Origin of the sequence: Streptomyces cellostaticus (assembly GCF_023630175.1) — a bacterium.
Lineage (GTDB): Bacteria > Actinomycetota > Actinomycetes > Streptomycetales > Streptomycetaceae > Streptomyces > Streptomyces cellostaticus_A.
The window spans coordinates 114,041-227,605 of record NZ_JALLIN010000002.1 but is presented as its reverse complement, the minus strand read 5'-3'; the positions used below and the strand labels follow the sequence as shown (position 1 = coordinate 227,605).

The 113,565-nt window shown below is 71.4% G+C and carries 98 protein-coding genes, 3 tRNA genes and 4 pseudogenes (2 of these 105 only partly in view); 47 read left to right on the top strand and 58 right to left on the bottom strand.

The genetic code is table 11. The annotated features are described in order from the left end of the window. Window positions 1-1,578 carry the 5' portion of a heavy metal translocating P-type ATPase gene (locus MXD57_RS02175; protein ID WP_250399515.1) on the bottom strand. Its footprint begins 753 nt before the window's first position, so only the first 1,578 of its 2,331 coding nucleotides appear in the window; it begins with the start codon at window positions 1,576-1,578; its stop codon lies off the left edge, out of view. 170 nt (window positions 1,579-1,748) lie between these two features. After that, window positions 1,749-2,327: a fasciclin domain-containing protein gene (locus tag MXD57_RS02170; RefSeq protein ID WP_250399514.1), complete on the bottom strand. Its 579-nt coding sequence runs from the start codon at window positions 2,325-2,327 to the stop codon at window positions 1,749-1,751. Between the two features lie 426 nt (window positions 2,328-2,753). Between MXD57_RS02170 and MXD57_RS02165 the strand changes: the two genes are divergently transcribed. Next, window positions 2,754-3,227, top strand: a complete 474-nt coding sequence (locus tag MXD57_RS02165) for a carboxymuconolactone decarboxylase family protein (protein WP_250399513.1) — start codon at window positions 2,754-2,756, stop codon at window positions 3,225-3,227. Between the two features lie 199 nt (window positions 3,228-3,426). Continuing rightward, complete coding sequence (locus MXD57_RS02160; RefSeq protein WP_250399512.1) at window positions 3,427-4,350, top strand: RNA polymerase sigma-70 factor; 924 nt, start codon at window positions 3,427-3,429, stop codon at window positions 4,348-4,350. A 199-nt stretch (window positions 4,351-4,549) separates the two neighbouring features. On the opposite strand, the gene MXD57_RS02155 is transcribed toward MXD57_RS02160, so the two are convergent. Continuing rightward, window positions 4,550-5,044: a hypothetical protein gene (locus MXD57_RS02155; protein ID WP_250399511.1), complete on the bottom strand. Its 495-nt coding sequence runs from the start codon at window positions 5,042-5,044 to the stop codon at window positions 4,550-4,552. 331 nt (window positions 5,045-5,375) lie between these two features. Further along, window positions 5,376-6,860, bottom strand: coding sequence for a SulP family inorganic anion transporter (locus MXD57_RS02150; RefSeq protein ID WP_250399544.1), 1,485 nt, complete (start codon window positions 6,858-6,860; stop codon window positions 5,376-5,378). A gap of 479 nt (window positions 6,861-7,339) precedes the next feature. On the opposite strand from MXD57_RS02150, the gene MXD57_RS02145 reads away from it, so the two are divergent. The 3 genes from MXD57_RS02145 (at window position 7,340) to MXD57_RS02135 (ending at window position 10,756) form a co-directional block, all read left to right on the top strand. After that, window positions 7,340-7,732 carry a MerR family transcriptional regulator gene (locus MXD57_RS02145; RefSeq protein ID WP_250399543.1) on the top strand — a complete coding sequence of 131 codons (393 nt, stop codon included), beginning with the start codon at window positions 7,340-7,342 and terminating at the stop codon, window positions 7,730-7,732. A 694-nt stretch (window positions 7,733-8,426) separates the two neighbouring features. Further along, window positions 8,427-9,272, top strand: coding sequence for a hypothetical protein (locus MXD57_RS31720; RefSeq protein WP_250399510.1), 846 nt, complete (start codon window positions 8,427-8,429; stop codon window positions 9,270-9,272). Beyond that, on the top strand, window positions 9,269-10,756 hold the full coding sequence (locus MXD57_RS02135) for an NADH-ubiquinone oxidoreductase-F iron-sulfur binding region domain-containing protein (RefSeq protein WP_250399509.1): 1,488 nt from the start codon (window positions 9,269-9,271) through the stop codon (window positions 10,754-10,756). Before MXD57_RS31720 ends, MXD57_RS02135 begins: the two co-directional genes overlap by 4 nt. Before the next feature lie 110 nt (window positions 10,757-10,866). Here the strand turns inward: MXD57_RS02135 and MXD57_RS02130 are convergent, their stop codons facing one another. Then, window positions 10,867-11,595 carry a hypothetical protein gene (locus MXD57_RS02130; protein ID WP_250399508.1) on the bottom strand — a complete coding sequence of 243 codons (729 nt, stop codon included), beginning with the start codon at window positions 11,593-11,595 and terminating at the stop codon, window positions 10,867-10,869. Here MXD57_RS02130 and MXD57_RS02125 point away from each other — a divergent pair. Both MXD57_RS02125 and MXD57_RS02120 read left to right on the top strand, forming a co-directional pair. Further along, on the top strand, window positions 11,594-12,364 hold the full coding sequence (locus MXD57_RS02125) for a hypothetical protein (protein ID WP_308290640.1): 771 nt from the start codon (window positions 11,594-11,596) through the stop codon (window positions 12,362-12,364). The two genes, MXD57_RS02130 and MXD57_RS02125, sit on opposite strands and share 2 nt — an antisense overlap. A gap of 294 nt (window positions 12,365-12,658) precedes the next feature. Continuing rightward, on the top strand, window positions 12,659-13,327 hold the full coding sequence (locus tag MXD57_RS02120) for a class I SAM-dependent methyltransferase (RefSeq protein WP_250399507.1): 669 nt from the start codon (window positions 12,659-12,661) through the stop codon (window positions 13,325-13,327). 79 nt (window positions 13,328-13,406) lie between these two features. Here the strand turns inward: MXD57_RS02120 and MXD57_RS02115 are convergent, their stop codons facing one another. From MXD57_RS02115 to MXD57_RS02075, 9 genes are all read right to left on the bottom strand, one after another. After that, on the bottom strand, window positions 13,407-13,907 hold the full coding sequence (locus MXD57_RS02115; protein WP_250399506.1) for a DUF1203 domain-containing protein: 501 nt from the start codon (window positions 13,905-13,907) through the stop codon (window positions 13,407-13,409). Between the two features lie 297 nt (window positions 13,908-14,204). After that, window positions 14,205-14,339 carry a hypothetical protein gene (locus MXD57_RS02110; protein ID WP_308290639.1) on the bottom strand — a complete coding sequence of 45 codons (135 nt, stop codon included), beginning with the start codon at window positions 14,337-14,339 and terminating at the stop codon, window positions 14,205-14,207. Window positions 14,340-14,458: 119 nt separating this feature from the next. Further along, window positions 14,459-14,815 (bottom strand): carboxymuconolactone decarboxylase, encoded by a 357-nt coding sequence (locus tag MXD57_RS02105; RefSeq protein WP_250399505.1) that lies wholly within the window; start codon window positions 14,813-14,815, stop codon window positions 14,459-14,461. A 173-nt stretch (window positions 14,816-14,988) separates the two neighbouring features. Beyond that, entirely contained in the window at window positions 14,989-15,657 is a 669-nt protein-coding gene (locus MXD57_RS02100; protein WP_250399504.1) for a hypothetical protein, read from the bottom strand. Window positions 15,658-15,706: 49 nt separating this feature from the next. After that, complete coding sequence (locus MXD57_RS02095; protein WP_250399503.1) at window positions 15,707-17,164, bottom strand: DUF1254 domain-containing protein; 1,458 nt, start codon at window positions 17,162-17,164, stop codon at window positions 15,707-15,709. Between the two features lie 10 nt (window positions 17,165-17,174). After that, window positions 17,175-17,825 carry a hypothetical protein gene (locus tag MXD57_RS02090; protein WP_250399502.1) on the bottom strand — a complete coding sequence of 217 codons (651 nt, stop codon included), beginning with the start codon at window positions 17,823-17,825 and terminating at the stop codon, window positions 17,175-17,177. 266 nt (window positions 17,826-18,091) lie between these two features. Beyond that, on the bottom strand, window positions 18,092-18,322 hold the full coding sequence (locus MXD57_RS02085; protein ID WP_250399501.1) for a hypothetical protein: 231 nt from the start codon (window positions 18,320-18,322) through the stop codon (window positions 18,092-18,094). An 876-nt stretch (window positions 18,323-19,198) separates the two neighbouring features. Beyond that, window positions 19,199-20,785, bottom strand: coding sequence for a serine/threonine-protein kinase (locus tag MXD57_RS02080; protein WP_250399500.1), 1,587 nt, complete (start codon window positions 20,783-20,785; stop codon window positions 19,199-19,201). 139 nt (window positions 20,786-20,924) lie between these two features. Beyond that, window positions 20,925-21,383 (bottom strand): ATP-binding protein, encoded by a 459-nt coding sequence (locus tag MXD57_RS02075; RefSeq protein ID WP_250399499.1) that lies wholly within the window; start codon window positions 21,381-21,383, stop codon window positions 20,925-20,927. A 170-nt stretch (window positions 21,384-21,553) separates the two neighbouring features. On the opposite strand from MXD57_RS02075, the gene MXD57_RS02070 reads away from it, so the two are divergent. Together MXD57_RS02070 and MXD57_RS02065 are read left to right on the top strand one after the other, a co-directional pair. After that, complete coding sequence (locus tag MXD57_RS02070) at window positions 21,554-22,414, top strand: helix-turn-helix domain-containing protein (protein WP_250399541.1); 861 nt, start codon at window positions 21,554-21,556, stop codon at window positions 22,412-22,414. Next, window positions 22,411-22,623, top strand: coding sequence for a DUF397 domain-containing protein (locus MXD57_RS02065; protein ID WP_250399498.1), 213 nt, complete (start codon window positions 22,411-22,413; stop codon window positions 22,621-22,623). The genes MXD57_RS02070 and MXD57_RS02065 overlap by 4 nt, the downstream gene beginning before the upstream one ends. A gap of 101 nt (window positions 22,624-22,724) precedes the next feature. Here MXD57_RS02065 and MXD57_RS02060 read toward each other — a convergent pair whose 3' ends face one another. The 6 genes from MXD57_RS02060 to MXD57_RS02035 all read right to left on the bottom strand — a co-directional run bounded on the left by MXD57_RS02060 (window position 22,725) and on the right by MXD57_RS02035 (window position 35,566). After that, window positions 22,725-24,032, bottom strand: a complete 1,308-nt coding sequence (locus MXD57_RS02060; protein WP_250399497.1) for a hypothetical protein — start codon at window positions 24,030-24,032, stop codon at window positions 22,725-22,727. A 201-nt stretch (window positions 24,033-24,233) separates the two neighbouring features. Then, window positions 24,234-27,428, bottom strand: a complete 3,195-nt coding sequence (locus MXD57_RS02055) for a type I restriction endonuclease subunit R (RefSeq protein ID WP_250399496.1) — start codon at window positions 27,426-27,428, stop codon at window positions 24,234-24,236. A gap of 183 nt (window positions 27,429-27,611) precedes the next feature. Next, window positions 27,612-29,747, bottom strand: a complete 2,136-nt coding sequence (locus MXD57_RS02050) for an AIPR family protein (RefSeq protein WP_250399495.1) — start codon at window positions 29,745-29,747, stop codon at window positions 27,612-27,614. Between the two features lie 138 nt (window positions 29,748-29,885). Then, entirely contained in the window at window positions 29,886-31,232 is a 1,347-nt protein-coding gene (locus MXD57_RS02045) for a restriction endonuclease subunit S (protein ID WP_250399494.1), read from the bottom strand. Further along, window positions 31,229-33,238, bottom strand: coding sequence for a type I restriction-modification system subunit M (locus MXD57_RS02040; protein ID WP_250399493.1), 2,010 nt, complete (start codon window positions 33,236-33,238; stop codon window positions 31,229-31,231). The genes MXD57_RS02045 and MXD57_RS02040 overlap by 4 nt, the downstream gene beginning before the upstream one ends. Before the next feature lie 90 nt (window positions 33,239-33,328). Next, the gene (locus MXD57_RS02035; protein ID WP_250399492.1) at window positions 33,329-35,566 is read right to left on the bottom strand and encodes an N-6 DNA methylase; all 2,238 of its coding nucleotides are present in this window, start codon (window positions 35,564-35,566) and stop codon (window positions 33,329-33,331) included. A gap of 344 nt (window positions 35,567-35,910) precedes the next feature. Here MXD57_RS02035 and MXD57_RS02030 point away from each other — a divergent pair, with 344 nt between their 5' ends. The 3 genes from MXD57_RS02030 to MXD57_RS02020 all read left to right on the top strand — a co-directional run bounded on the left by MXD57_RS02030 (window position 35,911) and on the right by MXD57_RS02020 (window position 42,234). Next, the gene (locus tag MXD57_RS02030) at window positions 35,911-38,376 is read left to right on the top strand and encodes an AAA family ATPase (protein WP_250399491.1); all 2,466 of its coding nucleotides are present in this window, start codon (window positions 35,911-35,913) and stop codon (window positions 38,374-38,376) included. Continuing rightward, complete coding sequence (locus tag MXD57_RS02025) at window positions 38,376-38,744, top strand: hypothetical protein (RefSeq protein WP_250399490.1); 369 nt, start codon at window positions 38,376-38,378, stop codon at window positions 38,742-38,744. Before MXD57_RS02030 ends, MXD57_RS02025 begins: the two co-directional genes overlap by 1 nt. A 100-nt stretch (window positions 38,745-38,844) precedes the next feature. After that, on the top strand, window positions 38,845-42,234 hold the full coding sequence (locus tag MXD57_RS02020) for a HelD family protein (RefSeq protein WP_250399489.1): 3,390 nt from the start codon (window positions 38,845-38,847) through the stop codon (window positions 42,232-42,234). Between the two features lie 249 nt (window positions 42,235-42,483). Here MXD57_RS02020 and MXD57_RS02015 read toward each other — a convergent pair. From MXD57_RS02015 to MXD57_RS01995, 5 genes and pseudogenes are all read right to left on the bottom strand, one after another. Beyond that, a tRNA-Phe gene (locus MXD57_RS02015) sits at window positions 42,484-42,552 on the bottom strand. 269 nt (window positions 42,553-42,821) lie between these two features. After that, window positions 42,822-43,313, bottom strand: a complete 492-nt coding sequence (locus tag MXD57_RS02010; RefSeq protein WP_250399488.1) for a hypothetical protein — start codon at window positions 43,311-43,313, stop codon at window positions 42,822-42,824. Beyond that, on the bottom strand, window positions 43,310-43,948 hold the full coding sequence (locus MXD57_RS02005; RefSeq protein ID WP_250399487.1) for a hypothetical protein: 639 nt from the start codon (window positions 43,946-43,948) through the stop codon (window positions 43,310-43,312). Before MXD57_RS02005 ends, MXD57_RS02010 begins: the two co-directional genes overlap by 4 nt. 213 nt (window positions 43,949-44,161) lie before the next feature. After that, on the bottom strand, window positions 44,162-44,440 hold the full coding sequence (locus tag MXD57_RS02000; protein WP_250399486.1) for a hypothetical protein: 279 nt from the start codon (window positions 44,438-44,440) through the stop codon (window positions 44,162-44,164). Window positions 44,441-44,470: 30 nt separating this feature from the next. Beyond that, a pseudogene (locus MXD57_RS01995) lies at window positions 44,471-44,816 on the bottom strand (transposase); the annotation flags it as partial. Here MXD57_RS01995 and MXD57_RS01990 point away from each other — a divergent pair. Further along, a pseudogene (locus tag MXD57_RS01990) lies at window positions 44,783-45,247 on the top strand (tyrosine-type recombinase/integrase); the annotation flags it as partial. The pseudogenes MXD57_RS01995 and MXD57_RS01990 overlap by 34 nt on opposite strands. Window positions 45,248-45,424: 177 nt before the next feature. Continuing rightward, on the top strand, window positions 45,425-45,958 hold the full coding sequence (locus MXD57_RS01985) for a CbrC family protein (protein ID WP_250399485.1): 534 nt from the start codon (window positions 45,425-45,427) through the stop codon (window positions 45,956-45,958). Between the two features lie 123 nt (window positions 45,959-46,081). Here MXD57_RS01985 and MXD57_RS01980 read toward each other — a convergent pair. Further along, a tRNA-Arg gene (locus tag MXD57_RS01980) sits at window positions 46,082-46,157 on the bottom strand. Window positions 46,158-46,534: 377 nt separating this feature from the next. Next, window positions 46,535-47,812, bottom strand: a complete 1,278-nt coding sequence (locus MXD57_RS01975; protein ID WP_250399484.1) for a M6 family metalloprotease domain-containing protein — start codon at window positions 47,810-47,812, stop codon at window positions 46,535-46,537. A gap of 258 nt (window positions 47,813-48,070) precedes the next feature. Here MXD57_RS01975 and MXD57_RS01970 point away from each other — a divergent pair, with 258 nt between their 5' ends. Together MXD57_RS01970 and MXD57_RS01965 are read left to right on the top strand one after the other, a co-directional pair. Continuing rightward, a complete protein-coding gene (locus MXD57_RS01970) occupies window positions 48,071-48,715 on the top strand; it encodes a TetR/AcrR family transcriptional regulator (protein WP_250399483.1) in 645 nt (214 codons plus the stop codon). A 221-nt stretch (window positions 48,716-48,936) separates the two neighbouring features. Then, entirely contained in the window at window positions 48,937-50,475 is a 1,539-nt protein-coding gene (locus MXD57_RS01965; RefSeq protein WP_250399482.1) for an MFS transporter, read from the top strand. A gap of 190 nt (window positions 50,476-50,665) precedes the next feature. On the opposite strand, the gene MXD57_RS01960 is transcribed toward MXD57_RS01965, so the two are convergent. Next, on the bottom strand, window positions 50,666-51,175 hold the full coding sequence (locus MXD57_RS01960; protein WP_250399481.1) for a MarR family winged helix-turn-helix transcriptional regulator: 510 nt from the start codon (window positions 51,173-51,175) through the stop codon (window positions 50,666-50,668). 126 nt (window positions 51,176-51,301) lie between these two features. Between MXD57_RS01960 and MXD57_RS01955 the strand changes: the two genes are divergently transcribed. Continuing rightward, the gene (locus tag MXD57_RS01955; RefSeq protein ID WP_250399480.1) at window positions 51,302-52,114 is read left to right on the top strand and encodes a dioxygenase family protein; all 813 of its coding nucleotides are present in this window, start codon (window positions 51,302-51,304) and stop codon (window positions 52,112-52,114) included. 19 nt (window positions 52,115-52,133) lie between these two features. On the opposite strand, the gene MXD57_RS01950 is transcribed toward MXD57_RS01955, so the two are convergent. After that, window positions 52,134-52,670, bottom strand: coding sequence for a GNAT family N-acetyltransferase (locus MXD57_RS01950; protein ID WP_250399479.1), 537 nt, complete (start codon window positions 52,668-52,670; stop codon window positions 52,134-52,136). Between the two features lie 222 nt (window positions 52,671-52,892). Here MXD57_RS01950 and MXD57_RS01945 point away from each other — a divergent pair, with 222 nt between their 5' ends. Both MXD57_RS01945 and MXD57_RS31950 read left to right on the top strand, forming a co-directional pair. Then, complete coding sequence (locus MXD57_RS01945) at window positions 52,893-53,891, top strand: sigma-70 family RNA polymerase sigma factor (RefSeq protein WP_250399478.1); 999 nt, start codon at window positions 52,893-52,895, stop codon at window positions 53,889-53,891. 379 nt (window positions 53,892-54,270) lie between these two features. Beyond that, window positions 54,271-55,179, top strand: coding sequence for a TetR/AcrR family transcriptional regulator (locus MXD57_RS31950; RefSeq protein ID WP_374114637.1), 909 nt, complete (start codon window positions 54,271-54,273; stop codon window positions 55,177-55,179). 86 nt (window positions 55,180-55,265) lie between these two features. Here MXD57_RS31950 and MXD57_RS01935 read toward each other — a convergent pair whose 3' ends face one another. Next, window positions 55,266-56,240, bottom strand: a complete 975-nt coding sequence (locus MXD57_RS01935; RefSeq protein WP_250399477.1) for a helix-turn-helix transcriptional regulator — start codon at window positions 56,238-56,240, stop codon at window positions 55,266-55,268. A 62-nt stretch (window positions 56,241-56,302) separates the two neighbouring features. Between MXD57_RS01935 and MXD57_RS01930 the strand changes: the two genes are divergently transcribed. The 5 genes from MXD57_RS01930 to MXD57_RS01910 all read left to right on the top strand — a co-directional run bounded on the left by MXD57_RS01930 (window position 56,303) and on the right by MXD57_RS01910 (window position 62,485). Further along, window positions 56,303-57,826, top strand: coding sequence for an MFS transporter (locus MXD57_RS01930; RefSeq protein ID WP_250399476.1), 1,524 nt, complete (start codon window positions 56,303-56,305; stop codon window positions 57,824-57,826). A gap of 208 nt (window positions 57,827-58,034) precedes the next feature. After that, the gene (locus MXD57_RS01925; protein ID WP_250399475.1) at window positions 58,035-58,796 is read left to right on the top strand and encodes a DeoR/GlpR family DNA-binding transcription regulator; all 762 of its coding nucleotides are present in this window, start codon (window positions 58,035-58,037) and stop codon (window positions 58,794-58,796) included. Continuing rightward, the gene (gene pfkB / locus MXD57_RS01920; protein ID WP_250399474.1) at window positions 58,793-59,740 is read left to right on the top strand and encodes a 1-phosphofructokinase; all 948 of its coding nucleotides are present in this window, start codon (window positions 58,793-58,795) and stop codon (window positions 59,738-59,740) included. Before MXD57_RS01925 ends, pfkB begins: the two co-directional genes overlap by 4 nt. A gap of 241 nt (window positions 59,741-59,981) precedes the next feature. After that, window positions 59,982-62,093, top strand: a complete 2,112-nt coding sequence (locus tag MXD57_RS01915; RefSeq protein WP_250399473.1) for a PTS fructose transporter subunit IIABC — start codon at window positions 59,982-59,984, stop codon at window positions 62,091-62,093. Between the two features lie 110 nt (window positions 62,094-62,203). Next, window positions 62,204-62,485, top strand: coding sequence for a hypothetical protein (locus tag MXD57_RS01910; protein ID WP_250399472.1), 282 nt, complete (start codon window positions 62,204-62,206; stop codon window positions 62,483-62,485). Between the two features lie 104 nt (window positions 62,486-62,589). Here the strand turns inward: MXD57_RS01910 and MXD57_RS01905 are convergent, their stop codons facing one another. The 4 genes from MXD57_RS01905 to MXD57_RS01890 all read right to left on the bottom strand — a co-directional run bounded on the left by MXD57_RS01905 (window position 62,590) and on the right by MXD57_RS01890 (window position 67,240). Next, complete coding sequence (locus MXD57_RS01905; RefSeq protein ID WP_250399471.1) at window positions 62,590-63,336, bottom strand: DUF6227 family protein; 747 nt, start codon at window positions 63,334-63,336, stop codon at window positions 62,590-62,592. Window positions 63,337-63,495: 159 nt separating this feature from the next. Further along, window positions 63,496-64,716 carry a L,D-transpeptidase gene (locus MXD57_RS01900; RefSeq protein ID WP_250399470.1) on the bottom strand — a complete coding sequence of 407 codons (1,221 nt, stop codon included), beginning with the start codon at window positions 64,714-64,716 and terminating at the stop codon, window positions 63,496-63,498. A gap of 177 nt (window positions 64,717-64,893) precedes the next feature. Then, window positions 64,894-65,937: a P1 family peptidase gene (locus tag MXD57_RS01895; protein WP_250399469.1), complete on the bottom strand. Its 1,044-nt coding sequence runs from the start codon at window positions 65,935-65,937 to the stop codon at window positions 64,894-64,896. A 64-nt stretch (window positions 65,938-66,001) separates the two neighbouring features. Then, window positions 66,002-67,240 (bottom strand): low temperature requirement protein A, encoded by a 1,239-nt coding sequence (locus tag MXD57_RS01890; protein WP_250399468.1) that lies wholly within the window; start codon window positions 67,238-67,240, stop codon window positions 66,002-66,004. A 91-nt stretch (window positions 67,241-67,331) separates the two neighbouring features. On the opposite strand from MXD57_RS01890, the gene MXD57_RS01885 reads away from it, so the two are divergent. Beyond that, complete coding sequence (locus MXD57_RS01885) at window positions 67,332-67,520, top strand: hypothetical protein (protein WP_250399467.1); 189 nt, start codon at window positions 67,332-67,334, stop codon at window positions 67,518-67,520. Window positions 67,521-67,722: 202 nt separating this feature from the next. Here the strand turns inward: MXD57_RS01885 and MXD57_RS01880 are convergent, their stop codons facing one another. The 6 genes from MXD57_RS01880 to MXD57_RS01855 all read right to left on the bottom strand — a co-directional run bounded on the left by MXD57_RS01880 (window position 67,723) and on the right by MXD57_RS01855 (window position 73,514). Next, entirely contained in the window at window positions 67,723-68,148 is a 426-nt protein-coding gene (locus tag MXD57_RS01880) for a large conductance mechanosensitive channel protein MscL (protein WP_374114638.1), read from the bottom strand. 189 nt (window positions 68,149-68,337) lie between these two features. Further along, complete coding sequence (locus MXD57_RS01875; RefSeq protein WP_250399465.1) at window positions 68,338-68,943, bottom strand: hypothetical protein; 606 nt, start codon at window positions 68,941-68,943, stop codon at window positions 68,338-68,340. 164 nt (window positions 68,944-69,107) lie between these two features. After that, window positions 69,108-69,941 carry an S-methyl-5'-thioadenosine phosphorylase gene (locus tag MXD57_RS01870; RefSeq protein WP_250399464.1) on the bottom strand — a complete coding sequence of 278 codons (834 nt, stop codon included), beginning with the start codon at window positions 69,939-69,941 and terminating at the stop codon, window positions 69,108-69,110. A gap of 102 nt (window positions 69,942-70,043) precedes the next feature. Continuing rightward, window positions 70,044-70,361, bottom strand: coding sequence for an FmdB family zinc ribbon protein (locus tag MXD57_RS01865; RefSeq protein WP_250399463.1), 318 nt, complete (start codon window positions 70,359-70,361; stop codon window positions 70,044-70,046). 67 nt (window positions 70,362-70,428) lie between these two features. Continuing rightward, window positions 70,429-71,727 (bottom strand): MFS transporter, encoded by a 1,299-nt coding sequence (locus MXD57_RS01860; protein WP_250399462.1) that lies wholly within the window; start codon window positions 71,725-71,727, stop codon window positions 70,429-70,431. 281 nt (window positions 71,728-72,008) lie between these two features. Next, complete coding sequence (locus MXD57_RS01855; RefSeq protein WP_250399540.1) at window positions 72,009-73,514, bottom strand: potassium/proton antiporter; 1,506 nt, start codon at window positions 73,512-73,514, stop codon at window positions 72,009-72,011. 202 nt (window positions 73,515-73,716) lie between these two features. On the opposite strand from MXD57_RS01855, the gene MXD57_RS01850 reads away from it, so the two are divergent. Continuing rightward, window positions 73,717-76,593: a penicillin acylase family protein gene (locus MXD57_RS01850; protein ID WP_250399461.1), complete on the top strand. Its 2,877-nt coding sequence runs from the start codon at window positions 73,717-73,719 to the stop codon at window positions 76,591-76,593. Between the two features lie 70 nt (window positions 76,594-76,663). On the opposite strand, the gene MXD57_RS01845 is transcribed toward MXD57_RS01850, so the two are convergent. Then, window positions 76,664-77,284, bottom strand: coding sequence for a 5-formyltetrahydrofolate cyclo-ligase (locus MXD57_RS01845; RefSeq protein WP_250399460.1), 621 nt, complete (start codon window positions 77,282-77,284; stop codon window positions 76,664-76,666). A gap of 95 nt (window positions 77,285-77,379) precedes the next feature. On the opposite strand from MXD57_RS01845, the gene galU reads away from it, so the two are divergent. The 7 genes from galU to MXD57_RS01810 all read left to right on the top strand — a co-directional run bounded on the left by galU (window position 77,380) and on the right by MXD57_RS01810 (window position 83,019). After that, window positions 77,380-78,291: a UTP--glucose-1-phosphate uridylyltransferase GalU gene (galU, locus tag MXD57_RS01840; protein WP_250399459.1), complete on the top strand. Its 912-nt coding sequence runs from the start codon at window positions 77,380-77,382 to the stop codon at window positions 78,289-78,291. Next, window positions 78,288-79,610, top strand: coding sequence for a molybdotransferase-like divisome protein Glp (glp, locus tag MXD57_RS01835; RefSeq protein WP_250399458.1), 1,323 nt, complete (start codon window positions 78,288-78,290; stop codon window positions 79,608-79,610). Before galU ends, glp begins: the two co-directional genes overlap by 4 nt. A gap of 114 nt (window positions 79,611-79,724) precedes the next feature. Then, entirely contained in the window at window positions 79,725-80,237 is a 513-nt protein-coding gene (moaC, locus tag MXD57_RS01830) for a cyclic pyranopterin monophosphate synthase MoaC (RefSeq protein ID WP_250399457.1), read from the top strand. Continuing rightward, window positions 80,234-80,749, top strand: a complete 516-nt coding sequence (locus tag MXD57_RS01825) for a MogA/MoaB family molybdenum cofactor biosynthesis protein (protein WP_250399456.1) — start codon at window positions 80,234-80,236, stop codon at window positions 80,747-80,749. The genes moaC and MXD57_RS01825 overlap by 4 nt, the downstream gene beginning before the upstream one ends. Window positions 80,750-80,769: 20 nt before the next feature. Next, a complete protein-coding gene (locus tag MXD57_RS01820) occupies window positions 80,770-81,396 on the top strand; it encodes a GNAT family N-acetyltransferase (protein WP_250399455.1) in 627 nt (208 codons plus the stop codon). Window positions 81,397-81,583: 187 nt separating this feature from the next. After that, window positions 81,584-82,852: a divisome protein SepX/GlpR gene (gene sepX, locus MXD57_RS01815; protein ID WP_250399454.1), complete on the top strand. Its 1,269-nt coding sequence runs from the start codon at window positions 81,584-81,586 to the stop codon at window positions 82,850-82,852. Between the two features lie 93 nt (window positions 82,853-82,945). Then, window positions 82,946-83,019, top strand: a tRNA-Ala gene (locus MXD57_RS01810). A gap of 72 nt (window positions 83,020-83,091) precedes the next feature. On the opposite strand, the gene MXD57_RS31715 is transcribed toward MXD57_RS01810, so the two are convergent. Then, a complete protein-coding gene (locus tag MXD57_RS31715) occupies window positions 83,092-83,379 on the bottom strand; it encodes a tyrosine-type recombinase/integrase (protein ID WP_308290638.1) in 288 nt (95 codons plus the stop codon). Between the two features lie 791 nt (window positions 83,380-84,170). On the opposite strand from MXD57_RS31715, the gene MXD57_RS01800 reads away from it, so the two are divergent. Then, on the top strand, window positions 84,171-84,359 hold the full coding sequence (locus tag MXD57_RS01800; RefSeq protein WP_250399453.1) for a hypothetical protein: 189 nt from the start codon (window positions 84,171-84,173) through the stop codon (window positions 84,357-84,359). Between the two features lie 663 nt (window positions 84,360-85,022). Here MXD57_RS01800 and MXD57_RS01795 read toward each other — a convergent pair. After that, window positions 85,023-85,991, bottom strand: a complete 969-nt coding sequence (locus tag MXD57_RS01795; RefSeq protein WP_250399452.1) for a LysR family transcriptional regulator — start codon at window positions 85,989-85,991, stop codon at window positions 85,023-85,025. Window positions 85,992-86,034: 43 nt separating this feature from the next. On the opposite strand from MXD57_RS01795, the gene MXD57_RS01790 reads away from it, so the two are divergent. Further along, complete coding sequence (locus MXD57_RS01790; protein WP_284504962.1) at window positions 86,035-87,240, top strand: nuclear transport factor 2 family protein; 1,206 nt, start codon at window positions 86,035-86,037, stop codon at window positions 87,238-87,240. A gap of 174 nt (window positions 87,241-87,414) precedes the next feature. Here the strand turns inward: MXD57_RS01790 and MXD57_RS01785 are convergent, their stop codons facing one another. Next, complete coding sequence (locus MXD57_RS01785; protein WP_250399450.1) at window positions 87,415-87,891, bottom strand: GNAT family N-acetyltransferase; 477 nt, start codon at window positions 87,889-87,891, stop codon at window positions 87,415-87,417. Window positions 87,892-87,958: 67 nt separating this feature from the next. On the opposite strand from MXD57_RS01785, the gene MXD57_RS01780 reads away from it, so the two are divergent. After that, window positions 87,959-88,762: an exodeoxyribonuclease III gene (locus tag MXD57_RS01780; RefSeq protein ID WP_250399449.1), complete on the top strand. Its 804-nt coding sequence runs from the start codon at window positions 87,959-87,961 to the stop codon at window positions 88,760-88,762. Window positions 88,763-88,793: 31 nt separating this feature from the next. Here MXD57_RS01780 and MXD57_RS01775 read toward each other — a convergent pair whose 3' ends face one another. Then, entirely contained in the window at window positions 88,794-89,414 is a 621-nt protein-coding gene (locus tag MXD57_RS01775; protein WP_250399539.1) for a MerR family transcriptional regulator, read from the bottom strand. Window positions 89,415-89,603: 189 nt separating this feature from the next. On the opposite strand from MXD57_RS01775, the gene MXD57_RS01770 reads away from it, so the two are divergent. The 4 genes from MXD57_RS01770 (at window position 89,604) to MXD57_RS01755 (ending at window position 93,362) form a co-directional block, all read left to right on the top strand. Next, window positions 89,604-91,163: a flavin-containing monooxygenase gene (locus MXD57_RS01770; protein WP_250399448.1), complete on the top strand. Its 1,560-nt coding sequence runs from the start codon at window positions 89,604-89,606 to the stop codon at window positions 91,161-91,163. After that, entirely contained in the window at window positions 91,160-92,116 is a 957-nt protein-coding gene (locus MXD57_RS01765; RefSeq protein ID WP_250399447.1) for an alpha/beta fold hydrolase, read from the top strand. Before MXD57_RS01770 ends, MXD57_RS01765 begins: the two co-directional genes overlap by 4 nt. After that, window positions 92,113-92,997: an SDR family oxidoreductase gene (locus MXD57_RS01760; RefSeq protein ID WP_250399446.1), complete on the top strand. Its 885-nt coding sequence runs from the start codon at window positions 92,113-92,115 to the stop codon at window positions 92,995-92,997. Before MXD57_RS01765 ends, MXD57_RS01760 begins: the two co-directional genes overlap by 4 nt. A gap of 86 nt (window positions 92,998-93,083) precedes the next feature. Further along, window positions 93,084-93,362 (top strand): hypothetical protein, encoded by a 279-nt coding sequence (locus MXD57_RS01755; RefSeq protein WP_250399445.1) that lies wholly within the window; start codon window positions 93,084-93,086, stop codon window positions 93,360-93,362. A 170-nt stretch (window positions 93,363-93,532) separates the two neighbouring features. Here MXD57_RS01755 and MXD57_RS01750 read toward each other — a convergent pair whose 3' ends face one another. Further along, a complete protein-coding gene (locus MXD57_RS01750; protein ID WP_250399444.1) occupies window positions 93,533-96,898 on the bottom strand; it encodes a S41 family peptidase in 3,366 nt (1,121 codons plus the stop codon). A 277-nt stretch (window positions 96,899-97,175) separates the two neighbouring features. On the opposite strand from MXD57_RS01750, the gene MXD57_RS01745 reads away from it, so the two are divergent. The 3 genes and pseudogenes from MXD57_RS01745 to MXD57_RS01735 form a co-directional block, all read left to right on the top strand. Continuing rightward, window positions 97,176-97,775, top strand: coding sequence for a TetR/AcrR family transcriptional regulator (locus MXD57_RS01745; protein ID WP_250399443.1), 600 nt, complete (start codon window positions 97,176-97,178; stop codon window positions 97,773-97,775). Window positions 97,776-97,898: 123 nt separating this feature from the next. Further along, window positions 97,899-100,115: an MMPL family transporter gene (locus tag MXD57_RS01740; protein ID WP_250399442.1), complete on the top strand. Its 2,217-nt coding sequence runs from the start codon at window positions 97,899-97,901 to the stop codon at window positions 100,113-100,115. 149 nt (window positions 100,116-100,264) lie between these two features. Beyond that, window positions 100,265-100,717, top strand: a pseudogene (locus tag MXD57_RS01735) (EamA family transporter); the annotation flags it as partial. 192 nt (window positions 100,718-100,909) lie between these two features. Here the strand turns inward: MXD57_RS01735 and MXD57_RS01730 are convergent. Together MXD57_RS01730 and MXD57_RS01725 are read right to left on the bottom strand one after the other, a co-directional pair. Then, entirely contained in the window at window positions 100,910-101,626 is a 717-nt protein-coding gene (locus MXD57_RS01730; protein ID WP_250399441.1) for a hypothetical protein, read from the bottom strand. A gap of 149 nt (window positions 101,627-101,775) precedes the next feature. Beyond that, window positions 101,776-102,261 (bottom strand): hypothetical protein, encoded by a 486-nt coding sequence (locus MXD57_RS01725; protein WP_250399440.1) that lies wholly within the window; start codon window positions 102,259-102,261, stop codon window positions 101,776-101,778. A gap of 151 nt (window positions 102,262-102,412) precedes the next feature. Between MXD57_RS01725 and MXD57_RS01720 the strand changes: the two are divergent. The 3 genes and pseudogenes from MXD57_RS01720 to MXD57_RS01710 all read left to right on the top strand — a co-directional run. After that, window positions 102,413-102,535, top strand: a pseudogene (locus tag MXD57_RS01720) (EamA family transporter); the annotation flags it as partial. A gap of 117 nt (window positions 102,536-102,652) precedes the next feature. After that, window positions 102,653-103,555, top strand: a complete 903-nt coding sequence (locus MXD57_RS01715; protein ID WP_250399439.1) for an NAD(P)-dependent oxidoreductase — start codon at window positions 102,653-102,655, stop codon at window positions 103,553-103,555. Window positions 103,556-103,618: 63 nt separating this feature from the next. Beyond that, window positions 103,619-103,894, top strand: a complete 276-nt coding sequence (locus tag MXD57_RS01710; RefSeq protein ID WP_250399438.1) for a DUF1876 domain-containing protein — start codon at window positions 103,619-103,621, stop codon at window positions 103,892-103,894. 13 nt (window positions 103,895-103,907) lie between these two features. Here MXD57_RS01710 and MXD57_RS01705 read toward each other — a convergent pair whose 3' ends face one another. The 6 genes from MXD57_RS01705 to MXD57_RS01680 all read right to left on the bottom strand — a co-directional run bounded on the left by MXD57_RS01705 (window position 103,908) and on the right by MXD57_RS01680 (window position 108,785). Next, the gene (locus MXD57_RS01705; protein ID WP_250399437.1) at window positions 103,908-105,071 is read right to left on the bottom strand and encodes a serine hydrolase domain-containing protein; all 1,164 of its coding nucleotides are present in this window, start codon (window positions 105,069-105,071) and stop codon (window positions 103,908-103,910) included. Window positions 105,072-105,144: 73 nt separating this feature from the next. Continuing rightward, a complete protein-coding gene (locus MXD57_RS01700) occupies window positions 105,145-105,615 on the bottom strand; it encodes an organic hydroperoxide resistance protein (protein ID WP_250399436.1) in 471 nt (156 codons plus the stop codon). Between the two features lie 129 nt (window positions 105,616-105,744). Then, entirely contained in the window at window positions 105,745-106,221 is a 477-nt protein-coding gene (locus tag MXD57_RS01695; protein WP_250399435.1) for a MarR family winged helix-turn-helix transcriptional regulator, read from the bottom strand. After that, the gene (locus tag MXD57_RS01690) at window positions 106,218-106,982 is read right to left on the bottom strand and encodes an energy-coupling factor ABC transporter ATP-binding protein (RefSeq protein WP_250399434.1); all 765 of its coding nucleotides are present in this window, start codon (window positions 106,980-106,982) and stop codon (window positions 106,218-106,220) included. The genes MXD57_RS01695 and MXD57_RS01690 overlap by 4 nt, the downstream gene beginning before the upstream one ends. Continuing rightward, on the bottom strand, window positions 106,970-107,731 hold the full coding sequence (cbiQ, locus tag MXD57_RS01685; protein WP_250399433.1) for a cobalt ECF transporter T component CbiQ: 762 nt from the start codon (window positions 107,729-107,731) through the stop codon (window positions 106,970-106,972). The genes MXD57_RS01690 and cbiQ overlap by 13 nt, the downstream gene beginning before the upstream one ends. A 1-nt stretch (window position 107,732) precedes the next feature. Continuing rightward, window positions 107,733-108,785: an energy-coupling factor ABC transporter permease gene (locus MXD57_RS01680; protein WP_250399432.1), complete on the bottom strand. Its 1,053-nt coding sequence runs from the start codon at window positions 108,783-108,785 to the stop codon at window positions 107,733-107,735. 148 nt (window positions 108,786-108,933) lie between these two features. Between MXD57_RS01680 and MXD57_RS01675 the strand changes: the two genes are divergently transcribed. Next, complete coding sequence (locus tag MXD57_RS01675; protein WP_250399431.1) at window positions 108,934-109,272, top strand: SsgA family sporulation/cell division regulator; 339 nt, start codon at window positions 108,934-108,936, stop codon at window positions 109,270-109,272. 28 nt (window positions 109,273-109,300) lie between these two features. On the opposite strand, the gene MXD57_RS01670 is transcribed toward MXD57_RS01675, so the two are convergent. The 4 genes from MXD57_RS01670 to MXD57_RS01655 form a co-directional block, all read right to left on the bottom strand. Further along, entirely contained in the window at window positions 109,301-110,956 is a 1,656-nt protein-coding gene (locus MXD57_RS01670; RefSeq protein WP_250399430.1) for a penicillin-binding transpeptidase domain-containing protein, read from the bottom strand. Window positions 110,957-111,049: 93 nt separating this feature from the next. Continuing rightward, window positions 111,050-112,681, bottom strand: a complete 1,632-nt coding sequence (locus MXD57_RS01665; RefSeq protein WP_250399429.1) for a penicillin-binding transpeptidase domain-containing protein — start codon at window positions 112,679-112,681, stop codon at window positions 111,050-111,052. A gap of 160 nt (window positions 112,682-112,841) precedes the next feature. Then, window positions 112,842-113,375 (bottom strand): chloramphenicol phosphotransferase CPT, encoded by a 534-nt coding sequence (gene cpt / locus MXD57_RS01660; RefSeq protein ID WP_250399428.1) that lies wholly within the window; start codon window positions 113,373-113,375, stop codon window positions 112,842-112,844. A gap of 60 nt (window positions 113,376-113,435) precedes the next feature. Further along, a protein-coding gene (locus tag MXD57_RS01655) for a GntR family transcriptional regulator (RefSeq protein ID WP_250399427.1) crosses the window boundary here: on the bottom strand, window positions 113,436-113,565 show its final stretch. Its footprint extends 143 nt past the window's final position; the window shows 130 of its 273 coding nt (coding positions 144-273); its start codon lies off the right edge, out of view — the gene reads right to left on this strand; it ends in the stop codon at window positions 113,436-113,438.

The following is a 113,565-nucleotide window of genomic DNA, read 5'->3' as shown; positions in this document are numbered from 1 at the left end:
CGCGGGGGCGTCGTTGACGCCGTCGCCGACCATCACGGTGACGGCGCGCTCGCGTTCGGCGCGCACGACGGCGACCTTGTCGGCGGGGCCGAGCTCGGCGCGCACGTCGTCCAGGCCGAGGACGGCGGCGGCCTCGCGGGCGGGTGCGGCACGGTCGCCGGTGAGCATCAGCAGCCGCTCGATGCCCGCCGCCCGCAGGTGGCGCAGGGTCCGTGGGGCGTCGGGGCGCAGGGGGTCGCGCAGCAGCAGCGCCCCGGCCGGACGCCCGTCGACCGAGAGCCAGGCGACGGCGGCGCCGTCGAGGAGCGCACGGTTCTCGACCGCCCTCGACCAGGACGGCCGTGCCTCCGTGCGGCCGATACGGCCGATGGAGACCCGCCGGCCGTCGACGGTGCCGCTCGCGCCCCGGCCGGGCTCCTCGGTGACGCCGACGGGAACCGCCAGACCCAGCCCCCGCTCCCGGGCCGTGTCGACGATGGCCTGGGCCAGGACGTGGGGCGAGTACTGATCGACGGAGGCCGCCAGCCGGAGCACTTCGGCGGGCCTGGATCCGGGGGCGGCGATGACGTCGAGGACGCGGGGGCGGCCGCGGGTGAGGGTGCCGGTCTTGTCGAGCAGGAGGGTGCGGGCGCGGCCCAGGTTCTCCAGTGCGCCGCCGTCGCGTACGACGACACCGAGACGGGAGGCACGGGACAGTCCGGAGACCACGGCGACCGGGGCGGCCAGCAGCAGCGGGCAGGGCGTGGCGACCACCAGAACCGCCACGGCCCGCACGGCGGAGCCGCTGATCAGCCAGGCCAGCCCCGCCACGAGGAGGGAGAGGGGCAGGAACCAGGCGGCGTAGCGGTCGGCCAGCCGTACGACGGGCGCGGACTCGGCCCCGGCCTCCCGGGCCAGACGCACGATCCCGGCGTAGGTGCTGTCCTGCTCGGAGGCGGTGGCGCGCAGCTCGAAGGCGCTCCCCGCGTTGACCACGCCGCTGCGCACCGGATCGCCCCGCACCCGTTCGACCTGCGACGACTCGCCCGTGAGGACGGATTCGTCGAGTACGGCGGTGACGTCCTCCAGGCGGCCGTCGACGGGGACCACCTCGCCGGGGCCGACGACGAGGAGGTCACCGACGGCGATCTCGGCCGGCGGCACCGGGGCCACACCGGCGCCGGTGCGCCGCCGGGCCGAGCGCGGCGCGTGTTCCAGCAGGGCCCGCAGGTCGTGGGAGGCGCGCCGCTGGGCCGCGGCCTCCAGGGTGCGGCCGGTGGCCAGCATCAGCGCGATCAGGGCGCCGGCCAGGTACTCGTGGACGGCCAGGGTCCCGCCCAGCGCGAGCACGGCGATGAGGTCCACGCCCGCACGGCCGCGCCGCAGCGCGGCGAGCACCCATCCCGCCGCGGGCACGACGGCCGACAGCGTCCCGAGCGCCCACAGCAGGTCGGCGAGGCCGGTCGCACCGGCCAGCCGGGCGAGGCCGCCGGCGGCCAGGGCGCTCGCGGTGACGGCCAGGAGGACGGGCTCGACCCGTGGCGAGCCGGCCGCCGCGGCCCGGCGGTGCGGCTGTGCGGTGCGGGTGGCGTGGTTCATGGCGTACCTCGGTCCGTCGGCGCGGCGGTCATCGGGTCGGCCCCGCTCCATCACACCGCGCCTCCGGCCGGCTCCGGCAGGGGCTGTCCGGCCCTGAGCGCGGGCCGGACAGCCCGGCGCGCGCGGGTTCGCCCCGTCCGGCGGGCGGGGCGAACCAGCGCGCGTGCGGGTCAGGACGGGGGCTGGAGGACCTGGTCGACGACGTAGATGGTGGCGTTCGCGGCCTTGATGTTGCCGCAGACGATGCTCGCCTTGCCGTTGACCTTGAAGTCACTGCCCGAGCCCGACGTGGTCAGCTTGCCGCCCTCCACCGTGGTGAAGGAGCCGTCGGAAAGATCGTCCGGCGTGATCGCCTCGTCCACGACGTGGTAGGTCAGCACCTTCTTGAGCTGCCCCGGATCGCTGAGCAGCGAGGCGAGCTGTGAGGCGGTGACGTTCTTGAACGCCTGGTCGTTCGGGGCGAAGACGGTGATGTCGGACTTGCCGTCCAGGGTGTCGGTCAACTGTGCCCTGACCGTCGCCGAGACGAGCTGGCTGAGCTGTGGATAGGCGGACGCGGCCTCCATGACCTTGTCCTTGGCCGTGTCGACCTTCTGCGACAGCGCCGAGCAGCCGGAGCCGAACGTCCCCGACGGGCTGGGAGACGCGTCCTGGGCCTGGCTCTGCGACGCCAGCCCTCCGAGGGTGAGCGGGATGGCGAACACGGCCGCCGCGGCGGCCTTTGCTGTACGGATGCGGGTGAACCTCATCGCGACCTTCCTCCCGTGGAGGCGTGAGCACTGCGGAGGCTTGGACTGCGGACGTCCTCGTTTCCGCGGGCGGGGTGGGGCGGCTGCCGCGCCACGGCCCTGCCTCGGGCCATCGTCACCCGGCCACCCAGCGAGCGTATCCAGCAGATGCCGGGGCCCGCATCCCGAGCGCGGGCGCCCGGATCCGGACGGCGGGTGTGCGGCCGTCGCCGCCCGACGCGCTCTGCGTCACCACCGGGGGGTCGAGCACGCGGGAGCCGTACGCGCGTGCCGGGTCCCGGAGGTGTCCGGTGCGCTCCGGTACGTCCCGCCGGGACGCGCGGCGTCATGCGGATCACACGCACCGGTGTCACGCGGCGGTGTCACAGGGCGCGGGGCCGTCTCGTCCCAGGGGTGTAGCCACCGAAGGACACGGAGGAGGACGCGATGGACGCGCGACTGGACTACTTCGCCGACCCGGGCGCCGCCAAGGCACTCAAGCACCTCATGTCGGCGGGCAGGGTGCTCAAGGAGTCGCCGCTGCCGGCCGCGACGCAGGAACTCGTGGCGCTGCGCGTCAGCCAGATCAACGGCTGCGCCGCCTGCGTCGACATGCACACCAAGGAGGCCGCCGCGGCCGGCGAGTCCCCGGTGCGGCTGAACCTGGTGGCGGCGTGGCGGGAGGCCACCGTCTTCACCGGGGCCGAGCGTGCCGCGCTGGAACTGGCGGAGCGGGCCACCCGGATCGCGGACGGGGCCGGCGGGGTCGGCGACGAGGTCTGGGCACGTGTCACGCGGCACTACGACGAGGAGCAGCTCACCGCCCTGGCGGTCCTGATCTCCTTCATGAACACGGCGAACCGGCTGAACGTCATCGCCCGCCGGCCCGCCGGTGATGACGAGGCCGGGCGGTTCCACTGAACGGACCGTGACGCCGAGGCCGTTGTCGAGGGCCCTGGTGGCCGGGAGCCGTACGGCCCCGCCGACGGGCCGCGAGGATCATCGGACCGGCCCGTGCCGGGAACGTCCGGCGGGGCGGGAGGACCTGGTGCCGCGTCAGCCGAGGTCCGCTCCTTGACGGGCCAACCCTGACCGACGCGTCACCGGAGGAGGATGCGGCGTGAACAAGGTCGAGGAGTTCGAGGAGTTGCGGCCTCTGCTGTTCTCGATCGCCTACCGGATTCTGGGCAGTGTGAGCGAGGCCGAGGACGCGGTGCAGGAGACCTGGCTGCGCTTCGACGCCTCGGCCACCCGGCCCACTTCGGTCAAGGCGTTTCTGTCCACCACGGTCACACGGATCTCGATCGACGTGCTGCGCTCCGCGCGGGTCCGGCGGGAGGAGTACGTGGGTCCGTGGTTCCCCGAGCCGCTGCTGAGCGACCCGTACCAGGATCCGGCGCGCTCGGCGGAACTGTCCGACTCGGTGTCGATGGCGGCGCTGCTGCTTCTGGAGCGGCTCAGCCCGCTGGAGCGGTCGGTGTTCGTGCTGCGGGAGGTGTTCGGCTTCGGGTTCGGCGACATCGCCTCAGCGGTGGGGCGTTCGGAGGCGGCGTGCCGTCAACTGCTGGTACGGGCAAGGCGGCACATGGAGGCCGGGCGGCCGCGCTTCGAAGCGGACCGTCAGGAGCGGCAGGAACTGGCGAGGCGGTTCTTCGACGCCCTCAGCGAAGGCGATGTCACCGGCCTGCGGGATCTGCTGGCCGCCGATGCGCAGATGGTCGGGGACGGCGGCGGGAAGGCGCCGCAGCTCGCCAGGTCCGTCGTCGGCGCCGAGAACGTGGCCCGGCTGCTCGCCTCCGTCGTGCCGCTGCTGGCCCGGGTCGACGTGACGTTCGAGCCGCAGGAGGTCAACGGCCGGCCGGGCGCCATCTTCCGCGACCGGGACGGCAGGGTGCTCCACGCCCTGGCCCTCGACGTGCTCGACGGGCGGGTCCAGACCATCCGCTCGGTCATCAACCCCGACAAGCTCGGCCACCTCGGTCCGGTGGCGGACGCCTGGGCCGTCGACAGGGAGGTGCGACGGACCCGTCGGCGGACGAGGTGAAACCCCGGTCGCGACGGGGCGGGCTCGTGCGCCCGTCCGGCGACGCCGTGCGCCGGCCCGCGTACCCACGCGTCACCGGTGCCGCGAAACGTCCCCGGGCCCCTCGTCCGCGTCGCCCGCGCGGTCGCGCCGGTCGACCGCCGGCTCAACGGGGACGCGATCGCGCCGGTGCCACGCGCGGACGCCGCGCGCCGGCGCCCTACGCCTCCCGGGCTTCGTCTCCCCGGGCTCCCGCCGGTGCCGGATCGCCGGGGGCGTCGGCCAGGGTCACTCGGACACCGTTGCCGGACCGCGCGGTGTAGTTGTGCATGAGGCTGTACAGGCCTGCCACGGCGGTGCCCAGGAGCACCTCCAGCGCGAGGGCCACGGCGGCGACGAACAGTGTCTGCGACGGCGCCGGCCCCTCGCCGGGGGCCACGATGTCCACGATCACCGACGCGGCGAGCACCGCGCCGAGGACGCACACTCCCAGGCCGCCCAGGAGGAGGAAGCTCATCAGCGTGACCGACCAGGGGTTGGTCCCGGATATGCGCAGACGCGCGGACCGGAGCGGGGGAACGGGCGGGAAGCCGTGACCGGGCGCCGGCGTCGGCCGCGACGACTCGGGTTCGGGTGCCGTCACGTCGCGGGACGCGAACCCCGACGCCCGCCGGCGGGCCGTGCTGAGGGTCCTGCTGCGCTTGGCTCGGCTCATGTCCACTCCCTGGCTGGCCCCCACCCGCGACGCTAGGCGCAGGTGTACGGCCACGCACCCCCGACGGTGACGGTGCGTGAAGGGGAGTGCGGCGGCCCGCGCGGGGCCGCGGTGCCGGCGCCCGCGACCGCCGACGCCGACGGGGGCCGGGCGAGGCCGCCGCGGCCCGCCGCCCCCGGGCGCGGACGCGCAGGAGAGGACATCACCCGTTCGGCCCCTCGGAGGGCGGGGCGGGAGGACGGTGGCACCCGGCACGCGGACCGGGCCGGGTGCCGTCCACCCCGGGGGGCCGCCACGCCGCGGGACGGGGCGTGGACCGTACCCGCCCGGCTCAGTGGCCGGCGGTGAGTTCGCCGCTGAGTCTGTCGTGGAGGTGGGCGCTGGGACTGTTCAGGCCGATGATCTCCACGGTCTTGCCGCGCTGGGCGTACTTGGTCTCGATGGCGTCGAGGGCGGCGACCGAGGACGCGTCCCAGACGTGGGTGCCGGTGAGGTCGATGACCACCTTGTCGGGGTCGCCGGCGTAGTCGAACTGGGTGACGAGGTCGTTGGAGGAGGCGAAGAAGAGCTGGCCGGTGACGGCGTAGACGACCTGGGTGCCGTCGGGGTCGGTGACCGAGGTGACCTCGGTGAGGTGGGCGACGCGGCGGGCGAAGACGACCATGGCGGTCAGGGAGCCCACGACGACGCCGATGGACAGGTTCCCGGTGGCGACGACGACGGCCACGGTGATCACCATGACGGTGGTCTCGCCGATCGGCATCCGCTTGAGGGTGGCGGGCCTGACCGAGTGCCAGTCGAAGGTGCTGACGGAGACCAGGACCATGACGGCGACCAGGGCGGCCATGGGGATCGTGGAGACGACGGGGCCGAGGACGATGCACAGGACGAGCAGGAAGAACCCGGCCAGGAACGTCGACAGGCGGGTGCGGGCGCCGCTCTTCACGTTGATCATCGTCTGGCCGATCATGCCGCAGCCGCCCATGCCGCCGAAGAGGCCGGTGACGATGTTGGCGATGCCCTGGCCGACCGCCTCACGGGTCTTGTTGGAGGGGGTGTCGGTGAGGTCGTCGACCAGCTTGGCGGTCATCATCGACTCCATGATCCCCACCAGGGCCATGGCGAAGGCGTAGGGGGCGATCACGGTGAGGGTGTGGAGGGTGAACGGCACGTCCGGCAGTCCCGGCACCGGCAGCGAGGACGGCAGCTTGCCCTTGTCGCCGACGGTCGGCACCGCGATCCCGGCCGCGACAGTGATCACGGTCAGGATCACGATCGCCACCAGGGGAGCGGGCACCGCCCTGGTCAGCCTCGGGAACAGCACCATCAGCACCAGACCGCCGACGACGAGCGGGTAGACCGGCCAGGGCACGTCGTGCAGGTTGGGGATCTGGGCGGTGAACAGCAGGATGCCCAGGGCGTTCACGAAGCCGACCATCACGCTGCGCGGCACGAACCGCATCAGCTTGGCCACGCCCAGCGCGCCGAGGACGATCTGGAAGACGCCGGCGAGGAGGACCGTGGCGATCAGGTAGCCCAGGCCGTGCTGGCGGACGACCGGCGCGACGACCAGGGCGACGGCACCGGTGGCGGCGGAGATCATCGCGGGCCGGCCGCCGACGAACGCGATCACCATCGCCATGGTGCAGGCGGCGTACAGCCCGACCTTCGGGTCGACACCGGCGATCACGGAGAAGGAGATCGCCTCCGGGATCAGGGCGAGACCGACCACCAGGCCCGCGAGGGCCTCCGTGCGGAACACGGCCGGGGACAGCCAGGCCGGCCGGCCGGGGCCGCGCGGCGGCCCGGCGGGCATGAAGCGGGAGGGGAGTGCAGTGGAAGGCAAGGACGCAGTACCTGTCGTGCTCGGGCGCACCCGGGCGGCGGGCCCTCGGGGCGCGGAAGGACACGGCGGGCCGAACGGCAGGCCGCGGTCGGCCCGCCGGAGGCGGGCCGGAAGTCTTCGAGGGGCCGGTGGCGGGCGGCTGCCCGCGACCCGGCCGGTGTCAGAGGTGACGGGTCACGGCGGGCAGGCGTCGGCGCCGGGCGTCATGAGCTCGCGCACGCATCTCTCCCGCAGGACTCGTCATTCTTCGCCGGGGGCGGCATCGGCCCCGACACGGCGGAAGCCGGGCCCGTGAGGCCCGCACCGCACACGGAGAAGGGGCGGCCCCGAGCCGACCCTCGCACCGGCAACCCTACCCTAACGTTAGAGTAGGGATCGGCGGTGGGCCGGACACGGCACCGCCTGGGTACGGAAAGGGCCGGGTCGGACACGTGGATGGCAGCAAGCACATGCAGATCGGCGAGGTCGCCGCGCGGACCGAGCTGTCCCTGCGGACCATCCGCCACTACGAGGAGGCCGGCCTCGTCGTCCCCTCCGCCCGCTCGCAGGGCGGTTTCCGCCTGTACACGGACTCCGACGTCGCCCGGCTGATGGTCATCCGCCGTATGAAGCCCCTCGGCTTCACCCTGGAACAGATGCGCGACCTGCTGCACGCCACCGACCGCCTCGACTTCGACGGGGATCTGTCGGCCGAGGAGCGCGAGAGGTGCGTGGAACGGGTGCGCGGCTTCGAGCGGGCCGCTGCCGAACGCGTGGCGGATCTGCGGACCCAGTTGACACGGGCCGAGGAGTTCGCGGCAACGCTGCGCGAACGACTGGGGTCCGCGATGCCCGCGACCTGACCCTTCGGCCCCGCCCCTCGGAGGGACCTGCCCGGCCGGCGGCTGGTCCCGTTCCGCCGGGCCCCGCGCTCGATCGACCCCGCCCCGAAACCGCCGCATCACCCGCCCCGGGAAGCGGCGGACCGAGGGCAGGGGCACGCCGCCGGACCGGTGCACCGGGACGTCGCGCTCGCGCGCCGCTCCGGCAGCCGCCTCGACCACCCGTGACGCAGGGCGCACGCCGTGCGAGGGCAGCCGGGCGGTCGGGCGGTCGGGCAGCATGACGGTCGGCTGTCTTCCGGAGCCGAACTCGAAGCCGCGACGCCTGCGTCAGGAGCGGGACCGCAACCCCGGGCCCCGTGGACCGCTCGACCGGCGAGCCGGTCCCCCAGTGGTGAGCCGGTCCCCCAGTGGTGAGCCGGTCTCCCGGCGGTGAGTCCGCTCACACCGCCCGGCGTTACTACTAGGCGCGGTCGTAGCCGCCAACTCCGCAGCGCCCGGGCGGGAAACCGGCGCCGCCGCAGGGGCCTCATACGGTCATGGGTCGTATCCGCGGCCGTTGGCGCCGGTGGGGCACGGGTTAAGAATGGGCCGGGTCGCGCGGTACCGCCGGTCCCACACCGGCGGAACCCTCCCCGCCGACGCGGGCACATCGGGCCGAGTACCGATCCGGTCCTGCGGACGCGTGACCCGAGCCCATGGAAAGAGGTGTCCCGTGTTCAGCCACGTCCTGCCCGCCGATTCCCCCGTCGGCGCCGCACTGGCCGCAGCGGCTGACCGGACGATGGCCTTCCTGGACTACTTCGCGGGGGTCTTCACCCTGCTCTCGCTGACCGCCGCCGTCGTGTGCGGGCTCGCCGCCACCGACCGGCTGGTGCTCACCCGCCGACTGCGGGTGGCCGTGCAGGCGCTGCACCGGGCGACCGCCGTCGCCGCGCTCGGCTTCCTCACCGTCCACGTCGCGGTCAAGGTCGCGGAGCGGCACGCCGCCCCGCAGAGCGCGGTGGTCCCCTTCACGGGCGGCACTCTCCTCGCGGTGAGCCTGGGCACGGTCGCCGCCGACCTCCTCGTCCTGGTCGCGGCCACAGGCGTACTCCGTGGCCGGTTCGCCGGCAGCAGGCGCCCCTGGCTGTGGCGGGTTCTGCACTCCCTGGCGTACGCCTGCTGGCCGATCGCGGTGGCCCACGGGGTGACCGCGGGCCGTCGCGCGCACGCATGGGTGCTGTGGGGCTACGGGCTGTGCGCGGCCGGGGTGGCGCTCGTGCTCATGGTCCGCGGGCTGTCCCACCTGGGCCGGCGCCGGGCCCTGAAGCGGTGCCGGCGTGGCTCCAGGGCCTACCGGCCCGCCACCGCGCACCCGGCCGCGCTCGCCGCTCTGTCCGCGCGGGCCCCCCGGCCGGGCGCCGCCGCCCGCCCCGTCGGCGCCGCCGCCCGGCCCATGACGCCGACCGAGCCGGGCCGCAGGTCCGTGCCGCACGCCGGCCCGGCGCGACAGCCCCGGCACGCCCCGCCGCCGGAGCTCCGGCCGCTGCGGCTGGCCCAGCCGAGGAGCGGCCGGTGAGGGCGACCGCACTGGAACTGCCGGAGGTGCGCTGGCTGGGGCCGGCCCGGCTGACCGCCGGCCTGGACCGTCACCAGCGACTCGACCTCGCCGCGCACCACCGCGTCCACCCGCCGCTTCCCGGGCCGGACCAGGACGGCCTGCTCGCCCTGGCCGAGGCCGTCGACCTGCGCGGCCGCGGTGGCGCCGGCTTCCCCTTCGCGCGCAAGGCGCGAGCCACGCTGGCCACCGCCGAACGCGTCGGCGCGCCACCGGTCGTCGTGGTCAACGGCGCCGAGGGCGAGCCGCCCAGCGCCAAGGACAAGGCCCTGCTCGCCCGCGCGCCGCACCTGGTACTGGACGGGGCCTGCCTGGCGGCGGCCGCGTTCGGCGCCGACGAAATCGTGATCGGCGTCGCCGCGGGCGGCCCCGGCGAGATCTCGATCCCCGCCGCCGTCGCCGAACGCGAGCGTGAGCTTCCCTGCCCGGCCCGGACCGTCTGCCTGCCCGAACGCTTCGTCTCCGGTGAGTCCGGGGCACTGGTCCGCGGCGTCAACGGCCTGCCGGTGCTGCCGACGCCCCTGAAGGCACGGGCCGCCGAGGGCGGAACAGGCGGCGTGCGGCGCCGCCCGACGCTGCTCTCCAACGCCGAGACCTGGGCCCAGCTCGCCATCGCCGCCCGGCTCGGCCCCGACGCCTACGCCGCCGTCGGCACCGCCGAGGAACCCGGCACCGTCCTGCTCACCCTCAACCGGCCGGGCGCCGGCCCGCTGGTGGTCGAAGCCCCGGCCGGGACCCCGCTGGGGCCGCTGCTGGACGCCTGCGGCCTCGAGCCGGGCGCCGGGGTCCTGGTGGGCGGCTACCACGGCGCATGGCTGCGCCCGGAGGACGCGGCCGGCGCGCCGCTGTCCCGAGCCGGCCTCACCGGCCTCGGCGGGACACTCGGCGCGGGCGCGATCGTCACGCTGCCGCACGGCACCTGCCCGCTCGGTGAGATCGCCCGGGTCGCGGCCTGGCTGGCGGCCGAGTCCGCCGGTCAGTGCGGGCCGTGCAAGCGCGGCCTGCCGGAGGCCGCCGAGGCCCTGGCCGTGCTGGCCGCCGGTGCCGCCGGGCCCGAGGCGCCGGAGAACGCCCGGCGTGCCCTCGGCGCGGCCCAGGGCCAGGGCGCCTGCTCGCACCCGGACGGCACGGCCCGCTTCCTGCTCACCGCGCTCGACGTCTTCGCCGACGACGTCGACGCCCACCTGTCCGGCCCCGGCTGCGGACGTCCCGTGCCCGGCGTGCTGCCCCTCCCGCGGACCGGGAACGCCCGGCTGGAGGTGAACTGGTCCCGCTGCTCCGGCCACGGCCTGTGCACCGTGCTGGCTCCCGACCTCGTGCGGCTCGGCCCGCACGGCTATCCCACCTCCACCACCATCCCGGTGGCTCCCTGGCAGGAGCACGCCGCCCGCCGCACCGTCAGCCAGTGCCCGGCACTCGCCCTGCGCCTCCGGCGCGGCGACTGACGGGCCCCGGTGGCACGTCTCCGGCCGGGGCGGTCGGGGCGGTCGGTCGGCGGGCCGGACCGCCCGGGCGGCGACCCCGGCATCCGCGCCGTCGTCAGCCGCCGTGGATGTCACCCACGTCCGGTCAGGGCGTCCGCGAGGGCCTGGGCCCGGCTCGGTGGGATGCCGAGGGCGAGCGGTACGCGGCGGGGGCTCCAGGGCGACGAACACACCGCGATCGGGCTGTCCTCCGACACGGTCCAGCGGGGTTCGCCAGCGGCCTCCCGCTCGCCGACCAGCACGGTGGCCAGCTCGTCGGCCGCGTCGGAACGTATGCCGCAGTGGGCCAGCGCCTGCGCCACGATGTGAACCGCCTCGCGAGGCTGCTCGGCGTCGCCGAGCATCGGAAGCAGGAGCAGGAGGCGCTGCGAGCTGTCGGTCAGACCCTCACCACCGTCCTGCGCGGCCCCGGCGAGCGTGGTCAGCTCCGTCCAGGACAGACCGGGGCCGGCATCGTCGGCGCCGCACTGGCCGAGGTGACCCAACCGGCCCCACTCGTGGTGGCGTACGAAGAAGTCGACGTTGTTCGCGTCGTCGAAGTTGGCGTACACGGCGTAGGCGGTGTGCCCGCCCCCGAAGGGGACACGCAGTGCCGGCCAGGGCGCCTCGGGGTCGGTGAGGTACTCCGTCATCTCCTCGTAGACCGCTGCGTCCACCCCGTAGCGCTCCGGGTCCTCGCTCGGATCCCCCACGGTCGACAGCAGGTGCGCGAGCCAGAAGGCGGGCTCGCGCGCGAGCTCCTCGGCCGCCACCAGCTCGCGGTCCTCCACGTACTCGGGGATGTGCACCGTGAGAGCCATGCGCGAAGCGTACTCGCCGTCCGGGCCACCCACCCGCGAGGGCCGGGCCGTCCCTTGGTGGAGCATGATCTACCAGGTGACGAGGGAGACCGAGACGGGCATGAGCGCCGACGGCGCCGACGCGTGGCACGAGCGGCTGGGCTGGGCATTCGGCCTGACGGCAGGTGATCGGGCCGAACGCGCTGCGGCGCTCGCCCGGCTGGCCGACGCCAGGCGGAACACCCAGGACGCCTTGCACCGGTACAACAAGACGTGGCGATGGAGGTATTCACCGCGTCGGAAGGCGGCGAGCAGGAACTACCTGGAGGTCCGCGGCGGTTCGCTGCCCGAGGCGCTGTGGGACCGGCCGGCCGGTGCCGACGTCGCCGCGTGGCCGGGTCTTCCCTACGCGCTTCTCTTCCTGGAGTGGGAGGCGAGACATCCCCAGGAGTGGACACGGCACGCCAAGGCATGGGGTACGAAGCAGGGCCTCATTCGGGACCTGGCCGTCGCTCACCACGACCGGACGGTCAGAACCAAGCTGGCCGACCTGGTGGAGATCGTCGTCCAGCGGCCCTACCGCTGCAAGGACCGCGAGTACGTGCGCGTGGCCCGGGCCGTGGACGCCGTGGACAGCGACGACCTGCGGGGCAGGCTCGAAGCGGCCGCCCGTACGGACAATCCGTGGGCTCGGCGCCATGCGGGGTACGTGCTCCATCTCCTGGACCGCCCCGAGGTCCCGAACACGCGCCACGTCTGGCAGAGCTGGCTGGCCGCATCCGGAGAGTGAACACTGCCCGGAGCCGCCCGGAGCCGCCCGGGGCGGGCCGAAGACCGGGTAGCGAGTCCGTCCGGTCGGGCCACCGGCCCGGTGACGCCGGCGGGGCGCGGTGGGGCCACATGCTCGATCTCGCGACTGCAGCCGGCGCCCGCACCGGCGGCACGGGCCGGCCCGCGACCGCGGACGACCTCCACCTCGGGCACGTCCGCCTGCTCGGCCCCCAGACGGCGCCCGTCGCCGACATCCGGCCCGTTGGCCCGCTTCGCCATCCCCAAGTCCCCCTCACCGCTTTATCGTTGGCTGATGCGCGCACACCCCATCGACCGCCCCGCCGATCTCGACGTCGTACGCGAGTCCTACGACCGGGTGGCCGACAACTACGCCCACATGGTCGTGACGAAGGGAATCGGCGACATCCGCCGCCACCCATGGCTCAAGGCGTCCATCGACGCCTTCGCCGACAGCGTGCGCGGGCTCGGGCCCGTCCTCGACGTCGGCTGCGGGCCCGGAACGGTGACGGCCTACCTCGCCGAACGCGGCCTCGACGTGTCCGGGGTGGATCTGTCGCCCCGCATGATCGAGAACGCGCGCCGACTCCATCCGGAGTGCCGCTTCGCTGTCGCTTCCGCCACCGAACTCGACCTCGGCGAAGCGTCCCTGGGCGGCGTGCTCGGGTGGTGGTCACTGTTCAACCTCCCCCGGGACGTCCTCCCTCAGGTCCTCTCCCTGTTCGCCCATGCGTTGAAGCCGGGCGGGTACTTCATCACCGGAACGCACGTCGGCGACGAGGACGCGGTGCGCACCGAGGCCTACGGAGGCGTACCCGTCCGCTGGACGACACACAAGTGGCGGCCGGAACAACTCGTCGACCTGATCGAGCGGGCCGGCCTGGAGCCGGTCGCCGAACTGCGGCTCCCCCCGGAGGAGTACAGCGGGCCCGGACTGGTCGTCATGGCCAAGCGTCCCGGCTGACGATCACCAAAGGCCGCTCACCTACGGAAATCCCTAGGTGAGCGGCCTTTGCGCTGTACTGGAAGAACCGACACCTCGTCTAGTGGCGGCGGATCTCGACCATGAAGCAGCCGAACTCCACTGCGCGGACATGTACCAGTGCCACTGTCGGATCCTCGAAGATATCGAGCAGGGCGTGGTCCACCTCGGTGGCACGCTCCTTCGGGATCTCGATCAGCCTCCCGCCGAGGATGTGCCCCTGGGCGCTGTAGGTGCGGAGCATCCGGCGAGCGCCGTGCAGTTCGCGTGGATATGCGGAGCCGGAGGTCGGACCACCGCACTCCTCGGCGTGAACGAACACGGGACCGCACTCGTCGTACGGGCCGGGCTCGGCGCCCGTCTCCTCAGCCCAGCGACGCAAGGGTGCGTACGAGACGAGGACGATCCGCTCGCCTGCTTCGCTGTGCCGCAGACAGCAGCGCAGCGGGGCACCGCCCTCCGGATCGGTAACGGGTGCCCGGGTGAAACCGGCGTCGTCCCGTTCCCGCAACTGTTTCAGCACGGCCGGATCGATCGCCCGCACCTCATATGTCAAAGTCATGGCTTCAGGATCCGCGGATGTCCGCCCCCACGCTGGCGGAAACCGGACAGCACCCTCTGGAAGCACCCGGGCACCACCGGATTGCCGGCGCGTACGAGGCGCCGGCGGCGGGCCCGGCAGGCACCTCGAGCGGCTGTCGCACGACCCTCCCGTCGACCCCGGGGGGCGTTGCGGCCGGCCCGCTGGAGGTGATCCGCTCGGGCACGGCGGGCGACTGAGTCTCGGGCCCTTGTGTGAAGGCCCGGTGCCACGCTGGTACTGATGGGCGGGCCGGCCGGACGCCGACTTGGTGCTCGCTCAGGCGGGGAAGTGACACCACCTGCCTTCGGAGACGACCTCGACCGCACCGTCGACCACCGTGATGGCGGTGTCGTCGTCGATCGCGTATGCCGGATTCGGGAGGCCGGCTGCCCACCTCTCCGCCTCCGCCATGGCGTTCTTTTGCCGTCCGGCCACGTGAGCGGGGGGCGCGGCACCGCGCGCGCGGCGCGCGCCGGACCCGGTTGCCGGTGGTTGGCTGCGGTCGCCTCGGCGTGGCAACGCGCAGTTGTCTAGGAGGTGGTACGTCGGTCGGCTTCGGCCTGGGCGATGGCTTCCGCTTCGCTGTCGGCCAGGGCGAGTGCGACACCGAACGCTTGGGCTATATGGCCCGCAGCCGACATGACACGTGCTGTCCCGACGACAGGGGCGATGGCGACGAGCAGGTCCTGCAGCTGCTCGACCGTGAACTCGGCCCTGACTGCGGGGTTGATGTGGGCCAGGTAGGAAACCGCTGGTGCGTCCATGGCCACGAGTGCGGCGACGCGCGAGAGGATGAGTGTGCGCTCGTCCATGTGGCAGTGCTCGATGGAGTCGATCGTCATGGCGGCGATCGTGTCGAGTACCGGAGTCTCAGGTGCAGTAGCCATGGTTGGGCCTCCATGAGATGTAGGGGGAGGAATAGTCCCCGGGGTATGGCTGTCTGAAGTGGAGCTGAAGCGGGGCAGGAGCAGGAGCGCCGCAGTGACGTCTTGGTCCAAGGCCTTGCCGGCGGCACCCAGGGCAGAACGGCTCAGGGCTGCTGATCGGGGTTCGGGGGACGTCAGTCTTCGCGCTGGTAATTGTTCTCGTACTCGTCGAAGACGATGTGGGCGTCGCCATGGGCGCCGACGAGGAGATCACTGTCGACTGTACGGACGCGGTACTGCCATCCTTCGGGAAGGCTGAGGCGTTGACCGAGCGCGGACAGTTGATCGATACGCAGGTCATGATCTACGGCGCGGGACATGCTCTGCATGACGAAGGCGTGACCGTCGGGCGAAAGCAGTTCGTGCACCTGCTGCGCCTTCTGGAATGTCCACTGCGTGGTCCGTACGACCGTTAGCTGACGATACGGGGGACGCTCGGTGCCGAGGAACACCGCGAGGTCGGCGACGCCGACCGTGGCCACCGTGTGCATCGCGATGCCGTGCACCGAAGTCACCTTTCCACCGTCGAGGAGCTCGGCAGTGGCGATGTCCATCAGCGCGCGGCGCGGTCCGTTCTTCCAGACCGCATCGCCGTGGAACTCCGCTGCCAGCGCAACGGGGTCCAGGGCGCGAAACTGCTCGTCGGTGAAGTCGACGGGCAGACCGAGCGTGTTGTAGACGATGCCGCTGGCCCCGGGACCGTGGGCCTCCTTGGTGAACACGACGATCTCGGCGTGAGGTACTCCGCGGAGTCCTTCGAAGGTCCTGGTCACAGCTTTCTCGGCAGTCGGGAATGAAGGCATGCGGCTCACCTTCCTACTGGTCGGCTGGTAGGAGTTGGTCAAGGTGGCGTCAGGCGGTCCGGAGAACGCCGGGGCAACGCCAGGATCCGGAGATGACTTCGCGATGTGGCCGGTACAGGCGCAGGATGAGGAACCATTCGCCGGTCTTGGCGGATGGGAGCCAGTTGCTGTCGTTTTCCGGTCCCGGGTGATCGGCCTGTAGACAGATCGTCAGGCTTCCGTCGGGGCCGGTCTTGAGCCCGGGAGTGCGGTCGCCGATCGAGTAGCGGTTGGCGCCGTTGGGAATCAGGTTGCGGTCCGGTGCGCTATAGGCGGTCATGGACCAGTAGGCGTCCACGGGCGGGAGGCTTCCGGGCGGGAAGCACAGCTCGTAGCGGCCCTCCGCGGAGAGCTTGTTGCCGTCGGCGTCGTGGAAACCCATCAGATAGACCGCTTCGGCGGGGTCGTTGGCGACCACGCCGGCCAGCGACTGATCCGCCGCGCGGCTGAGGAAGTCCTCTCCGAAGCGGCCGATGCGATCAGGCGGATAGCGCCATCCGTCGATGCAGGTGGCCCAGTCACCGCTGAGGAACTGTTGGGAGACCAGTTCCTTCCCGATCACCGCAGCCCGGATCAGGCTGCGCTTCACCTCGTCAGGCTGGGCCTCAGCGTCCAGGTGCGGACCGATGCCGATGCGTGCCAACTGCCCCAGGAGAAGCCGGTGATGCTCCGGGGGCGGGTTCTCGGCCAGCATCGCGTTCAGCGTGATCCACGGAGCCAGCTGATTCTCGTGCGGGTCGACAGGCGTCAGCACGTCGCGCCGCTGCGGCATCCGGGCGTGAGGGTCGCCCCACTGGCTCAGGGAGGTAAGCCGGTACCGCTCCTGCAACCGGTGCACAGCGGCCACGTCGGCCGGCCCGTCGACGAGGGTGCGCCCCAGGACGATCACCCATGGAGTGGGTGAGGGCGCCATCTGCCGGACGTCTGGAGGCAGTCTGCCGGACCACCCCGGTCCCGTCAGGGCGAAGTTCCCGGCGCTGGAACCGGTGGTGCGTGCGCCGACGTAGTCGAAATTGTCCGACGTGATGTCCGCCAGTTGGAAGGCGAAGTAGCGATGACCCATGTCGGGGTGGGAGAGGATCACCGGTTCCCTCGACAGATCGACCCAGGCGATCGAGTACAAAGTGTCGTTGTTCGGGCACCCCCCGTCACGGTATGTGGCGTCCAGGAGGGTTGCGGCGTGCCAGAAGTGGTTGACGGCCGCATACGGCACGTGCGCGGGATCCCGCGGCTGGGTGACCCAGTCGTGGCGCAGCTTGGCGTTGTACATATAGGGAAAGCCGTAGACGAATCCCTGCACGGCGAGGGTGTAGGCATACTCGTTGCGCCAACCCTCGAGCTGTCCTCGCAGGAACGGAAGTACCGACACTCGCGTGGCGGACGCCGCAAGACTCAGACCGAGGCCCACACGTCGCAGTTGTCCTGCCACTCGCTCGGCTTCACGCTTGATCGATTGCTCGACGGTCATCTCGGGCGCCTCACTGAGTCAAGAGCATGTATGTGTTCTCGAACTCGTCCTGCAGGATGTGCGCCTCTCCTGTCACGGTGCGCAGCGAGATGTCGCGCTCCGGAATCTTCTCGCGGTATATCCATCCTTCCGGAAGCTGCAGCCGGTTTCCCAGACCGGGGAGTGCGTCCATGGTGAGCGTGTCATCCACGATGTGCGAATACGCCTGCATGAAGTACGTACGGCCATCGGGGTCGAGCAGTTGATAGGCGGGTTTGCCCGCCGCGAACAGCCACTCGGTGTCCCGGCTGATCGTTACGTCCTTGTAGAAGCGCTCACTTCCGGCGCCTGACAGCTCAAAGCCCGCGGGGAGGTCCATCGCGGCGACCCAGCGGGCCTCCAGTCCCTGGAACGAACGGACGTCGCCGACCTGGAACACGGTGATCCGGTCCATCAGCCAGAAGCGTGGTCCGTTCAACCAGACTGCCGGCACCTCGGCTTCCCTGGCCAGGCTGTTCGCATCGAGGGCAGACCACCTCTCCGGCGGGCAGTCGTTGAGGCCGGTGGTGTTGTAGACCTCGGCCCGAAGCGTGCCCCCTTGCCCAGGGCTGAGCAGAAAGATCTCTCCGTATCTAGCGTTACGGACCTCGAGGAACTGTGAGGTCTCGCGAGTGATTGACATCGCGAACTCCCTGTGAATGGCTCGAAAATGCCGCGCCTGTCGAGTTCACCGCCGCCGTGAGCCCTGGGCATCACCCGGCAAAACGAATTCCGAGCAAATGCAAACCTGGCTGGCAGTGGGGAGCGGTCCATACAGTGCTGTGCCGTGCGGGACGCCAGGTCGGCCTTCGGAGAAGCTGCGCTCGCAACGGCCACGGCAGACCGATGGCGGGCTCGGAGGTGGTGTGCACTGAGACGGAGTGCACGCCACCCATTCATCGGACAGGATCAGCGGCCGCCATGGTCCCCGTCATGGCCGTATCCGCCGTGGTCGCCGTAGTTGTCACAACCGTTGTCCCACCAGCCATCGCAGTCGCCGTTGTAGTGGTGAGAGAAGGACGAGGAATGAACTGGGGCGGCAGCGGCTGCTGTTCCGGCCGCGCCAATCGCAGCTCCGCCGGCCATCAGGATGCCAGAGGCGGAAACCGCGAAGAGGCGCTTGATGCGCTGCGTTTGCATGATTCTGCCTTTCATTTCACTGTCTCGCGCAAGGAGCGAGGCGCAAGAGTGATATCCACACACGGAAGGTGGAAATGCGGTGCGGTCCTTGCCGCAACCCGTGGCAGGTGGGTCCCGTTCTCAGCTGATCAGTATCCGCGTACGGCTGATCCAGCCAAAGGGGGCACGCTCCGTGCTGTGGCACCGCCACATGGACAAGTCTTCTCCGCAGAGGAGCTTCGACAAGTGGCCGACCGACCCATGCTGTAGGCCTGCAGGGCTCTTGGGCTGGGTCGTTCGGCCTAGCCGGCGGCCGTGCTCCCCGGCTGACCTGCGCTCACGACCTGGCACCGAGTCCGTCTGCCGGGGCGCCGAAGTGGATGTCGCATGCCAGAGCCCACCTACGGAGATCCGTAGGTGGGCCTTTCGCTCGTGCCCCCGGCAGGATTCGAACCTGCGACACCCGCTTCAGGAATGGGATCGCATCCCTGCCGAGGGCTGCCCGGCGCTGCCCTACGGTGCTGTTTTCCCTGATCAGAGCCGCGCGGCGAGCCGCTTGATCCGGCTCGTGCCACCCTGTATCGGGCAGTCCGCTCACGCATCGCTCACGCTCCCGGACACTGTGCTGCGGGCCCGATCCCGCTGGATTCAGCGTACTGTCCGCCGTCCTTCCGGCACGCTGATCTCGCTCACGCTCCCTGCCGTCGGCCGACGTCCGACCAGCAAGCCCACGACAAGGGGAGACCGGCGCGGAGGACTCGTGGCCAGAGGATCGGAACACGGCCGGCGGCACCACCGACCTGGCGGCCACACCGGTGAGCGGTGAACCACCCGGTGACGTGACCGTCGGCCGCAGAGCAGCATGGTTGTGGCGATGCTGCTTCTGGAGGAAGCGGGTCAGGGAGCCGAACCGTCGAGGTCGAGGCGGATCACGGCGAGCGCCTCGGCGATCTCGACGGTCATCTCGTCCTCCGGGCCGAAAACCATGCACATGTCCTGGTGGAGTGGTTCGAGGACCTGTCGCGCCTCGCCGGTCCGCCCCTGGGCGAGCAGCAGCATCCCGATGTTGTGCCGTAGCTCCACGGCTTCCTCGCTCACGTCGCTGTCGACGGCTCGCACGACGTTCAGCACGCCCTGGAGCGCGGCGAGCGCGTCGGTGACCTGGCCGAGCTCGGCGCGGCACCGGGCCGCCTGGGCGCGGCAGGCGCGGGCCTGCTCGCCGGTGGGCCCGGCGATACGGGCGTAGGCGTCGGCGAGGGCGTCGAACTCGGGCAGGGCGGCCCGGTAGTCGCCGCCGAGGAGGCGGATCGCCGCCCGCTGGCGGCGCAGCGCCAGGACCTGCCTGCTCTCGGAACCGAGGGCGAGGGCGGCGGGTGCGATGACCTCGCCGAGCACCTCGGCGGCCTGCGCGAACCGCTCCTCCTCCAGCAGGGCGTCGGAGTGGGCGTACGCCTCCTTGATGTCCTCACGCAGCCGGGCGGGGACGGGCACCGGCTGGACCCCCGGGAGAACGGCCGTCGGCGCCGGACCACCGGGAGCCGGGGCCTGGGCGCGGGCGCGAGGCGCGAAGGGGTGACGGAACACGCCTGTCGGGTCGGGCGCGCCGGCCGGACCGGCGTCCGCCGTGCCGGGCTCCTGGCCCGGCGGCGGGAGGAACGGCAGCAGCCGCGCGTACACCTCCTGCGTGTCGGCGGGCCGCGCCTCCGGCGCCTTGCGCAGCAGGTGCAGGACCAGCTCCTCCAGCGCCTCGGGGACCTCGGGCCGCAGCTGCCGCAGCGGGGTGGGGGTGGCGTTGACGTGCTGGTACATCAGCAGGTACTCGCTCTCCGCCTCGAACGCGAGGCGCCCGCAGAGGAGTTCGTGCAGTACACAGCCGAGTGCGTACAGGTCGGTCTGCGGGGTGATGCGTCCGCCGCGGACCTGCTCGGGCGACATGTACTGGTGGGTGCCGATGGGGCTGCCGGTGGCGGTCAGCTTGGTGACGTCGGTCCGCAGCATCGCCGCGATACCGAAGTCGAGGACCTTCACGGTGCCGTCGCGGGCGACGAGGATGTTGCCCGGCTTGAGGTCCCGGTGGATCACCGGCACGTCGTGCGCGTACGACAGCACGGTCGCGATCTGCGCGGCGACGGCGGCCGCCCAGCTGACCGGCAGCGGCCGGCCGGGGTCGAGGTAGGCGGACAGCGGTACGCCGTCGACGAGCTCCATCACCAGGAACAGCCGCTCGTACGACGCGTCGAGCACCGCGTCGTACACCTGCGGCACACCGGGGTGCTGGATGCGCGCGGTGATGCGGGCCTCGCGACGGAAGCGCTTGGCGAACTCCTCGGCCAGCTGCGGGGAGGTGACCGACGCCTGCCGGATGAGCTTCACGGCGACGGGCCGGTCGAGCACGGCGTCGTAGCCGCGCCACACGTCGCCCATGCCGCCGTGGCTGAGCTCCTCCAGGAGTTCGTAACGGTCGGAGATCGCCTCCTGCGACACCTTGCCCCCGGTGTGCGTGATGAATAGTCACGGTCAGGGGGCAAGTGTGACCGCTGCGTCGATCCGCCGTCCAGCGGTCGCGGTGGGACAGGGGCTCGGGCGCGGCGGGGGACGACGGGCAGGAGGGTGCGGCGGCCGCTCAGCCTCCCGCCGGCAGGACGCACTCCGCCCAGACCGTCTTGCCGGGGCCCTCCCGGCGCGGATGCCAGTCCCAGAGGTCGGCCAGGTGCTCCACCAGGAGCAGGCCGCGGCCGGTGTCGCGAAGGTCCGTGGGCGTCGCCACGACCGGTACGCCTTCGGTGCGGGTGTCGGTGACCTCGATCCGCACTGTCCTGGCGTCGCGGCCCAGCGAGAGTTGGAAGTCGCGGCCGGGGACCCGACCGTGCCCAACGGCGTTGGCAGCGAGCTCGGCGACGATCAGCGTCAGCGTGTGGTGCGTGTCGCAGTCGTAGGGGATGCCCCATGCGTCGAGCCGCTGCCCGGCAAGCCGCCGGGCGAGCCGGGCGCCGCGAGGGGTGGAGCTGAAGCGCATCGCGAAGTGGCTTGTGGGGCTGGTGGGCGGGGGGACGCGGCCCGGGGGAGCGGTCTCACTGTTCATGCCCTCAACGCTCTCGGTGGTGGCGTAGCGTGACCAGTGGTGACGCGCCGCCGCGTTCCGGTTGTACGCGACGGAGCGGCAGGTGTACGAGGCGCGCCGCGTGACCGGCTCGGGGTGGGCGCGTTGGGCCGGGGAACTGGGTCGGGGAGGCGGTGCAACCGATGGGTTCGATGAATTCGGTGGAGCGGGGCGAGGGCGAGCGGGAGGATGCCGGGCCGAGGCCGGAGGACGAGCCGGGATCGGGTGTGGTGGCGGCGTTCGGGCGGCAGTTGAAGTTGCTGCGGGTACGGGCGGGTCTGGAACGACCGGAGTTCGGGAAGCTGGTGGGATACGCGGGGCAGTCGATCGCGTCCTTCGAGCAGGGGCGGCGGATTCCCCCACCGAGGTTCATCGACCACGCGGACGAGGTGCTGGACGCCGGGGGAGTCCTCAAGGCCCTCAAGGAGGAAGTGGGGCGGGCACAGTATCCGGCGTTCTTCCGGGACATGGCGCGGTTGGAGGCGGAGGCGGTCGAACTGTGCTCCTACGACACCCACGTAGTCAAAGGGCTGTTGCAAACGGAGGAGTACACGAGGGCGTTGCTTGCCATGCGGCGCCCCCTGCTGGAAGAGGAGACAATCGAACTGCGGGTGGCAGCGCGGCTTGCCAGGCAGACGATCTTCGAGCGTTGGCCTGCGCCACTGCTCAGCTTCGTACTCGAAGAGTCCGTGCTGCGTAAGCCACTCGGTGGGAGGGCGGTACTGCGAGGGCAGCTCGAACAGCTACTGCTCATCGGCCAGAAGCGCAACGTGGAGATCCAGGTCATGCCGCTCGACCGTGAGGACAACGCTGGCGTGGACGGCCCGTTCACGATGATCACGCGAAAGGGCGGGGAGCAGTTCACGTACATGGAGGTTCAAGGACGCAGCAGCCTCCTGACGGACCGAGAAGAGGTGCGTCTCGCCGCCGCGCGCTATGGAATCATCCGGTCCCAGGCTCTCACTCCGCGAGAGTCCCTGGGATTCGTCGAGAAGTTGCTGGGAGAGCTATGAACACCGCAGACAGCTCGGCTGCCGCTCTGGAACTCCACTGGTTCAAAAGCAGCTACAGCGGCGCTGAGGGGGGCGACTGCGTAGAGATCGCAGCCGCCGTCGAGGGCATACACATCCGTGACTCGAAGGTCCGATCCGGACCGGTTCTGACCGTCGCCCCGGACGCCTGGGCAGGGCTCGTCCGGCTGGCCGCCGACCAGACCATCTGAGCTGTACATTCACAACCCCCGTAGGGGCCCAGTCGCACAGGCGGCTGGGCCCACGTGTGGGGTCGTACGCCACCCACACGTCACTCGGACACCGCCTACGCCTACATGGGCAGCGCAGGGAACACGACCACCGAGCCGTCCTTGTCGCGGGCGATCTCGATCGCCACGTCCGTCGAGCGGCTGTTGACCATGGCGCCGTCGCCCAGCTTGCGAATGCGGTATGCCGCGCGCATCAGACGATCGACTTCATCGGTCGTGAAGACGGGCCGCCAACCTTGCGGGCCTGCCAACTCCAGCGCCGAAAGGTGTATCAGGACAGCGGCGATGCTCGACTCCAGTTCGTCGAGGCGCTGCTGGTCGCGCTTGAGCGCGCGGGCGAAGTTCTCGAACAAGTTGGCAGGGTCGCCCTGGGCATGATCGACGGCCTGCAGGACGACGACCCGTCGCTTCAGCGCAATGGCCAAAGTGGCGAGTTCGAGGTGGGCGCGGAACGTGCCGCCATGCTCGTCGACGCCGGGGAACGACTTGGTCAGCGTGCCGATCTCGACGGGCTTGCCGTCGGGCAGCTTGTCGAGTGCGCTCTGCCACTGGGCAAGGCGGCGGTCGGCGCGGCCCAGCGCCGTGTTGATGGCGTGCACTGCCGAGTCCAGTCCTAGCGAGACACCGAGCTTGCCCTGGTCGAGCAGAATGGCGGTGGCTTTGTCGATGGCATCCCGACAGCCGTCGAGTTCGCTGTGCTCCTCTTCGAGTTTCTCTTTGTGCAGTTGCTCCAGCAGTTCCGTGATGTGCTCGATGGCCTGCTGGCGCTTGTGGTCGGCGTGCGCGCTCACCCCTACCGCTACGGCCATGAGCACGAGCGGCGCGGCCACGGTGAGCGCCACACTGCCGGCGGCCGCGACGCCGGCTGTCGCACCGGCTCCGCCGACTGCGCCTGCTGCGGCCACTTTGCCGACTGGCACGAACGTCGCATTGGCGGCGATGCCCGTCGAGTTCATGAGTGCACTGTGGATGCCACCGGCCGCCGCCTTCGATGCCATCGGACGGACCATGCCCTGACCGAGTTGGGCGGCAACCTTCGCCGGAACCACCATGCGATACAGGTTTTCGCCGGCAGCGGTCGCTCTGGCCGCCGTCAGGGAACTTTGCGTCGATTGCGTGATGAACTGTGACAGGTGCTGCGCAAGGGGACTCGCGGCATCGAGCGGGATGCCTCGGCTGCGGTCGAGCCTGTCGGGCAGCGGATGCACCTCCAGCGTGGCAATCGGCGAGTCGGCCAGGGCGGCCAGCACACCGCGTAGTTCAGTCAGGCGTTCAGCCGTCATCGGCTCGTCTCCGGCCAATGCGGGTACCCGGACGTCACCGGTCGCCAGCGTCCACACCGGAACGAGTGACTTGCGGGCTTCAGCCATCGTCTCCCCCTCTTTTTTGGCAACAACCTATGGCGTACATCAGACAAGAACGGCACGAACCTCGTGCACTCGGTTACCAGCGCTGCCTGCTGGTGAACTGACGATCACCAGGGCAACCCACCGGATCACCCACGGCCGCCAGACCGCAGACGAGTCGAGGTCAAGGGCGCCCGGCCGGCATGTCCAGCCGGGGCGTGCGCATCAGATGTCGTCGTCCAGCCCCTCCTCGCGGCGGATCATCCGCCAGGCCGCCTTGCGGGCGCTGCGGTCCAGGCTGGACTTGAAGCCCTTGTCGGGGCCGAAGTACTGGCGGCCCATGCCCGCGATGGTGTCGATGTGGTCGGCCATCTTGTCCGCGAAGACGTTGTCGAAGACGAGGCCGAAGTTCTCCTCGTCGTTGACGACGGCCGCCGCCCGCACCTTCGGGTCGGCCTTGGCCTCCTCGAACGGGCGGATGACGTCCTGCTCGGTGAACTCGGTACCGAACCGTTCGTTGAACTTCTCGATCAGCTCGGAGAGCAGGGACTTCTCCGCCTCCTTCGCGCCGCCCGAGCCGTCGCCGAAGCCCGGCATCGTCGCCGGCCCCTCGGGGGTGAGGGAGACGTCGTACTCGCCGGTCTTCTCCACCCGCAGATGGCTGAGGTCGACCTCGCCTATGTCCACGCCGCCGTCCGCGCGGCGCGGCAGCCGGTTGAGGAGGTAGCGGCCGTAGAGGTGCAGCCGTTCCAGCTCAGCGTCCCGGTACGGGACGATCTGCGCGAGGAAGCCGTACTTCCTGACGTAGTCGTTGAGGTCGGCGCGGAAGCCCTCCGCCGTCTCCTGGTCGTCCTCGTCGTCGCTGTCCCGCAGCGCAGTGAAGCGGGCTACTGCGGGGGAGAGCAGCCGGTACAACTCGGCGTGCAGCTTCTCCCACTTGGACTGTGAGCCCGCCGCCTTCTCCTTGGCGGCGAAGTACGCGGCGGCGAACTCGTCCATCTCCTGCCCGGACAGGATCGCCGCCTGCATGACCCGGCTCTGCGCGGTGTAGAGCAGGTTGGGGTCGGAGGGGAGGGTGTTCGCCTCCTCGAAGTACGGGCGGAAGGACTCCTGTATGTCCTCGGCGTCGTTGACGAAGTCGAGGACCGCCAGGTCGGCCTGGGTCTTGCGCTCGGCGGTCCGGTTCAGCCGGGACAGGGTCTGGACGGCGGAGATGCCGGTCAGCGTCTTGTTGACGTACATCGTCGTGAGGAGCGGCTGGTCGAAGCCGGTCTGGTACTTCTCCGCGACGACCAGAATCTTGTACTCGCGCCGGCCCGGACCACCGGCTCGTGCGGCCTTGTCGTCGGCACGTGTGTACGCGAACGCCTTCGGCAGCGCGCTCTCCGACAGGCCGCCGTTCTCCTTCGGCTCGGTGGTCTCCTCGCCGTCGATGGTGAGTGATCCGGAGAAGGCGACGAGGACACCCAGATCGGGGTACTTGGTGTCGTAGTCCCGGTCCTTGATGTAGCTCTTGATGGCGCGCGCCATCTGCACGGCGGACTGCCGCGAGGCCGTCACCACCATCGACTTGGCCCGCCCGCCGAGGCGGCCCCGGCTGTGCGCCACGAAGTGCTCCACGATCACCTGGGCGTGCTGGGCGACCGTCGAGTCATGGGTCAGCGCGTACCGGGCGAGCAGGGAGTTCGCCTTCGACGGGTCGACCTCCCGCTCGTCGGGGTTCTGGTTCACCAGCTTCCAGTACGTGTTGTACGTGACGTAGTTGCGCAGCGGGTCGAGGATGAAGCCCTCCTCGATCGCCTGGCGCATGGAGTACGTGTGGAAGGGCCGGTAGGTCGCCTTGCCGTCGATGTCCTGGAGCGCGCCGAAGAGTTCGAGGGTCTTGGCCTTCGGCGTGGCGGTGAACGCGAAGTAGGAGAGGTTCGCGGCGCGGGAACGCTGTTCGGCCCTCTTTTTGAGCTGCTCGTCCAGGGTGTCGCCCTCGGCCTTGACCGTGGTTGCGCCCGCGTCGTCCGAGTCGGAGTCCAGGCCGAGGTCGCGCAGGGCGGAACGTACGGCGGTGGCGGCGTCGCCGGACTGCGACGAGTGCGCCTCGTCCACGATGATCGCGAAGTGGCTGCCCTGGATCTCGGTGGGGTTGCGCTGGAGGTAGTCGAGCAGTGCCGGGAACGAGTGCAGCGTGACGGTGACGATCTTCCCGGTGTCGCGGGAGAGGGCCTTGGCGAGCTGCTCGCCCTTCGCCCCGTGCTTCTCGTCGATCTTCACGACGAGACCAGCGGTCTGCTCGAAATTGCCTACCGTTTCCCGGAGTTGGGCGTCCAGGTTGCGGCGGTCGGTGATGACGATGACCTTGTCGAAGACCGGCACGCCCGGCTTGAGGCCCTTGGCCACGGCCTCGGGGTCGAGTTCGCGGGGGCCGGTGGGGGTGTGCAGGTCGCTGAGGCGGTGGGCCAGCCAGCCGATGGTGTTCGACTTGCCCGAGCCGGCCGAGGCCATGACCAGGTAGTCGTGTCCCGCGCCGTGGGTGGAGGCATGCGCGGTGAGCTTCTTGACTACGTCCCACTGGTGGAACCTGGGGAAGATCATCGTCTTCGTCGTGCCGCCGCCGGGCGTCTTGCTTTTGTGCAGGTGCACGAACCGCTGGAGCAGGTCCAGCCAGTTGTCCGGCTGCCAGACCTGCTCCCAGAGGTAGGAGGTCGCGTACGTGCCGTAGGCGGTCGGGGCCGGGTTGCCCGCGCCGCCCGGCTGACCGGGGCCGTTGGAGCCGGTGTTGAAGGGGAGGAAGCGGGTGTTCTTGCCCTTGAGCTGGGTGGCGACGAAGACCAGGTCCGGGTCGATGGCGAAGTTCGCGACGACCCGGCGCGTGAAGATCAGCTCGGTGGGGTCGCGGTCGGTACGGTACTGCTCCTTGGCGTGCTCCACCCCTTGTTTGGTCAGCGGGTTCTTCAACTCGGCCGTGGCGACCGGGATTCCGTTGAGGAAGAGGGCGAGGTCGAGCCGGTTGCCCGAGTCCGCCTGCTTCGTCGCGTACTCGAGTTCGCGGACGACGGTGAGGCGGTTGGCTCGGTAGCCGTCGAGCACGGAGTCGTGGGCGACGAGGTTCGGCTTGAAGTACGCGACGCGGAGGAGGACGCCCCGGTCCTTGACGCCGTTGCGGAGGACGTTGAGGAGCCCGTTGGTGGCGATGGCCTGGTCGAGGCGGGCGGCGAACCCGCGCTGCGCCTCGTTCGGGTCGCCGCCGTAGACGGTGAGCAGTTCGTTCCACTCGTCGGGCTGGGTCGCGCCGATGAAGGTGAACAACTCATTGGTGTCCAGACTGAGATCGGCCTGGTAGTCCTGCGGGCGCGCTTCGCGCCAGCCGCGCTCGACCATGGCGGCGACGATCGCGTCACCGAAGGCGGACTCGTGATGGATGGCCATGTTGCCGTGTCCCCGTTCTCGTATCCCCAGACAACCGGACGTGCCCGAAGTGCTGCCCTCCATCAGGGGAAGGCGGCAGTATCGATGTGTTTGGAGTGCCTGTGCCGCCCGCCACTGGTTGATGAACCGAGAGTCCCTCGGAGCCGACCGTTACGGCTCGGCGTCTGGTTTGTCATTACCGCGCTACTCATTCTCGAGGGAGTCCTCGGCGGACTGCAGACGCAGCGCCAACTCCCACAGCGTCTCGCCCCCTTCTATACGCCACCGAGTAGTGCCCTGGTTGGCGACCGGCTGCTTCTTCCAGGCGGCGAGTCGCCACATCTCGCGGATGAGTCCTGACGGCGAGTACTGCGTCTTGTCCGCCGCCCAGAGGATCGGGCGCTTGCGGTCGTTGATCCAGGTTGCCTGCCGGCGGCGCGGATCGGCTGCCAGCCAACTGATCAGCTCTTCGGCCTCACGTTCGGTGCTGTAGGGCGTGTCGTAAACGAGCGCGGTTCCTTCAGCGATGGCCTGCGCCGTGACGAGGTACGGCACCGTGTTGGGGCGTCGCGGCTTGCGGGGCCTCGGCACCTTCACGTACGCCGCTTGAAGCACCGGTACGGCGGCCGCCGTACCGGCGTCCCTGAGTACGAGTCCGGCGAGCTTGGAAACCTGGGCCGCGTCCGCGAGCGTCCTGCCGATCTGGGCGCTCTCGCCGCACTCCGCATCGATGTGGTGGATGAGCCACGCCAATACTGCATTCGCGGTCTCGGGGACCCGCTGCAGTACCTCCATGTCCCAGTCGCATCCCGGCTCCTCGATGTCGTCCCTGCCAAGAAGTTGCATGGTGAGGTGAGCGATGACATAGGCACCATGCTGGGCCAGAGCCGCAGCGCGGCCTTCTCTTGTGGAACGCGACTCGTGCAGCGCCGCACGGACAGCTCGCACGGTGAGCACAGACCGCCAAACCAGGTGGGCGGAAGGCCGTGTTCGGAACAACACGTCGTACGTTCCGCGAACTCCGCGTTCCCACAGGAGTTCTGAGGACTTGGTCAATCGAGAGGAGTGCGCGGCGTCCGGATGGAAGCAGGCCAGTGCGGCCGCGGCCTCAGCGAGCGAGCACCCGGACTCTGGTGCCGGGTCCGGAGCCCCGCGCTTGATCGTGTATTCCTTGTCCAGCTCTGCTGCGAGGTCGTCCCGGATAAGGCTCTGGACGAGGTCGAGGGCGACAAAATCACGCGGCTCCACCCGGTTCTGTAGGTTCGTCGCCTCGGTCACGTCCTTCGCGAACGCCGCAACACCTTGGGTGGCGATCACGCGCACGCTCACATAGGCGTGCCCGGCTGCACCGGGATCCGTCTTTATCGCCTCGGCGATGGCAGTGACGGTCTGCGCGCCGTTGACGATGCTGGCGTTGACAGCCGTCAGGGCGACCCGGCCGCCCTGCGGGGCAGACTGAGATCGGTAGCGGGCCTGGATCGTGTCGCACAGCAGTGTGATGCCGTTGTTGAAGTACCAGAAGCTCGCTGGTGACTGCAATAGCGTCTTGACGATTCCTGCGTTCGTACGCGTAGCGCCGAGCGGGTTGCGGATATTGAGATGGAAGAGCTGGCTGCCGTGGCCCTGATACCAGCTCGCGATGTCCTCCACCCGTACGATGCCCTGAAACGACTCGTGCAGCCCATCGTGCTTGTGCCACCGTTCCATCTCGACCTCGAGGTTCAAGGGCGCCGGAGCCAAGTCCGCACGAACCTGCTGGGCGAGATCCTCCGCGTGCAGATAGCACACGTCGAGGAAGGGGCCGTTCTTATTGTACTTGTGCCGTGCGTCCTCGAACATTTGCGTCGCGCCGGGCCCGGGCTTGTCGGTCCCCATGAGAGCAACGACCAGCGTGGCAGGTGCCATTTCCTCGAACATCAACCGGCTGGCCTCCTCGGCGAGCCGTTCCCCACGAGCGTTGAACCGATCGAACAGTTCCTGGTCTATGAGGTCGAGCCCGACGATCATGTCGCGCGCGGCGCCGCGATCCAGTCTGGCTTTACCTGTATCGCTCCACTTTGACTGGATCAGATAGACGTGGGCGGGGTTGGTAGTAATCGCAATGGCATCCAGTCCCTGATCCTTCCCGCCGTCGATCACACACGCTGCGGCGTTTTCGGCGGTGAAACCTGTTACCGCACGCACGGCCAGTGCGCTCAAGGCCCGGGATCTCACCCGCGGAGTGCGTTCTGCCTCGCCCAGTGCCGCAACGTCGGCAATGTCCAGATGCTGCTCGTAGTCACGTTCCAACGCGATGCGAACTTGACGGGCGAAACGTTCTGCATCCCTAGCGATACTCATCGTCCCCCACATTCTTCACTGACGCGAATACAGTGATCAGCATGCCCTGTATGATGAATGCCGCAGGCACTGAAAGGCGTACTTCACTGGCATTTAGCAACCATGCCTTCTTGGCCGCTGCCCGTGCGGCACAGGGAATCACGCCGAACAATTCTGGATCCCTCTTCCGCTGGCGGTGGATACGTCGAACTGGCCGGTCACGGCGGCGGTGATGAGGGCCTGGCGGCGCTCTGTCAGGAGTGCAACCTGGCTGTCCAGTAGTCGACGGAACTCGAAATCTCGGCTCGCCGCTCGGTCGAGCTGCGCCACCAGGTCGCCCTGCACATCTGGTTCAGGAAATGGAAACTTTTGAGGCCGCAAACCCTCACGCGTGAGGTGCGTCATCGTGCTGGTATTTCCCTGGACCTGAAATACTTTGAGCCGCTCAGCCACAACGAGACAGTAATAGAGCCACCGGGGGAGTTCTGCACCACGAGCGCGAATGCGGTGCAGTGCCTTCTGGTAGTAGATCTCGGGGACTTCCCCGTCCCAGATCGCCGCTCTTCCTGGCCAGCTTCCACCCTCGTTGACGAGCAGGTCACCCGGCTTTAGGCGGTACCGCGCCTGCTCCTCTGGTGGGAAGTCCATCATGGCGAGGTCACTGACATCGATCCGGTCCCACTGGACGTTCGCCACACGGAGGTACGGGCGCATGTGTTGTCCGTGGGCACGTTCCTGGTTGAGCATCTTGCCGAGCTCGACCTCGAAATAGTGCGAGACGCTGCCAATTCGCCAATCAGAAGGAATGGTACCCAGCCATTTAAGGCCGCTGTCTTTTCGGTTTCCCTCAACATGAGCTCCGCGAACTGCATCGTAGATCCGCCTGAAGGATGCCTCGTTGAGCAACTCTAGCTGGTGCTTGCGTAGTTCACAGAGACGGTCGATGCGGGCGGTCTCGGCGTCGAGGAAGTCGGCGATGCGGCGCTGCTCATCCAGAGGGGGAAGCGGCAGAGGGAAACTCTGGATCTTGCTGCTATTGGTGGAAGCCAGGTTTGTGGTTCGTGTGCCGGTGCTCTCGAAATAGTGGCGGCCGTAAAGGGACTGGGTCACGTAGGCGAGGAATCGGCCGCTGAGTCGCTGTGGATCGGGGCGGACCGCGAAGATGTGGTTCTGGTGCAGGCACTGGTCAAGTTCGCCCCGCCAGACAGTCCCACGGCCCAGCTTGTCCAGGTCCCCTCCTTCGGTCATCAGGACATCACCTGGACGGAGTGTGCTGCGCTGGGCCACACTTCGAGGCACAGTGATCTCGGTGACTGATTCGAGGTTGAGGCTCCCCGCTTGGACATTGGCGACACGCAAGTACGGACTGGTGACGACGTCACCTGTTACGTCCCGTTTGGCGTCGACGGTCAGCCCGTTCTGCAAGCGTGCGACATATCCGAGGCGTACAAGTTCGTAGGTTCCAGAGGGCTTGCGGGAAGGCGGCGTGACGGCTGAGGTGTTCACTGGGTCACTTCCCCGAGCAGCCCCTGAATCTCCGCCTCCAGCGACTTCAACTCCGCGTCGATCTCCGCCAGCGGCCTCGGCGGCTTGTACACGTAGAAGTGCCGCGTGAACGGGATCTCGTAGCCGATCTTCGTCTTCGTGTGGTCGATCCACGCGTCCGGCACGTGCGGCAGCACCTCGCGCTTCAGGTACTCCTCGACGTCCTCGCCCAGCGGAACGTTCTCGTAGTCCCGCAGGTCCGTGTCCGGTTCCGGCGCGCCCTTGACCTTCTGGACCTCGCCCTCCGGGTCCCGGACCCCGACCGCCTCCCGTACCGCCTTCGCGAACGGCGCTCCCGACGGCCACGTCAGGCCGGCCGCGACCACCGCGTCCTTGAGCGCGATGAAAGCGTCGGACTTGGTCGCCCAGGTCGAGCCGAGCAGCGTACGCACCGCCGCCACGAACTCCTCACTCCGCTCCAGCTTGGCCACCGGCTTGGCCTCCGCCAGCGCCGCCAGCGTCTCCTCCGTCACCTCGAAGCGGAGCTTCAACGGCCGCTCCACGGTGATGCGCTGGTAGCCGAAGTCCTCGTTGGCGAAGACCTTGACCTTGCCGTGCAGCGGGTGCTCGGGGTCCTTGGCAACCTGGACGGCCTCCGCGTACAGCCGCGTGATGTCGCCGATGTGGTCGGGGCGGCCGTTCGTCCCGTCGCCCAGCTCCTTGCGCTTGTCGCCCAGTGACTTGCGCATCTTCACCCACTGGTCGCGCGCGTCCAGCAGTACGACCTTGCCCTTGTGGTCCTTGTCCTTGCGGTTCGTCAGGATCCAGAAGTACGTCGAGATGCCGGTGTTGTAGAAGAGCTGGTCCGGGAGGGCGACGATCGCCTCCAGCCAGTCGTTCTCCAGGATCCAGCGGCGGATGTTGGACTCGCCCGACTCGGCCGCGCCCGTGAACAGCGGGGAGCCGTTGAAGACGATGGCGATACGGGAGCCGCCCCCGCCGTTCACGTCCACCGGCTTCATCTTCGAGATCATGTGCTGGAGGAAGAGCAGCGAGCCGTCGTTGATGCGCGGCAGGCCCGCGCCGAAGCGGCCGGCGTCGCCGAGCGACTTGTGCTCGTACTCGACCTCCTCCCTGACCTTCTTCCACTCCACGCCGAACGGCGGGTTGGCGAGGATGTAGTCGAACTTGCGGCGGGTGTGGCCGTCGTCGGAGAAGGAGTTGCCGAAGCGGATGTTCTCCGGGTCCTGGCCCTTGATCATGAGGTCGGACCGGCAGATCGCCCAGGACTCGGGGTTGAGTTCCTGCCCGTACACCTCGACCGTCGCGTCCGGGTTGAGGGCCTTGATGCGGTCGTCGGCGGCGCTGAGCATGCCGCCCGTGCCGCAGGCCGGGTCCATGACCGTGCGGACGACACCCGGCACGGTGAGGGCGTCCGCGTCGGGCGCCACCAGCAGGTTCACCATCAGCTTGATGACCTCGCGCGGGGTGAAGTGCTCACCCGCGGTCTCGTTCGACTGCTCGGCGAAGCGGCGGATCAGCTCCTCGAAGATGTAGCCCATGTTGTGGTTGGGCACGACGTCGGGGTGCAGGTCGAGGTCGGTGAACCTGCCGATGACCTGGTAGAGCAGGTTCGCGCCGTCGAGCTTCCTGACCTGCTGGTTGAACTCGTACTTGTCGAGGACCTCGCGGGCGTTGTCGGAGAAGGCGCCGACGTAGATCTGCAGGTTCTTCGCCGCGTTCTGCGGGTCGGCCGCGATCTTCCGCAGCGTGAGGTCGCTCTTGTTGTAGAAGGAGTGGCCCGAGGCCCTGCGCAGGAAGTGGCCGGTGTCGATGTCCTGGCCGGCGAACCTGGCGACGGTCTCGACGACCTTCTCGCGTGTCGGCTCCAGGACGCACTCCAGGCGGCGCAGCACGGTGAACGGCAGGATGACCTTGCCGTAGTCGGACTGCTTGTAGTCGCCGCGCAGGAGATCGGCGACGGACCAGGCGTGGTTCGCCAACTCCGTGTGCTTGCTGCTGTTCAAGAGGTCCCGGCTTCCTTCCGAAGAGCGCCGTCCGGGCGGGGGACGGCAGGGATCCAGTGTGGTCGTGTGCGGTGGGACGCGTGGGGCGTTTCAGACGGAACGGCTGTCCGGGGCGCCCGGCGTATCCGGGCCCCTCGGGGTGTCCGGTGGCAGGAGGACGCCGGCGGTGAGGCCGGTGGTCAGGGTGGCCGCGGTGTCGGCGGCGAGGTCGGCGGTTCGGCGGACGGCCGCGCGCAGCTCGTACACGCGGCGGAACGCCTTCCCGTAGCGCCGCTGTTCCTCCAGCGGCAGCAGCGGTACGCGCAGGCGGCCCGGTGTGACGTGCACGAGGGTGGAGCCGGTGGACGCGGAGGCGATGTTGTCGTCGGCGCCGAGGAACCCGGCCAGGAACCACGGGTCGAGTCGGGCCGGGTCGGGACGCAGGAGATGGATGTGCTGACCGAGCAGGGCTCCGGCGTCCCGGTCGTCCGCGACCCGGGTCATCGCGGCCTGGTTGCCGCCGCTCGCGACGGCGCGGACGAGGACGTCCCCGGCGGCGACGGGCTGCGCGGCGTCGGCGTGGAGGTCCACGGCCCCGCCGGACGGGGGGTTTCCGGTGGAGACGTCCTGGGAGGTGAGGACCGGCCGGTCCACGGTGGGGGCGGCGGAGCCCTTGGAGCCGCGGGTGCCGGGCGTCGCCGCCCGCAGCACGGTCAGTGCGCCGCCGCGTGCCAGGTCGGAGACGGTCGCCGTACGCCACTCGCGGGCCGAGGCTCCGGACGGCTGCCAGCCGCCGGACGCGGAGGCGGATGCCAGGGCTGCGACCTGCTCGGCCAGTTGGTCGTGCAGGTCGTGGACGCGCCGGGCCAGGGTCGCCGGGTCGATGTCGGCCGCGGTCGCCCGGACATGGCGGGCCGGGGTGACGTCGACGACGTCGTCGAGGAGGTCGACGAGCGGCACCGCGCGGGCGACGCCGGGCTCGTCGGCGTAGGTGTCGGGGGCGGTGGTGAACGCGGCCCACTGGCCGAGGACCCGCTCCGACAGCCACTCCCAGTCGAAGGTGGCGGCGGAGGCCGAAGAGGTGATGGCGGAGGCGGCGGAAGTGGAAGAGCCGGACCGGCGGGAGCGCGAGCCGCCGCGGATGCCGGCACCCGCCGTCGCCGTACCGGTGGCGGACGGCATGCCCACGGTACCGTCCCGCTGCTCGCCCTCGCCGTCGACGAACAGCACCGCCGTACGGTCCGTGCCGCCCGGCTCGGGGCGCTGGAACACCCAGATCTGCAGGCCGATGTGGAGCGGATACGCGGCACGCGCCGGAAGGGAGACGACGGCGCGCAGGGCCCCGCCGCGGATGAGTTCCGCGCGGACGCGGCGGCCGGAGGAGCGGAAAGCCAGGGCGGGCGGCAGCAGCATGACCGCGTGGCCGCCGGGCTCCAGGTGTGCGAGGGCGTGCTGCACCCACGCCAGTTCGGACTCGAAGCGCGGCGGGACCCCGTACGCCCACCTCGGGTCGTAGGCCAGCTCGTCGTGACCCCAGTCGCGGTCGGCGAACGGCGGGTTGCACAGGACGGCGTCCACGGTGACGTCGGGGAAGGCGTCGGCGCGCAGGCTGTCGCCGACGCGGATCGCCGTCTCGGCCTCGGGTGCGGCGATCAGCAGCCGGACCGCGGTGCGTTGGCCCTGGACGGGGAGCGAGTCCTGTCCGAACAGCTCCCGCGCGCCCTGCCGGGCGGCGGCGGCGAGGAGCGTTCCGCTGCCGCAGGCGGGGTCGAGGACGCGGGACACGTCGGCGGGCAGGAGCCGTGCCATGAGCCGGGCCAGACCCTCCGGGGTCTGGTAGACGCCGCTGGCGGCGCCCTCGTCCAGTTCGCGTTCGGCGAGGACGTCGAGAGCGGCCTGGACCCCCGCCTCACGGACGCAGCCCAGCAGCGCGCGGACCGCGCCCGCGTCGTCCGGGCCGTAGCGGACCGGCTCGGCCTCGGGCACGGTGGCCGGGAGCTCGCCCGCGGCCTTCTCCGCTCGGGCGAGCAGCTGGTCGTCGGGCACGGCGGCGAGTTCGGCCAGCTCCTCCTGTGTGCGGCGGGACGCGGCAGCCACCAGGGGGAACAGCCGCGCCGCCACACCCGAGCCGGGTCCCAGCAGCCGTAGCGCCGTACGCAGCTCCTCGGTCGGCGAGGCGGTGGAGGTGTGCCCGCGTCCCCGCAGCCATGCCTGGACGGCCGGCAGGTCGTAGAGCGGGCTGGATTCCGTGCCCGCGCTGGGTGCCGGGAAGTCGTCGTGGCGGCGGCGCCAGTTGCTGACCGTGGCGCGTGTGACCCCTGCGATGCGGGAGATCTCGGCGGCTGTCACATGTGCGGAGGGCGCCGGTCGGGCTGGTGGCTGCTGGGGCATGGCGTGGAGTTCCGCACCTCTCGGGCCAGTCGGACAGGGACGGTTAACACGTTACAACAGTCGTCAAGTTCATCAAGTCGTTTGACGGTGCTTTCATTGTTGTGCTTATCTGGTCATGCTTCCGAATGGAAGCATGCGCCGTGACTCCGCAACCGCACCGTGAAGCGTCCTGGCGCCGTACCGCGCCACGCATCCGATCTCTCCCGGTCCCTTTCCGTCGCAACGCCATACCTCGGGGCCGTCCACTCCGCGTCCATTCCGCACCGCAGTCGCCACTCACCGCACGCACGGGAGGAACCCGCATGACCGTGACGGAACAGCCCCGGCAGAACGCGCACCACCCCACCGACCCCGCCCGTCCGGCCCCGGCCGACCAGCCCGTGCCCGTGGCCGGTCTGGTGGAGGCCCGCCTGGCCAAGGAGGCGCTCACCGAGCCCGTGAAGGTGCTCCTGAAGGAGGCCATGGGTGACGGCGAGCATCGGGGGACCTCCCCTGTCGGCCGGATCTACCTCGAGTCCGTCGCCGTCGCCCGGTTCCGCGGCATCGGACCGCGTGCCTGGCTGAAGCTCAGCCCCAGACCCGGTGTGAGCCTGGTCGTGGGTCGCAACGGCTCCGGCAAGTCCAGCATCGCCGAGGGCATCGAGACAGCCTTCACCGGCGTGAACCTGCGCTGGCAGGGGCAGCACGCGATGCGCAGCAGCAACTGGCGCAACCTCCACGACACCGACGGCAGGCCGGAGATCGAGGTAAAGCTCGCCGTCGCGGGCGACACCGGCCGCAGCACCCTTACCCGCACCTGGGAGGGCGACGACTTCGGCGCCTCCCAGGCCGAGCTCAGGCGACCCGGGCACGGCCGCGCCCCCCTCGACCAGGCGGACTGGAAGCAGGCCCTGCGGGACTTCCGTCCCTTCCTGTCGTACGTCGACCTCGACCGCATGATCAGTGGCAAGCCCTCCGAGATGTACGACGCCATCGCCACCATCCTCGGCCTGGGGCAGCTCAGCGCCGCCGACGGCCGGCTCCGCCAGGAGGCCAAGGCGCTCGAAGACGCGGACAAGGCGGCGAAGGCGGAGCTGCCGGGCCTCAAAGAGGCGCTGTACGAGTTGGAGGACGACGAGCGCGCGGTGCAGGCACTCGTCGCCGTCGACACGGCGGGAACGCCCGACTTCGCGACTGTCGAAGCCCTCGTCGCCGGTCTGCCCACCGACGGGGACGATGGCCTGCTCGCCGGGCTGCGCGCCGAGGCAGAGGTGCAGGGACCCGAGATGGCGCAGGTCCACGCGGCCCTGGACCGCCTGCGCAGTGCCCTCGCCGATGCCGAGGCCCTGCGCGGCACCGGAGCCGAGGACGCCCTGCGGCGTGCGGAACTCCTCGAACGGGCTGTGGCGCACCACGACCGTCACCCCGACGCGGCCGCCTGCCCCGTGTGCGGGACCGACGGGATGCTGGACCCGGCATGGGTCGCGGACGCCGTCGCCCAGATCGCCGCACTGCGGCAGGAGGCGGAGGCCGCCGCGGGCGCGCGCAGCGAACTCCGATCGGCCGCGCGGGCCGTGCAGGACCTCGTCCACACGCCCCGCCGGATCCCCGCCGCCCTGGCCGACCCGTGGCGCGCCTGGACCGCCTGCCGGACGACCAGTGATCCCGGCGAGCTCGCCCAGCGCGCCCACGAGGCCGCCGCGACCCTGGCCGATGCCTGCGCCGCGGTCAAGGAGAACGCCGTCAGGGAACTGGAGAAGCGGGACGAACGCTGGCGCGGGCTCGTCACCCGCCTGGCGGGCTGGGCGGAGAGGGCCCGTGCCGTGGAGGCGAACAAGCCCCGGCTGCGGGACATCAGGAAGGCGAGCACCTGGATCAAGGCGCTGGCCGCCGAGTTGCGGGAACAGCGGATGGAAGGCTTCGCCGACCAGTCGCAGCGCATCTGGGAGCGGCTCCGCCAGGAGAGCAACATCGATCTCAAGGCCGTGAGCCTGAAGGGCAGCGAGAAGGCCACTGTCCGCAAGCTCGTCATGGATGTCACCGTCGACGGCCAGGAGGCCTCGGCTCTCGGCGTCATGAGCCAGGGCGAGCAGCACTCCCTCGCGCTGTCCCTGTTCCTGCCTCGGGCCGCCACCGCCGACAGCCCGTTCGGCTTCATCGTCATCGACGACCCCGTGCAGTCCATGGACCCCGCCAAGGTCAACGGACTCGCCCAGGTCCTGCACGAGCTCGGCGAGCACCGGCAGGTCGTCGTCTTCACCCACGACACCCGGCTCCAGCGGGCGTTCACCAGCCAGGATCTGCCCGTGACGGTGTTCGAGGTCGAGCGGGCCAAGTCGTCCAAGGTGAAGGTCAAGCCGGTGACGGACCCGGTACGGCGGGCACTCGACGACGCGCGGGCCCTCGCCAGTACCAGTGACCTGCCGACGGCGGCACGGACCCACGTGCTGCCCAGCCTGTGCCGTATCGCCCTGGAGAACGCGTTCCTCGAAGCCGCCTGGATCCGGCATCACCGCTCCGGCGCGCCCGAGGGCGAGCTGCAGGCCGCCGTCGGCAGCGCCGACAAGCTCATGAAGGTCGCGGCACTGGCCCTGTTCGGCGACGCCGGCCGGACCGGCGGCGTCTACCGGGAACTGCGCACCCGTTGCGGGCCGCGTGCGGTGGACCTCCTCAAGGAGTGCCAGAACGGCTCCCACTCCACGGGAGCGCAGATCACCGACCCTCACCGCTTCGTCGACGACATCGAGATCATGGCGCAGAAGGTGCGCAAGCCGGGGGTGACCGCGTGATGAGCACTCCCACCACCTCGGTCGAGGAGCTCCTGCTCACGGCGGATCAGCTGCTTGCCGCGCGTACGGGCGCCACGGCCGCCGGCCGGCACCGCGGAGCCTCCCTCGCTCTGCGGACCGCTCTCGAGCTCTCCATCGACCGCGTGCTCGACGCCGCGGTGCCAGGGCTCGCCGGCACCACGATGCGGGCCAAGATGCTGTGCCTCCACTGCTACACCGCGGCGGAGACCGCTCGCCGCGCCAACGCCGTCTGGTCGCACCTCTGCCTGGGATGCCACTACCACCAGTACGAGATCGGCCCCACGCACGACCAGGTTCGCGCCTGGCGGACGGAGGTCGGCGAGCTGGCCGGGACGTTGACCACCTGACTGTTTGTTACCAGCAGGTCTCTGATAGTTATTTCGACGGGGCCGGGCGTATGCCCGTCGCAGCGCCCTCCGGGGTGCTGCAAGGGGAGGGGATATGTACATGGGCACCACCACGCGCAACGAGATCATCGCCGTCGAGCAGAAGGCGGTGGACCGCGCCTACGACTGCTATGCCGCGCGGCTGGCCGAAATGACCGGGGGCTCGGTCGCCCTGGCCTCCGCCAGCGGCAAGGACAGCGTCGCCAACCGGATCGTGGCCGAGGAGCGGGCCGCGGCATACGACGGACTCGGCAACGAGTCGCTGGTCATCGGCCGCGTCGACGCACCGGACGAGGACGAGCCGGGCAGGGGGCCCAAGACCTGGTACGTCGGCCGACGTGCCGTTTCCGACGTCCGTACCCGCGACACCGTCGTCGTACCGTGGACCAGTCGGCTGGCCAAGAAGTGGTTCGAGGCGCTGCCCGATGCCCCGGGCGAGGTGCTCCTGCGGCGGCGACTGCGCTGTGTACAGCGTGTCGTCGAGGACTACTTCGACGAGATCACTGCCGCCGCCCCCGTCCCGCAGCCACGGCCGGCGGCAGACGACGCCCAGCGGGAGGCCCAGCCCACGGCGCCGGCCACCGTCACGCAGAAGGAGGGAGCACCGAGCCCGCCCGTCCCCACACCCGCCGACATCGCCCGCGTCCAGCGCCAGAAGCCGCTGCAGCCGGACGACTTCCTCCTGCGTGAGCTTCAGCGCTCGCGCAGCGGCAGCATGCGGGACATCGTCGAGACCATCCGCCGCGACCAGATGGCCCTGGTCACCGGCTCGCCCTCGGACATCCTCGTGGTGCAGGGCGGCCCGGGTACGGGCAAGTCGGCGGTCGGTCTGCACCGCGTGACCTGGCTCGTCAACAACGGGCACTTCAAAGCCCAGGACATCCTCGTCGTCGGCCCCCACCAGCGGTTCCTGGACTACGTGAGCCAGGTGCTGCCCACGCTCGGCACCCGGAACGTCAACGCAGTGCAGGTGACCCGTCTGTGGGACGGCGAGGTCCTCGGCACCGACACCCCCCGGGCGCGGGTGGTGAAGTCCGACGAGCGTATGGCGGCCGTCCTGCGGCGGCGCGTCGAGATCGAGTGCCGTCCCGAGGCCGTCGACGAGTTCACCACCACTGCCTCTTACGAGGGGGCCAAGCCTGAGCTCACCGTCACCGTCGGCAGCACGACCCTGCGTGTCCCGCGCTCCGAAATGCTTTCGCTCCTCGAAGACGTGCGCCAAGGCGACGGCTCCTACCGTGAGCGCCGCGACCGCTTCCGCGGGCTGCTCGTCGACCGCCTGCTGCGGGAACTCGTCGCCGTCGCCCCTCGCCGCAGCCGCGACGACACGATCCGCCGCGACCTGGAACGCAACCGTCAGGTCGAGCGCCTCATCGAACGCGTCTGGCCTTCGCCCGGCGCCAGGGAAGCCCTCCGCACCCTCTACGACTCCGAAGACCTCCTGCGCACCTGCACCGAGGGCGTTCTCGACGCCTCGGAGCAGGCCGCTCTGCGCCGTCCTCGGGCCGACACGGCCGACGCCGATCCCTGGACGCTCGACGATCGGGTCTGCCTCGAAGAACTGCGGTATCTCATCACCGGGGAGACCCCGCAGCGGTACGGGCACATCGTCGTCGACGAGGCACAGGACCTGACACCCATGCAGGCCCGCTCCCTGCGCCGGCGCTCCGCCGCGCAGGGCTCCATGACCATCCTCGGTGACCTCGCCCAGGCCACCGGCCCCCACACCCACACCGACTGGGAGCGCCTCGGCACCCTCCTGTCCGACCACGGCGACTGGCGCGTGGCCGAGCTGAACACCAGCTACCGCGTGCCCGCCGAGATCATGGAGTTCGTCGCCCCCCTGGCCCGTACCGTCGCCCCCACGCTGCCGTACCCGCAGGCCGTGCGTGCGGCGGGAGAGGACGCCGTACGCACGGTCGCGACCGAGCCGTGGAAACTCCTCGGCGACACCGTGGCCCAAGCCACCCGCCTCATCGGCACCAGCGACGGACACACCCTGCGCTCCGTGGCGGTCATCGTCCCCGACGACTCCGGCTGGCTCGACGAGATCAGCCGCCAGCTGGACCTGGCCGAGGGCATCACCGAGCAGGGACGCGAGGCGGTGTCCGTGCTGGCCGCCGCCCAGGCGAAGGGCATGGAGTACGACCACGTCCTCGTCGTCGAACCCGCCACCATCGCCGACCGGGGCCCGGCCGGACTGCGCCAGCTGTACGTCGCGCTCACCCGCAGCACCCAGAGCTTGACCGTCCTGCACACGCCCCCGCTCCCGGAGGCCCTCACGAACACCGACGGCAGCAGTACCGAACCAGCATCCACCGAAGGCGAACCAGGCATGGCAGACGCTGACGTCCCCGACATCGGTACGGACGTCCGAGTCCGCGTGACCGGCCGGGCACCCGGTGGCCGGTACAGGGTCAAGGTCCTGTCGCCCGCGATCGACGTCCCTCTGGTCCTGACCGTCCGCCACGGCTCGGTGCCCCCGCGTCCCGGCGCCGTACTGGACTGCTGGGTGTTCGCTCACGAGACGAACCACTGCCTGCTCACCGCGGACCAGCGTGGCCGCCAGCCCATCTCGCCGAGAATGGCGGAACGCTACCTGGCGGCGATCAGCGTTCTCGACGAACTGACCAACGGTGACGGAACCGTTCCGGAGAACGCCCGTGATCGTCTGTCCGAGCTCAAGGGTATGGCCAACCGCGTCCTCCGCCGCGACCAGGCGGACTGGGTGGACGTGCGTCGCGTGCTCGGATCCCCGGACAAGCACCGCCTCAGCCTCCTGCGCGATCTCGCGGCGCACACCAACCGCATGCTCAAGGACGGCGACCTGGACCTGAACCGCGTCCAGACGGACCTGGGACGCGCCGGCTGGGCCCAGGCCCTGCACGAAGCCCGGGAGGCCCTCCAGAACCGGGTCGCCACGGGCGAACCCGAAACCGACGACGCACCCTCCACCGCTGAACATCAGTCCGAGCAGAAGGAAACCGAGCCCGTGACCCCCGCCGAAGACCTGCCCGCCACGCCCGCACCAGCGCAGGGGCTTCTGCACTCGCTGCAGAGCGCGGCGACCGCCGACCGCACGTGCAGAAAGCACGAGGCGGTACGGCATGCACTCAAGGCCGCCCTGCTCTGGGAGGACCTGCAGCCGACCGACTCCCCGGTCGTCGACGTCAGCCGGATCGCGGACGACGGCCACTTCCTCTACGAGGTCCTCGGTGCCGGCTGCTCCACCTACGCCGACCTCCGCGCGGGAGCCACCCGCCTCCTGGAGATCAACCACACCCTGTCCGCTCCTGCCGACCGCCTCTACCTGGTGCTCTCCGAGCCGCCCGCCGAGGACTGGTCGGCCGACACCGTGTTCGGTGTCTTCGGGGTTCAGGTCCTGTGGCGTACTCCCGACAGTTGGGGCGGCCACGACGCGGAAGCCGCCCTGGGCTCCGGAGAGGCGTAACGACTTTCGACACAAGCGCGGTTCTTCCGTGCCCGCTCGTGCGCTCCTGGGGTGCTCGAAGCGGAGCCAGATCCCTATGGCCCGGAGAAGACCGGGCCGGAGCCCGTGCCGGATGATGCTTATCCGCTGGAGAGACTTCGGGGGATCAACTCCCCGTCCGCTCACGCAAACGGCCCCGGACGAGGAGTCCGAGGCCGAACAGGAGCCCTCCCGGGGGGATAGACCCCAGTTCAGAGCGGTAACACGTTGTGCCCCCGGCAGGATTCGAACCTGCGACACCCGTTTTAGGAGTGCGATCCCCTAGGCATCATCGGGGACCGAACCGGCCACGCTGGCCACGCCAGACCCATCCGGTGCCGTTGATGTCGCTCGCGGATATCAGAAAGGCGCAGCACTCCCGTCCGGCGTCGTCAGCCGTGGAGGTCAGAAGCCTACTGATCCGTAGCTCTGCAGAGTTCGGTCACCGAGAGCCGTACAGGCCGCCGTTCGGTCTCTCAGAGCGCTTGTAGACCATGGTCGGTCGCTGTGGTTGCTGTACGGATCGGCCCCCGCAGCGGCGCTGCCGGTGCGGGGACCGTTTGCTCAGCTCACAGGGCGTCGATCTGCCAAGCGATCACGCCGGTTGCTCCTTTGGCGCCGTCAACGTTGATGCGGACCAGCCTGTCCGCGGTGATGCGCTGCTGAACCACTGACTCATCGCATGGCACCGCGGCCTTGGAGCCCGCGTTCGCGGGCACGAACTCCAACTGCGCGCTCCCGCTACCAGCACACACCAGGTTGAGCCGGTAGGTCTTTCCTTTGCTGAGTCCGGGCTCGGTGTGGATACCGTCGGTCACGCGTTCCACGCCAGCCTCGACCAGTGTCCCGCTATGGGCGGCGGCGAGGGCCGACTGAGCCTGCTCGGTGAGCTTTTTCTCTGACGGCTCAGGTACCTTGCGAGGGGAGGTCGAAGACGATGGTGAAGATTTCGCTGCGCTGTCCCCACCGCTTCCGGACGTCGTGCACGAGGTGAGCAGGAACGCCGACACCACCACAGCGCATCCGGCGAGCCGGGCGGACCGCGGGCTCGAATAGGTCATGACTTGGTTTCCCAGTACTTCCAGCCGGTTTCCTTGGTCGGCAGGATCGCCGTACCGTGGCCAATCTCGCGAGGTGCTCCGCAGCCGCTGCCAACAGACTGGTACCTCTTCCAGTTCACCTTGTAGCCCCAGGAACCGTACTGCAAGTGGCCGTATTTGTTCCTGCCGATGTCGTGACTGTAGGTATGGCCTGTGGTGACGGATACGCTGCCAGCCACCTTGACGGAAATCGTGGTCTTGGCCTTTGCGAGGATCGCACCGGCCGACCACTCGCCACTACCCGAGACTTCGAGTGTGATGGTGCCACTCTTGGTGACGGATACCGACATTGTGCCGCCTGGCCCATCCTTGTATTTGGTGCCGTTCCACCAGGAAGGTACGTGGTATGCCTTCTTCGATGAGAATTCGTACCATGTCTGCGAACCGCTACACACACGCGGTTCGCTCTCCTGAAGCGGCTGGTCGGTCTCGTCCTCCCACCGCTGCCTGTCGTTGATTTCCGTCGTCTGGTCCGCGGATACGGCCCTGTCATCAACTGGCGCCTCTTCAGCCGCGGCGGTACCCGCAGCAGCGCAGCACAAAAGCAGCGCAGCAGTGGCAGCGCTGGTCAATGCGCGCCGTGAACCGATGCCCATGTGACACCTTTCCGGTGGACCGCCCCCGTGACGATCGAACGCTTGAACACTAGGCGTGACGACATGCGTGCAACAAGTGCATGCCCGATGTCCTGAGGGGGACTTGAGGTTGGCCGTCGATCGGCGCTCTTCGCCTTGAAGTGGAAGCCCGGAACCCGAGGTCGGTGGAGTCTCAACGGCTGAGTCAAGAGGTTCCGCCGGCTGTTGGTGCTGTCAGGCGTCCATGTCGGCGGCCTCTTCGAGTAGGTCCATGGCGTGGTTGTGGAAGCGGAGTTCGGCGTCGCGGCATGGGGCCTTGAAGAGGGCTCGTTGAGCCTCGGCAAGATCGCAGTTCAGTAGGCCCACGGTCACGAACACGGCTTCCACTCCGTGGCACCCGTTGTCCCTGAGGAACTGCTGGAGCGCGTCCGTGTCGCCGCTTGCCTCCCAGACGGGCCGGGCGGTTTCCTGCATGGCAGCGATGCGCGCTGAGCGTTCTGCGTCGAAGCCCACTGGACCCGCCTTTCTGGTGTGGCCCGCAGGCTATCGCCAGGTATGCGGGGTGCGCTGGCCCGTTTGAGCAGCTTGGGCGACGGGTGGGTGGAGAGCGAAGGGTCTGCCGTCGCGCAGGAGGGCCCATAGGACATCGACACGTCGGCGAGCGAGGGCGATGACGGCCTGGACGTGCTTGCAGCCCTCGCTCCGCTTCTTCAAGTAGTAGTCGAGGTTGGGGCCTTCGCGGATGATGCTGGTCTGCGCGGAGAGGTAGAAGACTCTGCGCAGGCGGCGGGCTGTAGCGCTTGGGGCAGTGCAGGTTGCCGGTGCGGCGGCCGGAGTCGCGTGGGACGGGGACCAGTCCGGCAGCAGACGCAGCGGCGTCGGGGCGTGTTGTACGACGACGACCCCAAGAGCCGTCGCCGTCGGGTTGTCCCGCCGCCGGCGCTCTGCATCGTGCCGCTGCGCTGGCACCGGCTGCGGCAGGCGGCGGCTCGGGCGAAAGCGGGGGAGACCTGGCGCGAGTCGGACCACGTCTTCACGACCCGGACGGGTCGCCCGGTCGAGCCGCGGAACGTCTACCGCTCCTTCACCCGCGTCGCCCAGTCCGCCGGCCTCCGCGATATCCGGCTGCACGACGCTCGCCACGGTACGGCCACGCTCCTCACGGCAGCCGGTGTCGCGCCCCGCGTGGTGATGGAGATCCTGGGCCACTCACAGATCAGCATCACCATGGACGTGTACACGCACGTTGTGCAGGACACCCAGCGCGAGGCCATGAGTCACATGGACCGGCTGCTGCGGAGGCGTCCCGGTCGTGAGTGACCGACGGAGTTGAAGTCACATCTGTATCGAGGGCCCCGGACCATGATCGGTCTGGGGCCTTGGGACGTGGCCGGCAGGAGTCCGACGCCGCCGCTTGATCCCATACCTCGTTGTGGACAGACTGCCCTCCATGAGATCGGAAGGCATGGCCACCGAGGCACAGGTCAAGAAGCGGCGATGAACGACGGCCTGCCCTTTTTCCGCTATCACCCAGACCCCCTCGCCAGCGGGTCCATCCGTGCGTCCGCCGAGAGGTGCGCCTGCTGCAGCCGCAGCACGGGCTGGATATACACAGCAACCTTCTACACCGCCCACGAGGTCCGCGGACCTTTCTGCCCGTGGTGTATCGCGGACGGGAGCGCGGCTGAACGCTTCGCGGGTGAATTCACCGACTCCTACGGGCTCGACGGCGTCAGCGAGGACGTCTTGCATGAGGTCACCCGCCGCACACCTGGCTTCCACTCCTGGCAGGATCCGCACTGGCTCGTCCACTGCCACGACGCGGCGGCCTTCGTGGGCGAAGTCGGGTACGCCGGGTTGGCGGCGCATCCGGAGGCCCTCGACCAATTGCGGGCCGACATGCGCAGGGAGGGCTGGCACGACGAAAGCCAGCTTGAGCACTTCTTGAACCACCTGGGCGAGGGGGCGACTGCCCTGCTCTTCCGTTGCACCGTCTGTGGGGTCCACCTCGCCTACGCGGACGCATCCTGAAGATCGTCTGCCTCGGCGAGTCTGCGGTAGCCGATGAGGCTGCAGGCGACAGTGGCCGCCCCCGTTGATGTCAGAAGTGGATGTCAAAGGCCCCGGACCATGATCGGTCCGGGGCCTCTTGGCTGGTGCCCCCGGCAGGATTCGAACCTGCGACACCCGCTTTAGGAGAGCGGTGCTCTATCCCCTGAGCTACGAAGGCGCTGTGCTCGGTCCACAGGGTACCGGATCGGGGTGGCGTGGTGGATCAGGTCCGGGGGACGTGGGTGCAGTGGGAGACGGTGTGGAGGTCCGCCCGGATGCGGTCGGCGGTACAGCGGAGCGCGGGCTTGAGGTCCGTCACGCGGCTCTGGAAGGTGCGGCGGGCCGCGTGCGTGGCCGCGTTCACCGCGGCGACCGCCCCGCCCGCTGCTCCGCGTCGTTCCCCGCGCCGCCGGCCCCCTGTCGCCCCCGCCTCCTGCCGCCCCCGCTGTTGCGCTCCGCTGAACCGCGTCGCGCCCTGCCCCGCAACGCCTCCGCCCCCTCTATTCCCCAGCCCCCATCCCCCCATCCCCGCTGCCCCGCATCGCCCCCGCCCCGCTACCGCCGAGTGACCCGCACCCGGAACTCGCCGTCGTGCCCCGTGGCCCTCACCTCGACCGTTATGCCGTGGCCCGGGTCCTTGAAGGACTCCCCGGTGGTGAACGGGGCGTCGGAGAGTTCGGTCTGGACGTTGGGGCTGCGCGTGCAGCCGCCGCTGTGCCGGTGTGCGTCGTAGACCGTTATCGGACCGCGCCCGGTGTCCACGGTGGCGTCGACCTTGTAGATGAGGACGCCCGGCTCGCAGATCGCCTCGTCGTTGCCCCCCGGCGCGCGCAGTTCCAGGGCGTAGGCGCTGCGCCGGTCTATGGGTATGAGGACCAGCTTCCCGCCGCCCGGCCGGTACAGGGGTGTCAGGGTGTAGTCGGTGCGCCCGGGGCGGGCGGCGCAGCCGACCTGGGTGCCGTCCAGCCAGCCCAGTTTCCACTTGTGCCAGCCGAGGAGGTCGTTGTTGACGCCCCAGTCCTCGCTCATGATGTCCCAGTGCCCCACCGCCGAGCCGCCCTCCTGGGTGTAGAGGTCGGGCAGTCCGAAGGTGTGGCCGTTCTCGTGCGGGAGCACCCGGTAGCCGGTGCGGTCGTAGGAGCCGGAGCCGTCGTCCTGGCGGGAGTAGACGAAGGACGCGTTGGCGACGACGACGCCGTCGGCGACCGGGGCGTCGGAGTTGCCGGCGAAGGTCACGGAGAGCACCGTGTCCAGGGCGGAGGGGCCGGCGTTGGGGGTGACCAGCACGTTCAGCAGGTCGTACGAGCGGAAGTCCACATCGGGGTCGGCGGCGGCCACCATGTCCTGCACGAGCTGCCGGTAGCCGGGGTCGAAGGGTGCGCCGCGCTCTATGCCGTAGGCCCTGAACGGCTTCGGCATGCGCAGCCAGCCGGGTATCGGGGTCTCGGGGCGGTAGTCGAGACGGCCGTAGGACGCCGTGCGGAACCATTCCTGGGTCTGCGGGAAGAACTCGTGGAAGCGGTCCTGGGCGCTGCCCTGGCCGGGGGCGTCGGAGAAGTCGATCATCAGGGTCAGGGCGCGGACCGTGCCGGTGGAGCGGGAGTAACCGACCGGGGTGGGGACGCCTTCCGTCATCTGGACGTCCATGCCGCCGCGGATCATGCAGGGGGAGAGGGCGGAGGAGCGGACCAGGCCGGCCGGCCCGGCGGCGGAGGAGGGCGTGAGCTGCCCCGTTCCGGCCGAGGTGCTGACCGCCAGGGTCAGGATGGTCACCGAGGCCAGGGCGGCCGCCCGGCGCGGGCGTATGCGGCGGCGGGGCGACGGCGGCTGCATGCATGGACCTCCCGCTCCACGGCAGCCGCAGGTCTGACGACTGCACCCTTGTGATCACCCTGGGGCGAGGGGCCGGAGGGCGCGCGCTGGAGCGGCCGATCGTGGGAATCCCCCGTGCGGCAGGTGTGAGCCAGGTCACGGGAATGTTTTCGGCGAGGGGGAAATAACCGGGGACGCGTTCCCCGTTTAGACCTGTGTCCACGCGAAACGGGGAGCCATTCCCCGGATCGCCAGAGTCACCCAGACCAGGAGTACGCCGTGCAGACCTCCCTCCCCGCACCGCGCAAGGTGTCGCGGCCGCGTGCCGACGCCCTGCGCAACCGGGAGCGGATCGTCACGGCCGCCCGGGAGATGTTCGTCGAACACGGTCCGGACGTGCCGTTCGACGAGATCGCCCGCCGGGCCGGTGTCGGCAATGCCACGGTGTACCGCAACTTCCCGGACCGCGACGCCCTCGTCCGCGAGGTCGTCTGCTCGGTCCTGGACCGGACCGTACGGGTCGCCGAGCGGGCGCTGTCCGAGAGCGGTGACGGGTTCGAGGCGCTGGAGCGCTTCGTGCACGCCGCCGCGGACGAGCGGATCAGCGCCCTGTGCCCGATGGTCACCAGCACCTTCGACCAGCACCACCCCGATCTCGAGGCCGCGAGGGAGCGCGTCGAGCGCATCGTCGAGGACCTCATGGACCGGGCCAAGGCGGCCGGACTGCTCCGCACGGACGTGGGTGTCGGTGACCTGATGGTCGCCGTCGCCCAGCTCAGCCGACCGCCCGCCGGCACGGACTGCTGCAGCGTCGACCGCTTCACACACCGTCATCTTCAGCTGTTCCTGGACGGTCTGCGGGCTCCGGGCCGCACCGTCCTGCCCGGAACGGCCGTGACCATGGAGGACCTCCGCAAAGCCTGACCGATCTGCCGACCGATCAGCCCGACCGATCAGCCCGACCGATTCGGGGCCGCCCGCCGGTCCCGACTCGTCGTACTCACCGCACCGCGGCACCCAGAGCGCCGTGGTGCCGCCGGCCGCACCTTGCCGGAGACCGAGCTTCCGGCCGTCGTCGTCGCTGCCGACGCGCCGCCCGATACCTACGTCTTTTTCCGTCACGAAGTCCCGAAGTGGGTACCTCCATGTCCGAAACATCCCTCAAGGCTCCCGGGGCCACCGCACCGAGCGGTGACGCCAACCGCTGGAAAGCGCTCGTCTTCATCGCGCTCGCCCAGCTCATGGTCGTCCTCGACGCCACCATCGTGAACATCGCACTGCCCTCCGCCCAGGCCGACCTGGGCATATCCGACGGCAACCGGCAGTGGGTCGTCACCGCCTACGCGCTCGCCTTCGGTGGTCTGCTGCTCTTCGGCGGCCGCGTCGCCGACCTCTGGGGCCGCAAGCGCGCCTTCGTGCTGGGCCTCGGCGGTTTCGCCGCCGCCTCCGCGCTCGGCGGTGCCGCCACCACCGGCGCGATGATGTTCGGTGCCCGCGCCCTGCAGGGTGTCTTCGGCGCCCTGCTCGCCCCGGCCGCGCTGTCCCTGCTCGCCGTGATGTTCACCGACGCCAAGGAGCGCGCCAAGGCGTTCGGCATCTACGGCGCGATCGCCGGTGGTGGCGGCGCCGTCGGCCTGATCCTCGGCGGCTTCCTCACGGAGTACCTGGACTGGCGCTGGACCTTCTTCGTGAACGTCCCGTTCGCCGTCGTCGCCGCGCTCGGCGCCTGGTTCGTCATCCGTGAGCCGGAGGGCGGCCGTAACCGCTCCCCGCTCGACGTCCCCGGCGTGGTCCTTTCCAGCCTCGGCCTGTTCGCGCTCGTCTACGGCTTCACCCGCGCCGAGTCCGACGGCTGGGGCGACACCGTGACCGTCGCGATGTTCATCGCGTCCGCGGTGCTGCTCCTCGCCTTCGTGCTGGTCGAGTCCCGGGTCAAGGCCCCGCTGCTGCCGCTGCGCGTGGTCACCGACCGCAACCGCGGTGGCATCTACCTCTCCCTCGGCCTCGCGATCATCGGCATGTTCGGCCTGTTCCTCTTCCTGACCTACTACCTGCAGATCGTGAAGGGCTACTCGCCGGTCAAGACCGGCTTCGCGTTCCTGCCGATGGTGGCCGGCATGATCACCGGCTCCACCCAGATCGGCACCCGCCTGATGACCCGTGTCCCGGCCCGGCTGCTGATGGGCCCCGGCTTCCTGGTCGCCGGGTTCGGCATGCTGCTGCTGACGCAGCTCGAGATCGGCTCGTCGTACGCGACGCTGCTGCTGCCCGCGATGGTGCTGCTCGGTCTCGGTATGGGCACGGCGTTCATGCCGGCCATGTCGCTGGCGACCTCGGGCGTCGAGGCCCGGGACGCCGGTGTCGCCTCCGCGATGGTCAACACCTCGCAGCAGGTGGGCGGCGCGATCGGCACCGCCCTGCTGAACACCATCGCCGCGTCCGCGAAGACCTCGTACATCAAGGACCACATCGCCGGTGCGGCCACCAAGCCGCAGCAGCAGCTCGTGGGCCTGCAGGGCATGGTGCACGGCTACAGCACGGCGATCTGGTTCGCCGTCGGCATCCTGGCCCTCGCCGCGCTGATCGCCTTCACCTTCGTCAACGCCGGCCGCCCGGGCTCCGCCCCGGTCGCCTCCGGCGAGGGCGTCGAGGACGCGGTGCCGGTGCCGGTGGTGGCCCACTGACCCGCCGTGCGGCGACGGCCCACCGTGCGCCCCGCACGGTGGGCCCGGCCGGTCCGGCGGCGGACGACGCCGCGGCCGCGGGGCGCCCGCGGCCGGCCTGATCCGCCGGCCTCACGGCGCGGGCGGAGCCAGGGACGCTCATAGTGCCGTGCCGGACGCCGCGAGCCGGTGAACCTTTCCGGTCACAGCACTAGCGGAGCCAGGGGAGGTCCGCACCCGCTTCGTTGGGCTGGAGGCCCTCGGCGACGATCTCCATGATCTCGCCGAGGGCCTTCTGCTGTTGCGGGGTCAGTCGCTCGAACAGCGCCTGGCGTACGGCGGTCACGTGGCCGGGCGCGGTGCGTCGCAGTACCTCGGCGCCCTCTTCGGTGAGTACCGCGAACTGACCGCGCTTGTCGGAGGGGCAGTCCTCGCGGCGGACCCAGCCGTTCTTCTCCAGCCGGGCGATCGCGTGGGACAGCCGGGAACGCGTGATCTTGGACTTCATCGCCAGCTCGGTCATCCGCAGCCGGCGGCGCGGTGCCTCGGCGAGGGCCACGAGGAGGCCGTAGTAGATGTGCGGCATGCCCGCGTCCCGCTGGAGCTGCCGGTCGAGGTGGTCCTCGAGCAGGGTGGTCGCGTGCAGGTAGGCGCGCCAGACGCGCTGCTCCTCGTCGGTGAGCCAGCGGTGCCGGCCGGCGGAGTCCGTTGCCGTGTTCATGCGTCCCACTGTACGAGGCGCCTCCTTGAAACTTGAACAAGTCGGGCGTAGCCTGAACCGAAGAGCTTGAGACTTAAAGCATCTTGGGGCGCGTCCCCGAGGGGCCGAGCACCGGGAGCCGCCGCCATGTCCGCCGCACCACAGGAGACGTCCGCCGCCGGGCGCGAGCGCATGCCCGCCCTCTACCTCAGTCACGGCGCCCCGCCGCTCGCCGACGATCCCGTCTGGCCGGGCGAGCTCGCCGCCTGGTCGGCCCGTCTGCCGCGCCCCAGGGCGATCCTCATGGTCTCCGCCCACTGGGAGGAGGCCCCGCTCGCCCTCGGTGCCGTCGAGACCGTCCCCCTCGTCCACGACTTCTGGGGCTTCCCCGAGCGCTACTACCGGGTCCGGTACGACGCCCCCGGCGCGCCCGGGCTGGCCGGATCCGTGCGCAAGCTGCTGCGCGCCCCCGGCACCCCGGTCCAGGACCTCCCCGAGCGCGGCCTCGACCACGGTGCCTACGTGCCGCTCGTCGAGATGTTCCCGGACGCCGACGTCCCGGTGCTGCAGATCTCCATGCCGACCCTCGACCCGGTCCGGCTGATGGACATCGGCCGCAGGCTCGCCCCGCTGCGCGACGAGGGCGTGCTGATCGTGGGCTCCGGCTTCTTCACCCACAACCTCGCCGCCCTGCGGCACGCCGGCCACGGTGTGCCGGCCTGGTCCGCCGAGTTCGACGACTGGGGCCGCCGGGCCCTGGAGGCCCGCGACTGGGACGCCCTGCTGGACTTCCTCCACAAGGCCCCGGCGGGCCGCTACGCGCACCCGCGCACCGAGCACTTCGCCCCGCTCTTCGTGGCCATGGGCGCGGCCGGGGCGGGCGACGGACCCGACACCCAGGAGTCGGTGATCGACGGGTTCTGGATGGGGCTGGCGAAGCGGTCGCTGCAGTTCGGGTGAGTGCGCGTGCGCGCGGTGCCTACCCGCGGGGTGCCCGCCGGAGATCCTTCTCGTACCAGGCCACGTCCCAGTAGCGGCCGAACTTGCGGCCCACTTCCCGGTGGGTGCCGACGTGGCGGAAGCCGAAGCAGGCGTGCAGCCGCCGTGAGGCCTCGTTCGGCTGCGCGATCCCCGCGTAGGCGCGGTGCAGGTCCTCACCGGCCAGGGCCTCGAAGAGGGCGCCGTAGAGCAGGGTGCCGACGCCGCGGCGGCCGGAGTCCGGGGCGACGTACACGGTGGTCTCCACGGAGGTGCGGTACGCGGGCTTCGTGCGGTAAGGGCTGGATGTGGCGTACCCCAGAATCTCCTGTGAGTCCGCCGCCGTGGCAACCATCAGGCGGTACGGGCCGTCTTCCGGGTGGGAGAGCAGCCAAGGGCGGCGCTCTTCCGTGGTGAGGACGGCCGTGTCGAACGTGATCGTTGTCTCACGCACGTAGTGGTTGTAGATCTCCGTGAGGACATCGAGATCCCCCTCGGTCCCCGGTCTGACCTGCACCTCTGTGTGTGCCGACGGCATCGCGCCTCCCCGCGTGGCCGACAGGGTACTGCATGATCAGAAAAATTGAGGGCCGGGTTGGGAATTCTGTCCGGATTCCAGTCGTTGTTTCCCTCGGATGCAGGGCACTCGAGGAGAGTCCCAAGGAACAGATCCGTAAGGGAACAGAACCGCAAGACGAACCCGTTCGATGCCGAGCGTTCGAAGGACCACCCGCCAGCCCACCATCGCAAGGGAGCACGCATGGCAACCCGTGCCGTCGCCCGTCGTAAGTCCGCCACCGGCGAGACGGCCGACTCGGCAGGCAGTGTCCGCGCCCACGCCGGCGAGATCGCCGACCGCGACCTGGTCGGCATGTACCTCGACGAGATCGCGCGTACGCCGCTGCTCGACGCCGCCAAGGAGGTCGAACTGTCCCAGACCATCGAGGCGGGCGTGTTCGCGCGACAGGTCCTCGAAGGCGAGGAGGAGTCGAAGTCGGACGCCACCCGCGAGGAACTGCAGGCGCTCGTCGACGCCGGTGAGCGGGCCAAGGACGTCTTCATCCGCTCCAACCTCCGCCTGGTCGTGGCGGTGGCCCGGCGCTACCCGCGCAGCGGCCTGCCGCTGTTGGACCTGATCCAGGAGGGCAACGCCGGTCTGGTGCGTGCCGTCGAGAAGTTCGACTACCGCAAGGGCTTCAAGTTCTCGACGTACGCCACCTGGTGGATCCGCCAGGCGATCACCCGATCGATAGCCGACCAGTCCCGCACGATCCGGCTGCCCGTCCACCTGGTGGAGGAACTGGGGCGCATCCGCCGGATCCAGCGCGAGTTCAACCGCGAGCACGGGCGCGAGCCGGAGCCGGCGGAGATCGCCGGTGAGCTGGGCTCGACGCCGGAACGCGTGACCGACGTGCTCGACTGGTCCCGTGACCCGGTCTCGCTGAACATGCCCGTGGACGACGAGGGCGAGACCCAGTTCGGCGACCTGCTGGAGGACACCTCGGCGGTGTCTCCCGAGCAGTCGGTGCTCACGCTCCTGCGCAGCGAGGAACTGGACGACCTGATCGGCCGCCTGGACCAGCGCACGGCCTCCATCATCAAGATGCGGTACGGCATCGAGGACGGCCGCGAGCGCACGCTGACCGAGGTCGGCAAGGAGCACGGCCTGACCCGGGAGCGCATCCGGCAGATCGAGAAGCACGCGCTGCTCGAACTGAAGAAGCTCGCCCGCGGCACCGGTTTCGACGCGGCGGCCTGACCGGCCGGCGTACGACCGCGCACACCCGGTGGCGAAAGACGGCGCAAACATGGCGCGGTACCGTCGCTTCAACTCCGGGGCCCGAGGGAAAAACCACTGCGGGCCCAAGAGTTGGACTTGAACCGAGGGGCCGCACTCCCAGCCGAAGCACCCACCCCCACATGCCGCACGACGAGCACCGGTCGGGTACTCGACGCGTGAGCCACGTTCCGACGTCATCCCCCCCGGCGGCGGAACGTTCAAGAGCCGGGCCCCGGCGCCTATCCCCCCCAGGCGCCGGGGCCCGGCCGCATGCTGGAACAGCGGGCCACCCCGTACCTGAACCCCGGGGTGGCCCGCTCGAATGGCAGATTCTGCCACACCGGCATAGCCTGCCGGGGTGAGCACCCCCAGCACCACCGGCAACACCCCCCACCAGCCTGTTTCCGCCACCGCCCCGATGTCGCTGACCGAACGCCGCAAGGCGGAGACCCGCATGGAGATCGCCCGCGCGGCGGCCGCGCTCTTCGTGCGCCATGGTCTGCGCGCCACCCGCGCGGAGGACATCGCCCAGGCCGCGGGCGTCGCCCCGCGCACGTTCTACCGCTACTTCGCCTCCAAGGAGGAGGCGGTGGCGCCGTTGTACGCGGCGGGCGCCGAACTCTGCGTCCGGGCGGTCCGCGACGCCCCGCCCGCTCTGTCCGTGCCGGAGGCGCTGCGCCACGCGGTCGAGCGCACCCTCAACCCCGGCGTGGGCGTCCCGGCGGCCTCGTGGGAATCGGTGCGCACCCTGATCCGCCTGGCCGACGCGAGCCCCGCGCTCGGGAAGGTGTGGGCGGAGGTCTGCCGTACGTCCGAGTGCGCCCTCGCGGAAGCCCTGGCGGACCGGCTGTCGGCCTCGGGCTCCGAGGGCCACGAAGGCCACGAAGGCCACGAAGGCCACGAAGGCCACGAAGGCCATGCCGCCCATGCGGGCCACGCGGGCACGGAGGGTCAGCAGCGCAACGACGGCCGCGAAGGCCATGAGGGCTCCGACGGCTACCGGGGCACCGCGACGGGTTCGGCGGGTCCTGGGGGGTCGGCGGACCCCGGGCATTCCGGGGACGGCACCGACGACAACGTTGCCCGGCCGGCGGCGATCGAGTCGCATCTCCGTCTCACGGCGGCGGTGGCCGGTGCGGCGATCCGCGTGGCCGTCGAGTCCTGGGCCGCCACCGCCTCCCCGCCCACGGGCCCCGACGGCCCCGCGACCCGGGCCCTGAGAAACCTGACGGCCCTGGAGAACTACGCCTGGCCCGAGCCCGCCTAGTGCTGTGACCGGGGGCCGCATTCCCCTCCCGCGATGCGCCGCATCCGACGCCGTGCGCCGACCCGCCGGGGAGCACGGGACGGCCCTCAGTCGCCCGCCCTCCCGGCCCGGCTCAACCGTGCTCCCAACTGCCGCACGCACGAGACGAGTTCCTCCGGCCCCCGGACCGTGAACTCGCACCCCGCCATCGCCAGCCGCAGCGCCAGCCACTCCACCGGCTCCCCGCTCGTCCCCCGCAGCACGCACCCCCCGTCGCCGTCCGCCTCCGGCACCCCGATCCACTCCGGCACGTGCGCGGCCACCGCCTCCAGCGCACCGGCGAAGCGCACCTCGAACGCGTAGGTGTCCTGCCCCCGCCGCCGGATGGAGCGCCGCAGGTACTCCGCCGCGTCCCCCTCCGGCAGTTCCCGGGGAGCGAACCGCGCGCCGGTCGCGAACGGCTCCCGCACCCGGTCCACCCGGAACGTCCGCCAGTCCTCCCGCCCCAGGTCGTACGCGACGAGGTACCACCGCCGCCCCGTGGAGACCAGCCGGTGCGGCTCCGTCAGCCGCCGCGACTCACCGCCCTCCTTGTCCCGGTAGGCGAACCGCAGCCGCTCCCGCCCCGCCACCGCCGACGCCATCACCGTCAGCGTCTCCGGCGCGATGCTCGCCCCGTCCCCGCTGGTCAGCGGCGTCGTCGCGGCCTGCAGTGTGGACACCCGGTGGCGCAGCCGGGCCGGCAGCACCTGCTCCAGCTTGGCCAGCGCCCGAACCGAGGCCTCGTCCACCCCCTCGACCGCGTGCCCGGCCCCGGCCCGCAGTCCGACCGCGATCGCCACCGCCTCCTCGTCGTCCAGGACCAGCGGGGGCATGGCCTTCCCCGCGACCAGCCGGTACCCGCCGTCGGAGCCCTTGCTGGCCCGCACCGGATAGCCCAGCTCGCGCAGCCGGTCGATGTCGCGCCGCACGGTGCGCCGGGACACGCCGAGACGGTCGGCCAGCTCGCCGCCCGGCCACTCGCGCGGCGTCTGCAGGAGGGACAGGAGCTGGAGGAGCCGGGCCGGGGTGTCCGTCGTCATACGGAGGAGCATGGCGCAGCATTAGGACATGATCTGACCTATTGCGGTCCTAGCTTGGACGCATGACCTCCACGGAACACACCCCCGGTGCCCGGCAGGACGCGGCGGGCCCCGCCGACCGCCGCCGCTGGTTCGCGCTCGCGATCGTGATGACGGCGGCCTTCATGGACCTCGTCGACGTCACGATCGTCAACATCGCGATCCCCTCGATCCAGCAGGACGCGGGCGCCTCGCTCGGCCAGATCCAGTGGATTACGGCGGGCTATGCCCTCGCCTTCGCGGCGGGCCTGATCACCGGCGGCAGGCTCGGCGACATCCACGGCCGCAGGCGGCTGTTCCTCGTCGGCATCGGCGGTTTCACCCTGGCCTCCGCCCTGTGCGGCTTCGCCGCCGATCCGGAGATGCTGGTCGCCTCCCGCATCCTGCAGGGCGGCATGGCGGCCCTGATGGTGCCGCAGGTCCTGTCGATCGTGCACGCCACCTTTCCCGCCCATGAACGCGGCAAGGTCTTCGGCCTGTTCGGCGCGGTCGTCGGCCTCGGCGCGGTGTCCGGCCCGCTGCTCGGCGCCCTGCTGACGGAGTGGAACCTGTTCGGGCTTCAGTGGCGGCCGATCTTCCTGATCAACCTCCCCGTCGGCGTCGTCGCCTTCCTCCTGGGCCGCCGCTTCATCACCGAGTCCCGGGCGCCGAAGGCACTGAGGCTCGACCTGGTCGGCGTCGCCCTGGTGACCCTCGGCCTGCTGATGCTGCTCTACCCGCTGACCCGCGGCCGCGAGCTGGGCTGGCCGCTGTGGGGCCACCTGTGCATGGTCGGCGCGCTCGGCGTGTTCGCGGCGCTGGTGGCCTACGAGCGGCGCAAGGCGGCCCGCGACGGCTCGCCGCTGATCGAGCTGTCCCTGTTCCGGGTGAAGAGCTTCGCGGCCGGCATCGCCGTGCAGACCGTCTTCGGCGTCGCGCTCGGCATCTTCTTCCTGGTCTGGACGCTGTACATGCAGGTCGGCCTGGGCTGGAGCCCGCTGCGGGCGGGCCTGACCGGTGTGCCGTTCTCGCTCGCGGTGTCCACGGCGGCCGGGCTGTCGGTGCAGAAGCTGGTACCGCGGTTCGGCCGGAAGGTGCTGCGGGCGGGCGCGCTGCTGATGGCGGCGGGTGTGCTCCTCTACATCGGGGAGTCGCACCGCTACGGCCTGTCCATCGCCTCCTGGCAGATGGCGTTCCCGCTGGTCGTGATGGGTGCGGGCATGGGACTGATCGTCGCCCCGCTGACGGACGCGGTGCTCTCGGAGGTGCCGCGCGAGCACGCCGGTTCGGCGTCCGGTCTGATCAACACCGTGCAGCAGATGGGCAACGCGCTCGGCCTCGGCCTGGTCTCGGTCGTGTTCTTCGGAGTGATCGGCGACCGGCTGACCCCGGCCCAGGTGGGCCCCGCCTTCGTGCACGGCTTCCAGCACGCGCTGTGGTGGGTCGCCGGGATCCTGGCCGCGATCTTCCTGCTGATGTCCGCCCTGCCGAAGCGTCCGGCGCAGCACGTGGAGGGGGCCGCCGGCGGTGCCCCGGTGGCGCGGAAGGTGCCCGAGCCGGCGGCCTGAGCGGAGGCGGCGAGGACGGGCCCGGCACCGGGAAGCGGAAGGTGCCGGGCCCGTCCTCGCCGTGCCCGGCACCTTCCGTGAGTGCGGCCGGGGGAAGAGGAAGTCCGTTCATGCCCGAATCGCGCCCGGACTTGTTTACTTTCCGGAATTCCGGGCGTAGTCTCCCAGTGAAACCACACATTCGGGCATGAGATGGAGGCAAACGGGCATGTACGCACCGGAGCGACAGCAGGAGATCCTCCGCCTCGCCCGCGACGGCGGCCGGGTGGACGTGCTGTCGCTGGCCGAGGAGTTCCAGGTGACGGCGGAGACCATCCGCCGCGATCTGAAGGCCCTCGACCGGGCCGGCCTCGTCCGCCGGGTGCACGGCGGGGCCATCCCCGTAGGCCGCCTCGACTTCGAGCCGGACCTCACCGAGCGCGAGTCGACCGCCGCCGACGAGAAGGACCGCATCGCCAAGGCCGCTCTCGCCGAGCTGCCCGCCGGGGGCACGGTGATCCTCGACGCCGGCACGACGGTGGCACGGCTGGCCGCGTCGATCCCGCTGGAGTCCGCCCTCACCGTCGTCACGCACAGCCTGCCCATCGCCGCCCGCCTGGCCGACCACCCCGGCATCCAGCTCCACCTGATCGGCGGGCGGGTACGGCACCGCACGCGGGCCGCCGTGGACGCCTGGGCGCTGCGCGCCTACGGCGAGATCCGCGCGGACGTCCTGTTCGTCGCCGCCAACGGCTTCTCCGCCGAGCGCGGCCTGACCACCCCGGACCTCGCCGAGGCCGCGGTCAAGCGCGCGGCCGTCGCCGCCGCGCGCCGTGTGGTCCTCCTCGCCGACTCCGCCAAGCACGGCCAGGAGCACTTCGCGCGTTTCGGCGGGCTGAGCGATGTGGACCTGCTGATCACCGACGGAGGGCTGAGCCGGGAAGACGCCGCGGACATCGAGCGCGGCGGCACGGAAGTGGTGCGCGCATGATCCTCACCGTCACCCCCAACCCGTCCCTCGACCGCACCTACGAGGTGCCTTCCCTGGAGCGCGGCGAGGTCGTCCGAGCCACCGGTGAGCGCATGGACCCCGGCGGCAAGGGCGTGAACGTCTCGCGCGCCGTTGCCGCCGCCGGACGGCGCACGGTCGCCGTCCTGCCCCTGGGAGGTGCGCCGGGCGCACTGGTCGCCGAACTGCTCCACGCCCAGGGCATCGAGGTCGCGCCCGTCCCGGTCGCCGGAGCCACCCGTTCCAACGTCGCCCTGGCGGAGGCGGACGGGGTGCTGACGAAGATCAACGCACCGGGGCCGGACCTGTCGCCCGCCGAGCAGGAACTGCTCCTGGACACCGTTCGCCGGCAGTCGCGCGACGCCGACTGGATCGCGTGCTGCGGCAGCCTGCCCCGGGGACTCGCGTCCTCCTGGTACGCCGACGTCGTCAGCCGAGCGCACGCCGGGGGAGTACGGATCGCCCTGGACACCTCGGGGCGCGCACTGCAGGAGGCGCTGCGCGCCCGCCCCGACGTGGTGAAGCCCAACGCCGAGGAGCTCGCGGAAGCCGTCGCACGCCCCCTGGCGACGGTGGGCGACGCGCTGAAGGCCGCCGAGGAGCTGCGCGAGATGGGCGCGGGCGCCGTGCTCGCGAGCCTGGGCGCCGACGGGCAGCTACTGGTGGACGGCGCGGGCGCCTGGTTCGGCCACGCGCGGGTGCCCGCCGTCCGCAGCAACGTGGGAGCCGGTGACTCCTCTCTCGCCGGTTTCCTGATCGCCGGCGGCAGCGGCCCCCGGGCCCTCGCCTCCGCCGTCGCCCACGGCGCCGCCGCCGTGCGGCTCCCGGGCAGCGTGATGCCGGCCCCCGCCGACCTGGACCCGGCGGCGGTCACGGTCACGGCCGACATCCCCGTCGACCGCGAACTCGGGGAGCCGGCGCCATGACCGGCGGCACCCGCCCCGGCGGCAGGCACCTGGGCGGCAGCCCGCGACCCGCCCGCCCCGCCGTCCCCGCCCCGCACGAGCCCGGTCGCCAGGACGCCCCGGCGCCCGACGCGACCGGCCCCGGACGGCACGGGCCACCCGGCCCCGGCTCCACCCTCCCCGCAGCCTCCCCCGTCCTCACCCCCCTCCCCACCCCCGCCCACCCCACTTCCCGGGCGATACGCGTGCATTGGAGCCCGCGATGAGCGACATGATCACCGCGGACCTGGTCGATCTCGACCTGTCCGCCGACACCAAGGAAGCGGCGGCGCGCGCACTCGCCGAGCGTATGGCGGCCCTCGGCCGGGTGACCGACCTGGACGGCTTCCTCGCCGACGTGGCCGCACGTGAGGCGCAGATGCCCACCGGCCTCGACGGCGGAATCGGCATCCCGCACTGCCGCAGCACCCGTGTCACCGAGCCGACGCTCGCCTTCGGCCGCAGCGCCGACGGCATCGACTTCGGCGCCGCGGACGGCCCCGCCGACCTGATCTTCCTGATCGCCGCCCCGGCCGGTGCCGACGACGCCCACCTGACGATCCTCTCGTCGCTGGCCCGGCAGTTGATGAACGCCGAGTTCACCGACGCGCTGCGATCCGTGGACGCCGCGGGCACGGCGGCGGCGCTCATCCGCGGGGACCGGACGCCGGGCGACCTCGCCCCGCAGAGCACCGCCGCGGCGTCGGGGGCGGCCTCCGCCGACGCCGCGGCGGGCGGTGCGCCGGAGCCGTCGGACGCCGGGGGACCGGTCCCGGCGGCCACCGCGCGAACCGGTTCCGGCCCCGGCCCCGGCGCCGGTTCCGTCCCGGAAGAGCGGCCCTTCCGTATCGTCGCCGTCACCTCCTGCCCGACCGGTATCGCCCACACCTACATGGCGGCCGAGTCGCTGGAGAACGCGGCCCGCGAGGCCGGTGCCGAGCTGGTCGCCGAGACCCAGGGCTCGGCCGGCTTCACCCGGCTGGACCCGGAGGTGATCGCGGCGGCGGACGGCGTGATCCTCGCGCACGACGTCCCGGTACGCGACAAGGACCGCTTCGCGGGCAAGCCGACCGTCGACGTCGGTGTGAAGGCGGGCGTCAACCGGCCCGGCGAACTCATCACCGAGGTGAGGGAGAGGGCCGCGCGCGGCGAGGTCGGCGCCGCCTCCGCGAGCACACCGGTCGAGCGGGCCGGCGACGCGCACGAGGGCTACGGCACCAGGCTCCGCAAGTGGCTGATGAGCGGCGTCAGCTACATGGTCCCCTTCGTCGCCGCGGGCGGCCTCCTGATCGCCCTCGGCTTCGCGATCGGCGGCTACGGGATCGACAAGGCGCCCTCCGTGACGGACCACTTCGGGTGGACCCAGACCGCGAGCTGGGGCGCCCTGCTGTTCCAGATCGGCGGCGTGGCCTTCGCCTTCCTCGTCCCGGTCCTGGCCGGCTACATCGCCTACGGCATGGCGGACCGCCCCGGTCTCGTCCCGGGCTTCGTGGGCGGCTCCATCGCACTGACGATCGACGCGGGCTTCCTCGGCGGACTCGCGGCCGGCCTGATCGCCGGCGGTGTGGTGCTGGCGATCCAGCGGATCCGCGTCCCGGCGGCGCTGCGCGGCATCATGCCGGTGGTGGTGATCCCGCTGATCTCCTCGGCGATCGTCGGGTTCCTGATGTTCGTCGTGATCGGCAAGCCCATCGCCACGGCGCAGAAGGGCATGACCGACTGGCTGAACGGCCTCACCGGCGCCAACGCCGTCCTGCTCGGCGGCCTGCTCGGCCTGATGATGTGCTTCGACCTGGGCGGGCCGGTGAACAAGGTGGCCTACACCTTCGCCACCGCCGGCATCGCGGTCGCCGACCCGAGCGACTCCGCGATGAAGATCATGGCCGCGGTGATGGCCGCCGGCATGGTCCCGCCACTGGCGATGGCCCTGGCCACGACCGTGCGCGGCAGGCTCTTCACCCGGGCCGAGCGCGAGAACGGCAAGGCCGCCTGGGTGCTGGGCGCCTCCTTCATCACCGAGGGCGCGATCCCGTTCGCCGCGGCGGACCCACTGCGGGTCATCCCGTCCGCCATGGTGGGCGGCGCCCTGACCGGTGCGCTGTCGATGACCTTCGGTGCCACGCTGCGCGCCCCGCACGGCGGCGTCTTCGTGGTTCCGCTGATCGGCAACCCGTTCCTCTACCTGATCGCCGTCGCGGCCGGCGTCTGCGCCACCGCGGTCCTGGTCGTCGTCCTCAAGGGCATGCGCCGGCCGGTGCCCGGGACCGCCTCCGACGACCCCGCCACCGGTCCCGCCACGGCGGCGCGGGGCACGAAGCAGGCGGTCGCCGCCTGACCGGAACCGTGCCTCTTGTCCCTTTGGCGCGCTGTGAGTTGTTCACGGCACCTGCGAGATACGTCACGGTCCGGGGCCGAAGTCCCGGACCGTGGTGTCTACTGGGGGGCATGCCTGAGCACGTCTCGACACTCCAGCTGACCGGCGCGGCCGTCCTCACCGCCGCGGGCGTCGTCTGGGCCGTCATCGTGATGCGCCTGCTGCGTCGATTCCGTGCCGAGGCCATCACCGGACGGCGTCGGGCCGCCGCCGTCCCGGTGTTTCCGGTCCTCCCGGCGCTTCCCGCCCTCCCGGACCAACCGCAGGCCGGGCCCTCCAGGGAGTCCGTCGAGCTGAGCCCGGAGGAGCAGGACGCCTTCGCCGGCCTGGTACGCCGGCTCGGCGGCCGCTGACGGCCCTCGAGCCGGCGCGGGCGAGGCGGGACCGGCGGACCTCGCGGGCCGGGGGTCCTGGCGGGTGACTGGCTGCCGGGCCACTGGCTGCCGGGCGGGGAGGCTCAGATCCGCCGTTCGGCCCGCCGCTCCATGGCGTCCCGGGCCGCCTCCTGGGACGGGTAGACCTCGCACATGTGCCGCCCGTCGGGGGTCGCCGTGTGCTCCACCTCCCACAGGGAGACCTCGCCGCCGTCCGGCAGCAGGAACGCGTGCTCGTACAGCGCGAAGCTGAGCCCGGCCCGGCCGGCCCGCCCGGGCCGGCCGAACGCCTGGGTGATCTGGTGCGCGGACGCCGTCGCCAGCAGGGCCGCCACCTCCGCCCCCGGCCGGTCGGGGTTCTCCGCGCGGCGCAGCAGCCGGCGCGCGTGGTCCGCCGTGTCGTCCGGGGCGTACACGTGCCGGGGCTCGGGTATCGCGGAGAGCTGCGTCACCACGGGCAGTTCGAAGTCCGGCGCCTCCGGCGGCAGCGCGAGCCGGCCGGTCGCGGTGCGCAGCTCCTCCTCGTCGACGTAGACCTCGTGCTGCGTCCCACCGCCCGGCGCGGTGTTGTGCACCAGCTCCCACAGGGTCACCGCCGAGCCGTCGGCGAGCAGCCAGGTGTGCCGGTAGGTCTCCCGGTGCAGGCCCGCGCTGTGGTGGGCGGAGTGCAGGGAGCCGTCGTGCGCCAGGGCGCACTCCAGCACGCGGAGCACCTCGTCGGGCAGCTCGAAGGAGTTCAGGGCGCGGCCGAGGAGCCGCGCGAGGTGCTCCTCCGGAGACTCGGGCGACTCGGCTGGTTCGTACGCTGCCGTCTCGTACGGAACGCTCAAGGTTTCTCCCGGCGTTGCTGCATGTCACCTAGTGGGTGCATACCGTAGCCCCTCGGTCGGACATCATGTCCCCCGATCCGAGAAAACGTATGCGGGGAGAACGCGAGGGCCGTGCGAGGAGTTCCCGCGCCGGCCCCACGCGACGTCAGAACCCGCCGGTCAGCCGGCGCTTCCCGCGGTCCAGTCGCTCCATGACAGGTTCCAGCCGTTGAGGCCGTTGTCCGGCGCCACCGTCTTGTCGGGGGAGTTCTTCACGATCACGACGTCCCCGACGAGCGAGTGGTCGTAGAACCACTTGGCCGTGGTGTCGCCCTGGGCGCCCTGCACGTCCGCGAGGCCCACGCAGCCGTGGCTGGTGCCCTCCCGGCCGAACGGCGGGTTGCCCTTGTTGTACCAGTAGTTGCCGTGGAGGAACGTGCCCGACGAGGTCAGGCGCATCGCGTGCGGGACGTCCGCGATGTCGTACTCCCCGCCGAAGCCGACCGTCGAGCCGTTCATCCGGGTCTGCACGAACTTCTCGGAGATCACCATCTGCCCGTTGTACGTGGTGTGCTGCGGGCTGCCCGCGGAGATCGGCAGGGTCCTGATCGTCCGGCCGTCCCGCACCACCGTCATGGTCTGGGTGCGGACGTCCACCGTGGAGACCTGCGAGCGCCCGACGGTGAAGGTCACCGTCTTCTTCTGCACGCCGTAGACGCCCCGGGCGCCCTGCACCCCGTCCAGGTCGATCCTCATCGTGACCTTGGAGCCGGCCTTCCAGTACTCCTGCGGCCGGAAGTCCAGCCGGCGGTCCCCGAACCAGTGCCCGACGGCCTGCTGGCCGCTGCTGGAGACGACCGTGATGCGCGACTGCACGGCCTTGCGGTCACTGATCGACTTGTCGAAGGTGAAGGACACCGGCATGCCCGCACCGACGGTGGTGCCGTCGTCCGGTGCGTAGGTGCCGATGAAGCTGTTCGCCGAGGAGACGGTGGTGAAGATGGAGTTGGCCGCGGCGGTGCGCCCGTCGCCGTCCTTCGCGGTCGCCGCTATCCGGTACTTCGTGCCGCGCTCGAGCTGCTGCTTCGGCTTCCACGTGTGGCCGTCCGCCGAGATCGTCCCCGGCACCGCCCGGCCGGACCCGGACACGGTCATCCTCACGTCGGTCAGCCGGCCGTCGCTGACCTTGACGCCGGTGGCGTTGATGGACGCGCCGGTCGATCCGTCCTTGGCCGAGATCACGATGTCGGCGGTGGAGGTCGTCCCCGGGCCCTTGCCGTTCTTGCCGTCCTCGCCGGAGGCGCTGGCGTCGCCGCCGCAGGCCGTCAGGGTGAGGGCGCCGACCACCAGGGCGGCACAGGCCCCCAGTACGCGCCGCGTTGGCATGTCCGGCGTTGTCACGGGCTGCTCCCAGTTCGTGTGATGCGCTTGATCCGCTCCAGTACGTGGGGAGAGAGGTCTCCGGGTCCGGCGGGGTTCCCGCCGGAGCCCGCCTGCGCCGTCCGGTGACAGAACCGGGACAATCCGGCGGGCCCGGGAGCCACGCTCCCGGGCCCGCCGCCGGTCCGTCCGCGCCGCTCACCCGCCGGGCGTCGGCCGCTCGCCGTACAACTCCGTGTACGACGGCCACACTCCACCCGGCCCCGAGAACGGCTCGGCGGCGCGCACGGCCCGCACGATGGCCCGCGTCACCAGGTCCGCACCCGCCGCGAGGACGTCGTTCAGCTCCAGCGGATGCCCGCCGCCGAGCGGGCGGGCGCCCGTCGCCAGGGCGAAGACCGTGTCCCCGTCGTGCAGCAGGTGCACCGGCCGCACCGCGCGCGCGATGCCGTCGTGCGCCGTGCCCGCCAGCTTCTGCGCCTGCGCCTTGCCCAGGTCCGCGTCGGTCGCGACCACCGCGAGCGTCGTGTTGAGCGGGGGCGGGGCGTTCCGCGCCGCCGCCTCGTCCAGGCGCCGGCGCGCGGCCTCGTGCACCCGTGGCCGCGGGTACTCCACCCGCCCCTGGAGCAACTCGCCGTAGAGGGCCCCCGTTGCGGGATCCGTGACGGAACCGACGGAGTTCACCACCACCAGCGCGGCCACGGTCACCCCGCGGTCCAGGACCGTGCTCGCGGTACCCACCCCGCCCCGCAGCCCGCCCGCCACCGCACCGGTCCCGGCCCCGACGGACCCCTCCGGCACCCGGGCGCCCAAGGCGCTCGCCGCCGCGGCCTCCACCGCCGCGCGGCCCGTCGCGGCGTCCGGACGGGCCCGGAAGTCCCCGCCCCGGCCCAGGTCGAAGACGCATGCGGCGGGGACCACCGGCACCACGTGCGCCGGGTCCGCCCCCACCGGCACCCCGCGCCCCCGCTCCTCCAGCCAGGCCATCACCCCGGACGCCGCGTCGAGCCCGTACGCGCTGCCGCCGGTCAGCACGACGGCGTCCACCCGCTGCACCACGTTGCGTGGATCGAGGGCGTCGGTCTCCTTGGTGCCGGGGCCGCCGCCGCGCACGTCCACGGCGGCGACGGCACCTCCCTCGGGTGCGAGCACGACCGTGGTGCCGGTGAGCCAGCCGTCCCCGGTGCGGGTGGCGTGCCCCACCCGCAGCCCGGCGACATCCGTCAGCGCGTCGACTGTCATGCGGGCCAGTGTGGCCCAACCGGGCCCGGGCGGGAGAGCACGGGCGGGCCCGGGTGTTGGGCGGTCAGGCGGCGGGGGCGGTGGTGCCCGGGCGCCGCGCGCGGGCGGTCCGGCGCGCCGTCAGGGTCACGCCGGCCGCCACCGAGGCCGCCGACACCAGCCCCGCCGCGAGCACCGCCCACGCGCCGAGGAAGGTGCAGCAGATCACCAGCAGTGCCGTGACCGGGAGCACCAGTTGCTGGCGGATGCCGGACTTGAAGTGCCGCGAGTGCAGCGCCCACACCGTCAGCAGGTACAGCGCGGTCGGCAGCGTCACGGCCGCGGAGGCGGACAGCGTCGAGATGTGCGTCCGGCCGACCGTCTGCTCCACCGACACCTCCAGGCCGGCGCCGATCGCGGCGGCCGAGGCGAAGATCAGGTAGTGGCCGTAGCCCCACAGGAACGCCTGGGCGTTGGACCGCAGATGGCCGTGGATGGGCACCACGAAGTAGATCCACCAGGCGGAGAAGACGATCAGCAGGCCGCCGGCCGCGATGGGCAGCAGCTCGGCCAGGGCGTCGTGCCCGTCCAGCGCCGACTTCACGGCGACCGTGGCCGCCGCGACCGTCTCGCCGAGCACGATGATGGTGAACAGGCCGTACCGCTCGGCGATGTGGTGCGCGTGCCAGGACGTCTCGTGGACCTTCTCCGCGAAGACCGGTACGCATAGTTCCGCGACGGCCATCACCAGGAACACCCAGGGCCGGGCCGGTTGGGGCAGCAGGACGAGCCCGAGCCAGCCGATCTGGCACAGGAGCACGCCGCCGGCGTATCTGAGCGCCGTGGTCCGCTCCGCCCCCTCGGCCGAGGCGGCCGCTCTCAGCCACTGCGCGGCCATCGCCAGCCGCATGATCGCGTAACCGAGCCAGACCACCAGGTAGTCATGTCGCTCGAAGGCCGGGGCGACGCCCGCGGCCAGCACCAGCACACCGGCGATCTGCACCAGGGTGACGACCCGGTAGAGCGCGTCGTCGTTGTCGTACGCCGAGGCGAACCACGAGAAGTTCATCCAGGCCCACCAGATGGCGAAGAAGACCATCGCGTAGTTCAGGATTCCCTCGGCCACGTGCCCCGCGGCCCCCGTGTGCACGAGCTGGGCGCCCGCCTGGGCGATGGCCACGACGAAGCAGAGGTCGAAGAAGAGCTCCAGGGGGGAGGCGGCGCGGTGGGCCTCGTCGCGGCCGCGTGCGGTGAGCCGCCGCAGGAGCCCCTGGGACTGCTGTGCGCCCGGCGAGGCGGGGGGCGGAGCGGAACTCGACGTCATGTCTTCCAGGACAGCAGAAAACAGGGACGAAATCTTGTGAACCGATTCACGACCCCGGGAGGGCGGTGGGCCGGGGCCGTACCCTTGAGGCATGAGCACCGCCCGCGAGCCCGCCCCCGAGCCCGAGCAGCGTGACCCGAAGGCCGCGCTCATCTTCGACGACCCGCTGAACCGGCAGAGTTCCGACGACACCGACCGCGGGTGGGGCGAGCGCCCGGAGGGCGACGGCGCCGGCGACCTGAGGCGCTTCCTCGACGAGAAGCCGCCGCACCACATCTGAACCGCCGGGCGGAGCCGCACCGTCGGCGCGCGCGGCACCGGGGGGTGTCCCGCGGTCCCCGGCGGGCGCACGGCGACGCCGACGGCACCTCGCCGCGTCGTCGGACCACCCGGACGCGCCCGAGTGCGAGGGCGACCCTCCGCCTCGCGGCGCACCGCATCCGAAGCCGTGCGCCGATCCACCGGGGATCGCCGGGCAGCCCTCAGCGTTCGTCGTGGCCCGCCGCGCGCTGCGCGACCAGGGCGTCGCGGATCTCCTTGAGGACCGCCAGCTCGGTCACCTCGATGACCTCCTGCGTGCCCTCGCGCTCCTTCCTGCGGGCCTCCTGCCGTGCCAGGTACTTCGCCATCGGCAGGACCATGAGGAAGTAGACCACCGCGGCCGTGATCACGAAGCTGAGCGTGGCCCCGGCGACCGAGCCCCACATGATCGGCACACCGCTCTTCACCGACCCGTCCGCGTTCACCACGCACGGGTCCTTCAGGCAGGAGGTGTAGTGATCCAGGTTCTTCGTGCCGATGGCCCCGACCAGCGGGTTGATGAGCCCCTTCACCACCGCGTTGACGATGTTCGTGAAGGCGGCGCCGATCACCACCGCGACCGCCAGGTCGACGACGTTCCCGCGCATCAGGAAGGCCTTGAAGCCCTCCCAGACGGTGGGTTCCCTCTTCGCGATCACCTCGGGAGCACTCCTCACGTGCGCAGGACATGGAACGAAACGCTCCGCAACCTACGGCACGGTGGGGTCCCCGTGTCCAATTCCGCAGCTTGTCCCCATGTAGGGAAAGCGGACTGAAGGAGCAATGGGCCGCACGGCTCAGCACAGCGTCACCGCCAGCCGCGCCGTGGCGCTCGCCCCCACGAGCCCCGCCGCTGCGGGGCGCGGCACCGCCAGCACGACCAGGGCACCGCTCTCGGCCGCCCCCGTCAGGGGCTCGGGCACCTTCGTCACCCGGGCGCCGCGCACCAGCACCCGGGCGGCGTCCCCGGCCGAGGTGTCCTCGGCGGCGATGACGTCGACCCGGTCACCGGGCCGCAGCAGCCGCACGGTGGCGGCGTCGGCGATCCGCACCGGGGCCGTCACCACGTCCGCCGTCCGAGGAGCTTGCTCGGGACGGGTGGCCGGATGCCCGCGGGCCCGGTCGATCCGGTGCGGCTCGTCAGCGGTCCGGGGGCCCGCCGCCACCAGCGCGGCCGCCGTCACCACGAGGCCGGCCGCGAGGGCGCGCCCACGTCGCCGTACCAGCCGCTCCAGTCCGTACCGCCCGCCGCGCACCCGCACCGGGGCGAAGGGCGGCACCGCACAGGTCTCCGGAGCGTCGGTGCCCAGCGGGCGGGGCAGCCGGACGGCCGGCGGGGCGGGGGAGCGCGGCCGCGCGGAAGCGGGCGCGGCAGGAGCGGGGTACGACGAGGCCACAGTCATGGGAGTCACCGCCGGCGACGAGGAGGGTCGGGCTTGCGCTGCCACGATGACGCCTCGGACCGGACCCCGCCGGCACCGGTGGACGGCCGGCGGATTGTGGACAACCGGCCCACCCGAAGGGGTGATCGGCCGCGCGCCCCGGCTCCCCGGCCCCGCCCGTCAGGTCACGGCAGCTCGAACCCCGGGTCCATCCCGCCCAGCGCGTTCACGCACAGGCAGTCCCGCGCCCCGGTCTCCGGCAGCGCGGCCACCGCGTCGAACAGCACGTCCCGCAGCCGGTCCACGTTGGCCGCGAACACCTGGAGCACTTCCTCGTGCGAGACGCCCTCGCCGCTCTCGGCGCCCGCGTCGAGGTCGGTGACCAGGGTCAGTGACGAGTAGCAGAGCTCCAGCTCACGGGCGAGGGCCGCCTCGGGATGGCCCGTCATGCCCACCACCGACCAGCCCTGCGCCCGGTGCCACAGCGATTCCGCGCGGGTTGAGAAGCGCGGTCCCTCCACCACGACCAGCGTGCCGCCGTCCACCGGCTCCCAGCCCCGGCCGCGGGCCGCCTTGAGCGCGGCGGCCCGCCCGGCCGGGCAGTAGGGGTCGGCCATGGACACGTGCACCACGTTGGGCACCGTGCCGTCGGGCAGCGGCAGTCCGTCGAAGTAGGTCTGCGTCCTGGATTTCGTGCGGTCGACGAACTGGTCGGGCACGAGCAGGGTGCCCGGTCCGTACTCGGGGCGCAGCCCGCCCACCGCGCAGGGGCCGAGCACCTGACGCACACCGACCGAGCGCAGGGCCCAGAGGTTGGCCCGGTAGTTGATGCGGTGCGGCGGCAGATGGTGGCCGCGGCCGTGCCGGGGCAGGAAGGCGACCCGCCGGCCGGCCAGCTCGCCGAGGAAGAGGGAGTCGCTGGGCTGCCCGTAGGGGGTGTCCACCTGGACCTCGGTCACGTCCTCGAGGAACGAGTAGAAGCCCGAGCCGCCGATTACACCGATCTCTGCGTTCGCCATGACGAGCACATTAGCTGCCCGGGACGGCGCGGTGGAGCCGGTACCGGGGTATGCCGAAGGCCCCGCCGTCGCGCAGGACGGCAGGGCCCGGGGAGCGGAGGATCAGGCCGCGGAGGTGCTGGTGGACCCGGACGACGACGTAGTCGAGGACGACGAGGAAGCCGGCGCGGCCGACTTCGCGTCCGACGAGGAGCCGGCCGACGACGTGGCCGGCTTGGACGCCGGGCTGCTGCTCGACGAGGAGCCGCGGGAATCGTTGCGGTAGAAGCCGGAGCCCTTGAAGACGATGCCGACGGCGGAGAACACCTTCTTCAGGCGGCCACCGCAGCCGGGGCACTCGGTGAGGGCGTCGTCGGTGAACTTCTGCACCGCCTCGAGGCCCTCGCCGCACTCGGTGCACTGGTACTGGTAGGTCGGCACTGTCTTCCTCCTGGCACTCTCACTCGATGAGTGCTAACGACGGTCCATAGTGACGCATTCCCGGGGATCAGTCCACCGTGACGGGGACGCGGTGACCGACGCCACGTGCGACCGTGCGGCTCTGCGGCCGGGCGGCCAGCCGGGAACGCAGGGCCACCAGGGTGACCAGCGCCAGTGCCGTGCCGCCCATCGGCACCAGGAAACCGGCGCCGTCCCACAGCCGGTCCTCGAGCTGCCCGGCGACCGTGACCGCCGCCGCCTGGCCGAGCGCGACGGCGCCGGTCAGCCAGGTGAACGCCTCGGTCCGGGCCGCGGCCGGGACCAGGCCGTCCACCAGCGTGTAGCCGGTGATCAGGGACGGCGCGATGCACATGCCGACCAGCAGGCCGAGGCCGGCCAGCAGCGGTGCCGAGTGCGCCGTCCACAGCGCCGACGCGGTCAGCGCGAGCCCGGCGTACCCCACGACCAGGCGGCGCTGCGGCGCGGCCTTCCAGGCGATCGCGCCGCAGACGACACCGGAGAGCATGTTGCCCGCGGCGAAGACGCCGTACAGGACGCCGTTCAGGCCGGGCTCGCCGATCGACTCGGTGAACGCGGCCAGCGACACCTGCATGCCGCCGAAGACCGCCCCGATGCCCAGGAAGGTCACGATCAGCACCCGCACCCCGGGGACGCGCAGCGCGGAGTCGTGCCGCACGCGAGCGTGCCCGACGCCGGCGCTCACCGGCGGCTGCGTGCTCCTGCTCGCCGCGAACAGCAGGCCGCCGACCAGGGTCAGCGCCGCCTCGGTCACCAGGCCCGCGGACGGGGCGACGGCGGTGCACAGCGCGGTCGCCAGCAGCGGCCCGAGGACGAAGGTGAGCTCGTCCGTGACGGACTCGAAGGCGGCCGCGGTGGTCATCAGCGGCGAGCCCTGGAGCTTCACGCCCCAGCGCGCACGCACCATGGGGCCGACCTGCGGCACCGAGGCGCCGGTCGGCACGGCCGCCGCGAACAGCGCCCACAGGGGCGCGTGCGCCAGCGCGAGCGCCGTCAGGGCGAGGCCCGACAGGGTGTGCACCAGGACCCCGGGGACGAGGACCGCGCGCTGCCCGTAGCGGTCGGCGAGGCGGCCGCTGTAGGGGGCGAACAGCGCCATCGAGACGCCGGTCGCGGCCGCGACGGCGCCTGCCGCGCCGTACGAGCCGGTGGTGTGCTGCACCAGCAGCACGATGGAGAGGGTGAGCATCGCGAACGGCTGGCGCGCCGCGAAGCCGGGGAGCAGGAACGTCCAGGCGCCGCGGGTGCGCAGCAGCTGTCCGTATCCGGGACGGGGCGGCGCCGGAGAGGTCTTCTCCGGAACGGAGGTGGTGACCGTGGATCCCACGGCCCGTGCCTTTCTGCCGCCTGGTAGCGCGGGTCCCGTGCGGGTCCGGGCGCCGAGAGCTGTCCTCATGCGCGGAACTGCGGTAGATACCGGTGCCCTCGGTGAGTTGGGGGCGACCCGGCCGCCATACGGTCGCGCCAGCTCTGCGTCAGGCAGAGTTGGTTCGATCAGGGTGCGCCTTGATTGTACAGGGATCACCGCATGGCGGCCCTGTGAAAACGAGCACCATCCGGGGCTGTCACCTGGGATTGAAGGTGGTGTGAACGGTGTGAAACCTCCCCTTAACGGGAGCCGCCCGCCCCGGCCCCGCCCAGCCAGTCCGCCAGTTTGCCGCCCCGCGCGACCGCGCGCAGACGCCGTTCCGCCGCGTCGCGCACCGGGTCGGTGGCCACCACCAGCAGCTCGTCCCCGTGCCGCAGCACCGTCGTGGGCAGCGGGACGAACGACTCTCCCTCGCGGACGACGAGCGTGACGGCGGCGCCCGGCGGCATCCGCAGTTCGCTGACCTCGACGCCGTGCATCCGGGAGTGCTCGGTGATCGCGAGGGACAGCAGATGGCCGCGCAGCCGCTCCAGGGGCGCCGACTCGATGCCGAGGTCGGACGCCTCGCCCTGCTCGCCCAGGCGCAGCTTGCGCGCCAGCCACGGCAGGGTCGGGCCCTGGAGGAGGGTGTAGACGACGACCAGGACGAAGACGATGTTGAAGATGCGGCGGCTGCCACCGACACCCGTCACCATCGGAATGGTCGCCAGGATGATGGGCACGGCGCCACGCAGGCCCGCCCAGGACATCAGCGCCTGCTCCGGCCACGGCACCCGGAACGGGGCCAGGCTGAGCACCACGCTCAGTGGCCGGGCCACCATGGTCAGCACCAGCCCGATGATCAGCGCCGGCCAGATGTCGTCGCCCAGCTCGTGCGGGGTGACGAGCAGGCCGAGCATGACGAACATGCCGATCTGGGCGATCCAGCCGAGGCCCTCCGCGAAGCCGCGTGTGGCGGGCCAGTGCGGCAGCCGCGCGTTGCCCAGCGTCATCGAGGCCAGGTAGACGGCGAGGAAGCCGCTGCCGTGGGCCAGGGCGCCGGCCGCGTACGCGGTGACGGCGATGGCCATGACGGCGATCGGGTAGAGACCGGAGGCGGGCAGCGCGACGTGCCGCAGGCCCCAGGAGCCGAACCACCCCACCGCGAGGCCCAGGACGGCGCCGATGGCCAGTTCCAGCGCGATCTCGCCGAGCAGGACGTACCAGTGCTCGATCGGGCCGGTCGAGGCGAAGGCGACGACCAGGATGACCACCGGGGCGTCGTTGAAGCCGGACTCCGCCTCCAGCGTGCCCGTCACGCGCGCGGGCAGCGGGACGCGCCGCAGCACGGAGAAGACCGCGGCGGCGTCCGTCGACGACACCACCGCCCCGATGATCAGCGCCGTCCGCCAGTCCAGCCCCACCAGAAAGTGCGCGCCCGCCGCCGTGACCGCGACGCTGATCCCGACTCCCACCAGGGCCAGTACGGAGGCCGACGCCAGAACCGGCCGGATCTCCTTCCACTTCGTGCCGAGGCCGCCCTCGGCCAGGATCACGACCAGGGCCGCGTACCCGATGAGCTGGGTCAGCGCGGCGCTGTTGAAGCTCACGTGGCCGAGGCCGTCCTGGCCCATGACGACGCCGATGCCCAGGTAGACGAGCAGGCTGGGGAGCCCGCTGCGCGAGGAGATCCGGACCGCCACGACGGCGACGAGGAGGACGAGGGAGCAGACGAGCAGGAACTGGTTGAGGTGGTGAACGTTCAGCGGCGGTTCCTCCCCTTGCTTCTCCGGTTACTTCGTTACCTTACCTAACTCTTGACGCTTTCTTGACGCTTGTGCGGGCGAGATCGAACGCCTGTGCTTTCCGGTTCCCGACTCCGCGTCAAGCACGATCGGGCCCTGCGCCTATGGTTGCTCCAGCACTCCAGGACCGCCTGCCGCTCGCGTTAGGACAGCAAGGACAGCGATGCCCCCCAACACCACCGCCACAACGGGTGACACCGCCACGACGGGTGTCGCGCCCAGCACGACCGGGAGGAAGAAGGGGCGCAAGGCCCGACTTCTCGTGCTGGTGCTCGTCCTGGCCGTCATCGGCGGCATCGCCTTCGGGGCGTACTGGTCGATCAGCACCGTCCGGGCCTCCTTCCCGCAGACCAAGGGCTCGATCACGCTCGACGGCCTGTCGGGCCCCGTCGACGTCAAGCGCGACGGCAACGGCATCCCGCAGGTCTACGCCTCCTCCGACGAGGACCTGTTCATGGCGCAGGGCTACGTCCAGGCGCAGGACCGGTTCTACGAGATGGACGTGCGCCGCCACCTGACCTCCGGACGCCTGTCGGAGATGTTCGGCAGGAGCCAGGTCAAGAACGACGAGTTCCTGCGCACGCTCGGCTGGGACCGGGTCGCCCGGCAGGAGTACGACACCAAGCTGTCGCCCGCCACGAAGAAGTACCTCCAGGCCTACGCCAAGGGTGTCAACGCCTACCTCAAGGGCAAGGACGGCGCGGAGATCTCCCTCGAGTACGCCGCCCTGGGCCTCACCAACGACTACCGGCCCGCCGAGTGGACGCCGGTCGACTCCGTCTCCTGGCTGAAGGCCATGGCCTGGGACCTGCGCGGCAACATGCAGGACGAGATCGACCGCGCCCTGATGACCAGCCGCCTGGACCCGCGGCAGATCGCGGACCTCTACCCGGAGTACCCCTACAGCCGCAACAAGCCGATCGTGCAGGAGGGGCAGTACAGCGAGCTGTCCAAGTCCTTCCAGCAGAGCGGCGCCGCGAGCGGCACGCAGGGCGCCACGGGCACGACCGGTTCGCAGGGCACCACGGGCACCGGCACGGGCGCGACGGGCACCGGCACGGGGTCGGGCGCGACGGGTACCGGCACGGGGTCGGGCGCGACGGGTACCGGCACGGGCACCCGGAGCGCGGCCGGCTCGGCCCTCACCAGCCAGCTCGCGGGCCTCTACAAGGTCCTCGACGACGTCCCCGCCGCCGTCGGCGTGAACGGCCAGGGCATCGGCTCCAACTCCTGGGTGGTCTCCGGGAAGTACACGATCACCAAGAAGCCGCTGCTGGCCAACGACCCGCACCTGTCGGCGTCGCTGCCGTCCGTCTGGTACCAGATGGGCCTGCACTGCCGCAGCGTCTCCGCCAAGTGCCAGTACGACGTCAGCGGATACACGTTCGCCGGTATGCCCGGTGTGATCATCGGGCACAACGCGGACATCGCCTGGGGCATGACCAACTCCGGCGTCGACGTCAGCGACCTGTACCTGGAGAAGGTCTCCGGTGAGGGCTACCTGTACGACGGCAAGGTCCGGTCCTTCAAGACCCGTGAGGAGACCATCAAGGTCGCCGGCGGGGAGGCCAAGAAGATCGTCGTGCGGCAGACCGCCGACGGCATGCCCCTGCTGTCCGACCGCGACGACGAGCTCGTCCAGGTCGGCCGGCGGGCCGGCGTCGACACCGCGGCCCCCGACCGCGGCGACGGCTACGGCATCGCCCTGCGCTGGACGGCGCTGGACCCGGGCACCTCGATGGACGCCGTGTTCGCCCTCGACAAGGCGGCCGGCTGGAGCGACTTCCGGGCGGCGGCGGCCCTGTTCGACGTGCCCTCGCAGAACCTGATCTACGCCGACACCAAGAACCACATCGGCTACACGCTGCCCGGCAGGATCCCCACGCGTTCCTCCGCCGCCGACGGCTCCGTCCCGGTGCCCGGCTGGGACGCCAAGTACCGCTGGACCGGCTTCGTCGCGCAGGACGAGCTGCCCTACGAGTACGACCCCGCGCGCGGTTACATCGTCACCGCCAACCAGGCCGTGGTCGACAAGGACAAGTACCCCTACACGCTGACCACCGACTGGGGCTACGGCACCCGCAGCCAGCGCATCACCGACCTGATCGAGTCCAAGATCAAGGACGGCGGCAGGATCTCCACGGACGACATGCGGCAGATGCAGATGGACAACAGCAGCGAGATCGCCAAGCTGCTGGTGCCCAAGCTGCTGAAGATCGACCTGGACGACAAGTCCGTCCGCGACGCCCAGAAGCTGCTGGAGGGCTGGGACTACACCCAGGACGCGGACTCCGCGGCCGCCGCCTACTTCAACGCGGTCTGGCGCAACGTCCTCAAGCTCGCCTTCGGCAACAAGCTCCCCAAGGAGCTGCGCGTCAAGGGGCAGTGCCTGTGGGTCGACAAGGTCGACAGCACCGGGCCGGTCGACGACGACACCAAGGTGCGCGAGTGCGGTGAGCGCGACGCCGACCAGGCGCAGCCGGACGGTGGCGACCGCTGGTTCGAGGTCGTGCGCAAGCTGATGGACAAGCCGGACAGCGACTGGTGGAAGACGCCGGAGCGGGGCACGCGCCCCGCGGCGACCGACCGCGACTCGCTGTTCGCCCGCGCCATGATCGACGCCCGCTGGGAGCTGACCGCGAAGCTCGGCAAGGACATCGACACCTGGAGCTGGGGCCGGCTGCACCGCCTGTTCCTGAAGAACCAGACGCTCGGCACCGGGGGCCCCAAGGCCCTGCAGTACGTCCTCAACCGCGGTCCCTGGAAGCTCAGCGGCGGCGAGGCCGCCGTCAACGCCTCCGGCTGGAACGCCGCCGGCGGCTACAGCGTCGTGTGGGTGCCGTCGATGCGGATGGTGGTCAACCTCGCCGACCTCGACAAGTCCAAGTGGATCAACCTGACCGGCGCCTCCGGGCACGCCTTCAGCGCGCACTACACGGACCAGACGGGCAAGTGGGCCAAGGGCGAACTGCTGCCCTGGGCCTTCTCCGACGGGGCGGTCGGCAGGAGCACGAGCGACACCCTCGTCCTCAGGCCCTGAGCCCCGGACGCACGAACGCCGGACGGCCCCGCACACCCGTGTGCGGGGCCGTCCGGCGTACCGGGGCCGCTCAGGCGCCCGTGAAGCGGCGCACACCCGACGGCGTCACCACCGCGTGCACCGGCCGGTCGTGGCCCTGCGCCGGGACCCGTTGGACGACCTCGGTGTCGTACAGCAGCACCACGAGGGCGGGCCCCGCGCCCGCGCCCTCCAGACGCGCCAGCACCCGGTCGTACGAACCGCCGCCGCGCCCCAGGCGCATCCCGCGCGCGTCGACCGCGAGCCCGGGCAGCAGGACGACGTCCGCGCCCGTCACGGCGGCCGGGCCGAGACGCTCGCCCGAGGGCTCGAACAGGGCCATTTTTCCGCCATGTTGGATCCGCGCGAGGGAGTCCGGTCCGGTGTACTCTCCCCAGTCCAGATCGTTGTCCGGCAGGAGGGCGGGGAGCAGGACGCGCACGCCTCGCGCGCGCAGGGCGTCCAGCAGGGCGCGCGTGCCGGGTTCCGCGCCGACGGAGACATAGGCCGCCACCGTGCGCGCCCCCGCCAGTTCGGGCAGCTCCAGGGCGCGCCCGGCCAGCGCCTCGCCCGCTGCCCGGACGACACCCTCCGGCAACCTGCTCCTCACCGCGAGGAACTCCCGCCGCAATGTCCGCTTGTCAGGCTCGGCCGTGCGTCCGTCGTGTTCCACTGGTCGTTCCGCACCCCTTCCTCAATGTGTTCATATGAGTACCAATTGGCCGGAGCCACAGATTCCCTGCAAAGGCACCGGATAGGGTTGCCGGCATGACTCAGTCGCACCCCAGGATCAGCAAGGCTGTCATCCCCGCAGCAGGCCTCGGCACCCGGTTCCTGCCGGCCACCAAGGCCACTCCCAAGGAGATGCTGCCGGTCGTGGACAAGCCCGCGATCCAGTACGTGGTCGAGGAGGCCGTGTCGGCGGGGCTCGACGACGTCCTCATGATCACCGGACGCAACAAGCGTCCCCTGGAGGACCACTTCGACCGCAACTACGAGCTCGAATCGGCGCTCGAGAAGAAGGGTGACGCCGAGCGGCTCGCGAAGGTGCAGGAGTCCAGCGACCTGGCCACCATGCACTACGTGCGCCAGGGCGATCCCAGGGGTCTGGGCCATGCCGTGCTGTGCGCGGCCCCGCACGTCGGCCGGGAGCCCTTCGCCGTGCTCCTCGGCGACGACCTGATCGACCCGCGCGACCCGCTGCTCCAGCGCATGATCGAGATCCAGGAGCAGCACGGCGGCAGCGTGATCGCCCTCATGGAGGTCGCGCCCGAGCAGATCCACCTCTACGGCTGCGCGGCCGTGGAGAGCACCCCCGACGGCGACGTGGTCAAGGTGACCGGGCTGGTCGAGAAGCCGGACCCGGCCGACGCCCCCTCCCACTACGCGGTCATCGGCCGTTACGTGCTCGACCCGCACGTCTTCGACATACTCCGCAAGACCGAGCCCGGCCGCGGCGGCGAGATCCAGCTCACCGACGCCCTCCAGCAGCTCACCGAGGACGAGAAGGTCGGCGGCCCGGTGCACGGCGTCGTCTTCGAGGGCCGCCGCTACGACACCGGTGACCGTGGCGACTACCTGCGTGCCATTGTCAGACTGGCGTGCGAACGTGAGGATCTGGGCCCGGACTTCCGGACCTGGCTCCGCAGTTACGTAGCCGAGGAGATGCAGCAACGTTGAGCAGCGCCGCGACCCGCCCCGCCGGCCCGGACGACCTGTGGTCGGTGGACGACCACCTGGAGGACATCCTCGGCAGCGTCCGACCCCTCGAACCCATCGAGCTTCAACTGCTCGACGCCCAGGGCTGCGTCCTGGTCGACGACATCACGGTGCCGGTCTCCCTGCCGCCGTTCGACAACAGCTCCATGGACGGGTACGCGGTACGGGTCGCGGACGTCGCGGGCGCCAGTGAGGAGTTCCCCGCCGTCCTCGAGGTCGTCGGCGACGTCGCCGCGGGTCCGGGCGAGCCGGTGCGGGTCGGGCCCGGCCAGGCCGCCCGCATCATGACCGGCGCACCGCTGCCGTCCGGCGCCGAGGCCGTCGTACCCGTCGAATGGACCGACGGCGGGCTCGGCGAGGGACCCGTCACCGGGATGCATCCGCGGAGTCTGGCGCCCGAGGGCGCCGAAGGGCACGTGCGCGTGCACCGCCCCGCCGAGGCACGCGCGCACGTGCGGGCCAAGGGCAGCGACGTCAAGGCCGGCGACCTGGCCCTGGAGGCCGGGACGGTCCTCGGTCCGCCGCAGCTCGCGCTGCTCGCCGCGGTCGGCCGGGGCACGGTGCGGGTGCGTCCGCGTCCGCGCGTGGTCGTGCTGTCCACGGGCAGCGAACTCGTCCAGCCCGGCGAGGCGCTGGCGAGCGGCCAGATCTACGACTCCAACAGCTTCGCCCTCACCGCCGCCGCCCGGGACGCGGGCGCCATCGCCTACCGGGTCGGCGCCGTCGCCGACGACGCCGACACCCTCCGGTCCACCATCGAGGACCAGCTCGTCCGCGCCGACCTGATGGTCACCACGGGCGGGGTGAGCGTCGGGGCGTACGACGTCGTCAAGGAGGCGCTGTCGTACGCCGGGGACGAGGACGAGCCGGGCAGCGGGGTGGAGTTCCGCAGGCTCGCGATGCAGCCCGGCAAACCCCAGGGCTTCGGCTCCATCGGCCCCGACCACACCCCCCTGCTGGCCCTGCCCGGCAACCCGGTCTCGTCGTACGTCTCCTTCGAGCTGTTCGTCCGCCCGGCCATCCGCACCCTGATGGGCCTGGAGGACGTCCACCGGCCCCGCGTCAGGGCCACCCTGGCCGCGGACGGGCCGCTGCGCTCGCCGAAGGGGCGACGGCAGTTCCTGCGCGGCGGCTACGCCGACGGCACGGTGCGCCCGGTCGGCGGCGCCGGCTCGCATCTGGTCGCGGCGCTGGCCCATGCCGACGCGCTGATCGTCGTCCCCGAGGACGTGGAGTCCGTCGAGCCGGGCGCCGAGGTGGAGGTCGTGCTGCTCGGCTGAGCGCCCCCGCGGGGGTCCTGGCCCGGTGCCCGGCCCGGCTTGGCGGTACCGTGTCGCGCACAGCAGGCCCGCGCACCGCACCGCGACGGGCCCGGACCGGGAGCGTCACACAGCATGACTGAGCCTTCCCGGGGGGACACCCCCGGAGCCGCCGCACAGGACCGACTGACGCACATCGACGCGGCGGGCGCGGCCCGCATGGTCGACGTGTCGGGCAAGGACGTGACCGCCCGCACCGCGCGCGCGAGCGGCCGGGTCCTGGTGTCACCCCGGGTGGTCGAGCTGCTGCGCGGCGAGGGCGTCCCCAAGGGCGACGCCCTCGCCACCGCACGCATCGCGGGCATCATGGGCGCCAAGCGCACCCCGGACCTGATCCCGCTGTGCCACCCGTTGTCGGTGTCCGGTGTGAAACTGGACCTGTCGGTCGCGGACGACGCCGTGCGCATCGAGGCCACCGTCAGGACGACGGACCGCACGGGTGTCGAGATGGAGGCCCTCACCGCGGTGACGGTCGCCGCGCTCACCGTGATCGACATGGTCAAGGCGGTCGACAAGGGAGCGGTCATCACGGACGTGCGGGTGGAGGAGAAGACGGGCGGCAAGTCGGGCGACTGGAGCCGGGCATGACGGCCGGGCCGTACCGCGCGCTGGTCGTCACCGCCTCCAACCGGGCCGCCGCCGGGGTCTACGAGGACAGGGGCGGCCCGCTGATCGCCCAGGGCCTCGAACGCTTCGGGTTCGCCGTGGACGGGCCGCGGGTCGTGCCCGACGGGGAGCCGGTGGCGGCGGCGCTGCGGGCGGCGGTGGCGGCCGGTTACGACGTGGTCGTCACCACCGGCGGCACCGGCATCTCGCCCACCGACCGCACCCCCGAGGCGACCCGCCGGGTGATCGACCGCGAGGTGCCGGGCATCGCCGAGGCCATCCGCGCGTTCGGACGGGAGAAGGTGCCCACCGCCGCCCTCTCCCGGGGACTGGCCGGGGTGGCGGAGGGGACCCTGATCGTCAATCTGCCGGGCTCCAGCGGCGGGGTGCGGGACGGTCTCGCCGTCCTGGAGCCGCTGCTGGTCCACGCCGTCGACCAGATCCGCGGCGGCGACCACCCCAGACCCGGTCCCGGCAGTGGGGGTGCGAGCTGAACAGCCCGTCCTGGCCCGTCGTGCTGGCCGACGACGATGTCGTCCTCCGGCCGATAAAACTGCGCGACCAGCGGGTCTGGCGCGAGGTCAACCGGCGCAACCGCGACTGGCTGCGCCCCTGGGAGGCGACCATCCCGCCGCCCACGCCCAGCGGGCCGATCACCCACCGGCCGACCTACCGGCAGATGGTCCGGCATCTCAGGTCCGAGGCCAACGCCGGCCGGATGCTGCCGTTCGTCATCGAGTACCGCGGGCAGCTCGTCGGGCAGTTGACGGTCGCCGGGATCACCTGGGGGTCGATGTGCTCGGGCCATGTCGGCTACTGGGTGGACGAGGCGGTGGCCGGGCACGGGGTGATGCCGACGGCGGTCGCGCTCGCGGTCGACCACTGTTTCCGCACCGTCGGCCTGCACCGCGTCGAGGTCTGCATTCGCCCCGAGAACCGGCCCAGCCGCCGGGTCGTGGAGAAGCTCGGATTCCGTGAGGAGGGGCTGCGGCCGCGTTATCTGCACATCGACGGGGCCTGGCGCGATCATCTCGTCTACGCGCTCACGGCGGAGGAGGTGCCCGACGGCCTGCTCACGCGCTGGCGGCGGGCACGTTTTGAGCGGAGCCGGCGGGAGAACACCCCGCGGAATCCCGCCTGACTCCAAAATTGAATACGTGTTCGAATTCAGTGGAGCCGGGAAGCCGCCTCGGGACATTCAATTCGCGACTTGCCGCGGTCCGCTGATCGCATCGGTCGCAAAAAAAGCTCGAAATATCAGCCAGATCGTGCGACACACCGGCCCAATTGGCGGATGGCCTCACGCAAACCCCTCTACCGTGTGAGACGTGAGCAGCAGCGGCCTCATCTACGCAGTCATCGTCGGGGCCTGGGCCGCCTACTTGGTGCCGATGTGGCTCCGTAGGCAGGACGAGCTGAACGAGGCCCGTCCGACGGAACGCTTCAGTACCGCCATCCGGCTGCTGTCCGGACGGGCGGGCATGGAGCGCCGGTACGCCAAGGACCTGCGGGCGCGCTCCACCCAGGAGGGGGAGCCGGACGCCGGAGACCCGGACGCCGTCACCGACTCGGTGGACGTCCGGTCCTTCGCCATGCCTCCGACCCGCCGTCAGAACCGCGCCGACGGCGAACCCGAGCAGGCGGACCGGACCGAACCGGCGCGCGACCGGTCCGGCCTCCCGGCGCCCAAGCCGTCCCCCGCGACGCCCAGATCCTCGTCCGGGCCGAAGCCCGCGACCGGTTCGGTGCCCGTGCCGGCGCAGGCCCGGGTGCCCGCCCCGCGGAACACGGCCTCGGCACAGGCGGCCGCGGCGCGCGCCCGGCGCTCCAAGGTGCTCGCGCGCCGACGGCGCACCACCGTCATGCTCTTCGTCGCCTTCACCGCCGGCGCCATCGTCGCCGCCGTCGGCGGCCTCGCCTTCCTCTGGGCGCCGGGCGTGCCCGCCCTCATGCTCAGCGGCTACATCGGGTACCTGCGCACGCAGGAGCGCCGCCGCTTCGCGTACCACATGGACCGCCGCCGCGCCGAGGACGCCGCCCGCAGCCTGCGCGAGCGCCAGCCGCGGCGGCGCGCGCCCCTGGAGGCGGAGCCGGCCCCCGACGAACCGGACGAGGAGCCGGCGCCCGGGACCGAGACCGGCATGTCCGCGCTCGCGGCCGACCGCCGCGCCCTCGTCGAGCAGACCGACCACGCCGAATGGGTCGACCAGCAGCGCGAGCGGCAGCGCCGGCCCGGCCACGGGGACAGTTGGGACCCGGTGCCGGTACCGCTGCCCACCTACGTGACCGCGCCGGTCGCGCCCCGGGCCACCTCCGACGTCGACCTCGGTGCTCCCGACGCCTGGAGTTCGGCGCGCTCCGGCCCCCTGGTGCCGGAGCAGGACGGCCACGCGCCGGACGCCGGGGCGGACCGGCCGGCCGCCGAGCGCGAGCCGGCGCCGGCCGAGGGTCGCGGTGACTCGGTCCCGCCCGCCCGGTCCCGCTCGCGCGGGGCGGCCGCCGGCGCGGCTTCCGCACGCCGGGCCCGTGAACGCGGACGCACCCCGCTCTTCGACCAGTACGAGGACGGCGACCGGCCGCGCGCGGCCAACGAGTGACAGCCGTCACCCCCTCGGAAGCCCGCCCCTGACCAGTCAGGGAACGGATTTCCAAGCACCCCGACGGGGATGCTAGAGTTTCACTCGTTGCAAGGGCCTGTGGCGCAGTCCGGTAGCGCACCTCGTTCGCATCGAGGGGGCCAGGGGTTCAAATCCCCTCAGGTCCACGCAGCTCAAAGCCCCGGTCGAGATCTCTCGACCGGGGCTTTGACGTGCTATACAGCAGTGAAGTACAGCAACTACTTCGGATCTTGTTTCCCGAGATGCTTGCCCAGCTTGCGCAGCGCCCGGCGAGTCGCTTCGGATGGGACGTGCGTGTACACCTCCATGGTGACCGCGATTTTGCTGTGCCGAAGGATCTGCATGGCGACGCGGGGATGCACGTCCAGGGCCGCGAGCAGCGAGCCACAGGTGTGCCGGGTGTCGTGCAGCCGGATCTGGCGGACGCCGGCGCGGGCGGAGCGGTCCATGAACCGGCGGTTGAAGTTGCGCGGCTCCAAAGGCGTGCCGTAGCGCGTGGTGAACACGAAGTCGTTTGCCGTCCATAGCTCACCGGCCGCCTGTCGGGAGAGCTCCTGTTCCGCGCCGACCGCAGGACAGCACGCGCATCTTGCACGGTGCGGCGGGACGGGATCCGTTCGCAGCACTCGGCGATGGCGCAGCAGCGCGAAGTGCCCCGCTTGGCGTCGAGGCCCTGAGCGCAGCACTGGCACTGCTCCAGGAGGCCGTTCACCCAGTTCCTCACGTCCCGCACGGTGAGTTTGTCGAGCCGCTTCGAGCCTAGGCCCGGCTCTGCCGCTCCAGTTACGGATTTCCCTACCTCATCAAGCCCCGGCTGCGCTCCGCTCCGCCGGGCGCGCTCCCGGCTCCGCTGCGGGCGCCGCTCCTGCCTCCGGCCCGCTCCGCCCGCGCTGCGCCGACGCGCGCCCTGGTAAGGGTTGGCCAGCGGCATGAGGTCACGACACGTCGCGGCTGGGGCGGTCGGCTCCGCGACTTTAGCCAGCCACTTTGGTGCGAGCCTCGAAGATCACGGCCCCAACGTCGTGCTTTAACGGGGAGGTCAACTGACTGCCCGACGCGCCGGAAGCTTACGGGGCCATGATCACTCGCCCCAAAGCAGCTCCAGCCCAAAGCCGCTACGCCAACCGCATGCCTACGCGCAGGCTCTGGATCGTCCGCACAACCGACGATCACTTGCGCCCACGCCCCGGCGACCGATGGCCGCCCTTCCCTCGAATGGCGTACCCCGGATGCTGTGCACAGGATGGAGAGGTGCGCACACTGTCCCAACCGAGGCAATCCGTGAAAGGCAAACCAAATGCGCATTCGACGAATCCTCGCCGCCGTCATCGCCACGGCAGCCCTCGCCGGACTCGGGCTCACAGGCGCCGCCACGGCCACCGCCGCCAGCCTCACCCCGGGTGAGTGCGAGCAGGGCGGCGGAACGGTCAATTGGGCGACCAACACCTGCAGTGGCGGTATGTACGACGGACAGATGGTCGACTAGACCCCACTGGCGCCCCGAAGCCACGTGCTGCGGGGCGCTCCTGCGCGAGCGCAGCCGGGAGATGAGCACCTTCGGCACCCATAGCCGCTTTGAAGGCGAGTTCCGCTCCGGGTCGCCTGTGGGCCGTCGGAAGGTGCTCAAGGACAACCAACGCTGACAACCACCGACAGCCAAGTTCGCAGGTCGCAGGTCGCAGGGTTGGCCGGGTTCAGGGCCGCAGTCCACGGAGCCGGTCCTGCACTTCTTCGGCTAATGACCGAGCTGGAGCCCAGGCCGGCCCGTTGCTGCTCGGCCAGCACCTCTGGACCGTTGCAGTACCGCAGCGAAGTACAGCAACCCCACCGACCAGCGCCAACCGCCTTTGCCCCTAGCCAGGTACGCCACCAGCCCAGGAGACCTCAGCGACCACCATGCCCATAGTTCGCATCGAGGGGGCCAGGGGTTCAACTCCCCTCAGGTCCACGCACAGAGCCGTTCGCGAGTCAGCTCGTGAAGGGTTCACGAGATCCCGTCCAACTCTACGAGTCGGGCGGGATCTTTCGTTTTTTGCCCGTGGGAATCGTCATGGGGGTAGTCGCGCCGCCGGTGGTCCGGACACCCGAACGCCGGACCGCGTCCGGCAGTTGGAGGAAACGGCGGTCTCCCGACCGTGCCGATCCCGGCTCACGCGTCCGTGATGCCGTCGTGAGGCTGCGCGGCGGCCTGGTCGTCCGTCGTGCCGGACCCGGGCGGAGCCGGTGCCGGACGGATCGAGGCGAAGGCCGCGGCGAGCAGTTCGAGCAGGGGCGCTGCGCGGGGGTGGGCGTCGCGGCGCGGTGTGATCGTGTAGACACCGCGGGTCGGGGGATCCACCAGGCCGACCGTGGTGACGTCGGCCCTCAGCGCGCGCGTCAGCGCTCCGGGGACCAACGCGATGGCGTGACCGGTGGCGACCAGAGCCAGCTTGCCGGGCAGATCGGCCGCGGCGAGGTCGATGCGGGCGCTGACTCCGGCGCGGGCGGCGTGCCGGCCCAGGAGCGCCGCCGAGCCCTCGTTGTCCTCGACCCAGGTCTGATCGGCCAGCGCCTCGATGCGCACCGGCCCGCCCCCGGCCAGCGGATGGCCAACGGGCAGTACGACGACCATCTCGTCCAGCCCGAGGAACCGGCGTTCGACCCGCGGGTCGACGGCCAGCCCGGGCGGGGCGTCGGTGACGACGGCGAGGTCGAGATCGCCGGCGACCACGCGGCCGTGCAGCTGCGCGCTCAGGCCGGGGAGCAGGCTCCACCGGACGGACCCGGCCTGCTGCAGCAGGCTGCGGACGGCTTCGGGGACGATCCCCGCGGCGAGGGACGGCGTCGCTCCGATGGCCAGGGGCCGATCGCACACTCCGTCACGAGCGTCGCGTACCGCGCGAACGGCGCGGTCGGCCTCGTTGAGTGTGGCCAGGGCGTGGCGCCGGAACACCTCACCGGCCGGCGTCGGACGCACACCACGCGCGTGGCGCTCCACCAGGAGCACGCCGAGCTGCCGCTCCAGCCCGGCGATCTGCCGGGAGACGGCCGACTGCGTGTGATGCAGCTCGGCTGCAGCCGCCGACAGCGATCCGGTCCGGCACACGGTCACGAAGGCCCGCCACACAGTCAGATCCATGGCGGCAGTATGGCGGTCGGTATGCGGCTCCCGCAGGGTGGGCATGCGAAATCTGCGCTTGTCGCAACGTTCGGGGTGCACCACTGTGGCGCACATGACCACACCGCACACGATCGCCGTCCTCGGTCTGGGACGCATGGGCGGCGCGATCGCGACCCGACTGGCCGCCCAGGACTGGGACGTCGTCGGCTGGACCCGCTCGGGGCGCACCTCAGGCACCGTCAGGACGACCCGCGACCCGAACGAGGCCGTGGCGCAGGCCGACCTCGTCCTCCTGGCGCTGTTCGACGGGCCGGCCTGCCGGCAGATCCTCGACGACGTCCGTGACTCCCTGCGAACGGACGCGATCGTGCTCAACACCAGTACCGTCGCCCCCGCCGAGGCGTCGCGGCTGGCCCGGCGACTCGGGCCGTCCTACATCCACGCACCCCTGCTCGGCTCGGTGCCGGCTGCCGCCGCCGGCACCCTGCAGATCCTCGCCGCCGCCGACCAGGACGCACTCGACCGGGTCCGACCGGTTCTGGAGGCGCTGGGCACCGTCCGGCGCGCGGACGACGCCCCCACCGCCGCCGCGCTCAAGCTGATCGCCAACAGCGGCCTCGCCGGAGCCGTCCTCGCACTGCGTGACTCACTCCGGCAGGCCGACGCCCTCGGCCTGCCCCGCGCACAGACCCTGGACGTCCTCGAACTCGGCCGGCTCGGCGGACTCGTGGCCGTCAAGCGCCACTTCCTCCTCGGAGAGCCGTCCGCTGCCGCGGCCGAATTCACGATCGGCGCTCTGGCCAAGGACATGGCACTGCTGGCCGCCGCGTCGGACACCCCCTTGCGCAGCGCGGCCGGTCTGGCCGGCACCCCTGCCTCCCCCGAGGCCGACATCGCCGTCGCCGCCACGGTCCCCGCCGTGGAGGAGGCCGTGCTCACGCCGCTCCGGGCCTACATCCGCGGACACGCCACCGGCGACCCCGCCCACTTCCGTGACGCGTTCCTTCCCACCGCCCACATCGAGGGAGTCCGGGACGGCGCCTTCGTCTCCTGGCGCCTGGACGAGTACTGCGCCCTCTTCCAGGGCCGGCCCGCCCCGGACGAGCCGACCCGCACCCGCCGCATCGACGCCGTCGATGTCCACGGCACCGTCGCGACCGCCACCATGACGCTCTCGCACGGCGCGGACACGTTCACCGACATCTTCCTGCTGGTCCGCGCCGACGAGGGCTGGCGCATCGCCAACAAGGCGTATCACCGCCACTGAGACCAGGGCGTACGGCCGCCACCGGGCGCGCGAGCCGGTACCGGTCCCCGGGCGAGGATCACTGCGCACCCGGGGAACGATCTTCACTGCCTTGGCCGCCGCGCGTCACGCGCGCGCGGGCACCCCGCACGTCATGCGGCCCGGCCGGCGGAAGCCGGCCGGGCTCTCTCGTGTTCACAACCGCTTCGCGTAGCAGCGACTCTCCTCGTAGTGGCGGTAGTAACCGAACTTGGCGCACGGCTCGTAACCGCTCGACGTGTACAGGGCGATGGCCTCCGGCTGCTTGGTGCCGGTCTCCAGGACCATGCGGACGCGGCCGGCCATGCGGGCGTCCTCCTCCAGGGCCGCGAGGATGCGCCGGGCGAGGCCCAGGCCGCGCATCCCCTCGACGACGAACATCCGCTTGAGCTCGGCGTCGCCGTCCTCGTTGCCCTCGCCGTTGCTGTCCTGGCTGCGCCAGCCGCCGGTGGCGACCGGCCGGTCGAACTCGTCGTACGCGATCAGGTAGGCGCCTCGGGGCGGGTCGAAGTCGGCGGGGTCGAGCACCGTGGCGTCGCCGCCGTCGCCGTAGCGCAGGTGGTACTCCTCCTGGACCACGTCGTTGAGCTTGACGGCGTCGGGATGGTCGAAGCGAACGCGACGTATATTCATGCTGGGCATCGTACTTCTATGCAAAGGAAAAAACCGGCCTCGCCCAGTGTGCCGGTATCGTGCCGGGGTGCTGACTGTGACCTCGGTGAATGTGAACGGACTGCGGGCCGCCGCCCGGAAGGGCTTCGTGGAGTGGCTGGCCCGGACCTCCGCGGACGTCGTCTGCCTGCAGGAGGTGCGTGCCGAGCCGCACCAGCTTCCCGAGGAGGTCCGGCAGCCCGACGGCTGGCACGTGGTGCACGCCCCGGCCGCCGCCAAGGGGCGAGCGGGCGTCTCGCTGTACACGCGACGCGAACCCGACCGCGTCCGCATCGGCTTCGGCTCCGCCGAGTTCGACGGCAGCGGGCGCTACGCGGAGGCCGACCTGCCCGGTGTGACCGTCGCCTCCCTCTACCTCCCCTCCGGCGAGGTGGGAACCGAGCGCCAGGACGAGAAGTACCGCTTCATGGACGAGTTCCTGGTCCACCTCAGGGGGCTGCGCGAGCGGGCCGCCGCCGACGGACGCCACGTGGTGGTCTGCGGCGACTGGAACATCGCCCACCAGCCGGCCGACCTCAAGAACTGGCGTGGCAACACCAGGAGATCCGGCTTCCTCCCCGAGGAGCGGGACTGGCTCACCCGGGTCCTCACCGCCGATGACGGCGGCTACGTGGACGTCGTGCGCGCCCTGCACCCGGACGTGGCGGGCCCGTACTCGTGGTGGTCGTACCGGGGGCGGGCCTTCGACAACGACTCGGGCTGGCGGATCGACTACCACCTGGCCACGCGCGCGCTCGCGGACCGGGCGGTCAAGGGGTTCGTCGAGCGCGCCGCGACGCACGGCGAGCGGTGGAGCGACCACGCGCCGGTGACCGTCGTGTACGACCTCTGAGGGCCCGCGGCGGTCGCCGGCGGCCCGGCCTTCAGTCCCGCTTGCCGATCCGCCGGTCCAGGGCCAGGGAGAGTTCCGCCTCCACCACGCTGCGGGCCAGGGGGCGCAGGCGGTGGAGGTCCTCCTCGGGGGCGTGGCGGAGGATCATGTCGGCGAAGAGGGCGGCCAGGGCGTCGGCGTGCTCGCGGACGCGTTCGCCGGCCGCCAGTACCTCCGCCAGGGGTATGCCCTCGCGGACGAGGGCGGAGGAGACGTCCAGCAGGCGGCGGCTGATGTGGACGATCTCGTCGCCGTCGGTGCCCAGGTAGCCGAGGTCCATGGCGGCGGCCAGGTTCTCCGGGGTGACCTCGCCCTCGAAGCGGGCGGCGAGTTCCTCGGGGGTGAGGCGGACCGGCTCCTCCTCGGTGGGGGCGCCGACGCCGAGCAGGTCGGCGACGTCGCGGCCCTGGTCGAGGGCCTCCGCGAGCTCCGCGATGCCGGTGAGGGTGTGGCCGCGTTCGAGGAGTGCCGCGATGGTGCGCAGGCGGGCCAGGTGGTGGTCGTCGTACCAGGCGATGCGGCCCTCGCGGCGGGGTGGCGGGATCAGCTTGCGTTCGCGGTAGAAGCGCAGGGTGCGCACGGTGATGCCGGCCAGGCGGGCCAGTTCCTCCATGCGGTACTCGCGTGCCCCGCCGCCCTGCTCGACCTCGTGTGCGCCGTCGTCCGTCACGTTCGCAGCCTATGTTGTACCGCCGGTAACTTTCCCTTCCCCGCCCTCTACCGCTCGGTACGCCGCTGCTCTACAGTCCCATTGCGCCAGTGTTCACTGGCATGGTCCAAGGCGATGCGTGGAGGCTTCGGGATGGCCGAGCACGAGCATGTACGGGTGGCGGTGATCGGGTCCGGGTTCGGCGGACTGGGGGCCGCGGTGCGGCTGCGCCGCGAGGGGATCACCGACTTCGTCGTCCTGGAGCGGGCCGACGGGGTCGGCGGCACCTGGCGGGACAACAGCTATCCCGGGTGCGCCTGTGACGTGCCCTCCCATCTGTACTCCTTCTCCTTCGCCCCCAACCCCGACTGGCCGCGCACCTTCTCCGGGCAGGAGCACATCCGGGCCTATCTGGAGCACGTCACCGATGTGTTCGGGCTGCGCCCGCACCTCCGCTTCGGTGCCGAGGTGAAGCTGATGCGCTGGGACGGAGAGCGGCTGCGGTGGGAGATCGAGACCGCGCGGGGCACGCTCACCGCCGACGTGGTCGTCTCCGCCACCGGACCGCTGTCCGACCCGAAGACGCCGGGCATCCCGGGACTCGAGACCTTCCCCGGCAAGGTGTTCCACTCGGCCCGCTGGGACCACGACTACGACCTGCGCGGCAAGCGGGTCGCCATGGTCGGCACCGGCGCCTCCGCCATCCAGATCGTGCCCGCCATCCAGCGCCAGGTCGGCCGGCTCACCCTCTTCCAGCGCACCCCGCCCTGGGTGATGCCGCGCATGGACCGCGCCATCGGCGCCGCCGAACGCCGGCTGCACCGGGCGCTGCCGTTCACCACCCGGCTCAGGCGCGGCATGCTGTGGGGCATCCGCGAACTGCAGGTGCAGGCGTTCACCAAGCACCCCGACGAACTCGGCCTGGTCGAACGGCTCGCCAAGCGCAACATGGCCCGCGCCGTCAAGGATCCGGCGCTGCGCGCCAAGCTCACCCCCGACTACCGCATCGGCTGCAAGCGGATCCTGCTGTCCAGCGAGTACTACCCGGCGCTGGCCCGACCCAACGTCGACGTCGTCGCGAGCGGGCTCAGCGAGATCCGCGGCTCCACCGTCGTCGCGGCCGACGGCAGCGAGGCGGAGGTCGACGCGATCATCTTCGGCACCGGCTTCCACGTCACGGACATGCCCATCGCCGAGCGGGTGGTGGGGGCCGAGGGGGTCACGCTCGCCGAGACCTGGAAGGGCGGCATGCGGGCGCTGCGCGGGGCCTCGGCCGCCGGGTTCCCCAACTGGATGACGATCATCGGGCCCAACACCGGCCTCGGCAACTCCTCGATGATCCTCATGATCGAGTCCCAGCTCACCTACATGGCCGACTACCTGCGCCAGCTCGACGTGCTGGCGGTCCCCCCGGGCCCTGGAGGCACCGGGGGAGGCCGTGTCGCCCTCGACGCGCGGCCCGCCGCCGTCGACGCCTGGAACCACAGGGTGCAGGAGCGCATGAAGCGGACCGTGTGGAACACCGGCGGCTGCACGAGCTGGTACCTCGACCCGAGCGGCCGCAACACCACCATCTGGCCCGGTACGACGGCGGAGTTCCGGCGCGCGACCCGTCGGGTGGACCTGGCGGAGTACGAGGTCGTCCGGCGGCCCGGCACCCGGGACGCCGACGCCGGACCGGTGACGGGGCGGACGAGCGAGGCCGCCGCATGAGCCGGAGCGGCGCGGTGGCCTCCGGCCCGTACGCCCCGCCGGTGCCGGCCCGGACCCTCACCGTGGTCTCCGCGGACGGCGCCCGGCTGCACGTCGAGGTGCACGGCCCCGAGGACGCACCCCCCGTCGTCCTCTGCCACGGCTGGACCTGCTCGACCGCGTTCTGGGCGGCGCAGATCCGGGAACTGGCGGCCGACCACCGGGTGATCGCCTACGACCAGCGGGGCCACGGGCGCAGTCCGGCGAGCCGTGCCTGCACCACCGAGGCGCTGGCGGACGACCTCGAGGCGGTGCTCGCCCACACCCTCGCACGCGAGGAGAAGGCGCTCGTCGTCGGCCACTCCATGGGCGGGATGGCGGTCATGGCCGCCTCCGCGCGCCCCCGGTTCCGCGAACACGCCGCGGCCGCCCTGCTGTGCAGCACGGGCGGTTCCCGGCTGGTCGCCGAGGCACGCGTGGTGCCGCTGCGCGCGGGGTGGACACGCACCTGGCTCACCGGGCGCGTGCTCAGGTCGCGCGCCCCGCTCGGGCCGGTCACGCCCCTGGCGAAGCGCGTCCTCAAGTACGGCACCATGGGCGCCGGTTCGGCCCCGCACATGGTGGAAGCGTGCGCGCGGATCGTGCACGCCTGCCCGCGCACCGTGCGCCACGCCTGGGCCGTCATGCTCGCGGCGCTCGACCTCGACCACGGGGTGCGGGAGTTGCGTGTGCCCACCGCGGTGGTGCACGGCGCCGCCGACCGGCTGACGCCCGTGGCGCACGCCCACGCGCTGGTCGCCGCGCTGCCCCGGTGCCTCGGACTCACCGAGCTGCCCGGCATCGGCCACATGTCTCCCGTCGAGGCCCCGGAGCGGGTGACCGGGAGAATCCGGGAACTCGTCACCACCTACGTCACGGGGGACACGCCCGTCTCCCGTCCCACCGTCGTACAGCACGTCAAGGAGGGCGCATGAGCAGGGTCAGCCTCGAGGGACAGGTCGCCGTCGTCACCGGAGCGGCGCGCGGCGTCGGCGAGTTGCTCGCCCGCAAGCTCTCCGCGCGCGGCGCCCGGGTCGCGCTGGTCGGACTGGAGGAGGACGCGCTCAAGGAGGTCTCCGGGCGGCTGCACAACGAGAGCGCGCACTGGTACGCCGACGTCACCGACCAGGAGGCGATGAGCCGGGTCGCCCAGGAGGTGAAGGCCCGCTTCGGCAAGGTCGACATCGTCGTCGCCAACGCCGGTGTGGCGACCGGGGGGCCCTTCGCCGACTCCGACCCCGAGGCCTGGCGGCGGGTGATCGAGGTGAACCTGATCGGTTCGGCGGTCACGGCCCGCGCGTTCCTGCCGGTGCTGGTCGAGAGCCGGGGCTATCTGCTGCAGATCGCCTCGCTCGCCGCGATCACCCCGGCGCCCATGATGACGGCGTACTGCGCCTCCAAGTCGGGTGTGGAGGCGTACGCGCACAGCCTGCGGGCCGAGGTCGGTCACCAGGGTGTCCGGGTGGGCGTCGGATACCTGTCCTGGACCGACACCGACATGGTGCGCGGTGCCGACCAGGACGACGTGATGCGGGAGCTCAGGCAGCGGCTGCCGTGGCCCTCGAACAAGACGTACCCGCTGGGCCCGGCGGTGGACCGGATCGTCGCCGGGATCGAGCGGCGCTCGGCGCACGTGTACGGGCAGTGGTGGCTGCGGGGCATGCAGGGTGTGCGCGGCTACCTGCCGGCGCTCGTCGGCACCGTCGGCCAGCGCGAGGTGCGGCGGTTCGCGCCTCGGCTCCAGGGCATGCGCTCCGGGCTCGTCGGCGCAGGTGGGGCGGCGGATGAGGCAGCCCGTGCTACGCACCGTAACTGATCGACATGCGCAGCGTGTTGGCCCGTGTGAATCTGGTCGAGGCCCCAGCGGGGGCCGACCCCCACCCACTTCGGGAGTGAACCCACATGGGTATGAAGGACCAGTTCAGCGAGAAGACCAACGACTGGCAGAACCAGCCCCGCGAGAAGGCCGGCCAGCCCCGCGAGAAGGCCGGCCAGGCCCGCGAGAAGGCCGGTCAGCGTGGCCCGCAGGCCGGTCAGCGTGGCCCGCAGCAGGGTCAGCACGGGCAGCAGCAGGGTCAGCGTGGCCACCAGCAGCCCGAGCGGGGCCGGTCGAACATGCGTGACATGGACGACTCGCAGCGGGAGATGGACGACCGCTTCGACGCCGACTACGACGCGTAGCGCTGCGCGGGCTTCGGCTTCTGCAGCCCGGGGTGCCCTCCGAGTCCTTCGGGGGGCACCGTGCCGTGCGTCGTGGGGCCGCGGGTGGGCGAGGGCCGGTCGCGCGGTTCCCCGCGCCCCTCGGTCCGCGCACTGAGGGGGCACGTGCCCCGGGCGGCCCGCGTGCCCCCTTAGGCGGTGCGTCTCGGGGGGAGTTGGGGGCGGGGGGTGTAGGGGACGCCGCTGTAGTCGGGGGGTTCGGCCGCCGGATTGGTCCGCAGGAGCTCCAGGGCCAGTCGGACCGCGTCGTCGAGCTGGGCGTGGCGCCCTTCGGCCCAGTCCAGCGGGGTGCGCAGGATCTCCAGGTCCGGGGCGACACCGTGGTTCTCCACGGACCAGCCGTAGGCGTCGAACCAGGCCGCGTTCATCGGGACTGTGATCACCGTGCCGTCGCCGAGCCGGTGCCGGCCGGTCATGCCGACCACGCCGCCCCAGGTGCGCTGGCCGACGACCGGCCCCAGCCCGAGCAGCTTGAAGGCGGCGGTGATCATGTCGCCGTCGGAGGAGGTCGCCTCGTCGGCGAGGGCCACGACCGGACCCCGGGGCGCGTTCGAGGTGTACGACACCGGCTGGGCGTCGCGGGTCAGGTCCCAGCCGAGGATCGTGCGGCTCAGCGTCTCGATGACGAGTTCGCTGATGTGCCCGCCCGCGTTGCCGCGCACGTCCACGATCAGCGCCGGCCGGGACACCTCCATGCGCAGGTCCCGGTTGAACTGGGCCCAGCCGGAGCCGCCCATGTCGGGGATGTGCAGGTACCCGCACCGGCCGCCGCTCAGCTCCCGGACGACCTCGCGGCGTTTGGCCACCCAGTCCTGGTAGCGCAGGGGCCGTTCGTCGACGAGCGGCATGACGGCGACCCGCCGGGCCCGCCCCGGTTCGCCCGGCGGCGGGGCGAACGTCAGCTCCGTCGTCGTCCCGCCCGAGCCCGCGAGCAGCGGGTACGGCCCGGTCGACGGATCGACGGGGCGGCCGTCCACGTGGGTCAGCACGGCGCCCTCACGGATGCCCGTGCCGGCCAGCGGTGAGCGTGCCTTGGAGTCGGAGGAGTCGCCGGGCAGGATGCGTTTGACGGCCCAACCGCCGTGCCGTTCGACGAGGTTGGCGCCGAGCAGGCCCTGCCGGCGCTGGTAGTGGGGCGGTCCCTCGTTGTGGCGGGCGGCGGTGACGTAGGCGTGCGAGGTGCCCAGCTCGCCGAGGACCTCGCGCAGCAGATCGGCGAAGTCGTCGGGGGAGGCGACCTGTTCGACCAGGGGCCGGTACTGGGCGAGCACCCCGTCCCAGTCGATGCCGCACATTCCGGGGTCCCAGAAGTAGGCGCGGATGAGCCGCCCGGCCTCGTCGTAGGCCTGGCGCCACTCGGCGGGCGGATCGGCGTGGTGCACGATGCGGCGCATGTCGATCCAGACGGTCGTGTCGCCGTCGCCGGGCTCGGTCGACGGCACCGCCCGCAGGTCGCCCTCGTCGACGACCATCAGCCGGGTCGCGTCCCCGCTCACCGCGAACCAGTCCAGGTGGTCCACCAGTTCGGACTTCTTGGCCTTGGCGATGTTGAAGTACTCGAGCGTCGGCCGGCCGCTGATGTCGGCCGGGTTGGCGAAGGTCTCGCCGAGCGCCCCGGAGATGGGCCAGCGCAGCCAGACCAGCCCCCCGCCGGCCACCGGGTGCAGCGCGGAGTACTTGGAGGCGACGACCGGGAACGGGGTCACCCGGTTCTCCAGTCCCGCCACCTCCACGATCACCGCGCCGCCCTCCGCGCCGCCCTGGTCCTCGATCGGGTCGAGCCCCCCGGCGGCCGGGCGGCCCTCGGGGTTCAGGGCGAAGGGGGAGGGGGTCGCCGAGGAGAGCGGGACCAGGTAGGGGCGGCAGCCCAGCGGGAAGGACAGGTCGCCGGTGTGGACGTCGTACACCGGGTCGAAGCCGCGCCAGGACAGGAAGGCGAGGTAGCGGCCGTCCCGGGTGAAGACGGGGTTCTCGTCCTCGAAGCGGCCGTTGGTGACGTCGACGACGTGCCGGTCCTTGATGCGGGCCAGCCTGATCTGCCGCAGCGAGCGGCCGATCCCCGGGTGTGACCAGGCGACCCAGGAGCCGTCGGGGGAGAAGGCGAGGTCGCGGACGGGGCCGTTGACGGACCGGACCAGCTCGGTGACCCGGTCGTCCGGGGCCGCCGCGGCCCCGCCGCCGGACGCCCCGGAGCCGTTGGCGTCCCCGCTCTTCCCGCTCTCCTCGCCGTCCCCGCGGGCCACCGGGCCCCCGGCGGCGGCCCCTTCCACGCCCTCGGCCCCCTCCTCGTCCGCGACGTCGATCAGCAGCAGCCGTCCGTCGTGGGAGGCGACGGCCAGCCGTTCGCCCAGTGGGTCGGACACCATCTCCAGGACCCGCCCCAGCCCGCCCCGGCCCAGCCGGCGCGTGGCGCGGTCGCCGGAGGCGCGGGGGAGCCGGGCGATCTCGACGGCGTCCTCGCCCTCGGCGTCGGTCACGTACGCCACCCGCCCGGTGGTGCCGAGCATCTCCGGCAGCCGGACCCGGACCCCGGGCGTGTCCGTGATCGTGCGGGACGGGCCGTCCCGGTGCGTGAGCCAGTACAGGCTGCCCCGGACGACGACCGCGCTGGCCCGCCCGGTCTCGTCCATGGAGATGCCGTCCACGTGCTGGGAAGCCGGCACCTGGTGCCGGCGGCGCCCGGCGCGCGGACCGCCGAGCCGGATGTCGAGCCTGCGCGGCAGGGCGTCCGGGGCGAAGTCCTCCACGAGCCACAGCTCCCCCGCGCACTGGTAGACCACCCGGCTGCCGTCGCTCGAGGCGTGCCGGGCGTAGAAGGCGTCGTGGTCGGTGTGGCGGCGCAGGTCGGTGCCGTCGTGCGCGCAGGAGTAGAGGTTGCCGACGCCCTCGTGGTCGGAGAGGAAGGCGATCCGGCCGCCGACGAACATGGGGGAGTGCAGGTGCCCGCCGATGTCCGGCAGCAGCCGCTCTCCGTGCAGCCAGAGCCGGCCCATGGCACCGCCCCGGTACCGCTTCCAGGAGGCCGGTTCGTGCGGTGGGGTGCCGGTGAGCAGCAGGCTTCTGCGCTCGCCGTCGATGTCGGCGACCTGGATGTCGGCGACCGGCCCCCAGGGCAGTCTGCGGCCGGGGGCGCCGTCCGTGGTCACCTTGTAGGCCCAGGTGAAGTAGGAGAAGGGCTCGCCGTGGGAGGTGACGGCGAGGATGTCGCCGTCCGGGGTCCAGCCGCACACCTGGGTGTCGGCGCTGCCCCAGTACGTGAGCTGCCGCGCGGGTCCGCCACCGGCGCCGACGAGGTGGATCTCGGGCACCAGGGTGCGCCAGGTGGTGTAGGCGATGTGGCGGCCGTCGGGGGAGAAGCGGGGGTGCCCGGTCTTGGCGCGGTCCACGGTCAGCCGCCAGGCCCGGTCCGGGGAGTCCAGGGGGGCCAGCCAGAGGTCGTCCTCGGCCACGAAGCACAGCAGGTCGCCGTTGAGGTGGGGCAGGCGCAGATAGCTCACCTCCTCATGCTTTTCCGGGGGAGGGGGGCCGGCAACCGGAGCGGTCCGGGGCGGGGCGGGAGCGGAAGCGGGCCGGTCCGGGGCGCGCCGCCCCATGCGGACCGCTCCGGCGCGCCACCTCGCGAAGACCGGCCCGGGGCGTCCCCTTATGGAAATCCGACAGGGGTGACCCAGCACACGAACGAAACCGTTTCGTTTCGCTTGAGGCTGGGGTACATTCGTTGTGTACGAAACCGTGTCGTTCCAAGCGGGCAGCCGCATCGGGAAGGTGAGAGACATGACTGAGACCGCCACCGCGCGTCGCAGCCGAATCACGCCCGAACGCGAGGCCGAGTTGTACGAGGCCGTGCTCGACCTGCTTCGCGAAGTCGGCTACGACGCCCTCACCATGGACGCCGTGGCCGCCCGCACCCGGTCCAGCAAGGCCACGCTCTACCGCCAGTGGGGCGGCAAGGCCGACCTGGTCGTGAAGGCCATCCGGCACGGCAAGCCCGACCGGATCGGTGAGATCGACACCGGCACCCTCCGGGGCGACCTGCACGCGCTGGTGCTGCTCGAGGACGACTGCACCATCGAGCAGAACTCGGCGCTCATGCGGGGCGTCGCCATGGCGATGCACAACAACCCGGATCTGCGCGAGGCCTTCCGGGCCCAGCTCGTGGAGCCGGAGATCTCCGGCTTCCACCAGGTGATCCAGCGTGCGATCGACCGGGGCGAGGTCCGCCCGGACTGTCCCGCGCTCGACTTCCTGCTGCACATGATGGTCGGCGGCTTCGCCACCCGGGCGCTGCTCGACGACCAGCCGCCCACCCAGGCCTTCCTCACCTCGTACATCGACGCCGTGGTCCTCCCCGCCCTCGGCGTCGCCACCTCCTGATCGCGCTGTTCGTCCCCTGATCGCCCTCCCCGGCAAGCCCACCATCTGACGTCACCGCTCACGTCGTCGGGCTGATCCACCCTGCCCAGACCGAACCCACGACCTGACCGGGAGTACGCCCTCGTGGCCACGTTCCTCTACAAACTCGGCCGGCTCGCCTTCCGGCGACGGCACTTCGTCGCACTCGTATGGGTCGCGCTGCTCACCCTCGCCGGGGTGGGCGCCGCCTCCGCGCCGCCCGCCGGCAACACCTCCTTCTCCGTCCCCGGTACGGAGGCCCAGAAGGCCTTCGACCTGCTGGAACAGCGCTACCCCGGGATGAGCGCCGACGGCGCCACCGCACGGGTCGTCTTCAAGGCGCCGGACGGCGAGAAGATGACGGACAAGGCGAACAAGGCCACCGTCCGCAAGACGGTGAAGGAGCTGCAGAGCGGCTCCGAGGTCGCCTCCGTCGCCGACCCGTACGCCGGGCACGCCGTCAGCAAGGACGGCACCATCGCCTACGCGTCCGTGAAGTACAAGGTCTCCGGCATGGAGCTGGAGGACTCCGCCAGGGACGCCCTGAAGGACGCCGGGCAGGACGCGCGGCAGGCCGGGCTGACGGTCGAGATCGGCGGTGACGCGCTGACCGCGACCCCCGAGACCGGCTCCAGCGAGGTCATCGGCATCGCGATCGCCGCGGTCGTCCTCGTCATCACCTTCGGCTCGCTGCTCGCGGCCGGATTCCCGCTGCTGACCGCGATCATCGGCGTCGGTATCGGCGTCTCCACGATCACCGCGCTGGCCAGCGCCCTGGACCTGGGTTCGACCACCTCCACGCTGGCCTCGATGATCGGCCTCGCCGTCGGCATCGACTACGCCCTGTTCATCGTCTCCCGCTACCGCGCCGAACTCGCCGAGGGCCGCGAACGCGAGGAGGCGGTCGGCCGGGCCGTCGGCACGGCGGGCTCGGCGGTGGTCTTCGCCGGACTGACCGTCGTCATCGCCCTGGTGGGCCTCTCCGTGGTCAACATCCCGATGCTGACCAAGATGGGCGTCGCCGCCGCCGGCACCGTCGCCGTCGCGGTCCTGATCGCGCTCACCCTGATCCCGGCGCTGCTCGGCTACGCGGGACGCCGGATCAAGCCGGCCGGCGAGAAGAGCAGGCTGCTCGGCGGGGGCCGGACCCCGAAGAAGCCGGGCCGCCCGAACATGGGCACCCGCTGGGCGAGCTTCGTCGTACGCCGCCCGGTCGCCGTGCTGCTGCTCGGTGTGATCGGCCTCGGCGCGGCGGCCATCCCGGCCGCCTCCCTGGAACTCGGCCTGCCCGACGACGGCTCCCAGCCGGTCTCCACCACCCAGCGCCGCGCCTACGACCTCCTCTCCGAGGGCTTCGGCCCCGGCTTCAACGGCCCCCTGATGGTCGTGATCGACGCCAAGGACAGCGACCACCCGAAGACGGCCTTCACCAAGGTCGGCGACGAGATCAAGGGCCTGAAGGACGTCGTCACGGTCACCCCGGCCACGCCCAACAAGGCGGGTGACACCGCGACGATCACCGTCGTCCCGGACTCCAAGCCGTCGTCGACCACCACCGAGGACCTGGTGCACGCCATCCGCGACAAGGGCGCCGACATCACCTCCGCGACCGACGCGAAGGTGCTGGTCACCGGCTCCACGGCGATGAACATCGACGTCTCGCAGAAGCTGAACGACGCCCTGCTGCCGTACCTCGCCCTCGTGGTCGGCCTCGCGTTCCTGCTGCTGATCGTGGTCTTCCGGTCGATCCTCGTCCCGCTGAAGGCGGCCCTCGGCTTCCTGCTCAGCGTGATGGCCGCCCTCGGCGCCGTGGTCGCGGTCTTCCAGTGGGGCTGGCTGTCGGACCTGATGAACGTCGAGGAGACCGGCCCGGTCATGTCGATGATGCCGATCTTCATGGTCGGTGTGGTCTTCGGCCTCGCCATGGACTACGAGGTGTTCCTCGTCACCCGGATGCGCGAGGCGTACGTCCACGGGGAGAAGCCCGGCCAGGCCGTCGTCACCGGCTTCCGGCACGGGGCGCGGGTGGTCACGGCCGCCGCCGTCATCATGATCGCCGTCTTCTCCGGCTTCATCGGCTCCAGCGAGTCGATGGTGAAGATGATCGGCTTCGGTCTCGCCGTCGCCGTCTTCTTCGACGCGTTCATCGTCCGCATGGCCATCGTCCCGGCGGTGCTCGCCCTGCTCGGCAAGCGGGCCTGGTGGCTGCCGAGGTGGCTGGACCGGGCGCTGCCCAACGTGGACGTCGAGGGCGACGGACTGCGCACCGACGCGGACCGCGGGCCCGGACCCGACCAGGAGAGGGAGCTGGTAAGCGCCTGACGTACCGCTGCAGGAGGACCAGCCGGTGAGGGATCCGTGGGGACGGGGCCGCCCTCACCGGCTTCTTCCCGCCCGCCGCCGCGGGCCGGCGGCGGGCTGATGGACGGCGCCTCGCGCGTGGACGTGCAACGGGTGCGCGAGCAGGCCGAGTGACGCCTCTGGTCACCGCGGCGGTGCTGCTCGCCGCGGTGACGCACGCGAGCTGGAACGCCATCGCGCACCGGATCACCGACAAGCTGGTCGGGTTCACCCTGATCTCGGGCGGCGGCCTGCTGATCGGCCTCGCCCTGGCGGTGTTCGCGCCGTTCCCGGCCGGGCCCGCCCGGCCGTACCTGCTCTGCTCGGCGGCCGTGCACATCGTCTACTACGCCCTGCTGATGACCTCCTTCCGCCTGGGCGACTTCGGTCAGACCTACCCGAACGCCCGCGGCACCGCGCCGCTCGTGGTGACCGTGCCGGCGGCCCTGTTCGCGCACGAGGTCCCCGGAACGTGGGCGGCGGCCGGGATCGCCGTGTCCTGCGTCGGTCTCACCGGCGTCAGCCTGTGGGGTCTGCGCGGCCGGTCAAGGGCGGTTCTTGGATGTCGGTGGGCCCATGGAATGTACTTTCTCCCAGGGTGCAAATTCCAGTGGCCGCTACGCCTTGAATGTGACTCAATCGCCGAATGAGAGCTCGTACGTAATTGAGTTCGCCGATGACGGCAAGGCCTCCGTATACTCCTCTTCTGGGCGTTTTCTCTACGAGATCATCCGCAGCTGACTCCGATCCTCGTAAGGCCCCGGAGGTCAGAATTGCTAGACTGGCGACAAAACGTAGCACCCCTTCGACTTTGTCGTCTGGGTGTCGCTTCCCGGCACGTCGTCGCGGAAGTCGTGGAACTGGTACTGGCCCCCGCGCTTCATGGTCGTAGCAGCGCTCTTGGACACTGCCAGACAAAAGCTCTTCGTAAGCGGTGGTTGTCCGCTGGCCCGTTTGAGTACCAGGGTGCCCTCGTATCGTCCTTCGTCGAAGCCCCAGCCGAGGGCGTTAAACAAGAGCAGCGGTTGTTGTGGTGTGCTCTGGCTCACCAAGAGTGGACTGGGGTCTGCCACGCGCTCATAGGTGAGATTGTGGGATGTGGTGTTGTAGGAGAAGGATCCGGTCTCGTCCCAGAAGAAGGCTGGGGTCTTCGTTCTGTCGGCTGTCGGTCGCAGATGAAGCTCGACCTGGGTGATCACCTCAACGCGCTCGGTCTTGACCCGCGTTGACAGCGTGGGCTGGAAGTAGAGCCAGGTGTCTTTTCCCTGGGCGATACGCGCGATATGGGGCAGAGCGACATCGACGGACGGTTCCCGCCGCAGGGCCAGCAGATTGTGGATCGACAGCCCAAGGGCTGCTACGCCGACCAACGTTCCGATCCACACATGTGCTTGTTCGTACCACTGCTTCTTGGGGCTCGACGCCGTGGACTGATTTTGCGACGTGGCTTCTCCGGCGAGATCGCCCGAGGGGCTGTTGCTCGACGAGGTCATGACCTCAGGGTTGCTTTACTCACACCCTCCGGCAACGTTCGACATACCGCCAGGGGTGGGATCCAAGTTCGGAAACGCTGTTCAGTGCCCTGTTCCGACGCCGGATGCACATCCGTCCAACTGACACATCAAGACCACGTTACGGCAACTTAAAACGGAAGCTCGGCTTTGGCCGCCCCTCGCTTGATAACAGTGATTCGCTCGTGGAAGTCGCGGGTGGCAGCCTCACGCGGATACCGGGATCGTAGCTCTTTGTTCAGGTCGTCGGCGACTAAAAGCAGCGACGGGAGGGATTTGCGGTCGACTTCCAGGGCCGGTGGTGCCCATGCCGGTGGCTTCTTCGATCTCGCCCATGCGGGCGGCGGCGACTTCGAGAGTGAGGCGGGCTTCGGCGGCGCGCATGGGGGGATCTCGGTTCCGTCAGGGCCGGTGCTGATGCGGATCACGGATCGGGCGTGGGCTGCGGCGCGTTCGTCGTCTCCGAGGAGACGGTAGGCGTCCATCTCGTAGAAGTCCCACTTGTCGGGGTCGATGATGAGGTGGTGTTCGGGGTGGTCGGGCCTGGGGAGTCGGCCCAGGCGGGCGCGGCCGGCATCGAGGGAGTCTCGGACCAGGCGGGCGTCTCCCATGCCCATGCCTTGATCTCGCCGTGTCCGGCTTCCTCTCCGATGCGGAGCGCTGCGGCCTTGCTGAGGTTGGCGGCCTCGCGCCGGCCTCGGTCGCACCGGACGCACGCGTTGAGCACCTTGGATCGGCTCATGACAAACACGGTATGAGCCGGGTATGACATCGATCATCGTCGGCGCGGCCATCGGCGCGGTGTTCTTCAAGGAACGGTTCGGCGCGCCCCGGATCGCCGCGGCGGGCCTGCTGGTCGTGGGCATCGGGCTGATGCTGCACGCCGGGTAGGCGGAAAGGAACGGCCCGCAGTGGTGACCCGTGGAGGATGACGTGGGGCCACGAGGGCCAGTGGGACCACGAGGGCCAGCACCCCGGGGTCACGATCCGTACGACAGGGAGCCGACCATGACCGACAAGCCGACCGTCGCCGTACTGGGCACCGGCATCATGGGTGCCGCGATGGCCCGCAACATCGCCCACGCCGGACTGGGCGTGCGGGCCTGGAACCGCACCAGGCAGAAGGCCGAGCCGCTGGCCTCGGACGGGATCCGGGTCGCCGGCACGCCCGCCGAGGCCGTCGAGGGCGCCGACGTCGTCCTGACCATGCTCTACGACGGCAACACCGCCCTGGACGTCATGCGCGAGGCGGCACCGGCGCTGCGCTCCGGCGCCGTGTGGGCGCAGTGCACCACCGTCGGCACGGAGCTCGTCGCCGAGCTCGCCGGATTCGCCGCGGGGCACGGGCTGGTGTTCTACGACGCCCCCGTCCTCGGCACCCGCCGGCCCGCCGAGGCCGGTCAGCTCACCGTGCTGGCCGCCGGGCCGGCCGGGGGCCGGGAGACGCTCGCGCCCGTCTTCGGCGCGGTCGGCGTCCGGACCGTGTGGACCGGCGACGACGGGGCCGCGGGCAGCGCCAGCCGGCTCAAGCTGGTCGCCAACAGCTGGGTCCTCGCGGTCACCGCGGCGGCCGGCGAGGTACTGGCCCTCGCCAAGGCGCTCGACGTGGACCCGCAGGAGTTCTTCGGCCTCATCGAGGGCGGCCCGCTCGACATGGGATACCTGCGCGCCAAGTCCGACCTGGTGCTGGACGGGAAGCTGACGCCCGCCTCCTTCGCCGTGGGCACCGCGGAGAAGGACGCCCGGCTCATCGTCGAGGCCGGGGAGCGGGGCGGAGTACGGCTCGACGTCGCCGCCGCTGCCGCCGAGCGGTTCGCCCGGGCCGCCGCCCGGGGCCACGCCGACGAGGACATGGCCGCCGCCTACTTCGCCAGCTTCGACGGCGAGGACGGCGACCAGGCCTCCACGTGACGTTCCGCCCGTGCGGGAGCACCCTGGAACCAGCGGGAATCACTGGTTCCGGAGGTGGCCGACATGATGATCACCACTGTGGGATGGCACGTCGAGCTGGAGTTCCAGGAGGACGACACGCACACCCGGGCGGCCGCTCTGGTGCGCCTGCCCGACGGCAGCGAGGTACGGGCACACGGGCACGCCAGCCGGCACCACGTCGACTCCAACCAGCCCCGGGTGGGCGAGGAGATAGCCGGTGCCCGCGCTCTGAACGAACTGGCGATGCAGTTGCTGACCAAGGCGCACAGCGAGATCGACGCGGAGTCCGGGCGGACCTCGCACCCGATCCACGTGTGACGCGGGCCGCCGGTCAGCCCGTCAGCCCCGCGCGCACCGCCCGGACCAGCGCCTGCGCCCTCGGGTCCGCCGTCACGCTCTTGCGGAAGCCGTTGGTGACGTAGCCGAAGGCGACGCCGGTCTCCGGGTCGGCGAAGGCGAGGGAGCCGCCGCGGCCCGGGTGGCCGAAGGAACCGGGGGACAGCAGCGGTGAGGCGCTGCCGTGCAGCATGTGGCCGAGACCGAACCGGGTGGCCACCACGAGCACCCGGTCCGGTCCCGCCGACCGCTCGGCGCGGGCGAGTTCCACGGTCGCCGGGGTGAACAGCCGGGTGCCGCCGTCCACCTCGCCGATGAGCGAGGCGTAGAAGCGGGCCAGGCCGTCGGCGGTGGCGATGCCGTTGGAGGCGGGCAGTGCGGCCGCGCGGTAGGCGGGCGCGTTCTCGTCCGGCAGCGGGGTGATCGCGGCGAAGGCGCGGCGGGTGAGGGACCCGGGGTCGGCGTAGGCCTCGGACACGGCACGCTTGGGGCGGGTCCGCAGGGTGCCGGACGCCTGCGGTGCCTCCACGGGACCGACCCGACCGACGCGCTCCTGCTCCGCGTCCGGCAGTCCGAGCCACAGCTCCGCACCGGTGGGCGCGGCGATCTCCTCGGCGATCCAGTCGCCGACCGGCCGCCCGGTGATCCGCCGGATCAGCTCGCCGGTGAGCCAGCTGTAGGTCTGCGCGTGGTAGCCGTGGGCGGTGCCCGGTTCCCAGGCCGGGGCCTGGGCGGCGACGGCGGCCGCGCCGAGGTCGGGGTCGGCCGCCTCCCTCGGGGTCAGCGGACGGTCCAGCACCGGTACCCCGGCCCGGTGCGCGAGCACGTGCCGGACGAGGGTGCGCTCCTTGCCGGCCGCCTTGTACTCCGGCCAGTACGCGCCGACCGGCGCGTCCAGGTCCAGCGCGCCGCGCTGGTGCAGCAGCAGGAGCGCGGCGGCGGCGACGCCCTTGGTCGCCGAGCGCACGACCTGCGCGGTGCCGGGCACCCAGGGCGCGCTGCCGTCCACGTCCCGGGTGCCGCCCCAGAGGTCGACCACCTTGCGGCCGTCCCGGTACACGGCGATTGCCGCGCCCCGCTCCCCCAGCAGCTCGAAGTTGGCGGCGAACGCCTGCCTGACGGGCTCGAAGCCCCCGGCCACAGTGCCGTGCACGTCCACGTCCGCCGTCCCTTCCGATCGCCTGCGACAGTGGGTGCAACGGGGGTCGCGGGCCTGCGATTCCTCGGCGGGGTCAGCCCAGCATGATCGTTACATCGATGTTGCCGCGGGTGGCGTTCGAGTACGGGCAGACCTCGTGCGCCGCGTCCACCAGTCGTGTCGCGACGTCGCGGTCCAGCACGGGCAGGGAGACGCTGAGCGCGACCGCGAGGCCGTACCCGTGGTGCCGGTTGGGTCCGATGCCGACCTTCGCGGCCACCGTGGACCCGGTCAGGTCGTAGCCGGCCCGGTTGCCGACCAGGATCAGCGCGTTGTGGAAGCAGGAGCTGTAGCCGGCCGCGAAGAGCTGCTCCGGGTTGGTGCCGTCGCCGCCCCCGCCCAGCTCCGGGGGCATCGCCACCTTGAGCTGGATACGGCCGTCCTGGCTGGTGACGTATCCGTCGCGGCCGCCGTGGGCGGTGGCCTCGGCGACATACATGATCTTCGTCGGGCGGGTGTCGGGCGCGGTGTCGGCAGCAGTGTCGACCGCGGCGGTGTCCGTCATGTTCGGCCTCCCCCGATACAAGTGGTGCACAAGTACATCGCGCACAAGGTACCGGCTGGTAGGTCGGTGGTGCCCGGCAGGGGTGGCAACCGTGGGTAACCCCCTGGGCGGCCTCGCACCGCACCGGAGTCAGCGCCGGCCGGCCCCCGTGTCCACCCGCTCGGTGAGCTTCCACAGCGCCTCGCGCAGCAGCGCGGCCTCCTCGGCGCCGAGCCCCGTGGCGGTGAGCAGGGCTCCGGGCACGCGAGCCGCGCGCTCCCGGAGCCGTTCCCCGCGCTCGGTGCACGCCACGAGCACCGAGCGCTCGTCGCCGGCCGCCCGCTCCCGCCGCACCAGACCGGCCGCCGCCAGCCGCTTCAGCAGCGGGGAGACGGTGCCGTAGTCCAGGCGCAGGGCGCCCGCCAGCTCCTTCACGCTGGTCTCGCCGCGCTCCCACAGCACCAGCAGGACGAGGTACTGGGGGTAGGTGAGCCCGAGGGCGTCGAGGAGCGGCCGGTACGCGGCGGTCACGGCGCGCTGCGCGGCGTAGAGCGCGAAGCACAACTGGTCGTCCAGCAGCAGCGACCCGGCGCCCTCGTTGTCGTCTTGGTCGTCTTGACGCGTCACGCGCCCATTGTCACGGACCTCGGGTCGAAGCCGAACGGCAGCTCCAGGCGATGGGCCCGCATCAGCGCGTCGTCGGAGAGCAGTTGGCCGGTCGGGCCGTCCGCGGCGATCACGCCCTCGCTGAGGACCAGCGAGCGCGGGCACAGCTCCAGGGCGTACGGCAGGTCGTGCGTGACCATCAGGACGGTGACGTCCAGGGAGCGCAGGATGTCGGCGAGTTCCCGCCGGGAGGCCGGGTCCAGGTTGGACGACGGCTCGTCCAGGACCAGGATCTCCGGCTCCATCGCGAGGACGGTCGCGACCGCGACCCGGCGGCGCTGCCCGAACGACAGGTGGTGCGGCGGCCGGTCGGCGAAGTCCCCCATCCCGACCAGGTCCAGGGCGGTGCGCACCCGTTCCTCCAGCGCGGCGCCCCTGATCCCGGCGGCCGCCGGGCCGAACGCCACGTCCTCCCGCACCGTCGGCATGAAGAGCTGGTCGTCCGGGTCCTGGAAGACGATGCCGACCCGCTGCCGGATCTCCGCCATGTGCCGCCTGCCGACCGGCATCCCGGCCACGGTCACCGTGCCGGTTCCGCCGCCCAGGATGCCGTTCAGGTGCAGCACGAGGGTGGTCTTGCCGGCGCCGTTCGGGCCGAGCAGCGCGACCCGTTCGCCGCGCGCGATGGAGAAGTCCACGCCGAACAGGGCCTGGTGGCCGTCGGGGTAGGCGAAGGCGAGGCCGGAGACCTCCAGTGAGGCAGGTGTAGTCACAGGATCCATCCCAGCAGACAGACGGCGAGCGCGGCGCAGGGGAGGGCCAGGGCGTGACGCCACTGGGCCCGGGACGCGGTCACCTCGTCGATGACCGGCATCGAACCGGCGTACCCCCGGCTGACCATGGCCAGGTGCACGCGCTCCCCACGCTCGTAGGAGCGGATGAACAACGCGCCCGCCGACTTGGCGAGCACCCCCCAGTGCCGTACGCCCCGCGCCTCGAAGCCGCGCGACTCACGGGCGATCCGCATCCGGCGCATCTCGTCGGTGATGACGTCGCCGTAGCGGATCATGAACGAGGCGATCTGCACGAGCAGCGGCGGCAGCTTCAGCCGCTGCAGCCCGAGCAGCAGTTCGCGCAGTTCGGTGGTGGCGGCGAGGAGGACGGAGGCGGCGACGCCGAGCGTGCCCTTGGCGAGCACGTTCCAGGCCCCCCACAGCCCGTTGACGCTCAGCGACAGGCCGAGCACCTGCACCCGCTCGCCCTCCGCCACGAACGGCATGAGCACCGCGAACGCCACGAACGGCACCTCGATCAGCAGCCGCTTCAGCAGGAAGCCGGCGGGCACGCGCGCCAGGCGCGCGACGACGGCGAGCAGTACCGCGTAGAGGGCGAACGCCCACATCGCCTCCCGCGGGGTCGAGACCACGACGACCACGAACGCGAAGGCGGCCGCCAGCTTGGTGTGCGGTGGCAGGGCGTGCACGGGCGAGTGCCCGTGCCGGTAGAGCCGGTGCGCGTGTCCCGCTCCCACGTCAGGCGCTCGGGTTCGCGGTGGAGGCGGGGGAGACGCCGGTGTCGCGGCGCCTGCGCACCGCCCAGAACACCGTGCTGCCGGCGACGACGGTGACGCCGACGCCGATCACCCCCGCGAGGCCGCCGGAGAGGCGGGCGTTCGTCACGTCCCTGACGCCGTATTCGGCGAGCGGGGAGTCGGCCGAGGCGTGCTTCTCGGCCTTCTCGTCGATGCCCTGGTCGTGCGCGACCTTCTCCAGGCCGTCGGGGTCGGCCGAGGCGTAGAAGCTCACGAAGCCGGCGAGGACCAGCGAGGTGACCAGGCCGGTCAGCCACAGGGCGCGCCGGGAGCCGCGTGCCGCCACCGGCGCGGCCGGCGCGGGGGCGTCCACCAGTTCACCGTTCACCCGCAGCCGCAGGCGCTGCCGCAGGCCCCGCGCGCCGTGCACCAGGTCCGGGCGCACGGCGACCACGGCGCCCACGGTGAGGGCGGTGATCACGGCCTCACCGACGCCGATCAGCACGTGGACGCCGATCATCGCGGACGCCACCTTGCCGATGGAGACGTCGGTGGTGCCGCCGACCGCGTACATGAGGGTGAAGGCGACGGCGGCGGCCGGCACCGAGACCAGCGCGGCCACGAAGGAGGCGACGGTGACCGAGCGGCGCTTGCGGGGCAGCACGGCGAGCAGTCCGCGGAAGACGGCGTAGGACACGACCGTGGTGACGATCGCCATGTCGGTGATGTTCACGCCGAGCGCGGTGAGCCCGCCGTCCGCGAACAGCACGCCCTGCATGAGCAGCACCACCGACACGCACAGCACCCCGGTGAAGGGGCCGACGAGTATCGCGGCGAGGGCGCCGCCCAGCAGATGGCCGCTTGTTCCGGCCGCCACGGGGAAGTTGAGCATCTGTACGGCGAAGATGAACGCGGCCACCAGGCCGGCCAGGGGAGCGGTGCGCTCGTCGAGCTCGCGGCGGGCACCGCGCAGGCTCACCGCGATGGCGCCGGCGGCGACCACTCCGGTGACGGCGGAGACAGGGGCGTCGATGAATCCGTCAGGTACGTGCACCGTACGAGTCTAGGCCCTTGTTGCGAAGGGCTTGCAAGAGAGATGCCGTTTCCGTCCAGCGGAGGTGCAAATCGGAAAATATGCGACATTGGAGAGGAAACGGATGTACAGCTTCCGTTGAGGTGACCGAGCGTGAGAGGGCGGTCCGATGTCTGTAGTCGAACAGTACGCACGCGCCCATATCGTCACGGACGAGGAGGATCCCGGGGCCGTACCCGTGGTGCTGCGCTACGACCCCGACAGTGATCCGCGATCGGTGCACATCGATCTGCCCGGCACGCACGAATGGACCTGCTCCCGCGCCCTGCTGGAACGGGGCCTGACCGCGCCCGCCACGAGCGGCGACGTCCGGGTGTGGCCCTGCGGACGCGTCCAGGCGGTCGTCGAGTTCCACTCCGACGGCGGTGTCTCGGTGGTGCAGTTCGAGTCGAAGGCGCTGATCAGCTTCCTGCGCCGGACCTACAGGGCCGAGCCGGTGGTGAGCTGAGCCGGGCCGTCCCGCGGGGGTGGGGGGCTCAGCCCCCCTGCTTCAGCAGCGCCGCGACGATCGGCCCGGCGGTGTCACCGCCGTGGCCGCCCGCCTGGACCACTCCGGCGGCCGCGAGGTCGCCGCGGTAGGCGGTGAACCAGCCGTTGGGCTTCTTCTGCCCGTCGACCTCCGCCGAGCCGGTCTTCGCGCCGTAGTCCGGGCCGAGTCCGGACATGGCCTCGGCGGCCGTGCCGTAGGCGGCCGTGTACCGCATCATCTCCCGCAGCTGCGACAGCGTCCCGCCCGACAGGGTGCGGGACGCGGTGGCCAGCCTGCGGTGGTCGACGGTCGGGGAGACCAGGTAGGGCTGGCGGAAACTGCCCGACTGCACCGTCGCGGCGACCGAGGCCATGTTCAGCGGGTTCATGCGCACCCCGCCCTGCCCGATCAGCGACGCCGCCATCGGCGCCGCCGACTGCACCGGCACCGCGCCGTCGAAGGTCGGCACGCCGATCGCCCAGTTGTTCATGGACAGGCCGAAGACCTGCTGGGCCTGCCTGGTCAGGTCGTCGTTCGCCAGCTTCTTCGCCTGGCTGATGAATGCGGTGTTGCAGGAGCGGGCGAAGCTCGCCTTGAACGTGCCGCCCTTGATCTCGAAGTCGTCGTCGTTGTGGAACTTCCAGCCGCCGTAGGTGAACGTCTTCGGGCAGGGGTGCTTCTTCTCCGCCTTGGCGAGGCCCTTGTCGATCAGCAGCGACGAGGTGATGACCTTCATCGTGGAGCCGGGGGCGAGGGAGCCCTGGAAGGCGGTGTTGAAGCCGTGGCCGCTGTTGGCGACCGCGAGGATCTCCCCGGTCGAGGGCCGCACGACCACCACCGAGGCGCGGTCCCGCTTGCCGACCTGCTGCTCGGCCGACGCCTGCAGGGCCGGGCTGAGCGTCGTGCGCACGGTCCCCGGAGTGCCCTCGCTCAGCTCCAGCAGCGTCTTGTCGGACAGCTTGGCCGCCCTGGACGCCTTGCCGCGCACCACGCGCAGCTCCACGCCCGCCTTGCCGCCCGCCGTCGTGCCGAACTTCTCCCGCAGGCCGTCCAGCACGGTGCCCAGTGAGGGGAACCTCGCGGCCGTCAGCTTCCCGCCGTCGCGGTCCAGCGCCGTCACCGGCGGGGTGCCGGACTCGCCGGTGACGAGCCGGTCGCCGTCCTTCAGGTCCGGGTGGACGACCGAGGAGTGCCAGCCGACCAGCGGTCTGCCGTCGCTCTTCCGCCGTACGACCGTGAGCGAGCTGTCGTAACCGAGTGGCTTGGCGGTGGCCTTGTACGACACCGTCGCCCTGACGGAGAACGGCACCTCGGCGCCGGCCGCCTTGCCGGCGGTGAGTGTGACGTCCTTCAGGTGGGCGTCCTCGGTGGCGCCGGTGAGCAGCTTCGCCGCGGCGGAGGGGTCGTCGGTGGCGGCCGCCGCCTCGGTCACCTTGCCGTGCTGCCAGGCCGTGAGGAAGCGGGTGGAGGCCGTGCGCACCTCGGCGGCGCTGAGCGGGCCGGTCCTGACGGTCGGTCCCGACGGCCGGTCGTCGGCCGCCGCCCCGCCGCCGAACAGCGCGTAGGCGCCGAGCCCGGCACCGCCGACGACCACGGCGATCATCCCGCCGAGCACCACCGGTCTGCTCCTCCGCCGCTCGGCGACCCGCCTTCTCTTGCCCACAGCCCCAGTTCCTCCGCGCCTTCACCGGCGTTTCACGGCCCGCACACCCCAACGACGCCGACCAGCCTAAAGTCCCCGGCCGCGTGCGCGACGTCAGCCCGCGGTCCGTAGCACGCTTGCGACAATCGGCCCGGCCGCGTCCACGCCGTGCCCGCCGTCCTGGACCATCGCGGCCGCGGCCATGTCATTGCGGTACCCGGCGAACCAACTGTCCGACTTCGCCTGCCCGTCGGACTCGGCCGAACCGGTCTTCGCCCCGATGCTCCCGCCGAGCCCGGACATGACGGTGGCCGCGGTGCCGCTGGTCGCGGTGCGGTTCATCATCGCGCGCAGTTGCTGGACCGTGCTCCGCGACAGCCCGCGGGCGCGGGCCGGCTCGCGGTGGTCCAGGGTCAGCGGCACGATCACCGGCTGCCGGAAGGCGCCGGTCATCGCGGTCGCCGTGACGGATGCCATGTTCAGCGGGCTCATCTGCACCTGGCCCTGGCCGATCAGGTTGGCCGCCGTGTCCGGTCCGCCGGAGGCGGGGACCCGGCCGTCGAAGGACGGCACGCCGACCTTCCAGTCGTCGCGCCCGAGCCCGAACCGGTCCCGCGCCTCCTCGGTGAGGGCGTCCGCCCCGAGGTCGTCGGCGAACTTCACGAACGCCGTGTTGCAGGAGCGGGCGAAACTCTCCGAGAGGGTGGCGTTTTCGTTCGGGGCGAGCGTCTTGAGGTTGTGGAACGTCTGGCTCTGCCAGACGGCGGTCGGTGGACAGGGCGCCTTGCCGTTCGCACTGGTCAGGTCGGTGTCGATGAGGGTCGCCGCACTGACGATCTTCATCGTGGAGCCGGGAGGGCGCTCGCCCAGCAGGGCCGCGTCGAAGCCGTCCTCGCGGTGGTTGGCGACGGCCAGGATCTCGCCGGTGCTGGGCCGCACGGCCACGACGGACGCGTCCGCGTACTTGCGCACTGCCGCCTCCGCCGCCGCCTGCGCGCTCGCGCTGAGTGTGGTGCGGAGCCTGCCCGGCCTGCCCTTGGCGAGGGTCAGCAGGCTGGTGTCGGCCGGGCCCGGCTCGCCGGGGTCCTGGTGGCGTATCACCAGCTCGACACCGGGCCGGCCGTCCGTCGTGTCGCCGTACCGCTGGCGCAGCTCGTCCAGGACCGGGCCGAGCGAGGGGTACTCGTCCTTCGTCAGCACCCGCCCGTCGCGGTCCACGGCCTCGATCTCGGGTGCCGCGGACTCACCGGTCGTGAGGGTGTCGCCGTTGCGGAGCCGGGGGTGCACGACGGAGGGCCGCCAGTCGACCAGGGCACGGTGCGAGGTCTCGCCGCGCACGACGGTCAATGTGCTCCGGTAGCTGAGCGGTTGGGACCTGCCCCGGTATGACACCGTTGTCCTGACCGTGAACGGCACGGTCGCGCCGGTGGCCGCGCCGGGCTCGATGTGCACCTTGGTGAGGTGCGCGTCGCTCCGGTACGCGGTCAGCAACTTCCGTGCCGCCTCGGGGAAGTTGGTGTAGGACGCGGCCGTGGCGGCGTCCCCCTTCTCCCACGCGGCGAAGAACCTCCCCGTGGCGTCCTTCACCTCGTCCCGGCCGGGCGGTCCGGTCCGGACGGCGGCGGCACCCCCCGTCCCCCCGTCGCCGTTCAGCGCGGACACGATGTTGTAGGTGCCGTAACCGGCACCGCCCAGCATCACCGCGAACACACCGCCTATGACCCCGGCCTTCACTCCGCTGCGCATCAGGCGCTCCCTCTCCCCGTTTCCCCGTGGGGACCTGCCGCGTCCGGAGTTTCCTGAACGCGTTCAAAAGCAGGTCGCAGCGGAACTGTAAGCGGTTGCGGGGCTGTTGTGGCCGCCGTTGCCGATTGTTGTCCGAACGGAGACGTCGCCGTCCGGGCGATCACCCGACATGTGCCGCAATGGTTCGCGCGCACTCCATCGACTCGGCGTGCGCGGTGTCCACTTCGAGGTCGTAGGTCACCCCCCGGTGCACGAGCTCCGCCTGGGAAGCGGCCATCCCGACGACCCGGTCGCCCCGCGCGACCTCGCGCCCCGCCGCGACGGCGGCGTCGCACCGCACCCCCACCCACAGCACCCCGAAGCCGTCCAGCGCCTGCCGCCACCTACCTTGCGAGCCCGCCCCGCCGATGAACACCTCGTCCACGACGACCCGCGCACCCGCCCGGACCATCGCGGCGACCCCCTCGATCCACGCCGCCTCGAGCACCCGGAACTCCGTCCCGACGACCACCTCGCCGTCCGGCCCGAACCCGATCCCCCCGTCCCCGGTCCGCATGGACGCCGGCAACGCGTCGACGAACGTGTCCGTACCGAACGCCAGCCACGCCTCCGGCAACACCGCCTGCAGACACCGGACGATCCCGGACTTCCCCGAACTGGAGCCACCGTTGAGCACGATCACTTGAGTCGTCACGGGGTCACGGTAGGGGGGCGGGGGCGGGGGCCGAAACGGGATATCGGGGTGGCGGGGCCGTCAGCGGGCGGTCGGCGGCTGCTCAACGACGAAGGAGCCCTTGCCGCGCACGGTGACGATGAGGCCTCGCTCACGGAGCTCCTGTGCGGTGCGCCGCGCGGTGAGCCGGGCGACCCCGTACTCCTCCGCG

Excerpts from the sequence above, each read along its gene's own strand:
- MXD57_RS01665 (WP_250399429.1), bottom strand. The coding sequence starts at position 112,681 with ATGCGCAGCGGAGTGAAGGCCGGGGTCATAGGCGGTGTGTTCGCGGTG.
- MXD57_RS01760 (WP_250399446.1), top strand. The coding sequence starts at position 92,113 with ATGAGCAGGGTCAGCCTCGAGGGACAGGTCGCCGTCGTCACCGGAGCG.
- galU (WP_250399459.1), top strand. The coding sequence starts at position 77,380 with ATGACTCAGTCGCACCCCAGGATCAGCAAGGCTGTCATCCCCGCAGCA.
- MXD57_RS01890 (WP_250399468.1), bottom strand. The coding sequence starts at position 67,240 with ATGACGTCGAGTTCCGCTCCGCCCCCCGCCTCGCCGGGCGCACAGCAG.
- MXD57_RS02125 (WP_308290640.1), top strand. The coding sequence starts at position 11,594 with ATGCGCGAAGCGTACTCGCCGTCCGGGCCACCCACCCGCGAGGGCCGG.
- MXD57_RS02145 (WP_250399543.1), top strand. The coding sequence starts at position 7,340 with ATGCAGATCGGCGAGGTCGCCGCGCGGACCGAGCTGTCCCTGCGGACC.
- MXD57_RS01925 (WP_250399475.1), top strand. The coding sequence starts at position 58,035 with ATGTACGCACCGGAGCGACAGCAGGAGATCCTCCGCCTCGCCCGCGAC.
- MXD57_RS02105 (WP_250399505.1), bottom strand. The coding sequence starts at position 14,815 with ATGGCTACTGCACCTGAGACTCCGGTACTCGACACGATCGCCGCCATG.
- MXD57_RS01935 (WP_250399477.1), bottom strand. The coding sequence starts at position 56,240 with ATGACGACGGACACCCCGGCCCGGCTCCTCCAGCTCCTGTCCCTCCTG.
- MXD57_RS01930 (WP_250399476.1), top strand. The coding sequence starts at position 56,303 with ATGACCTCCACGGAACACACCCCCGGTGCCCGGCAGGACGCGGCGGGC.
- MXD57_RS01775 (WP_250399539.1), bottom strand. The coding sequence starts at position 89,414 with ATGGAGGAACTGGCCCGCCTGGCCGGCATCACCGTGCGCACCCTGCGC.
- MXD57_RS01880 (WP_374114638.1), bottom strand. The coding sequence starts at position 68,148 with ATGCGCGGGAACGTCGTCGACCTGGCGGTCGCGGTGGTGATCGGCGCC.
- MXD57_RS01915 (WP_250399473.1), top strand. The coding sequence starts at position 59,982 with ATGAGCGACATGATCACCGCGGACCTGGTCGATCTCGACCTGTCCGCC.
- MXD57_RS01950 (WP_250399479.1), bottom strand. The coding sequence starts at position 52,670 with ATGCCGTCGGCACACACAGAGGTGCAGGTCAGACCGGGGACCGAGGGG.
- MXD57_RS01975 (WP_250399484.1), bottom strand. The coding sequence starts at position 47,812 with ATGCAGCCGCCGTCGCCCCGCCGCCGCATACGCCCGCGCCGGGCGGCC.
- MXD57_RS02025 (WP_250399490.1), top strand. The coding sequence starts at position 38,376 with ATGAGCACTCCCACCACCTCGGTCGAGGAGCTCCTGCTCACGGCGGAT.
- MXD57_RS02075 (WP_250399499.1), bottom strand. The coding sequence starts at position 21,383 with ATGAACAGTGAGACCGCTCCCCCGGGCCGCGTCCCCCCGCCCACCAGC.
- MXD57_RS01895 (WP_250399469.1), bottom strand. The coding sequence starts at position 65,937 with ATGACAGTCGACGCGCTGACGGATGTCGCCGGGCTGCGGGTGGGGCAC.
- MXD57_RS01675 (WP_250399431.1), top strand. The coding sequence starts at position 108,934 with ATGTCTGTAGTCGAACAGTACGCACGCGCCCATATCGTCACGGACGAG.
- MXD57_RS01885 (WP_250399467.1), top strand. The coding sequence starts at position 67,332 with ATGAGCACCGCCCGCGAGCCCGCCCCCGAGCCCGAGCAGCGTGACCCG.
- MXD57_RS02100 (WP_250399504.1), bottom strand. The coding sequence starts at position 15,657 with ATGCCTTCATTCCCGACTGCCGAGAAAGCTGTGACCAGGACCTTCGAA.
- MXD57_RS01910 (WP_250399472.1), top strand. The coding sequence starts at position 62,204 with ATGCCTGAGCACGTCTCGACACTCCAGCTGACCGGCGCGGCCGTCCTC.
- MXD57_RS01850 (WP_250399461.1), top strand. The coding sequence starts at position 73,717 with ATGCCCCCCAACACCACCGCCACAACGGGTGACACCGCCACGACGGGT.
- MXD57_RS01785 (WP_250399450.1), bottom strand. The coding sequence starts at position 87,891 with ATGAATATACGTCGCGTTCGCTTCGACCATCCCGACGCCGTCAAGCTC.
- MXD57_RS01965 (WP_250399482.1), top strand. The coding sequence starts at position 48,937 with ATGTCCGAAACATCCCTCAAGGCTCCCGGGGCCACCGCACCGAGCGGT.
- MXD57_RS01985 (WP_250399485.1), top strand. The coding sequence starts at position 45,425 with ATGAACGACGGCCTGCCCTTTTTCCGCTATCACCCAGACCCCCTCGCC.
- MXD57_RS02065 (WP_250399498.1), top strand. The coding sequence starts at position 22,411 with ATGAACACCGCAGACAGCTCGGCTGCCGCTCTGGAACTCCACTGGTTC.
- MXD57_RS01795 (WP_250399452.1), bottom strand. The coding sequence starts at position 85,991 with ATGGATCTGACTGTGTGGCGGGCCTTCGTGACCGTGTGCCGGACCGGA.
- MXD57_RS02030 (WP_250399491.1), top strand. The coding sequence starts at position 35,911 with ATGACCGTGACGGAACAGCCCCGGCAGAACGCGCACCACCCCACCGAC.
- MXD57_RS01825 (WP_250399456.1), top strand. The coding sequence starts at position 80,234 with ATGACGGCCGGGCCGTACCGCGCGCTGGTCGTCACCGCCTCCAACCGG.
- MXD57_RS02060 (WP_250399497.1), bottom strand. The coding sequence starts at position 24,032 with ATGGCTGAAGCCCGCAAGTCACTCGTTCCGGTGTGGACGCTGGCGACC.
- MXD57_RS02050 (WP_250399495.1), bottom strand. The coding sequence starts at position 29,747 with ATGAGTATCGCTAGGGATGCAGAACGTTTCGCCCGTCAAGTTCGCATC.
- MXD57_RS02070 (WP_250399541.1), top strand. The coding sequence starts at position 21,554 with ATGAATTCGGTGGAGCGGGGCGAGGGCGAGCGGGAGGATGCCGGGCCG.
- MXD57_RS02055 (WP_250399496.1), bottom strand. The coding sequence starts at position 27,428 with ATGGCCATCCATCACGAGTCCGCCTTCGGTGACGCGATCGTCGCCGCC.
- MXD57_RS01700 (WP_250399436.1), bottom strand. The coding sequence starts at position 105,615 with ATGACGGACACCGCCGCGGTCGACACTGCTGCCGACACCGCGCCCGAC.
- MXD57_RS02120 (WP_250399507.1), top strand. The coding sequence starts at position 12,659 with ATGCGCGCACACCCCATCGACCGCCCCGCCGATCTCGACGTCGTACGC.
- MXD57_RS01730 (WP_250399441.1), bottom strand. The coding sequence starts at position 101,626 with ATGACCTCGTCGAGCAACAGCCCCTCGGGCGATCTCGCCGGAGAAGCC.
- MXD57_RS02115 (WP_250399506.1), bottom strand. The coding sequence starts at position 13,907 with ATGACTTTGACATATGAGGTGCGGGCGATCGATCCGGCCGTGCTGAAA.
- MXD57_RS02150 (WP_250399544.1), bottom strand. The coding sequence starts at position 6,860 with ATGCCCGCCGGGCCGCCGCGCGGCCCCGGCCGGCCGGCCTGGCTGTCC.
- MXD57_RS01945 (WP_250399478.1), top strand. The coding sequence starts at position 52,893 with ATGGCAACCCGTGCCGTCGCCCGTCGTAAGTCCGCCACCGGCGAGACG.
- MXD57_RS02020 (WP_250399489.1), top strand. The coding sequence starts at position 38,845 with ATGGGCACCACCACGCGCAACGAGATCATCGCCGTCGAGCAGAAGGCG.
- MXD57_RS01715 (WP_250399439.1), top strand. The coding sequence starts at position 102,653 with ATGACCGACAAGCCGACCGTCGCCGTACTGGGCACCGGCATCATGGGT.
- MXD57_RS01765 (WP_250399447.1), top strand. The coding sequence starts at position 91,160 with ATGAGCCGGAGCGGCGCGGTGGCCTCCGGCCCGTACGCCCCGCCGGTG.
- MXD57_RS01800 (WP_250399453.1), top strand. The coding sequence starts at position 84,171 with ATGCGCATTCGACGAATCCTCGCCGCCGTCATCGCCACGGCAGCCCTC.
- MXD57_RS02130 (WP_250399508.1), bottom strand. The coding sequence starts at position 11,595 with ATGGCTCTCACGGTGCACATCCCCGAGTACGTGGAGGACCGCGAGCTG.
- MXD57_RS01745 (WP_250399443.1), top strand. The coding sequence starts at position 97,176 with ATGACTGAGACCGCCACCGCGCGTCGCAGCCGAATCACGCCCGAACGC.
- MXD57_RS01955 (WP_250399480.1), top strand. The coding sequence starts at position 51,302 with ATGTCCGCCGCACCACAGGAGACGTCCGCCGCCGGGCGCGAGCGCATG.
- MXD57_RS01870 (WP_250399464.1), bottom strand. The coding sequence starts at position 69,941 with ATGGCGAACGCAGAGATCGGTGTAATCGGCGGCTCGGGCTTCTACTCG.
- MXD57_RS02090 (WP_250399502.1), bottom strand. The coding sequence starts at position 17,825 with ATGTCAATCACTCGCGAGACCTCACAGTTCCTCGAGGTCCGTAACGCT.
- MXD57_RS01770 (WP_250399448.1), top strand. The coding sequence starts at position 89,604 with ATGGCCGAGCACGAGCATGTACGGGTGGCGGTGATCGGGTCCGGGTTC.
- pfkB (WP_250399474.1), top strand. The coding sequence starts at position 58,793 with ATGATCCTCACCGTCACCCCCAACCCGTCCCTCGACCGCACCTACGAG.
- MXD57_RS02095 (WP_250399503.1), bottom strand. The coding sequence starts at position 17,164 with ATGACCGTCGAGCAATCGATCAAGCGTGAAGCCGAGCGAGTGGCAGGA.
- moaC (WP_250399457.1), top strand. The coding sequence starts at position 79,725 with ATGACTGAGCCTTCCCGGGGGGACACCCCCGGAGCCGCCGCACAGGAC.
- MXD57_RS01755 (WP_250399445.1), top strand. The coding sequence starts at position 93,084 with ATGGGTATGAAGGACCAGTTCAGCGAGAAGACCAACGACTGGCAGAAC.
- MXD57_RS02110 (WP_308290639.1), bottom strand. The coding sequence starts at position 14,339 with ATGGCGGAGGCGGAGAGGTGGGCAGCCGGCCTCCCGAATCCGGCATAC.
- MXD57_RS01690 (WP_250399434.1), bottom strand. The coding sequence starts at position 106,982 with ATGGATCCTGTGACTACACCTGCCTCACTGGAGGTCTCCGGCCTCGCC.
- MXD57_RS02165 (WP_250399513.1), top strand. The coding sequence starts at position 2,754 with ATGGACGCGCGACTGGACTACTTCGCCGACCCGGGCGCCGCCAAGGCA.
- MXD57_RS01725 (WP_250399440.1), bottom strand. The coding sequence starts at position 102,261 with ATGGGCATGGGAGACGCCCGCCTGGTCCGAGACTCCCTCGATGCCGGC.
- MXD57_RS02010 (WP_250399488.1), bottom strand. The coding sequence starts at position 43,313 with ATGACCTATTCGAGCCCGCGGTCCGCCCGGCTCGCCGGATGCGCTGTG.
- MXD57_RS02085 (WP_250399501.1), bottom strand. The coding sequence starts at position 18,322 with ATGCAAACGCAGCGCATCAAGCGCCTCTTCGCGGTTTCCGCCTCTGGC.
- MXD57_RS02170 (WP_250399514.1), bottom strand. The coding sequence starts at position 2,327 with ATGAGGTTCACCCGCATCCGTACAGCAAAGGCCGCCGCGGCGGCCGTG.
- MXD57_RS01960 (WP_250399481.1), bottom strand. The coding sequence starts at position 51,175 with ATGAACACGGCAACGGACTCCGCCGGCCGGCACCGCTGGCTCACCGAC.
- MXD57_RS01875 (WP_250399465.1), bottom strand. The coding sequence starts at position 68,943 with ATGACTGTGGCCTCGTCGTACCCCGCTCCTGCCGCGCCCGCTTCCGCG.
- MXD57_RS02155 (WP_250399511.1), bottom strand. The coding sequence starts at position 5,044 with ATGAGCCGAGCCAAGCGCAGCAGGACCCTCAGCACGGCCCGCCGGCGG.
- MXD57_RS01790 (WP_284504962.1), top strand. The coding sequence starts at position 86,035 with ATGCGAAATCTGCGCTTGTCGCAACGTTCGGGGTGCACCACTGTGGCG.
- MXD57_RS01710 (WP_250399438.1), top strand. The coding sequence starts at position 103,619 with ATGATGATCACCACTGTGGGATGGCACGTCGAGCTGGAGTTCCAGGAG.
- MXD57_RS02005 (WP_250399487.1), bottom strand. The coding sequence starts at position 43,948 with ATGGGCATCGGTTCACGGCGCGCATTGACCAGCGCTGCCACTGCTGCG.